Below are 112,604 nucleotides of genomic sequence, written 5' to 3' on the forward strand. Positions count from 1 at the left end.
ATTGAGAGAATTTTCAGCTCTGATTCAGAGTCCGAAGGATTTTGCGCTGAGACAAGGCGGCAAACGACGCGATGGAAGGAGCATACATAAGTATGTGACTGACACTCGCGAGAGCAGCCAACGCAGTATGAGCGCAAAAGACACAGGACGAGCACAAAGAATTTGCCTGGCGGCACTAGCGCGGTGGTCCCACCTGACCCCATGCCGAACTCAGAAGTGAAACGCCGTAGCGCCGATGGTAGTGTGGGGTCTCCCCATGTGAGAGTAGGGAACTGCCAGGCATCAAATTGCAGTAAGCCGGGGTGACAACCGGTGGTAATAAAGCGAAGAAATTCGGTGGAGCGGTAGTTCAGTCGGTTAGAATACCTGCCTGTCACGCAGGGGGTCGCGGGTTCGAGTCCCGTCCGTTCCGCCACTTATTAAGAGCCCTGAGCATTTGCTCAGGGCTTTTTTGTTTGAGCTGTTCTCTATTATTGCTAATTCAGCAAAAATCCTCTGCATTAATCGCTCTTTTTCCCCTCCACACCATCAGCCATAATTTCATCCGTTAACCGAAATGAAGAAATAACGAGGAAAATCATGGCAATCCCTGCATTTGGTCTTGGCACCTTCCGTCTGAAAGATGATGTTGTTATCGCATCCGTAAAAACCGCGCTGGAGCTGGGCTATCGTGCTATCGACACCGCGCAAATCTATGACAACGAAGCCGCGGTGGGTCAGGCTATCGCCGAAAGCGGCGTGCCGCGTGATGAGCTGTTCATCACTACCAAAATCTGGATCGAGAACCTGAGCAAAGACAAACTCATCGCCAGCCTGCAAGAAAGTCTGCAGAAGCTGCGCACGGACTATGTTGACCTGACGCTCATCCACTGGCCGTCACCGAACGATGCGGTTGCCGTTGAAGAGTTTATGGCAGCCCTGATGGAAGCGAAGAAGCTGGGTCTGACCCGTCAGATTGGTATCTCCAACTTCACTATTCCACTGATGGAGCGCGCGATCGCCGCCGTTGGCGCTGAAAACATTGCGACCAACCAGATTGAACTCTCGCCGTATCTGCAAAACCGTAAAGTCGTCGACTGGGCACGTGAGCACGGCATCCACATCACCTCTTACATGACGCTGGCTTATGGTAAGGCGCTGAAAGATGAAGTGATTGCCCGTATCGCGGCGAAACATAATGCGACTCCGGCGCAGGTTATCCTGGCATGGGCGATGGGCGAGGGGTACGCGGTGATCCCGTCCTCGACGAAGCGTGATAACCTGGCCAGCAACCTGAAGGCGCTGGATCTGCAGTTGGATGATGAAGATCGACAGGCGATCGCTGCGCTGGATTGCAACGATCGGCTGGTGAGCCCGGAAGGTCTGGCGCCGCAGTGGGATTAATCACTCGCTGCCGGTATGCCGTTCGCCCTGCCGCCCGAGAAGGTATTACGACAGCTCCTTCGGGAGCTGTTTTACGTGGTCGCTCAGAAAATCAATAAATGCCCTGATGCGAGTGCTGACCGCCCGGTCGCTGTAATAGACGGCACTGAAAGGCATTTCCACCGGTAAGCGCTTATCGGCCAGTAGCTCGACAAACTCTCCGCTGGCAATCTCTTTATCCACCATGTAATCCGACAGGCAGGCAATACCGTTGCCGGTCAGGCACAGCTGCTTGAGCGTTTCGCCGCTATTGGATGACACCGCCGCTTCGATCTCTAACAGCTGGCCATCGCAACAGGAGACCGGCCAGGTATTCAGCGATACCGGCTCGGTGAAGCCGAGGCAGTGATGCTGTTTCAGATCGGACGGATGCTGCGGCATACCGTAGCGCGCGACATAGTCGGGCGAGGCGACGATCTTACGATAGCTGGTAAACAGCGGTCGGGCGCGCAGGCTAGAATCCGTTAAGGTCCCGGCCCGAATGGCCACATCCACTTTCCGTTCAATCAGATTGATAAACGTCTCAGACGAGACGAGCGACAGCGTCATTTCCGGGTAGCGCTCGCGAAATGGCTTCACCAGCGGCATGAGAAAATGCAGCATCACCGGCGTCGCGGCATCTACCCGCAGCAGGCCCCGCGGCGTCGTGCGCGTCTCCAGCAGATCGTTCTCTGCCGCCGCCATTTCCTGCAAGACCACCTGCATCCGGCGAAAATAGCGCTCGCCTTCTTCTGTCAGGCTGAGCTGTCGGGTGGTCCGATTGAGCAGGCTTACGCCTAGCTTTGATTCCAGCTTTTTGACCGCCCGGCTGACGGCGGAGTTGGCCTGTCCGAGCTGCTCGGCCGCCCGGCTGAAACTCCCGCTTTCCACCACCGCCACAAAGATGGCGATCTCCTCTGATGTGGCTCTCATTATTGCACCTATAGCAAAATTCTATTGATACTTTGATGGTTTTTGTTATTTATACAACCCTTCATACTACGTGTCATCTTAATCCTGATGCTACGGAGTAAATTATGCCACTGGCGCTATTTGCCTTAACCATCGGTGCCTTCGCAATTGGCACCACTGAATTTGTGATTGTCGGCCTGGTCCCGACCATTGCTCAGCAACTCTCTATCTCCCTGCCTTCGGCGGGACTGCTGGTCTCTATCTACGCGCTGGGCGTGGCGATCGGCGCCCCGGTACTGACGGCGTTGACCGGGCGTATGCCGCGTAAACAGCTGCTGCTGGCGCTGATGGTGCTGTTTACGGCGGGTAACATACTGGCCTGGCAGGCCCCTGGCTATGAAACGCTGATCCTGGCGCGACTGCTGACTGGTCTGGCGCACGGCGTGTTCTTTTCTATCGGCTCGACAATCGCCACCAGCCTGGTGGCAAAAGAGAAAGCAGCCTCGGCCATCGCCATTATGTTCGGTGGCCTGACGGTCGCGCTGGTGACCGGCGTTCCCTTTGGCACCTTTATTGGCCAGCATTTCGGCTGGCGGGAAACCTTCCTTGCGGTATCGATTCTCGGGGTGATTGCGCTAATCAGCAGTCTGATTCTGGTGCCGAATAATATTCCGGGCCGCGCCAGCGCCAGCCTGCGCGATCAGCTGAAAGTATTAACCCATCCGCGCCTGCTGATGATCTACGCCATTACCGCGCTGGGCTATGGCGGCGTGTTTACCACTTTTACCTTCCTGGCGCCGATGATGCAGGAGCTGGCCGGCTTCAGCCCGTCAGCGGTGAGCTGGATCCTGCTGGGCTATGGTGTCTCGGTGGCTATAGGTAACGTGTGGGGCGGCAAACTGGCCGATAAGCATGGCGCCGTCTCCGCGCTGAAGTTTATCTTCGCCGCGCTGGTGCTACTGCTGCTGGTCTTCCAGCTGACCGCCAGCGTTCACTATGCCGCGCTGGCGACAGTGCTGGTGATGGGCGTTTTCGCCTTCGGCAACGTGCCGGGTCTGCAGGTCTATGTGGTGCAAAAAGCAGAGCAGTATACCCCGGGGGCTGTCGACATCGTTTCCGGCCTGAATATTGCCGCCTTTAACGTCGGCATCGCGCTGGGGTCGATCGTCGGTGGACAGACGGTCGAGCGGTACGGTCTGGCGCAGACGCCGTGGATTGGCGCGATGATTGTGCTGGTCGCTTTGCTGTTGGTGGTCCTGAGCGGACGTTTAGATAAATTGCCACGCCGTTCGGCAGCGCTTTCTCCCGAAGGCTAAGGGTTTCTCGCAATTTGCATTGAAAGTGTATGGGAAAATCCCTATAACAGAATAACCAGTCGTCGTCGGGCTGGTTTCTGTTATCGAGGATTAATGCCCAAATTGCGAAAGAACACCTACGCCATGCGCTATGTCGCCGGACAACCTGCGGAGAGAATATTGCCTCCGGGGGCGTTTGCGGGCGTGAGTCCGGTTTATCCCGCCGGTACGCCATTAAGCAGCGATGAGAAGATCCGCGTGCTGGTATGGAATATCTTCAAGCAGCAGCGCGCAGAGTGGCAGTCGGTCCTCAAAAATTTCGGCAAAGATGCGCATTTGGTCCTGTTGCAGGAGGCGCAAACTACCCCAGAACTGGTCCGGTTCGCGACTTCAAACTATCTGGCCGCCGATCAGGTGCCGGCGCTGGTATTGCCGCAGCATCCTTCCGGCGTAATGACGCTGGCCTCCGCGCACCCCATCTATTGCTGTCCGCTGCGCGAGCGCGAGCCTATTTTGCGATTGCCGAAATCGGCGTTAGTGACCGTTTATCCGCTGCCGGATGCGCGGTTGTTGATGGTAGTCAATATCCATGCCGTCAACTTTAGCCTTGGCGTCGACGTCTACAGCAAACAGCTGCTGCCAATTGGCGATCAGATCGCCCATCACAGCGGGCCGGTGATCATGGCTGGCGACTTCAATGCCTGGAGCCGGCCGCGGATGAATGCGCTGTACCGCTTTGCGCGTGAGATGTCGTTACGCGAAGTTCGTTTCTCAGACGATCAGCGCCGCCGCGCGTTTGGTCGTCCCCTCGATTTTGTGTTCTACCGTGGGTTAAGCGTGCACGATGCTTCCGTGCTGGTGACCCGCGCCTCCGACCACAACCCGCTACTAGTCGAATTCAGTCCCGGCAAGCCTGATTAATTTAAGGTTGGTCAGGCCTGCCATGGGGCAGGCCTGCGCATGCATGGTGCTGCCTTTTATTACTCAAAAAAAACCGTAAGGACAAGACAACATGACAACACGCTCTCACCATGACAACGTCGAAAAGCAGTTCGGCTCCCAGGCCAGCGCCTATCTGACCAGCGCCGTACACGCCTCTGGTCGCGATCTGCAGCGGCTGGCGGAACGGCTGGCTGATTTTCCTCAGGCGAAAGTGCTGGATATGGGCTGCGGGGCAGGGCACGCCAGTTTTACCGCGGCGGGACAGGTTGCCGAGGTGACCGCCTATGATTTATCGAGCCAGATGCTGGAGGTCGTTGCCGCCGCGGCAAAGGAGAAAGGTTTTAGCAATATCGTGACCCAGCAAGGGTACGCCGAAACGCTGCCGTTCGCTGATGTCAGCTTTGATGTGGTGATTAGCCGCTACTCCGCTCACCACTGGCATGACGTTGGCCAGGCGCTGCGTGAGGTGAAACGTGTTCTCAAGCCGGGCGGGGTGATTATCATGATGGACGTGATGTCGCCGGGTCATCCGGTACGTGATGTCTGGCTGCAGACGGTGGAAGCCCTGCGCGACACCTCGCATGTGCGTAATTATTCCAGCGGCGAGTGGTTGACGCTGGCGACTGAAGCGGGGCTGGTGGTTAACCAGTTGTTGACCGATCGCCTGCCGCTGGAGTTCAGTTCATGGGTGGCGCGGATGCGTACTCCTGAGCCGCTGGTGGAGGCGATTCGCTTATATCAGCAGAGCGCTTCGGCGGAGGTCAAAGCGTACTTCGAGTTACAGGAGGACGGATCGTTTACCAGCGATACCATTCTGTTCGAAGCGCATAAAGCGGTTTAATTTAGGCAACAAAAAAGGCACCGGGGAAGTCGGTGCCTTTTTGTCGAACCAGAGGTATCAGGACTCTGGTCGATCGTTATTTTTCACAAACAACGTTAGCTGATCGCCTGGGCGCAGGTTGTCGGTATCGCTGTTCCAGCGCATCACGTCGCGAATATTAACGCCGTGACGTTTGGCGATGCTCGACAGCGAATCGCCTTTACGAACGCGATAGGTGATGCTATCGCTGTTGTTCGCCAGACGCTGGGCGCTGCTGCCTGCGCCAATAACCAGATTCTGCCCAACCTTTAATCCAGAGCCGCGCAGGTTATTCCACTGCTGCAGATCGCGGGTCGTCACACCAAGACGGGAAGCAATCCCGGAAATGGTGTCGCCGGAACGCACCTTATAGCTACGGCTGGTCAGCGGCGTATTGTCCGCGAGCTGCGTCGGCTGCACGGCGGCAATGTCGCCAGAGGCCAGCGATTCACGCAGCTGTGCGGCGTGCTTCTGCGGCACCATGACGTACTTTGGCCCGCTCGCGCCCAGCGTTGACCCTTTTACGCCCGCATTGAACGTCTTCAGCTTGCTGACCGGCATACCGGCCATGTCCGCGAGCTGAGAAATATCAACCGGACTGTCGAGGCGAACGCGCGCCAGCGCACGGCTTTCATCAGCCGTAGGCAGCTTTACGCCGTAACGTTTGCTGTTTTTGAGAATGTCGCTCAATGCCAGCATTTTCGGGACGTAGATTTTCGTTTCATGCGGCAGAGACAGCGACCAGAAATCGGTGGGTTTGCCACGCGAACGGTTCGCTTTTACTGCCTTCATGACCCGGCCTTCGCCGCTGTTATAGGCTGCGACCGTTAACAACCAGTCGCCGTCGAACATTTTGTTCAGACGTTGCATCATGTCCAGCGCCGCGGTAGTAGACGCGACGACATCACGACGCGCATCGTAACTGCGGGTCTGTTTTAAACCATAATTGCGCCCTGTGCTCGGAATGATCTGCCAAATGCCTGCGGCATTGGCGCCAGACGTCGCGTGTGGGTCAAAAGCGCTCTCCACTATGGGTAGTAATACCAGTTCCATTGGCATGTTACGTTTCTTAACCTGCCCGGCTATCCAGTACATATACGGCTCTGCCCGTAAAGTTACATCGTGGAGATAGCTCTTATTTCTTAAGTACTTCTGTTTCTGTTCGCGAATCCGGGGATTATCCGGTATTCCCATCTTTAGCTCGTCGCCTATAGAAGTCCACAGATCCTGGTCTTGCGCGTAGAAGGTTCCATCATCTAACCAGCGCGCTTGACTTGTGAACTTGCCTGCTTCCCCTTGACCAGCCGCAGAAAGGCTCTGTGCTCGCTGTTCGACGGTGCCATCGTGCTTAGACGCCTGGCACCCCACCAGCAGGACAGAGGCGAGTAATATCGCTCGTGCCTTCATGTGTGTGTCAATAGTTGCTTAAAAGACGACCAAGGATAACGGCGAAGTTGGCCGATGACAAGAATTAAATATCAGAAGTCATCTTTCTTTGACCTTAACCATGCAAATCGCGCCACAGAGTGTTGCAAATTTGTTTCTTTGTTAATTTTATCAATTAAATCAATATCATTTACGCGTAAAAATAAATTTATACGCCGCTCATTTTTCAGAGTTACGGGTAGTGTTTTTTGTTTTTTTGCACGTAACTCATTAACTTTATGATAGTAATCGTTTATGTCCCTATCATCTGGCAGGATACTCAATGCAAACTTCATATTCGCTAACGTATATTCATGTGCGCAACATATGAGGGTTTCTTCAGGAAGGGCATTAATTTTCATAAATGATTGATACATCTGCTCTGCTGTACCTTCGAACAGCCTTCCGCAGCCGCCGGAAAACATCGTATCGCCACAGAACAGATAAGGTTCGCTGTAGTAACAGATATGTCCTAATGTGTGACCTGGCGTAGAGAAAATGGAAAAATCGTGCCCGAGAATTGACAGCCGATCGCCATCGCCTACCACCTGAGTGACGCCTTTATCCTGGGTTTCCGCCGGCCCGTAAACCACTATAGAAGGGAATTTTTCACGTAATTGTTTTACGCCGCCGACGTGATCCTGATGATGATGGGTCAATAAAATAGCCTCGGGCTGCCACTGGTTTTCCTCGATGGCCGCCAGAACCGGCGCGGCTTCGCCTGGATCTACGATGATGCAGCGGCCGTTATTCTCACTGAGAACCCAGATGTAGTTGTCCTGAAACGCGGGAATACTGATAAGATTCATAAATTACCTCTAAAGCGTAGCGGAAGGTGGCAATGAAGCCGGCAAGGATACCTCACACAGTGACAGCGCCTGAGCATTGGTCCAGTATGCCGTGGGGCGAATACTATCGCGAAACGCTGGAGCAGCAGATGAAACCGTGGCTGGCTAAATTATATGGCTTTCATCTGCTTAAGATTGGCAATCTGAGCGCGGAAATCAATACCGAAGCTTGCGCCATCTCGCACCAGGTGAATGTCTCGCTGGCGGGAAATCCAATGCAGGTCCGGGCTGACCCGCTGCATTTACCCTTTGCCGAAAAGTCCGTTGACGCCTGCCTGCTGGCGCACACCCTGCCGTGGTGTAGCGATCCGCATCGTCTGCTGCGGGAAGCCGATCGTGTACTGATCGATGATGGCTGGATGATCCTGACCGGGTTTAATCCGGTGAGCCTGATGGGGTTGCGTAAGCTGGTGCCGGTCCTGCGCAAAGGAACGCCTTATAATAGCCGTATGTTTACGCTGATGCGCCAGCTGGACTGGCTGGCGCTGCTCAACTTTGAAGTGCTGCACTATGGACGTTACCAGGTTTTGCCCTGGTCGCGCCATGGCGGCAAATTGTTGAGCACCCATCTGCCGGCGCTGGGCTGTTTGCAATTGATTGTCGCCCGCAAACGGACCATTCCGCTGACGCTCAATCCGATGAAATCCGGCAAAGCGAAAACTCAGCTGCGGCCGGCGGTGGGCGCCACCCGGCAGTGGCGCAAAGGGCAGAATTAACTCTCAGGCAGGTAGCCGACATCGTCCAGTGTGGGGTGGGAGGCCGCCGCGCGCGCCAGCTCGTCGCAGCGTTCATTTTCAGGATGGCCGGCATGGCCCTTTACCCATTCCCATTTAATTTTATGCTGGCCAAGCGCGGCGTCCAGCCGCTGCCAGAGGTCGACATTTTTCACCGGCTTTTTCTCTGCCGTTTTCCAGCCGCGCTTTTTCCAGTTGTGGATCCACTGGGTGATCCCCTGACGAACATACTGGCTGTCAGTGCTGAGCACCACTTCGCAATGCTCTTTTAACGCTTCCAGGGCAACAATTGCCGCCATCAGTTCCATGCGGTTATTGGTGGTCAGACGGTAGCCAGCGCTGAAGGTTTTTTCGTGCTGGCGGTAGCGCATGATGGCGCCGTAGCCGCCAGGTCCTGGATTACCCAGGCAAGAGCCGTCGGTGAAAATTTCTACCTGTTTGAGCATCTCTGGTAGACTTCCTGTAATTGAAATCGATTTGTAAACGATAAGTCTGACATAAATGACCGCTATGAGCACTGCAATTACGCGCCAGATTGTTCTCGATACCGAAACCACCGGTATGAACCAGATCGGGGCACACTACGAAGGACACAAGATCATTGAGATCGGCGCCGTGGAGGTGATCAACCGCCGCCTGACCGGTAACAATTTTCACGTCTATCTGAAACCCGATCGGCTGGTGGATCCTGAAGCATTCGGCGTACACGGGATCGCCGATGAGTTCCTGCTGGATAAACCTACCTTTGCCGACGTGGCTGATGAGTTTATGGATTACATCCGCGGCGCGGAGCTGGTGATCCATAACGCCTCGTTCGATATCGGCTTTATGGATTATGAATTCAGTAAGCTAAACCGCGGCATCGGAAAAACCGAGACCTTTTGTAAAATCACCGACAGTTTGGCGCTGGCGCGGAAAATGTTTCCAGGCAAGCGCAACAGCCTCGATGCGCTATGTTCGCGTTACGAAATAGACAACAGCAAGCGTACGCTGCACGGGGCGTTGCTCGATGCCCAGATCCTTGCCGATGTCTATTTGATGATGACCGGCGGCCAGACTTCGATGGCGTTCTCTATGGAAGGCGAAAGCCAGCAGCAGGCGGGAGAGTTGGGAATTCAGCGCGTCGTCCGCGCCGGCAGTCAGTTACGCGTGGTTTATGCCTCAGATGAAGAACTGGCGAACCATGAATCCCGCCTCGACCTGGTACAAAAGAAAGGCGGAAGCTGCCTGTGGCGTGCCTGATAGCCACTAAAATGAATTAAAAATAGGCGGTTGGGTGATTTTTGCAGCAAACGATTCAAAATGGTAGAAAAAGCGTTGACGGGGTAGAGGGGAATCCGTAATATTCGCCTCGTTCCCAACGGAACAACAACGCGGAGCGGTAGTTCAGTCGGTTAGAATACCTGCCTGTCACGCAGGGGGTCGCGGGTTCGAGTCCCGTCCGTTCCGCCACTATTCAGAAAGCCTGAGTCAGCAATGATTCAGGCTTTCGTCGTTTTCGTCGCCGAATTTCAGCGCACCTCTTGTTCCTCCTGCATGCACTGCATAAATACCCGCATCGCCGGACTGATAGCCTTCCCGGCATGGTGGGCGCAGAGCGCATGGATCGTCAACGGCGTCTCGCTGAATGGCAGCTCAACCAGCGTCCCGCGCTTGAGCTCGTCCTCCACCGCAAAGCGTGGCAGAAAACTCACTCCCAGATTTCCCGCCACGCACTGCTTGATACTCTCAATACTCCACAGCTCAATGGTGTTCTCCAGAGTAATTTCGCGCTGGCGCAGGGTGCTTTCAAAAATCTGCCGGAACACGCACTGGGGTTCGTTGATGATAAAGCTCAGCGGGATATGCTGCCGCGGGCGCATGAAGTCTACCGGCGCCTGCTCGACCGATGCGACCAGCGTCAGCGACTGCTGGCCAAGCTCCATTATCGTGAGCGCGTCATCGTTACCCACCCGGTAAAACACACCCAAATCGACCTCGTCGGCAAGCAACGCATCGCGGATGCTGTAGCAGTTGAGCGACTGCAGCGACAGGCGCACTTTCGGAGCGCGTTGCTTAAAACGCTGCAGCACCCGCGGCATTTTATACGCCAGCAGCGTTTCGCCAGTGGCGACGCGAAGTTCGCCGCCGGGCTCATCGTCCTGGCGTGCCGCCTGACGAATCGAGGCCATCACTTTAGTCAGGTCGTAGACATGCGGCAGGAGCTTCTTACCGGCGGCGGTGAGACACATCCGCCGGCCGATTTTCTCAAACAGCGGGATGGCAAGCTCCTGCTCCAGCTGCTGGATATGAAAAGTCACGGTGGACTGAGTGCAGCATAGTTTCTGCGCCGCGCGCAGAAAGGAACCTTCTTCGACAACAGTTTTGAAGGTGATGAAGCGTCGCAGATCCATATTTCCTCTTTGTATCGATATTATCGAAGCGAGAATGAAAAAATATTCATTTTTTTAAATTATCAGCTTCGGGTAGTGTCTGCCAGACAAGAGGAGAAAACCCGTGACACCTACCCTGATTAGCGCCTTTTTAACTTACACTTTGATCACCGCCCTGACACCCGGGCCCAACAATATCCTGGCGCTGAGCAGCGTCACCTCCCATGGTCTACGCCGCAGCCTGCGGGTGCTGGCCGGGATGAGCGTCGGGTTTATTATCACTATGTTGATTTGCGCGGCTTTAACCTTTTCGCTGGTTGAACTCGACTCACGCTTTACCCTGGTATTGGGATGGATTGGCGCGGCGTACATCCTGTGGCTGGCCTGGCAGATTGCCAAAAGCAAACCGGCGACAGGGATGCCGAGTGTAGAACCGGTAGGCTTTTGGGCAAGTCTGGGGCTGCAGTTCGTCAACGTTAAAATTATTCTGTATGGCATCACCGCGCTTTCTACCTTTGTTCTGCCCGTTACTCGCGAGCCTGTTTGGCTTATCAGCGTGAGTCTGCTGCTGGCGGCGATTGGCGCGCTGGGAAATCTGTGCTGGGCGCTGGCGGGGCATCTGTTTCAGCGCCTGTTTTTGCTGTACGGGCGGCAACTGAACTGGATGCTGGCAGCGTTATTGGTCTACTGTGCTGTGCGGATCGTGGTGGAATAAAAAGGGAGCGCAGCGGCTCCCGAAGGGTGATTAGCCGATCGTGAAAGGATCGGCATCGCGCCAGGCGGGGAATTTTTCACGATATTCCTGAAGGGCGCTCAGCGACAGCTCGGCATCAAGACGAGTGGCCTGATGCGGATCGGCGGTGGCGATAATCTCCCCCTGGGGATTGATAATCCGACTATCGCCGCGGTAATGATGGCCGTTGCCGTCAGTGCCAACCCGGTTACAGCCGGCGACATAGGACTGGTTTTCAATCGCGCGGGCGATCAGCAGCGACTGCCAGTGCAGCGAGCGCGGCGCCGGCCAGTTGGCGACATACAGCGCCAAATCATAGTCGTTCTGATTACGCGACCATACCGGAAAGCGCAGGTCGTAACAGACCAGCGGCAGGATCCGCCATCCACGCCATTCAAAGACCACGCGCTGGTTTCCGGCCTCATAGTGATGATGTTCATCGGCCATACGGAACAGGTGCCGTTTATCATAATGGTGCACCGTACCGTCAGGCTCGACCAGCAGGAAGCGGTTAACAGCGCCGTGTTCAGTTTGCAGCGCAGCGCTGCCGGCAATCAGCGCCTGGGATTGCGCGGCCCGGGCATGCATCCACTCCACCACGTCGGCCTCGGGTAAAGACTGTTTTGCCGCTTCCATGGCAAAGCCGGTGGTAAACATCTCTGGTAAAACAATCACATCGCGCCCGGTGATTCCTTCCAGTTGGCGATCAAAATGGCGCAGGTTGGCAGGGCCGTCCATCCAGACCAGCGGTTGTTGCAACAGCGAAATTTTCAGGCCAGGCACAATGGTCAACTCCATTCTCATGAGGGGGTTAGGTTAACTGTAACACCATATCAGCCGCGCGGCGGTCCGCGGAATATTTTGTTAAAAAAATGCTACTGATGGAAACGAAAGGGGAGGAGAGGGCGAAAAAAAGGCGGGGAAAGTTCCCCGCCCGGCGTGTGATGTGGTAGTGGTTTTATTATGCAGCTTCAACTTTACGAACTTTTTCCGGCAGCTTTACCGGCTTTGTCGCCAGCTCCTCTGGCGCAAAGTCGTCGACGTTAATGCTGCGCAGACGGCTATGCTCTGCACGGGTAAGAATGGCGGCCTCATCCTGACTGATTAATCCTTTGGCCAGCGCGTTGTGGGCCAGCTCATCCAGACGGGTGAACGGCAGATTTTTACCCAACTCTTTGCAGATCCGCTGGTGGATAGGATCGGCCGCCATCACTTCCAGCAGGGCCTCTTCCAGCAGGCCTACCGGGTTATGCTCGCTCGGCGTCAGATACTGACCGCGGCCGATGCGGGAGCGCGTGGCGCTGGGCACCTGCAGAATTTTGGCAACCTGGTGGTCCAGCCTATCCGACGGCGCATGATGATGACGGCCGGTCGGGAAGATGACCAGGCGCATTACGCCTGCCACCAGACGGTTCGGGAAATTGTCCAACAGATCGTCAATGGCTTGCTCGGCCTGGTGCAGCGCGTCCTGTACCCCCCAGTGAACCAGCGGCAGATCGGCTTCATTGCGTCCTTCATCGTCATAGCGTTTCAGCACCGCCGAGGCCAGGTACAGCTGGCTTAACACATCCCCCAGACGGGCGGAGATACGTTCGCGTCGCTTGAGGCTGCCGCCGAGCACCGCCATTGAGACGTCTGACAGCAGTGCCAGGTTGGCGCTCAGACGGTTCATTTGCTGATAGTAGCGACGGGTGGCGTCACGGGTCGGCGCGCTGCTGGTGCGCCCGCCGGTCAGGCCCAGCCAGAAACTCCGCACTTTATTACTGCCGACATGGCCGATGTGTTTGAGCAGCAGCTTGTCATAGGCGTTCAGGTCATTATTCTGCGCGGCGGCCATCTCCTCCAGTACGTACGGATGGCAGCGAATCGCCCCCTGACCGAAGATCATCATGCTGCGGGTCAGAATGTTTGCGCCTTCCACGGTGATGGCGATAGGCGCGCCCTGATAGGCCCGGGCGAGGAAGTTGCCTTCGCCCAGCATAATGCCTTTCCCGCCGGTAATATCCATCGCGTCGATAATGGAGCGCTGGCCGCGGTGGGTGCAGTGATATTTCACGATAGCGGACAGCACTGCAGGTTTCTCGCCGAGCATGATGCCGTAGGTGATCAGCGACGCCGCAGCGTCCATCACATAGGCGTTACCGGCGATACGCGCCAGCGCCTCTTCAATCCCTTCCATTTTGCCGATGGAGATTTTGAACTGGCGGCGAATATGGGCGTAAGCGCCAGTCGCCATGGCAACGGATTTCAGACCACCGGTGGCGTTGGACGGCAGAGTAATACCGCGGCCGACCGATAGACATTCAACCAACATGCGCCAGCCCTGACCGGCCATGCTTGGGCCGCCGATGATGTAATCGATAGGCACGAAGATATCTTTGCCGCGGGTTGGACCGTTCTGGAACGGCACATTCAGCGGGAAGTGGCGACGGCCGATTTCCACGCCCGGGGTGGAGGTGGGGATCAGCGCGCAGGTGATACCCAGCTCTTCTTCTCCGCCCAGCAAACGATCCGGGTCAGAGAGTTTGAAAGCCAGCCCCAGCACGGTGGCGATAGGCGCCAGCGTGATATAACGTTTGTTCCAGGTCAGGCGCATCCCCAGCACCTGTTGACCCTGCCAGTCGCCCATGCACACCACGCCGGTATCCGGGATGGCGCCGGCGTCAGAGCCCGCTTCCGGGCTGGTGAGAGCGAAGCAAGGGATTTCCAGGCCGCGTGCCAGACGCGGCAGATAATGATTCTTCTGTTCTTCGGTACCGTAATGCTGCAGCAGTTCGCCCGGACCCAGCGAGTTCGGGACGCCGACGGTGATCGCCAGGATGCCGGAGACGCCAGAGAGTTTCTGCAGTACTCGTGCCTGAGCGTAAGCGGAGAACTCAAGTCCGCCATACTCTTTCTTAATGATCATCGCGAAGAAGCGGTGCTCTTTCAGATAGGCCCACAGCTCCGGCGGCAGATCGGCCATTTCGTGGGTGATGGCGAAGTCGTTAGCCATCCGGCAGGCTTCTTCAACTGGGCCGTCGAGGAAAGCTTGCTCTTCGGCGGTCAGCCGCGGCTGCGGATAGTTATGTAACTTTTGCCAGTCAGGATTGCCGCGAAACAGATCGCCTTCCCACCAGGTGGTGCCGGCGTCGATGGCTTCTTTTTCCGTGCGCGACATCGGCGGCATCACCTTGCGGAATGTGCGAAACGCCGGTGCGGAAATCATGGATTTACGCATAGGCGCAAAGTTAAACGGCAACAGTATGATCGCCAGCGGCAGCAGCAGCCAGATATTCCACACTCCGGCCGCGCCGAGCGCCGCGGTCCAGGCGAGCAAAATCACGCTGCTGAGCAGCAGGCTGACCCGGTGATAGAAGAGCGCGCCGAGTAAAACGACGGTTGCAACAATACTCAAAATCATCATAGAGAAATGCTCCCTGAGCTTGTAGGAGGTCTGACCACTTGTGATGTATTGGTTGTAGTGCATGCGTTTTTATTTAGCAATGTGTTTACAAAATAATTACAACCTTGCTCACATTGTTGTATGCAAAAGCGGCACATAAAATCAAAAGAGCGAGGGATAACGCTGCCTGCTGCTTCTCGCTTCGACGGCTATCCGGTACACTGCCGGGGTTATTCCACTCATACTGAAGGATTATCCTCATGTACCAGGATCTTATTCGTAACGAACTGAACGAAGCCGCGGAAACGCTGGCTAACTTTCTGCAGGACGAAGCTAATATCCATGCTATCCAGCGTGCCGCTGTCCTGCTGGCGGATAGCTTTAAGGCGGGTGGGAAAGTGCTGTCCTGCGGTAACGGCGGTTCCCATTGCGATGCGATGCATTTTGCGGAAGAGCTGACCGGACGTTATCGCGAAAACCGCCCGGGTTACCCGGCCATCGCGATCTCCGACGTCAGCCACCTCTCCTGCGTGAGCAATGATTTTGGCTATGAGTATGTGTTCTCCCGCTACGTTGAATCCGTTGGCCGCGCAGGCGATGTGCTGCTCGGTATCTCCACGTCTGGCAACTCCGGCAACGTGATTAAGGCCATTGAGGCCGCGCGGGCGCAGGGGATGAAAGTGATCACCCTGACCGGTAAAGACGGCGGTAAAATGGCCGGTAGTGCTGATGTGGAAATTCGCGTGCCGCACTTTGGCTACGCCGACCGCATCCAGGAGATCCATATCAAAGTGATCCACATTCTGATTATGCTGATCGAAAAAGAGATGGCGAAAGGCTAACAGGCAGGTGAGTGTGTACTGTTGACGGTGGCCTCGCTCCGGCGCCGTCGTGATTTGTGAGGGTGAGGTGATCTATGTGCGAACTGCTCGGGATGAGCGCCAATGTGCCAACCGATATCTGTTTTAGCTTTACCGGGCTGGTGCAGCGCGGCGGCGGGACGGGGCCGCATAAAGACGGCTGGGGCATCACCTTCTATGAAGGTAAAGGCTGTCGCACATTCAAGGATCCCCAGCCGAGCTTTCAGTCGCCGATCGCGAAACTGGTTCAGGATTACCCCATTAAGTCCTGTTCCGTCGTCGCCCATATTCGTCAGGCCAACCGCGGGAGGGTGGCCCTGGAGAACACCCATCCCTTCACCCGCGAACTGTGGGGGCGCAACTGGACCTATGCGCACAATGGGCAGCTAAAAGGCTATAAGTCGCTGAAAACCGGTAATTTTCATCCGGTAGGTGAAACCGACAGTGAAAAAGCGTTTTGCTGGCTGCTGCACCGTTTAACCGAGCGCTATCCGCGCACGCCGGGCAATATGCTGGGCGTTTTCAAGTATATCGCCACCCTCGCGGGTGAACTACGTGAGAAAGGGGTGTTCAACATGCTGCTGTCGGACGGGCGCTACGTAATGGCGTTCTGCTCGACCAATCTGCACTGGATCACCCGGCGAGCGCCGTTCGGCGTGGCAAAACTGCTGGACCAGGATGTGGAGATCGACTTTCAACGCGAGACCACACCCAACGATGTGGTCACGGTTATCGCCACGCAGCCGCTGACGGCCAATGAAACCTGGCATAAGATCATGCCAGGCGAGTGGGCGTTATTTTGTCTCGGGGAGCGTGTAGTTTGAGGCCAGCTGCGGCTGGACAACCTCGTGGCTGAGCGGCTTGCTCACCACATAGCGGCCGTCGGTCACTGATACGACCGGCGGTTTGTGGGTCTGCTGGAAATAGTCATAGCCAGGCTTGAGCTGTTTCCAGAAATCCGCGTAGTAGGAGTATTTGTGGCGTTCCATGTTGGCGTTGGTCATGCGGAACGGATAGATACTCACCTGCACGCTTGGCTGGCCGAAGACTAAAGCGCCGGTCACGAACTGGAAGATCTCATCGATACCGCTGTCGGTCATGGCGTAGCAGCCGACTGAGACGCAGTCGCCGTGGATCATCAGGTATTTCCCTTCATAACCATGGGCGCGATCGTAGGCGTTCGGGAAGCCGATGTTAATCGCTTTATAGAAGCGGCTGTCGGGTTTGAGCTGGCTGCGGGTGACGTTATAGAACCCTTCCGGACTCTTGAAATCGCCCTGGCGCTGTTTCGGACCGAGGCCACCGGAGTAGTTGCAGATCCGGTAGCTGTCGAGGAGCTGGTAGGTCTCACCCATTTTGACGTAAAGGTCGAGCATGCGCTCTTCTTTAAAGATCTCAATGTAAACCGGTGAACCCATTAATTGCTGCTTATATTCTTTGCTTACCGGCGTTGTCGGGCTGTTGCTGCTGAGCAGCCCGGCAAATGACACGCACGGCAACAGAAGCATCGCAATAAATAATGCGATTTTGCGCATACTGCTTGTTCCTTGATAAAACAAAATAGCCACATTGCCAGGACGGCAAGAGAGACCCGAAATCAGAGTTTTCTGGATTTAGAGCGCTCACATTAGCATCACGGCATTTTTTCGCAAGGGCGACGTGGCGGCGTTTACAAATCAGCCTCACTTTATACCCTGCCAGCGACGAAAACACAGTGAGAACTTTGCGCAATAGCTCGCATTTTAGAAGCACTTATCGCCCCTTGCGCTACAGCCGCCGCTCACGAAATGTTACACTTGCGCCGGTTCATTATCAGAGTAAGAAAGGATGCTTCTCTTCCGTCCTGAGCGCTACTGGCGCCGTTTCGCCCTTTCTTCTCTGCCATTCTGTCAATAAGCTGGCCCTGACCTGCGTCGGGGTTGAGGTTACGGATACCTGCTAACGATATGATTAAAATCACGAAAGGGCTGGATTTGCCCATAGCTGGCATGCCATTACAGCAGATTTCTCCCGCGCCAGCGGTGAAGCGTGTCGCGCTACTCGGCGAAGAGTACGTTGGCATGCGTCCCGCGATGGCGGTTAAAGAAGGCGATCGGGTCAAAAAAGGTCAGATCCTGTTCGAAGATAAAAAGATCCCTGGCGTCTGCTTTACCGCCCCGGCGAGCGGGATCGTCAGCGCGATCCACCGCGGCGAACGGCGCGTGTTGCAGTCGGTGGTGATTGATATCGAGGGCAATGACGCGGTGGCGTTTACCCGTTACGCCGCGGACGCGCTGGCCGAACTGCCGCGCGACACCGTACAGCAGCAGCTGCTGGCGTCGGGCCAATGGACGGCGCTGCGTACCCGACCGTTCAGCAAAACGCCGCTCCCGGGGAGCACGCCCGCCGCTATCTTTGTTAACGCCATGGACACCAATCCGCTGGCGGCGGAGCCGCAGCCGATTATTCTGGCCGAACGTGCCGCCTTCGACGCCGGTCTTACCGTGCTCACGCGCTTGACCGACGGGAAAGTGCACGTCTGCCAGCCCAGCGGCGGCAAGCTGGGCGGTCATCCTCTCGGCCAGGTCTGTTTCAATCAGTTCAGTGGGCCGCACCCGGCGGGGCTGCCGGGAACGCATATTCACTTTCTGGAGCCGGTGAGCCTGAATAAGCAGGTCTGGCACCTCAATTATCAGGACGCGATCGCCATTGGTAAGCTTTTCCTCGACGGGGAGCTCTACTGCGAACGGATAATTGCGCTCGGCGGCCCGCAGGTAACATCTCCGCGGCTGGTCAAAACGACGCTCGGCGCCAGCCTGGAGGATCTGCTGGCAGGTGAGCTGCAGGAGGGGGAAAACAGGGTCATTTCCGGCTCGGTGCTTAGCGGCGCCCGCGCCCATGGCCCTCACGCCTTCCTGGGGCGCTTCCATCTGCAGGTGAGCGTGGTCAAAGAAGGGCGGGAAAAAGAGCTCTTCGGCTGGGTGATGCCGGGCAAAGAGAAATTCTCGATTACCCGCACCACGCTGGGCCATTTCTTCAAGCGCAAGCGCTTTCATTTTTCCACCGATACCAACGGCGGCGAGCGGGCGATGGTGCCGATCGGCAACTACGAGCGGGTGATGCCTCTGGATATCCTGCCGACCATACTGCTGCGCGATCTGCTGGCCGGAGACACCGACAGCGCTCAGGCGCTGGGCTGTCTGGAGCTGGATGAAGAAGATCTGGCGCTGTGCACCTATGTTTGCCCTGGAAAGTATGAATATGGCCCGGCGCTGCGCAGCGTGTTAACCCGGATTGAGCAGGAAGGATAAGAGATGGGCTTAAAGCACCTGATTGAGAAACTTGAGCCGCATTTCACGCATGGCGGCAAGCTGGAAAAATATTACCCGCTGTATGAGGCGGCGGCGACCATCTTCTACACGCCGGGCCAGGTAACCCGCGGCGCGGCGCACGTGCGCGACGCCATCGACCTGAAGCGGATGATGATCCTCGTGTGGTTTGCCGTATTCCCGGCGATGTTCTGGGGCATGTACAACGTTGGGCTGCAGACCATTCCGGCGCTGCACAAGCTATACGGCGCCGAACAGCTGCAGCAGGCGATCGCCAACAACTGGCACTACAGCGTCGCCCAGTGGTTAGGGGTGAGCTTCAGTGCCGACGCCGGCTGGCTGAGCATGATGACCCTGGGCGCGGTCTTCTTCCTGCCGATCTATATTACCGTTTTTATCGTCGGCGGCTTCTGGGAAGTGCTGTTCGCGATTGTGCGCAAGCATGAGATTAACGAAGGTTTTTTCGTTACCTCTATTCTCTTCGCGCTGATTGTGCCGCCCACGCTGCCGCTGTGGCAGGCGGCGCTGGGGATCTCCTTCGGCGTGGTGATCGCCAAAGAGATTTTCGGCGGCACCGGGCGCAACTTCCTCAACCCGGCGCTGGCGGGGCGCGCGTTCCTGTTCTTCGCCTATCCGGCGCAGATTTCCGGCGATCTCGTATGGACCGCGGCGGACGGTTTCTCCGGCGCCACGCCGCTCTCCCAGTGGGCCAGCGGCGGCGGTGAAGCGCTGGTGAACGTGGCGACTGGCGTGCCGGTGAGCTGGATGGACGCCTTCCTCGGCAATATTCCCGGCTCAATTGGCGAAGTGTCAACGCTGATGATCTTCATCGGCGGGGCGATCATCCTCTTTGGCCGCGTCGCGTCCTGGCGCATCGTCGCCGGGGTAATGATCGGCATGATCGCCACCGCCACCCTGTTTAACGTTATCGGCTCCGACACCAACCCGATGTTCGCTATGCCATGGTACTGGCATCTGGTGCTCGGCGGTTTCGCCTTCGGGATGATGTTTATGGCGACGGACCCGGTATCCGCCTCGTTTACCGATAAAGGGAAATGGAGTTACGGGGTGCTGATCGGCGTGATGTGCGTGCTGATCCGCGTGGTGAACCCGGCTTATCCGGAAGGGATGATGCTGGCGATCCTCTTCGCCAACCTCTTCGCACCGCTGTTCGATTATCTGGTGGTGCAGGCCAATATTAAGCGGAGGAAGTCGCGTGGCTGAGAAGAAAAGTAACGATAGCATCGGCAAAACGCTGCTGGTGGTGCTGGTGCTTTGTCTGGTCTGCTCCATCGTGGTGGCGGGCTCGGCCGTGGGGCTGAAATCCCGCCAGCAGGCGCAGCGGGCGTTGGATAAGCAGCGCAATATCCTGGCAGTGTCAGGGCTGATGCACCCCGGTATGGATGCGGATGCGGTAGCGGACACCTTCGCGGCGCGCATTACCCCGCGACTGGTGAATCTGGCCACCGGCGAACTGCTGGAGAAAGACCCGGGTAAATTTAATCAGGCTCAGGCGCTGAAGGATCCGCAGCAGAGTATGGCCCTGGATGCCAGTCAGGATCCGGCAGGTATAAAGCGACGCAGTAATCTGGCGGAAATTTACCTGGTGCGCGACGCGCAGCAGAAGATTGAGCAGGTGGTGCTGCCCATTTATGGCAACGGCCTGTGGTCGATGATGTATGCCTTCGTGGCGTTGGACGTCGATGGCCGCACGGTAAAAGGCATTACTTACTACGATCAGGGCGAAACGCCGGGGCTGGGCGGCGAGGTGGAAAACCCGAACTGGCGCCAGCAGTTTGTCGGCAAGCAGGTGCTGGATGACAACGGCATGCCGGCGCTGAAGGTGGTAAAAGGCGGCGCGCGCGCAGGCGATCTCCACGCGGTTGACGGTTTATCCGGCGCCACGCTGACGTCCAATGGCGTACAGCATAGCTTTGATTTCTGGATGGGCGAACTGGGCTTTGGTCCGTTCCTGAAAAAGGTTCGTGAGGGAGAGCTGAATAATGGCTGAACAGAGCGATATGAAAGAGGTGAAGCGCGTGCTGGTGGGGCCGCTCATCGCCAATAACCCCATCGCCCTGCAGGTGCTGGGCGTCTGCTCCGCACTGGCGGTAACCACCAAACTGGAAACCGCCTTCGTGATGACCATTGCGGTGACCCTGGTGACGGCGTTCTCCAGCATGTTTATCTCGATGATCCGCCACCATATTCCCAATAGCGTGCGCATCATCGTGCAGATGGCGATCATCGCCTCGCTGGTGATCGTGGTGGATCAGCTGCTGCGGGCTTTCGCCTATGAGACCTCCAAACAGCTGTCGGTATTCGTCGGGCTTATCATCACCAACTGCATCGTGATGGGCCGCGCCGAAGCCTACGCCATGAAGTCGCCGCCGCTGGCGAGCTTTATGGATGGTATTGGCAACGGTCTCGGCTATGGCGCGATCCTAATTATCGTCGGCTTCCTGCGCGAGCTTATCGGTAGCGGCAAGCTGTTCGGTATCACGGTGCTGGAAACGGTGCAGAACGGCGGCTGGTATCAGCCGAACGGCCTGTTCCTGCTGGCGCCGAGCGCGTTCTTCATTATCGGTTTGCTGATCTGGGCCCTGCGTAGCTGGAAGCCTGAGCAGCAGGAAAAGGAGTAATCGGTGATGGCTCATTACATCAGCCTGTTTGTCCGCGCGGTGTTCGTTGAGAACATGGCGCTGGCCTTCTTCCTCGGGATGTGCACCTTTCTTGCGGTGTCGAAAAAGGTCTCCACCGCCTTCGGCCTCGGCGTCGCGGTGACGGTAGTGCTGGGGCTTGCCGTGCCAATCAATAACCTGGTCTATAACCTGGTGCTGCGCGACGGCGCGCTGGTTGAGGGGGTGGATCTCAGCTTTCTTAACTTCATCACCTTTATCGGAGTGATCGCCGCGCTGGTGCAGATCCTCGAGATGATCCTCGATAAGTATTTTCCGGCACTGTACAACGCGCTGGGCATCTTCCTGCCGCTGATTGCGGTTAACTGTGCGATTTTCGGCGGCGTGTCGTTCATGGTGCAGCGCGATTACAACTTCCCGGAGTCCATCGTCTACGGCTTCGGCTCCGGCATTGGCTGGATGCTGGCGATCGTGGCGATGGCGGGGATCCGCCAAAAAATGAAGTACGCCAACGTGCCTGCCGGTTTGCGCGGGTTAGGGATCACCTTTATCACCACCGGACTAATGGCGCTGGGCTTTATGTCCTTCTCCGGCGTGCAGCTATAAGGGCGAATAAGTATGGAAATTATTCTTGGCGTCGTGATGTTCACGCTGATTGTGCTGGTGCTGTCGGGGCTTATCCTGGCAGCGCGCTCAAAGCTGGTGAACGCGGGCGACGTGGTTATTGAGATCAATAACGAAGCGGATAAACAGATCCGCACCCCTGCGGGTGACAAACTGCTGAACACGCTGTCCAGCAACGGGATCTTCGTCTCCTCCGCCTGCGGCGGCGGCGGCTCCTGCGGCCAGTGTCGGGTAACTGTTAAAGAGGGCGGCGGGGATATCCTGCCGACCGAGCTTTCGCATATTACCAAGCGGGATGCCAAAGCCGGTTGCCGTCTGGCCTGTCAGGTGGCGGTGAAGCAGAACATGAAGATTGAACTGCCGGAAGAGATTTTCGGCGTCAAAAAATGGGAGTGTGAAGTTATCTCTAACGATAACAAAGCCACTTTCATTAAAGAGCTCAAGCTGCGGATCCCGGAGGGGGAGGTGGTGCCGTTTCGCGCCGGGGGCTATATTCAGATTGAATGCCCGCCGCATAAAGTGGCCTATGCAGATTTTGATGTTCCCGATGAATACCGTTCAGACTGGGATAAGTTCAACCTGTTTCGCTATGTCTCTGAGGTGAAAGAGCCGACCCTGCGCGCCTACTCAATGGCTAACTATCCGGAAGAGAAGGGCATCATTATGCTCAATGTGCGCATCGCGACGCCGCCGCCGAAGGTCCCGGATGCGCCGCCGGGGATCATGTCATCCTATATCTGGTCGCTGAAGCCGGGCGATAAGGTGACGATTTCCGGGCCGTTTGGCGAGTTCTTTGCTAAAGAAACCGACGCCGAGATGGTGTTTATCGGCGGCGGCGCCGGGATGGCGCCGATGCGTTCGCATATTTTCGACCAGCTCAAGCGCCTGCACAGCACGCGCAAAATCAGCTTCTGGTACGGCGCCCGTTCGCTGCGCGAAATGTTCTACGATGAGGAGTTTGAACAGCTGGCGCGCGACAATCCAAACTTTACCTTCCACGTCGCGCTCTCCGATCCGCTGCCGGAAGATAACTGGACCGGGCATACCGGCTTTATTCATAACGTTCTGTACGAGAACTATCTACGCGATCACCCGGCGCCGGAAGACTGCGAGTTCTACATGTGTGGGCCGCCGGTAATGAACGCCGCGGTAATTAAGATGCTCAAAGATCTGGGCGTCGAGGACGAGAATATTCTCCTCGACGACTTTGGAGGCTGACGATGCTGACGGTATTTATCGCGACCTTTGTGATTTTTGCGCTGGTGATCCTCGGCATGTCGCTGGGCTACCTGGTGAAGCGCAAGAGCATCCAGGGCAGCTGCGGTGGGATCTCCGCGCTGGGGCTGGAGAAAGTCTGCGATTGTCCGGAACCGTGCGACGCGCGTAAAAAGCGCCTCGCCCGCGAGGCGCAGCGTCAGCAGCGGCGTATTTTGTAATGCCCGGCGGCGCTGCGCATGCCGGACCTGCTGCTTCAGTTTTGTAGGCCGGGTAAGGCGCCAGCCGCCAGCCGGCATAAAGCGGCTCCGTGCCCGGCGGCGCTGCGCTTGCCGGGTCAGCTGCTTCAGTTTTGTAGGCCGGGTAAGGCGCCAGCCGCCACCCGGCATAAAGCGGCTCCGTGCCCGGCGGCGCTGCGCATGCCGGGGCTGCTGCTTCGGTTTTGTAGGCCGGGTAAGGCGCCAGCCGCCACCCGGCATAAAGCGGCTCCGTGCCCGGCGGCGCTGCGCATGCCGGGGCTGCTGCTTCAGTTTTGTAGGCCGGGTAAGGCGCCAGCCGCCACCCGGCAACAACATGCCAGCAATGTGAGGCCGCTTTCGCGGCCTTTTTAGCCGTTGACTCCCTTACTGCCAGCTTTTCGCCTGCGCCGGAGAATCCACCATCACCCCGTCGGCGCCCAGTTCTATCGCCGTGCGGTAGTCTTCCGCACTGTTGATGCCGAAGAAGATAATGTGCGCTTTATCCTGCGAGCGGAAGCAATCCATTGCCTCTTTATCCCAGGTGAGCGTCGCCGGGGAGATCCCTTCGCCAAGGGTGAATTTCTCCACCACCTCGACTTTGCGCTTCAGCTCCAGGCCATACCACTGCTCACCATCGCGTTGACTCGCTGGCTGGCACTGATGGCTGAGCGAAATATTGGCAAGCCTGGTGCGGGTTTCACTGCGAGTGACAAAGCGAGGGATGGCTGGCGGCAGGGCGGCGATATAGCGGTCTTCGGTGGAATAGACCCGCACGCGATCGAGGCTATCGGTGGTTTTTAACACTTCAAGCAGGCGCTGGCCCATCACGGTCGGATCGGCATCCGGAGATTTGATATCGATATAGAAAAAAGTGTGCGGCCATTGCTGTAAAACGCTTTGCAAGGTCGGAATGGTGGCCTGCTTACCGCGCCACGGGTGGCTGTCATCCCCCCATTTCCAGCCGGCGTCGACTTTCGCCAGCTCGGCGGCGGTCAAACTGGAAACTTTGCCCTCGCTATTGGTCAATGCGGAAAGATCGCTTGACCGGTAGAGCACCGGTACGCCGTCGCGGCTTAACTGCACCGTGACCCAGATGGCTTCGGCGTTATTCTCCAGCGCCAGCTTAATGGCCGGCAGGGTATTTTCCGGCGCATCGCCGGTGCCGCCGCGGTGGGCTATCAGCTGTGGAGCGGCCCAGGCGCCGGCTGTGGCCAGCAGGCAAAGCGCGGTAAGTATTTTCTTCATGATTATATCTTCCTGATTTATCTTTTAACTCAATGAAAATAAACATAATTTATTGCAGTTTTATGTTTTAACCGCTTTTTTAGCCAATGAAATAAAAAAAGCATAAAATTCGCATCTGATTTTGCTATGCTGTATGGGTATACAGTGTTGAGTCTGACGATGCGTAAAATTATCCATGTCGATATGGACTGTTTCTTTGCGGCGGTGGAGATGCGCGACAACCCAGCGTTGCGCGATATTCCCCTCGCGATAGGCGGCAGTCGGGTACAGCGTGGCGTGATTAGTACCGCGAACTATCCTGCGCGTAAGTTTGGCGTGCGCAGCGCCATGCCGACGGCGACGGCGCTCAAGCTGTGCCCGCATCTCACGCTGCTTCCCGGCCGCTTCGATGCCTACAAAGAAGCCTCGAACCATATCCGCGAAATTTTCTCCCGCTATACCTCGCGCATTGAGCCGCTGTCGCTGGATGAAGCCTATCTTGACGTCAGCGACAGCGAGCATTGTCACGGGTCAGCCACCCTGATAGCCCAGGAGATCCGCCAGACCATCGAACGGGAGCTGCGCCTCACCGCCTCGGCGGGGGTGGCGCCGGTGAAGTTTCTCGCTAAAATCGCTTCAGATATGAATAAACCCAACGGCCAGTTCGTTATCGCCCCCCATCAGGTGGCAGAGTTTGTGCGGGCGCTGCCGCTGGCGAAAATACCCGGCGTCGGGAAGGTATCGGCAGCGAAGCTGGAAAATATGGGCCTGCGAACCTGTGGCGATGTGCAGAACAGCGATCTGGCCATGCTGCTTAAGCGCTTCGGTAAATTCGGGCGTATTCTGTGGGAGCGCAGCCACGGGATTGATGAGCGGGAAATTCATAACGATCGGCAGCGTAAATCGGTGGGCGTGGAGCGCACCTTAGCGGAAGATATCCATGAATGGCCGGAGTGCGAAGCGATTATCGAAAACCTCTATCCCGAGCTGGAGAGGCGACTGGCGAAGGTCAAACCTGATCTGCTGATCGCCCGCCAGGGCATTAAACTGAAATTCAATGATTTCCAGCTGACCACCCAGGAGCACGTCTGGCCGCGGCTGAACAAAGAGGATCTGATCGCCACCGCGCACAAAGCCTGGGATGAGCGCCGCGGCGGACGGGGCGTGCGCCTGGTTGGGCTCCACGTGACGTTGCTCGATCCGCAGCTGGAAAGGCAGCTTTTATTAGGGATTTAGCCATGCATATTCGTGCTTACCGCGACAGCGATTTGCCACTGCTCTGCCAGATCTTTCTGCGCGCGGTGCGGGAAACCGCCAGTCGGGACTATACCCCGGGGCAGATCGCGGCCTGGGCGCAGGTGGATGAGACGCGCTGGCGACAAAAGCTGGCCGACTCAATCGGCCTGGTGGCCGTGGTCAACAGCCAGCCGGTTGGCTTTATCACCGCCATCGGGACGCATATCGATTTGCTGTTCGTCTCGCCGGATCGCGCCCGCCAGGGTATCGGCGGCGCGCTTATCGAGGCGCTCTGCGTTCAGTATCCAGCGCAAATCCTGACGGTGGACGCCAGCATTACCGCAAAGCCCTGTTTTACGGCTCATGGTTTTAAGGTGGTGGCTGAGCAGCGGGTGGCGGCGCGCGGGGAGTGGTTTATTAATTACCGGATGGAAAAACGCGTGGCGCTAAGGTGATGCGGGGTAAAACCGGCGGCGGGCCGCCGCCGGTTGTGGGGCTTATTTAGCCGGAATGGCTTTCAGCAGCTCGGTCAGCAGCGTCCAGTACTGACCGACGCTCTCGATATGGACCTGCTCATCCGGGGAGTGCGGACCGGTAATGGTTGGCCCGATGGAGACCATGTCCATCTCCGGATACGGTTTTTTGAACAGACCGCATTCCAGACCGGCGTGAATGATCTGGATGTTCGGCGTCTTGTTGAACAGACGCTGGTAAGTCTCGCGCACCAGGTGCATCACCGGCGAATTGGCGTCCGGTTGCCAGCCAGGGTAAGCGCCTTTGGCTTCGGTTTTCGCCCCCGCCAGCTTACCCAGAGAATCCAGCATGCTGACCACGTAGTCTTTGCCGCTGTCGATCAGCGAGCGGATCAGGCAGTGGATCTGTACGTTGTCATCGGTCATGGTGACGACGCCGACGTTCAGCGAAGTTTCCACTACGCCTTTCGCCACGTCAGAGTTGCGGATAACCCCGTTCGGCGTGGCGTTCAGCAGACGGATGAAAGTGTCGCGGGAAGCCTGAGTCAGCGCCGCTTTGTCGTTATCGACCGCTTCCACGAGCACCACCAGGTTCTTCTCTTTGGCCTCCAGCTCGTTTTTCAGCAGCGCCTGGTAAGTATTCACCAGCGCTTTCAGCGCATCGGCTTTATCCGCGGCGACGGCGACAGTAGCGTAAGCTTCACGCGGGATGGCGTTGCGCAACGTGCCGCCGTTGAAATCGACCAGACGCAGATCCAGCTCATCGGCGTGGCCGGCGAGGAAGCGCGACAGCAGCTTGTTGGCATTACCCAGACCAAGGTGGATATCACCGCCGGAGTGGCCGCCTTTCAGCCCTTTTAAGGTGACTTTAAAGCTCTGGAACCCGGCGGGAATCGCTTCGCGGGTCAGCGCCAGGTTAGAGGTGAAATCGATCCCGCCGGCGCAACCCATATAGATTTCGCCTTCTTCTTCGGAGTCGGTGTTGATCAGGATATCGGCCTGTAGCCAGTTGGCCTGCAGACCGAACGCGCCGTCCATACCGGCTTCTTCGGTCATGGTCAGCAGCACTTCCAGCGGGCCGTGAGCGACGCTATCATCGGCCAGTACCGCCAGTGCGGACGCCATTCCGATACCGTTGTCCGCGCCCAGCGTGGTGCCGCGCGCTTTCACCCATTCGCCGTCAATGTACGGCTGGATCGGATCTTTAACGAAGTCGTGGACGGTGTCGTTATTTTTCTGCGGCACCATATCGAGGTGCGCCTGCAGCGCTACCGGCTTACGGTTTTCCATACCGGCAGTCGCGCCTTTACGAATCAGAATGTTGCCAACCTGGTCGCGTTCCGCATGTAAGCCTTTTTCTTTTGCCCAACCCATAATGTGCTCGGCGAGCTGTTCTTCGTGATAGGACGGGTGCGGGATGGAGCAAATCTTGGCAAAAATATCCCAAAGCGGCTGCGGGGATAGTTGAGACAGTTCAGACACGGTAAGTCTCCTTACAGACTCCTGCATACAGCGGTTGCAGGACGAGGGTTAGCGTTAAAATACACAACAAGCCCGGGCTTGCGCGATGGGGTTGAGAATACCACTTTCCACCGCCGCAGGTAGTGTAAACAACGCAAAAAGCGTTGCGCAAACCGCTTAACACTGGTTTTTAGTGCGTCAGATCTCTATAATCTCGCGCAACCATTTTCCCCCTCGAACATTATTTAAGCCGTATTACACAGGCTGGGACACTTCACATGAGCGAAAAATACGTCGTCACCTGGGACATGTTGCAGATTCACGCCCGCAAACTGGCCAGCCGTCTGCTGCCGGTTGAGCAATGGAAAGGCATTATTGCCGTTAGCCGCGGCGGACTGGTACCGGGAGCCTTACTGGCGCGTGAACTGGGCATTCGTCATGTTGATACCGTATGCATCTCCAGCTACGACCATGATAACCAGCGCGAGCTGAAAGTGCTGAAACGTGCGGAAGGCGATGGCGAAGGCTTTATCGTCATCGACGATCTGGTGGATACCGGCGGTACCGCCGTGGCGATCCGCGAAATGTATCCCAAAGCGCACTTTGTCACCATTTTCGCCAAGCCGGCAGGCCGCCCGCTGGTGGACGATTACGTTGTGGATATTCCGCAGGATACCTGGATTGAACAGCCGTGGGATATGGGCGTGGTGTTTGTACCGCCTATCGCAGGTCGTTAATTCTTCAGGACAGTGCTATTTACTACGCCCGGCTTGCCGGGCGTGGTTTTTTTTATCCTTTAGCAGGTTACAATATCCGGAGTGGCACTACGACGGAGACTGCACATGTCACAGGCTAACCTCAGCGAAACGCTGTTTAAACCTCGCTTCAAACATCCCGAAACTTCTACGCTGGTGCGTCGGTTTTCTGCCGGAAAACCCCAGGCGATGCAGTCGGCGCTGAGCGGCAATCACGTCGATCACTGGTACCGTCTGATCAACCGTTTGATGTGGATCTGGCGCGGCGTAACTCCGCAGGAGATCCTCGATGTGCAAGCGCGCATTGTGATGAGCGAGGCCGAACGAACCGATCCTGAGCTGTTCGATACCGTCATCGGCTATCGCGGCGGCAACTGGATCTTCGAGTGGGCGAAAGAAGCCATGCAGTGGCAGCAAAAGGCCGGGCAGGAAGCCGATCCTTTGCTGAGCGGCCGCCACTGGCTGCATGCCTCGAACCTGTATAGCATTGCCGCTTATCCGCATATTAAAGGCGATGAGCTGGCGGAACAGGCGCAGGCTTTAGCCAACCGGGCGTATGAAGAAGCCGCCCAGCGGCTGCCGGGCTCGCTGCGCGAGCTGGAGTTCACCATCCCTGGCGGCTCGCCGATAACCGGCTTTTTGCATATGCCGAAAGGCGAGGGGCCGTTTCCGACGGTGCTGATGTGCGGGGGGCTGGACTCGCTGCAGACCGATTATTACAACCTGTATGAGAACTACTTCTCACCGCTCGGCATTGCCATGCTGACCATTGATATGCCCTCCATCGGCTTCTCGTCAAAATGGACGCTAAATCAGGACACCAGCCTGCTGCATCAGCACGCGCTGCGCCATCTGGAAAATGTGCCGTGGATTGACCATACCCGGGTCGCCGCTTTCGGCTTCCGCTTTGGCGCCAATATCGCGGTGCGTCTGGGTTATCTTGAGCCGCAGCGGCTGAAGGCTGTAGCCTGTCTGGGCCCGGTCGTTCATGGTCTGCTGGTGGATCCCCTGCATCAGGGGCGCGTGCCGGAGATGTATCTTGACGTGCTGGCTTCGCGGCTGGGCATGCATGACGCCTCCGATGAAGCGCTACGCGTGGAGCTCAACCGCTATTCGTTAAAAACCCAGGGACTGCTGGGGCGCCGTTGCCCGACGCCGATGCTCTCCGGCTTCTGGAAGGACGATCCGTTCAGCCCCGAAGAGGAGTCGCGGTTAATCACCTCGTCATCTGCCGATGGCAAACTGCTGGAGATCCCGTTTAACCCGGTGTATCGCAATTTTGATCACGCATTGCGACAGATCGCCCGCTGGATCAATCATAGATTTGGTTAATTTATTGCTAAATTCTATTGGTTTGGTAAAACAGTTGCATCACTAAAGGAGATCGCAATGACGTTACCGAGTGGACACCTGAAAAGTAAGTTGATCAAGAAATTCACGGCGCTGGGGCCTTACATTCGCGAAGAGCAGTGCCATGACAACCGTTTCTTTTTCGATTGCCTGGCAGTTTGCGTCAATGTTAAGCCCGCACCGGAGAAGCGTGAATTCTGGGGCTGGTGGATGGAAATGGAAGCACAAGAGTTACGTTTCACCTATAGCTACCAGTTTGGCCTGTTCAATAAGGAAGGATCATGGCAGGCGGTCGACATTGACGACCCGGAAGTGAGCGACAGGCTGGAAAAAACGCTGCGCGAGTTTCACGAGCGCGCAGCAGCGCTGCTGACCACCTTTAATCTGAAGCTGGAACCGGCCGACGATTTCAGCGAGCCGGTTCGCCTGCGAGCCTGATTGATCTACGGATACGATTTCTCCACGCCCGTGCGGCGTGGAGGAGCGTGACGCCATACCCGTAATTTCCACCCCTCCATCTGACTCACCCTGCCTGCGGCGACAGCTTGCCAGCCATCGCCTGCTGAATAATCGGGATCGGAGTCAGTAAGTGCTCACGCATCAGCGCGCTGGCCTGTTCGGCGTCGCGCGCCAGAATAGCGTCCACCAGGGTCTGATGCTGGACATGCTTATCTTCCAGCATCTCCACCGACAGCACGGTGGTGCGCAGCCAGATGAAGCGGTAGCGCGCCGCCAGATCGAACAGCCGTTCGCGCATCTGCAGCAGATACTGCGAACCGCAGCCGGCGACGATGGCGGTGTGAAACGCCTGATGGCGCTGGTCCCATTCATCGAGTAGGTGCTCACTCGCTTCGCACGACTCCAGCTTGTTGAGCAGATGGGCGCGGGCCAGCAGCTCGGCTTCCCACTCGTCGCCGCCGCGTTCAATGGCGAGACGCACCAGCATGGCCTCCATGTTGGCGCGCGCGTCGAAGATATCGAGAAGCTCCTGTTCCGACATGGACGCCACCCGATAGCCTTTCTGATTGACCACCGTTACCAGCCGCTCGGCCACCAGTTGCGAAAGTGCCTCGCGCAGCGGACCGACCCCCAGGCCATAGCGCGACGTCAGCAGGCTCATCCGCAGCTTCTCATCGGGGTGGTAAACCCCGCGGATGATGTCGTTTTTTAACCAACGGTATCCGTCAATGGCCGTCGCCTGGGGAATGGCGGTCATGTTCTTACTCCTGAATACTCTTCCCGGCGGGCGCCGGGAACAGGGTTAACGCGTATTTTGTAGCGGCAGTTTTTGCCACAATACCAGCTTTTTCCAGCGTGACATAATCGGTACCGTACAAATAATTCCCAGAGCTAACAGGCCGGTAGAGATCACCTCCAGCTGCTGCGCCGGACGAAACAGCATCACCACCAGCACGAAGGTGATAAAGGCGATCACCAGCCAGGTCAGGTATGGATAGAGCCACATTCTGAGACGGATCTCACCGCCTTGCGCCTGAAGGATTTTGCGCATCCGCAGTTGTGAAACGGCGATCACCAGATAGACCAGCAGGGCGATGGCGCCAGAGCTGTCGATGAGAAATTTAAACACCTTGGCGGGGGCATAGTAGTTCACCACTACGGTGAGGAACGCCGCGCCGGTGGAGAGCAGCACCGCCACGTATGGCGTTTTGCTGCGGTTGGTCCGGCCCATAATGGCCGGCGCATCGCCGCGACGGCTCAGGGAGTAGAGCATCCGCGAGGCGGTATACAGCGCCGAGTTCAGACAGCTGGTGACCGACAGGAGGATCACGCCGTCCATAATCAGCTTGGCATAGGGAATTTGCAGCAGCTCGAGCACCGAGCGGTAGGAGCCGATGCTCTTCAGCCCCGGCATATTCCATGGGATGAGGGCGACGACGATAAAGATCGAGCACAGATAAAAAATAGAGATACGCCAGATCACCGAGTTGGTGGCGCGCACGATATGTTTATCCGGGGTATCCGATTCGGCGGCGGCAATGGTGACGATCTCCGCGCCCATAAACGAGAACATGGTGATCAGCATCGCGCTCAGCACCGCGCCGAAGCCGTTAGGCATAAAGCCGCCGTGATCCCACAGCCGCGAAATGCCGCTCACTTCGGCATAGGGGTAAAAGCCGGTAATGGCGACCGCGCCCAGTACGATAAACGCCAGAATAGCAATCACTTTGCACAGCGCCAGCCAGAACTCGAATTCGCCGTAGTTCTTGACGCTCAGCAGGTTACTGCCGGTGAGGGCGAGAGTGATGACCAGGGAGAACAACCACACCGGGACGCCCGGCACCCACGAATGCAGAATAATCGCCGCGATATTGGCTTCCAGCGGAATAACCAGGACCCAGAACCACCAGTACAGCCAGCCGATGGTATACCCCGCCCAGCGGCCGATGGCTTTATCGGCGTAGGTGGAAAAGGAGCCGGTATCCGGCGTGGCGACCGCCATTTCGGCCAGCATACGCATAATCATCACCACCAGCAGCCCGGCAAACAAATAGGCCAGCAGCACCGCCGGGCCTGCCTCGGCAATGGCGACGCTGGAGCCGACAAATAAACTCGCGCCGATCACCCCGGCGATAGATAACATCGTGACGTGGCGCGACTTCAGCCCCGCCCCTAAATCCTGTGATTGCGACAGTTGCCCCATCATTTACCCTCTCGAAGTGTGTCACCTGGGAGAGCGCCCCGACGTTCCCGCGCCGGGGCACGCGTATTATTGTTGTTTTGCAGGTCTCGTCTTCATTCCCTTACGAACGTACTTCGCTTCCGCATGTGTTCTGTTCTATGCCTGTTTCTCTATGCCTGTTTCGCCTCGCTAAAGCAGTCGGCGATGATCTTGAGCCCCTGCTCGATCTGCGCCTCTTTGATGGTCAGCGGCACCAGGATGCGCAGCACGTTGTAGTACGGCCCGCAGGAGAGCAGGATCAGGCCTTTGTCGCGGGCGCGGGCGACGATATCCGCCGTCAGCCTGGCGTTCGGCCTGCTGCGGTCGCCCTCTTCAAACAGCTCAATGGCGATCATCGCCCCCAGACCGCGCACGTCGCCGATCTCCGGATGATCTTCAGCGATCGCCAGCAGGCCCTGGCGCAGGGTGTCGCCGAGCTGGTTGGCTTTTTCCAGCAGATTCTCCTGCTCGAAAATCTGTAATACCGCCAGGGCGGCGGCGCAGGCGATAGGGTTGCCGGCGTAGGTGCCGCCCAGTCCGCCGGGGGCGATGGCGTCCATCACCTCCGCGCGGCCGGTGACGCCCGCCAGCGGAAAACCGCCGGCGATGGATTTGGCGAAGGTGGTGATATCCGCCGCGACGCCCATCTGCTCCATGGCGAACAGGGTACCGGTGCGGCCCGCGCCGCTCTGGACCTCATCGGCGATGAGCATAATGCCGTGCTCGTCGCACAGGGCGCGCAGGCGCTGCATAAAGGCCGGGGAGGCGGCATAGAACCCGCCTTCACCCTGCACCGGCTCAATAATGATGGCGGCGATATCTTCCGGCGCGGCATCGTTTTTGAAGATGCGATGGATGCTGGCGATCGCCTCGTCATCACTGACGCCGTGCAGCGCGCACGGGTAGAGGGCGCGATAGACATGGCCCGGCATTAAGCCCATACCGGCGGAGTAAGGATTCACTTTGCCGGTCAGCGACAGGGTGTAATGGGTGCGGCCGTGATAGGCGCCGGTGAAGGCGATAGCGCCGCTGCGCCCGGTTGCCGCGCGGGCGATCTTCACCGCGTTCTCCACCGCTTCCGACCCGGTGGTGACCAGCAGGGTTTTCTTGGCGAAATCACCGGGCACCTTTTGATTCATCTTTTCGCACAGCGCCAGATAAGGCTCATAGGCCAGCACCTGGAAGCAGGTATGCGACAGCTTTTTCAGCTGGTCTTCGACGGCGGCGACAACCTGCGGATGCAGGTGGCCGGTATTGAGCACCGCGATACCGCCGGCAAAATCGAGATATTCCCGGCCTTCCACGTCCCACACCCGGCAGTTCTCCGCGCGTTCGGCGAAGATAGGGTGGATCTGGCCGACGCCGCGCGGGACCGCGTCGCTGCGACGCGCCATCATTGCTTTATTGCTGTTCATCCGTCGCTCCTGTTAAAGGCCAATGCACATATATTTGATTTCTAAGTAATCTTCGATGCCGTACTTCGACCCTTCGCGGCCGAGGCCGGAGGCCTTAACGCCGCCGAACGGCGCGACTTCGGTGGAGATAATGCCGGTATTGATGCCGATGATGCCGTACTCCAGCGCTTCGCCGACGCGGAAGACGCGGCTCAGATCGCGGGCGTAGAAATAGGCGGCGAGACCGAACTCGGTATCGTTGGCCTGGGCAATGACGTCGGCTTCATCTTTAAAGCGGAACAGCGGGGCCAGCGGGCCGAAGGTCTCCTCTTTCGCCACTTTGGCGCTGTCGGGAACGTTGACCAGGATGGTCGGCTGGAAGAAGTTGCCGCCCAGGGCGTGCGGTTTGCCGCCGGTGACCACCTTCGCGCCTTTGGCGATGGCATCGGCAATGTGTTCTTCAACTTTGGCCACGGCTTTCTCGTCGATCAGCGGGCCGGTGGTGACGCCGTCCTGCAGGCCGTCGCCAATGCGCAGTTTTTCCACCGCCTGCTGCAGCTTCTCGGCGAAACGGTCATACACCCCGTCCTGGACGTACAGGCGGTTGGCGCAGACGCAGGTCTGCCCGGCGTTGCGGAACTTCGACGCCAGCGCCCCCTCGACGGCTTTATCGAGGTCGGCATCGTCAAAGACGATAAACGGCGCGTTGCCGCCCAGCTCCAGGGAGACTTTTTTGATGTCTTTCGCGCACTGCTCCATCAGCTGGCGGCCAATCTCGGTAGAGCCGGTAAAGGAGAGCTTGCGCACCAGCGGGTTGCTGGTCAGTTCGCCGCCGACCGCGCCGGCGGAGCCGGTGACCACGTTGAATACTCCGGCGGGGATCCCGGCGCGATTCGCCAGTTCGGCCAGCGCCAGCGCGGAAAACGGCGTCTGGCTGGCCGGTTTCAGGACCATGGTGCAGCCGGCGGCCAGAGCCGGGCCCGCTTTGCGGGTGATCATCGCCGCCGGGAAGTTCCACGGCGTGATGGCGGCGGTAACGCCGATGGGCTGCTTAATCACCAGCAGGCGCTTGTCGGCCTGGTGGCCCGGAATGGTGTCGCCGTAGATGCGCTTACCTTCTTCGGCGAACCACTCAATAAAGGAGGCGGCGTAGCTGATTTCGCCTTTGGCTTCCGCCAGCGGTTTTCCCTGCTCGAGGGTCATCAGGCGAGCGAGATCGTCCTGGTTCTCCATCATAAGATCGAACCAGCGGCGCAGAATGTTCGCCCGCTCTTTGGCGGTCAGGGCGCGCCAGGCGGGTAGGGCGCGATTGGCGGCTTCAATCGCTTCGCGGGTTTCATCGGCGCCCATTTTCGGCACGCTGCCGAGCTGCTCGCCGTTGGCCGGGTTGGTGACCGCAATCACGTCGCCGTTGGGCGCATCGCGCCACTGGCCATCGATCAGCGCCTGCTGGCGAAACAGTGTCATATCGTTGAGTTGCATAATTGCTTCCTGTCTTCAGGGGGGGTTAACGGGTAAAAGCGGCATGTAGTGTCTCCACGCTACGTGCCGCACGCAGCGTGCGTCCGGGATTGCTCTGGCTGGCCAGCAGGCTCTGCACCTTGCTGACGATATGCGCGCCGATCGGGATAGCGGAGGTGGCCGCTGGCGATGGCGCATTGCAGGTATGTATCGAACGCGCGGTGGTAACGAAGAGAAAATCGTCGATCAGCTTGCCCTGCGGGGACACGGCCTGCGCCCGCACGCCGGCCGGCCACGGACGTAAATCGCTCAGCGTCAGGCTCGGGCAGTATTTTTGCACCAGCCGCAGATAGCCGCTTCTGCACAGCGAATTCTTCATTTCGCCCAGTCCGGAGCGCAGGTTGTTTTGCAGTACCCGGCGGATGCCGGGCGAGGTGAGGATCTCCAGGGTATCGGCCAGCGAGATATCGCGCTTGCGGTAGCCTTCGCGCTTCAGAGCCAGCACGGCGTTGGGGCCGACGGTGACGCTGCCGTCGATCATGCGGGTCAGGTGGACGCCGAGGAACGGCATCGCCGGATCGGGGATTGGATAGATCAAATGGTTGACGATCTGGTTGTGCTGCGGTGCCAGCTGGAAATACTCCCCGCGGAACGGACAAATGATAAACCCGGGGTCGACGCCGAGCATTTTTACCAGCCGATCGGCCATCAAGCCCGAACAGGCGATCAGCGTCGAGGCCTCATATTCTCCGCCCTGGCGGGTGCGGATCACCACGCCGCTGGCATGTTCTTTCAGGGCGCTGACTTCGGCGTTGTAGACGATCGTTCCGCCTTTCGCTTCGAAGTTCTTCGCCATTGCCGCCGCCACTTCGCGGTAGCTGACGATGCCGCTGGAAGGGACAAAGATCCCGCCGAGCCCGGTAATGTTCGGTTCGCGCTCGCGTAGCTCCCCGGCGCTTAGCCACTCGCGCTGCAGGCCGTTGGCGGCGGTGCGATCCCACAGGGCGCGCATCCGCTCCATCTCCAGCGGTGAGGTGGCGACCAGCATTTTGCCGCAGACGTCATAGCGGATGCCGTTCTGCTCGCAAAAGGCCTTGGTGGCGCGGTTGCCGGCGAGGCAAAACTGCGCCTTGAGGCTGCCGGGCGTGTAATACACCCCGGCGTGGATCACGCCGCTGTTGTGGCCAGTCTGATGGCAGGCCGGGCCGGCCTCTTTTTCCAGCAGCGCAATGCGGGCGTCCGGGTAAATCTCAATTAACTGCATGGCGGTCGACATGCCGATGATGCCGCCGCCGATAATCACGAAATCATACATCCGCTCAATTCCTTCGCCTGAAAACCCTTATTGATGAGTCTGGTAATGATTCGTGGAATACGCAAAGTAGCCGCGCTGGCGCATCAGCTCGCGGCGCAGGTCCGGGTGCGGCGTAAAGCGGTCGCGGCCGTGCAGCCAGAACAGGTTGTTAATGAGCAGAAATTTGCCCACCGGCACCGGTATGGAAAGGATGTTTTTGCTGGTCTCCAGCGCGTCGGAGAGGCGGCTCAGCCAGGTGCCTTCTTCGAAATCTTTCGGCTGGACGAACTGGTCGATATAGCGCATTACCGGGCGGCCCTGCGAATCGACGTCGAACACCGGGTGGAAAACATCCTTGCTGACGTTTTTGCTCGGCGGCGCGGCCCAGCGCATTGGGCGGCGAGCCAGCGGGTCGCGGAAAAATTCGTCGAGATGCTCCCAGTCGTCGAGATGCAGCAGCAGGGAATTGCCGCCCTGCATGTTCTGCTCGTCGATCTTCATCATTAATACGTAGTCGGTTTGCTCTTCGACGTAGGTGCCGTCGTTGTGCAGCTCCATCACCCGGTGCGGCTGGCGCAGGTAGCTGTCTGAGTTATCGACATTTTTCACCACGAAGCGGGCGTAATACTGACCGCTCATGGCGTCGAAGTTGGAACGACCAATCAGGTGGGCGACGGCGGTGGCCAGCTTGACCATCTCCTCGGCCTGGCTGACGTGATCGATCCCTTCGCCGTTGATAAGCAGCGCGCCTTCCGCGCGATCGAGCAATGTTTTGATCAGCAACGGCTGCAGCTGATTGCCACACAGATCGTCGAGGATCTTGCCGACCTGGAAGCGTAAGAAAGATTTGTACTCCAGCGCCTGCACCGGCCACTGCGCGACCTGCTGCAGGAACTGCGTGGTCGTTTCGGCGGAAAAGGTGAGCTCCAGCAGGCGCGGCGACTGGGCGGAAGGGGTGAAAGAAAAGCCAGGGTATTGCTGGGCTACCGGCGCGGGTGTCGGTTTTACTGCGGTCAGGGCGTTCATCAGGATCGTTCCTCGCTGTAAGGTCAGGGTGATGTTCATTTCGTAGCCATAAATTAAAAATATCTACATTTTTATAAAATGCGTACGAAATGGCCTTTTTGTTTCCATTTTGTGATCTGACAACAATTATTTAACAATACGGGAGGGGGGATAAGGTGGTGGTGAAAGTTGCGGAACAGAGCGGGTGGCGGATAGCGCAAAATGGGGATAAGGCCGAGGGAAATCGTAATACCGGTCACAGTTTTTAATCTGCACAATATCCTTACCAGATGAAGGTGTTAATATTCAGCCGGTAAATACCTTTCAATGCTCACTGAGGCTTCGATGCTGGAGAATGTCATTATCAGATAATCAGTTTCCCGACCTGCCCAGGCCGGACTGATTATCGCTGCGCTTAAACCTTACGCACACACCTGCGGGTGTAGGCATGTTTTCGCACATGATAATGAACAGGTTTCAGTATGAATTTATCCCGTCAGGAACAACGGACCTTACACGTTCTCGCCAAAGGTGGCCGTATTGCGCACGTCCGCGATACCTCCGGCCGCATTACCGCCGTTGAATGCTACACCCGCGAAGGGCTGTTGCTGAGCGACTGCACCCTTGCGGTCTTCAAAAAGCTCAAAACCAAAAAGCTGATTAAGTCGGTGAACGGCCAGCCGTACCGGATCAACACGACCGGTTTGAATAACGTTCGCGCGCAAGCGGACAACCGCTGAAATAGCGACCCGGGCAGGGTCGCTGCCCGGGCGTATGGCTCTCAAGGAGAAAACCTCATGATCGATATCCCTCGCATTTTTACCATCAGTGAAAGCGAGCACCGTATCCATAACCCTTTTACCCCGGAAAAGTACGCCACGCTGGGACGGGCGCTGCGAATGGTGCCGGGCACCACCATTCTCGACCTCGGCAGCGGCTCCGGCGAGATGCTCTGTAGCTGGGCGCGCGATCATCAGATCGTCGGCACCGGCGTAGACATGAGCCTGCTGTTCAGTCAGCAGGCGGCCGCCCGGGCAGAGGAGCTCGGGGTAAGCGACCGGGTAACCTTTGTGCACCAGGATGCCAGCGGATATGTCGCCAGCCAGCCGTGCGATGTTGCCGCCTGCGTGGGGGCCACGTGGATCGGCGGCGGGGTGGCAGGCACAATCGAGCTGCTGAAGCAGAGCCTTACCCCAGGCGGCATGTTGCTTATCGGCGAGCCATGGTGGCGCAAACGTCCGGCCACGGCAGAAGAGGCGATTGCCTGCGGCGCGCAGTCACCCGATGACTTCCTGACGCTACCGGCGCTGGTCGCCCACTTTGGCGAACTGGGCTATGACGTGGTGGAGATGGTGCTGGCCGACCAGGAGGGCTGGGATCGTTATGAAGCGGCGAAATGGCTGACAATGCGCCGCTGGCTGGAGGCCAATCCGCACGATGACTTCGCACCGGAGGTTCGCCAGCAGTTGACCACTGCGCCGCTACACCACGTCACCTGGACCCGGGAATATCTCGGCTGGGGCGTGTTTGTTCTGATGGCGCGTTAACCGGCATGTCGGTAGCGTCAGGAGGCGCTACCGACCACCTTCAGACCTTCAGTTCGTCGTAGCTGACCATGACGTGTTCTGGGGTATCACAACGTACGGCCAGGAGAGTAGGGGCACAATAGAGATGAGTCGCCTGGGGGTGGATGAGCTGTGGGGGCTGGCTAGCCTTGCGATAACGCAATTTCATCCCTACAAAGGTATAATGACCATCAATATGGCGCTTGTATAAAATAATGCAGCAATTATCTTTGAATGAGAATAAGGCGCGGGAGTGGAAACGTTAGTTATTCTGGCCGTAGTCGTATGGGTACTTTTCAAACTGGTACAAAAGGTTACGAGCAAACTCTATCCTCCAGACTCGGTGAAGGTACAGGAGAAGCCCGACACAACGCCAGCGACGGATGCCTGGGGAAATTACCCTAAAGCTGAAGGGCATGTCGTTTTATTCGAGCAGTACCGGCATGAGCAGGCGCTGCGGCAGCAAGCTGCTAAAGAGGCTGATACGTTCTACCGCTCAAGGGAGTGGCGGCGTTTACGTTACCAGGCCTTCCAGCGCTACGGCAATAAATGTTGCGTATGCGGGCGCGGCGCCAGTGACGGGATGGTGATGCACGTTGATCATATTAAACCGCGTTCTCTTTACCCGCATTTAGCCCTCGATATTGCCAATCTGCAAATCATGTGCAACGAGTGCAACGTCAGTAAGGGCAACAGAGATGAGGTCGAGTGGCAATAATAAGGATAAGATGCAAATATCGCAGCAAAACGAACCATTTACTTTTAGACATTTTCCTGCGTAAAAATATATGCTTTGAGCGGAGCGTGAATTGCACAGACCGCGCCAGATAACCGCCATAACTGCTATCTGCAATAGAGTGGCTGAAGAGTGAGGCTTCTGATTCACTTTCGGTAATAAAAAATGGCGCTCAAATTTCTTTATCCATAATGGTTGCGGTATAGGTCCGCCAGTTTCCCGAATCGTTAATCACCGCATAGTCTACTGTTGACCCCACCGCTGGCATATTCGAAAGCGCGACATCGCGCTGCTCATAGGGCGCGAGCATGATGTTACCGATACTTATTCCCTTTATCGGCATGACAGCCAGGCTCATATACCACGGGGTCGGATTGGTTATCGTGATGCCCTGCGAAGCGATACTGAAGCGTAATTTCCGCTCATCGTTGCTGGTGGGGGCCTTTAAGCCGTGCGGACGAATAAATACCTTTAACCGTAATCGCAGGGGTAACACTAATTTGCGAGTGACGCTGTCTGTTGCATTCTGCTCGGGGGGGATCTGGTAAATATTAAGCCAGAAAAGGCTTTCCCGATCCCCGGGTAAACTACGGCGCGAGCTCAGCATCACACGAAGCGTTCTCAACTCATCCGGCTGCATTTTAAAGACAGGGGGCAAGACCACCAGCGGCGTGCGGCTACTGTCTGGTGAAGAGGCCGTCTCTCCGGCATCGGTCCAGACCTGTAACAGCATCGGCGTCACGCTATCGTTTGTGAGCGTCAGCGACTGGACAACATCGTTAGCAGCGAAGACGATCCGGGTTCGATCAACGTTAACCGCAGCAAACGGCGCCGGAGTGATGCCTGCCAGCAACAATAGCGCTAACAAAGCCTTACTGAAAACTAACCACTGCCTGTAACTGCGCATTCACGCTCCCTACCGTTACCGTTTGTCCTCCAAGCGCCTCAAGGGAGGCCGTAAAATCACCGTGCCAGATTTCCACCGAACCATGATCTTTTTTGCCGGTTTGTACCGTGAGCTCCTTATACCCATACCAGCCACGGGCATTGCCCGTTCCCGTACTCGTTTTGTCTGGTAACAGGTTAAGCGGCGCACCGCGCTCATCGTAAATCCGTATTCCTACTCCGGAAGCCACGCCCTTTTCGCCATAATGCGTATCCAGTAACCAGGTTAATCCGCCACCGGTGGTCGTCAGGCCCAGGCGGCGCGCGGCGGCAACAGCCGCAGGTTGGTTGACCAAAAAGCCCATGGCGACATTAGCTACCTGGGTTGTGGGGTGAGTTGAAGACATCGCGCCGGCTTCGCACTCAAGCGTTATACTGAAAGGCGCCTCGCTGCTTTCGCCAGAAGTAAGCGCTTCTGCTGATATGGTGGGGAGCAGCACTGTCGCAGGATAATCTTCAATGGTGCAAGCTGCGCCGCGAATATAGGTAACCTGATTATAGCTACTCCATGCACCGGGCCAATAAGCAGGCCAACCATAATAGCTTGAAGCATGATCCATACCTGGCTGAATAGCGGATGTTATTAAGCCCGGCCCTTTAAAGGCGATATAACCGCGCGGCTGGGTATAGAGGTCTTTGTTGATTCTGTCCGAATAAATATACTGATCCGAGGCGGCGATTTTAATCATCTCATACAGGACATTACTAAACGCGCCTGCGGGAATATAGATTGCGCGATCGTCCTGAAACCAACTATCCGCAGTAAGCTGGCGCTGCTTCCAGTAGCGGCTATAGTATTCGCCAGTACTCAGGTTAGTCATCCGTACCGCGACGTTACGTTCCGCGTCATAGTAGGCCCCTTCAACTTCTTTCGCCCGGCGTCCTCCAACAAAAGGGTTATCGGCATTGGTAGAATATAATTCGTACAGTTGCCCGGCATCCTTCAAATCACAGCGGTAAAGCACCTGTTTTGCCGAGTAGGGTGTCTGAACGCCGGCGGTAAGGAAATTAGCCACTGCGCTGGCAAGCACAGTACCTGAAGGCTGGAACTTGTTATTGGCGCTAACGCTAATGACTGACGGCAGACCAAGATGACCGATATTGTCATCATAGGCGCCGCGCCAGTAGCGCGCGGTATAACCCGCTTTAATCGCAGCCTCAGAAAGGAAACTATTATCCGTGACCTTAACGCAGTTAGCCCAGGGCGCGGTGCTGAAAAGCAGGCCAGCTGCAAACAGCAGCGTTCGGCGAAGATGACACATGAGACTATTTCCTCTCGCAGGTAGTCGTGAGATAAATCACGTTTTCAGGAGAATGCATATCGAACTGGTAAGGCACACGGCAACGTCGGTTGGCTCCTTTTCCCCAACGCACCAGTAATGAGCCAGAGGGTGTGCTGATCCGGGCATACACCTGCCCGCCTTGCCCGACCATCCCAATGACGGCCCCTTCGCTGTTCATGACCTCGGCGCCCATTGGCGGTATGCCGCCATCTGCCATTTTCACCGCGATGAGCACCGCTTTGCCGGTAATCGTTGAGAAGTTCACCCGTGCGATCGCGCCAGCATAGGGAACCACCTGTTGACTTCCCCCGGTCAGCTCAGCATCGCTGCGCATCTGCCGGGTATCGAGTGAGACGTTGTTGCGACGATAGGGAGATAGCGAGGGCAAAATGGCATACCCAAAACGGTCGATTACCGCCCCCTGACCGTTCTGTACGACGGCGCCCTGTGCGCCATCGGCGTGAATTAATGCAAACGTGTCGCTGGCGTAGGGGCCGAACGTCACGCCACCGGAATGCAACACCACGGTTCCGGAGGAGCCTAGCGCCACCTGACGATAGTCTTTTCCCTGATCGTAGCCCACGCGCAGCGCGCCAAAACGGGTGTTTTGCTGGACGTTGCCGCCAAAAGTCGTTGCTGTCCCTTCATCCCCATTGCGATAGCGATCATAGCCGCCGTAGACCGACCAGGAGAGTTCGTTCTGCTCGCCACGGGTTCCGTTCATCGACAAGGTTGAGGATCGGTTCGCGCGCGACTGGTTATAATTCATTGCCACGGAGGTCGGATTGTCGCCCCAGTTAAAGGGAATGGATAAAGTGAACGATAGCGTCGTCTCGGTATATTTTTGCCGCTGGTTCAGATCCTGCGGTTCGTTAACGCTGTGGTAGAAGCGGCTATCGTCCCAGGTGGAGCGCTGCCTGGCAAGGTTGAATCCATAACTCACTTTTCGCCACTGGTTGCTATAGCCCAGCTGCAGTTGCGTGATCCGCGACCGGTTATTGTAATAATCAGCGGTACTGGCGCTAAGATTGAGCGTCCCCAACCGACCTAACGGCTGGCTGACGGTTGCAGAAAGACGTTGGCGTTGGTGTAGGGTATCGGAGTAGTAAACAATGCTGTTGTGCTCCTGTTGCCGGACGCCAAACACATCTTCTAAATCGCGGAATCCGCCGGTTGAGTAGCGATAAGCCGCCAGTACCAGATTAGTGCCTGTGGAAAAGGTCTTGCTATAGCTGAACTCCGCGCGCCAGCCCTGCTGCCGATCGTTATGTTCCACTTGTGCGCCAGACCAGGTGGCATTCATCCCGAACGCGCCCAGACGGGTTGCCAGAACGCCGCCAGCCAGCCAGGCCTGATAATCATGCGCCAACCGCGATCCAAGATTAAGCGTGAGATGATTATTCACCCCGTGCTGCAGCGTCCCCTCAAGAAAACGGTTGTCGATGCGGTAATATTGGCGGACCTTGCCTAGAGCAAAAGCGTAGTGCCAGTTACCAGGGCGCACCGAGTCGGGAACGGCGGAATAGGGAACGGTAAAACGAGAAACCTTTCCGTTAGCCTCAATCACCTTAACCTGCAAATCCCCCTGATAGCGGGTGTTGTAAAGATCATCTATATAGAACGGGCCAGGTGGAACATGGGTTTCATAGATAACTTTGCCTAGCTGTTTGATGACCACCCGCGCGCTGCTTGACGCCACGCCATGCACCTCCGGCGCATAGCCGCGTTTGCCCTGCGGCCACATGCGCTCATCCGTGGCGAGTTTAATACCATTGAATGACAGGCTGCCGAATAAACTGGAGTCGGTATAGTTATCGCCAAATGCCATAATGCTGTCGATTGCGGTGAGTGGCCGCTGTACCCAGGTGCGCACGCGATTATAATGCCAGGCGCTACCGCTTTGGTTACTGTCGGCATAGCGCAGATTCCCCTGATGGCGGAGCTGCCACAGGCCAATATTGCTGCCAACGTTGATGCCGCTCCACAAATAGTGGTAGCGGAAGTGCTGGCTGGTGTTGTCTGTGTGGGTCCAGTTGGTGTTATGGCGTAAAAACAGCGCCAGCGCGCCGCTGTCCCACTGCGAAGGCGGGATATAGCCGCGCGGCCTGTGCATCAGCTCGCTCATCGGCAGCGTAAGCCGGAGCTGTAGCGTCGCGCTATCAAATTGCCATTCACCGCGGGATACCCAGTCCCTTAGCGGACGGCAGCTATTTTGCAGCGCGTTGTCCGGGAGCGATTTAACCTGAGCGGCCTGCATCAGCGATAACGGAAGGCAGGGCTCGGTGCGCTGTCCGCCATTGACTGGATTAAAGCGGATTTTTACGCCGGATTTTATCAGCGTTCCATTGACGATAACGTCAACCAGATACTCTCCGGCGGGGGTGTCGGGTCCGTTAACGCTCGCCATACCTTGTCCGTAAGCTGTTCCCTGCAATAGAGAGGGGTCGAAATAATATTCTTCACCGAAAGCCTGGCCAACGCAGGCTACGGCTAAGATAACGAAGATATTTTGGCGTGAGAATTTAACCTTCAGCGACATGATAACGCTCGCTTATCCTTGCACCCTGGTCGTTAACCACCGTCACAGTGACGGTACCGTTAAGTGAATTGGCGCTGACGTTTCCCGGTATCCAGAAAGTGCGACTGGAAAAAGGGGGGACCATGTCGACATTAAGCTCGCGTGAAGTACCATTTACTTTCACGCTCAGATTACTGAGTGAGGCATACCAGGGTTGCGGATTGCTGATGACAATACCGGCGCCTTTTCGGGCATTACGCACCACGGTGATGTGCAGTTTTTTCGCCAGATTACCTGGTGAACCAATGCCTTCCGGCCGATAGAAGAGTTTGATCCGCGTCCTAAGCATCACCAGCACTTTATTTTGCTGGCGGCCACCTATATTGGCTGGCGGTACCTGCAACGCGTTGAACCAGAAAACCGATTCACGATCGTGCGGCAGCGCTTTACGCTGGCTATAGACAACGCGGACAATCTGCCCTGATTTCGGTTGGATTCGAAATACTGGCGGCGTAGAGATAAAAGGAATGCCGCTCGCGTTCTCCGGCCCAATATGCAGATCGCCATTGTCAAACCAGGTTTGTACGATATAGGGAAAGTCATCGTTATTTTTTAGCTGTACATCGACTGAGGCGACGGTCGATGGATAAATAATCCGACTGCCTACAATGGTAACGCTGGCCCAGGCCCCGGTAACGGGAAAGAACAGGGCTATCAGCAGCACCAGATAGCGTAGCCCTGAACGGGGGGCATCCTTTTTCATCGCAACAACTCCATTGCTATTATAAAGGTCCGACGGCTAGCACCGGACCACGGAGAGTTTTACAGGTAGGAAACGGCGTACTGGAGAGTGGCTTCGACCGTACCAGCCGATGCTGCTCCTGTGGCGTAATACTGCGCAGTGTAGGTGGCGCTGGCTTCCGTCTCTCCAGGCTTCAGTTGTAGATCGCCTTCACCTTTGAAGCCGTTGGTCAAATTGATAACTTTATTTGCGGTATCAAGGAGTTGTACTTCAACGTTGGTCGCGTCTCCCGTATTCCCAAGATTACCGTTGCTGGTCACCTGGTTACCAACGAAGACGGTAGAGATTTTGGTCGCTCTATCGGTATTACCCGTGCAGCCGGTGAGACCAATATCAAATGTCACCTGACCTGCGACATCTCCGCCTTTCGCCAATTCCTTGGCACTCACCGTCGGCAGAATAACTACCGGTTTTGCCTGATTGCCGTTAATCGCCACAGAACAGGTTTCATCGGAAACTTCACCGCGAAAGGTAATAGTATTATTAGATATGGCTAGCGCGCTGGTGGAAATAAAAAGTGAGGCTGTTAATAAAGCCAGTGTGGTTTTCTTGAACATGGTTTTTTATTCCTTTGTTGCTATTCATTTATATATGATGAGGCTCGCTCTGCAGCTAGGGCAGATAAAGACAACGTCCTTTAGTTGATGCAAAACAAAATAGCGTCTCGCCAGGTGATTTTATTGTGCGGTTCCCGGTGATAAGGTTGCATAGCGACGTGGTCAATCGCCGGGCGGCGCCATCATGTTTTAAAGGCAAGATTACGAACCATTTTCTGAAAAGAGCTTACTGATGTGCTGAATATTCCTTAAATTTATCTTACTTGACTGGTGTGTTGATATTCAAAAAAGGTAAGAAAAATTCATAAAGGAAGCTAATCTATTGATTTGGTGAAGAGTAAGCAATAAGGGTAGCAGAGTTGATGTTAGTGACTGTGTTTTGTGAAAAGATTGCGAATGTTAAGGTGGGTGAAATCATTTCACCCTGTGTTAATATGACAGGCGACAGAGTAAGTGTATTGAAGAACGGATTTTCCATGGATGAAGAGTTGTTGTTAATCGCTAAAAAGGTGATATTTGATAGTGCCAGAATGACATTGGCTAATGGTAATAAGATTATTAAAATCTCTGAGTCGGAGACAAACCTACTTCTTGCCTTCCATCGCGGTATATATAAAAAAGAAGATATCATTGATTTCGTCTGGAAGAACCGTGCGGGTTGTGTTTCAGAATCGAGTTATTACAAGCTTATTAATCAAATGCGGAATAATTTTTCGCTCGTTGGTTTGAAAGCGGACGATATTGTTACCCGTCCACGAATTGGTGTTTCGTTGTCACAGCCATTAGAACCGTTCAAAAAACAACGTTCGGAAGCAGGCGAACAGACCAGCGATACAGCGCGGGGTAAAGACAGTCGTCAGACTCATCTCGCGGAGGGTAAAAAATTTACCGCCAAAATACATCTTCTGGTGCTGACAATGTTGTTGATGCTGTTAACGGCTATAGCGATGCTATTTCAACATGCACCTGTGCAAAATAAACACAAAAGCACCTTCAGGATGCTTGGTGATAAGGATGGCTATATCTTCTTCAAAATGGCGAGCGATAAAGTGACATTTAAGGAGGTGGTTTCGGCCTATAACACCCTGACGCTACCGCTATGTCGCCAGAACGGACATTATCTTTATTATCTCCGGGAGCCGAACATGAATCTTTTTTTGCAGTGCCTGAATCCTGTTGAAACGGCGGTACCAAAATGCATTACCATCAAAGAGCGTTACTAATTATCCTGTGTGGTCTGCTCTGCGCATGTATGGTGCTGGCAACGCAGGTGTATCGGGGAGCCAGACGCGATACGGAAGAAGTGAATAACCTTATTTGCACTGCTAAATCAAATGTTTATATAAAGTCGCGGAAATTAATTTTGAGCGGAACATTGGTGCTGGACTTGAAATCCAATCGGATTGCTATTCATTACGCCGTGCAGGATCAACAGCGGGAGCAGCGGTTATTCTTTCAGGACATCACCATCAGTGCGCCTAACCGCATTGGCCCGAAAACCTACACTTTCCGGATTGAAGCCGTACACAAATTTGATTCGGATACGACGGGGGAGATGTTTTCCTGGCTGCGTCTCCTGCAACCGGCAACCGTGAATGAGCTGACGATAAACAAAGTCGGTCAGCGAACCTATCTTTTTTCACTAAACCGGCAGATCTATAATTTTTGCACAACCAGCGGTAGCACCAAGGCATAATGGGGCTTGCGGTCAGCTATACCACCGCACATCCATTCGTGAATGAGAGGCGAAACCAGTGAAGCTAAAACTATCGTATATAATTTGTGCAGTGCTGGTGCCGCTGGTCATGATGATTACGTTAGCACTGCTGGTCAGTGTCCTGCAGTTTAAACAGGATGTCGCCCTGAGTGCGAAAACCTTATTACGTTTTAGTGAAGATGTCTCAACTGCTTCGTGGCGGGTCACCGGGCAAGCCGTAAAATTAGCGGACAGGCCCTGCGCTGAAATTTTGTCGGAGCTTAACCGTACCCGCGCCTTTACTCCTTATATTCGTGATATTGGTTTGCTGGAAAAGGGCAATCTGCTCTGTTCCTTTGTTAGCAGAGAGCAGGCGCATCCTTTTCCTCTGCCACCAGGTAAAACGCTCCCAACGCCGCTACCTGCCAGGTGGGTTCGCTCATTTAGCTGGATGGCCGGTGGGCCTGGCAGGCCCGCGGTGGTTTACACACAGCAAGTCGCGGCGGATAAAGCGGCGTTTGTTATCGTCGATTCTCGGTATGTCCAGGAGCTGATGGATGTACTCTCAGAGGAGAGAGAGGCCGTTTTCAGCCTGAGATTTGGCAAAGGCGATGCCATTATCAGTCAACCAGCACAGTATGATCGAATAGTGATGACCCAGAATTACGTTACTGACGACGGAAAGATTTCTCTTACCGTCGCTGTGCCTCTTGGCACATTGACGGCAGTTTGGATGAAATCTCTGCTCATTTTTATCCCTCTCTCGTTTTGCTTCTCATTTTTGACCCTGGTTCTTTACCGGCATTGGTCGAAAATGCGGATGTCCATGGCGCGAGAAATTATCCGCGGTATGAAAAATGCGCAGTTCACGGTGCATTATCAACCAGTATTTAACGTCAACCGCGGTAATTGTGGTGGGGTAGAGGCATTAATGCGTTGGCCTCTTCCCGATGGTCGTTTTATTACACCCGACATTTTCATCACCGCCGCAGAAAACGAAGGTATGATCGTTCCGCTTTCGCGGCATCTGTTTAAGCTCATCGCCGAGGATGTCGAAAGGTGGCAGGTCGCCGAAGGCTTTTATATCAGTGTTAATATTTCGCCTGAACACTTGGTGCATGAGAGCTTTATTGAAGACGTTGAGTTGTTACAGGCAAGATTAGGCAATCTGCGTCTGATGCTGGAGCTCACCGAACGCAGCCTCATTGTACAACCAGCTCTTGTGTCAGATAAGCTGATACGGCTACGTGAGAAAGGCATATTGATAGCGATAGACGATTTTGGTACCGGCTACTGTTCGCTTTCTTACCTCCAGCAGCTACCCGTTGATTATCTGAAAATCGATCGTACTTTTGTCGATACGATTGATACCAGCGGTAGCGACGTGCCCATTCTGGATACCATTATCATGCTTAGCCATAAACTCGGTCTTAATATCGTTGCGGAAGGCGTGAGTTCAGAACATCAATTGAGCTATATTCTCGATCATAACGTAGGATTTATACAGGGCTATCTTTACGCAAAGCCTATGTGTTCATCTGATTTTACGCGCTGGCTTGATACGCGTGCCAATGAGCAAAATGACAGGATTAAATGCAAAAAATGTTCAATAAATCAGTAACCACTGAGGTAACATAATGGTTTAACCTGAACGACGCATTCTTAACAGAAGGTCTTATGAGTAAGAAAAAATACCTAATTGATAAGAAAGTCATTCTTGATTGCGAAAAGATGACGCTGTCGTGCGATCGCGAAAGCTTGAGAATTTCTGAATCCGAATGCAATTTGCTTATTGCTTTCCATGAAGGGTTATTTAAGAAGGATGACTTAATTGCCTGGGTATGGGGACGAAAAGGCGTTGTGGTTTCCAGTGCGAGCTATTATAAATTAATCAACCAGTTACGCGGTTCATTTGAAAAGGTCGGCCTTCCCCCTTCAGCGGTATTAACGCGTCCTAAGGTCGGCGTAACGCTCTCGGTATCCATCGAATCATTGCCTGATGCTTCAACACCCGCAATGCAAAATATCGCCAGCGATACCGTTGCGCCAGTTGCAGACGCGTCGCCAGAACCAACGCAAATTTCTCAGTTTACCATCAGGAAAGAATGGTTTTTTTTAATCGGCGCAACGTTATTCTTGCTGGTAATGATTTATATATACCACAACAGTAAGCCAGATTATTTTTCTGAATTGGGAACCTATAACGGATATACCTTTTACGGTGTTACAGAGGATAACCGTACTCTTGAGGATGCGGTGGGGGCTTTTTCCGAGTTGAGCCCGCAAGTCTATAAGCAAAATGGCAATTTTATTTATTATATTCGTGTCCCTAATACCAATATTTTTGTTCAGTGTCTGAATCAACTGAATGTTTCGGAGCCCAAATGCATCACTATCAAAGAACGGTACTGAACAGCATTACGCTGCTTATCCTGGCGGTATCCTTCGCGTTACTGATTTTACATGTACGTCAACAACGCTACCCTTTATCAGATTTGAACGCTTTTTTATGTACTACCAGGACGGTAACCTCAGTTCAACCGGGTAATTTTCACGCTGATGGCAATATCGTCCTTGATTTCAAAAATAAACGCATTACGCTTCAATATGACATCATCACCGCACAGCAGATAAAAAAAGTGTTGTATCGCGATGTATATATAAAAAACCTGAAGATGCCGGGGGCCGGAATTTATACATTTGATGTTGATTCGGTAAAGGTATTTTCTACTGATACTGCCGGTGATTTTTTAGCACATTTTCGCTTGCTGCACCCCGGTGCCGCCAATGAAATAAGAGTCACCAGAGTCGGTAATAGCACCTATTTGTACTCAATAAATCGTCAGATATATAACGTTTGTACCTTGCAGTGAACCTGGGTTTGCGTTGCTAATAGGTTTTTATCCAGTAATATCAATTGCTTACTAAATCATACTTTTTCTGAAAGTGACGGTAAAATATATGTAAGACTAATTTCATGATTTTCTCTCGATTTTTATGGTTATATTGCTGCCGCAATCGGTCTTCTACGGTGATTGCTTGTTGATAAGCATTGAGTTATTTACCAGTAAGGAGCTTTACATGCAGCGTATTTTTTCACCATGGATTATGGCAGCACTATTCTTTTCGCCCGCATTAGCGGTAGCGATGGAAAATCATACCCTCTCGGTTGGCTATGCCCAAACGCACCTTAGTGCGTTAAAGAACTCTGCCAGTAAAGATCTTCGTGGCCTCGCACTAAAATATCGTTATGAGTTCAATTCTGACTGGGGGGTATTAACCTCTCTTACCGCCACTCGTCATGAAGTACAAAATTACAAGTGGGACGCGGGGAAGTTACATAAAGATGGGGATAATACTACCAGCTATAGTTCGTTAATGATTGGACCGACCTATCGGTTTAATGACTATATTAGTTTGTATGGTAATGTCGGCATGGCAGAAATGAAGATAAAAAACCGGGATAATCATTCCTCTTCAGAAAATGCCTTTGCCTATGGAGCAGGCGTTATTTTTAATCCATTAACGAATCTTTCCCTTGGCCTCTCATGGGAAACGGCCAAATTACTTTTCGTTGATACAAATACATTTGGTGTGAGCGTAGGTTATCGTTTCTAATACCTAAAACGCCTCTGTTTATGGCAAGGAATACATTATCTCAAAAAAATAAAATATCATGACGACGATAAGAGATATTATGGACCCTTAAGATAGTTATACTTGATGGTTGTTTAAAACTTAAATCTCCCTGGAGTTCCCTGGGAGGTGTGTTTTATTGCCAGCACAATGCGCCTCAACATTCGACTGGTTTCGCAACTATTGGATTATTTTTAGCAGAATTGATTAAGGTATTAACATGAACAAAAAAATGGTCTTTCTGGCCGCTTTTATGCTAACAGCTTGTAGCGCTAACTCCTTACAACATGGCGCTGAGGGAGTACGTATAACACATAACGAACCTGATGCTTCGTGCACCTATTTAGGGGACGTGACTGGTAGCCAGGGTAATTTTTTCACGGGAGGATGGACGTCAAATAGCAACCTCGAGACGGGGGCCCGAAATGATCTAAAAAATAAAGCGTGGAAAATGGGGGGGAACGTCGTGGTACTGTTAACCCAAAGAGCGGGTCAGACCGGTAGCGTCTATCATGGCACAGGTTCAAGCCAGCAAACAAACGTTACATTAAGCGGCACAGTTTATCGGTGTCGGTGATAATATCTCTATCTTGATAACCTCCTGAGGATAATGCAGGTAGTAAAGTTTAAACTATGCTGCCTGTTCAACACCCCTTTCTTTATAACTATATAGCGAAGTGGTTAGTAGCGGTGTCATCGACCCATCATTTCTGTCGGGGAATGTTTATTGCCTGACTGATAGCGTAAACCTGTGGCGATTCAGACCACTTAATGGATGACTATGCCCAAAAAATAGCAGGTGATGAGTCACCCTGACAAATCATCCATAGCTTTAGTTAGCGCAATACAGTAGTGGCCTTGAACCAACTTTTATCAGGAAGCTATGTTCATTTTGTTTTGAGATGATATAGCTTATTTTTTCATCCGGATAAACGTAAAAATCTGGCAGGATGGTGGCCAGGAACGTATCCGATACAGAATCAATGTTACCGTATCGGTTTATTTCTCGGGAGTGGAAATGATGAGATTCATGATTTTTGACCATATCATAAATGACGTCTCTTCTGATGTGGCCCTGCAGTTTCCCTCCATCCAGATAACTACCGCTGACCGCAACAGTGCCCTTGCTTTCATCAAGCGAATACATGAAATTTAACGTCAAGTTAGTTTGTGTATTACCCTTGAACACGACGAGCGATGCCGTGCACTCTTCCTTATGATGTATTTTATCATTCAGTAAATTATAAAAAAGGCCCAGTAGAGCGCCAGAAATAAAAAAGCCAAAAGCAAATTTTATTCTATTCATATACTATTCCACGAAAAGAGAGAGTAACACATCCGGCAGAAACCTTCTCGCTGTAACTTTTTCTGCAAATAAAGACTATAAATCCGGGAGACATTTGCGACATCGAAAAATAAACGAAGGGATACTTCTTACAATCAAGTCCGGATTTGAATATCAAAGATTTATAATAGTTAAATTTATCAACTTTAGCATGGTTATCATCTTTGGTATAAAAATGACACCCGCGATCGTTTTCAACCAATGTATAGCTGCTAAAAAAAGGTTTTTCATCATGAAAATGCCAAATGTAATGAAAAGACAAACAACCCGCCAGTAAACTTAACAGCATGATCAAGAACGTTGTAGCCTTTGCACCGATGTTTTTTCTGGTGACCGTTTGCACGATATCACCAGGCTCTGTGGTCGGATTTTTTTCAGCGACGTCATCCTGGCTTATGAAGGTGATGTCATTGTAATTTTCTGAATTCAAAGGTTTTTTATCCATCCTCTCAACGTTAACGTTAGGATTGATATGAAAGCCTTTACGCGGAACCGTCACGACTATCGAATTATCCGTTTCCCCGACATCGCGCAGTCCGCGCCTGACTATCGATATGTTTTGATACAGGGTATTTGCCGGGACCAGAATCCCTTCATCTTCCCACACTTTTTTAAAGAAAACTTGCTGACTGACCAGTTCCGGAGTGGCTTCCAGTAAAAGAACAAGACAGTGGCTTGCCGGGGCCGTCAATGTGACGCTTTGAGCCGGGTTTTTCAACGAGATTAACCGCTTATTTTCAGGCCAAAATTCTATATTTTTGTTTATGATCCAATACATATGCTATACGCGGCTTATATGTTAAAAGAGATTAAAGGAGTAAGGAGGTAATCGGTGTTGATGGAATTACGATCATTATAGCTAATTATATGATTGAGAAAACATATGTGACTCCTTAAATTTTAATACTTCGCTTTTCCGTCCTGTCGAACGCCGCATAAAGCACCATCATCCTTTCGCGTATTAGCTGGGTAACGGTCGTAAATTCGCTGAACTCTGGGATAAACATCTGCATTTAAAACGCAATAAACCTAGTAACTACAATTGGTTATTGTCTAATCTATGCTTTTTTTGCCAGCATCCAAGAGCATCGTCATCCTTAGCGTAGAAAGCCTGGCATCGGGATAACGATGGTTTCGTGTTAAACAAGATGTTTTTTTGCTGATGGGAACCCGTAGCCCTCTTCTTGCGTGATATAAGAATCGTTTATCATGTCTGCCTGGCACGTAGGGGCGGCGCCGGTGCAGCATTTGCTAAGGTTGGTCATTAGTTCTGTTTTATTTATTATAACCACCATTATTCAAGGTTTTTAATGTATTATTTAATTTCTCATTCAACAGGTGTTTATTATATCGTGGCTATGTTATGATCAAAAAAAAGGAGGAACTATGTTTTCTTATATTATGCTGGGAACCAATGACCCTCAAGCTTCATATAAATTTTATGCGCCTTTGATGCGTGTGCTTGGTCATCCTCTGGATGGGCGTAGCGAAAAAGGCGCCGCATGGGGAACATTCAAAGATAACCATACTACCGGATTATGCGTTGGCATGCCGTTTGATAATCTACCCGCCACTCGCGGCAATGGCGTTATGGTAGCGCTGAACGCGGTATCCGTTGACATGGTCCAGGAACTTTATCGATTAGCGATAGAGAATGGAGGAGAGGATGAAGGTCCACCAGATTATCGTCCACATTACGGCGCTGATTTTTATAGTGCTTACGTACGCGACCCTGACAAAAACAAAATCGCTTTTGTTTTTTATGACGCGTCTAAAAGATAGAATACCTAAAACGGTTTCCTGCGGATAAAACTACCTCTCCCTGTGATACTCATTTGTTTTAGCGGTCTGGGAAGCCGTTATAATGGCTTCCCGCTTGAATAACTGAATGGTATATCTCTGCAAAATCACTGATGAGGCATCGGGAGTTACCGGCAGGCAATCGCGTCAAGCTGAAAGAGCATACCCGCAGCTCCTCCATCATGGGCAAACTCGGTTTGGATAGATTTTCTGGCTGGATAATTGCCGTTAAATCTTTGGCGCATGATCTTTTCCATTATTGGGATATTCCACACGTCCCTAAACAAAGCATCAATTTTAACAACTGACTCCAGCGTCAGGCCGATAGCGTTAAGCCTTTCACTCAAGTTATCGAAGGCACCATTTATCTGTTCCTCGATAGGTTTTCCGATGTTCCCGAGACAGTAACTCACAAAGACCAGACCACGGGTTTCGACCACACCGGATATTGCCAGGCTTTCATTGACTTCGTGCCTTATAATAGTAACCATTATTAATCCCTTTAAATTTAATAGACTAAAAGGAAGACTGGTTGCAATCCTCAAGTGCATGCCAAACTCATATGTTCGATAACGTATTATCCCCAAAATGCAACATAGTAAATTCTTGATTTCCTGTGTTAGGGATAAATTTGTGACCTGGGGATTAAATATATTTTAACTTGAACAAATCATCTCACTTAACGCTGAACACGTCACGCTCTGCCACATGAAACGCCCTTAAAAAATCTTAAAGGTTCTTAATTATTACTTAAATTCTTAAGAGTCTAAGTTTTAACTTGTTGATTAATAAGGTTATGGTGCGTTTTATGTCTGGCCATTCAATTATTGGCGTGAAGGGGGCGTGAGATATTAATGGACACCCGGCGAAATTTTTTTTTGTTAATAACACTTTAAATTTGAATGCGTATTTAAACGAAATAATAACATGACGGTTAAGGCTGTAACCAATAAAAACTCAACCCTCAAAGGAGCGCTTGCTATTTTGAAAATAAAAAAACAAGGTAAAAGAAGAGGTAATGACATTACGCATTGTGATAAATGTACATCGAGCCCTTTTACACAATCGTAAAAATCATGGCGCATCTTTTATAGGCTGGAAGAAGGATTTTATCAGGCGCTAATGATGCACAGTTATAAATTCTTAATAAGACGTTTTCAGGTGCATGGCAATAACGTGGGCGTTATGTTGCTGCTCAAGGCCATTCATATGATATGGCTCTGCAACACTTTATAGCAATATGCCCCGAAGCACCTCGGTGGCTTATATTAAGGATAATGATGTATGAAAAAATTATCAGCAGCTGCGTTTGCATTTGGTCTGTTATCTGTGTCTGTATCTCAGGCATTGGCGGCGGATGCCACCGTTAACTTCAGCGGAACCATTCTTCAGGAAGCCTGCAGTGTAGATACTTCAGACAATACTGTTAACGTTCAGCTAGGCACCTACGGTGCTGCTCAATTCCCGACGGTAGGGACAACGACCCTTCCTGTTCCTTTCGCCATCAACTTAACGGGTTGTCCGGCTTCAGGTGGCCCGACGGCTGCACTGGTGACCTTTTCAGGGGCCGCGGATGCGGCCGGTGACCTGGCGTTGACCGCAGGCGGCGCATCGGGCGTTTCCATTAATATCAAAAAAGCAGATGGTACCAATATTGATATTAACTCTACCGATTCCGGTATTGCACTGACTAGCGCTACGACCCAACAGCTCCGCTTTACCGCTAATTACATCAGTACTGCGGCTTCTGTCACCGCAGGCGCGGCTAACGCCGTCGCCCAGGTAAACATCTCGTATATGTAATTTTTGACATGCAGCGGAGGTGGTAACACCTCCGCTACCGGAGTATTAATGAAAGCGTTACTTGTTTTATCTTTAATGACGTCATGTTTGATTTTTTCAATAAATAGTCATGCGGCGGTTTCGGTCGGCGGGACCCGCCTGGTTTTTCATGGTGATGAAAAAGAAGCATCGATTACTGTAAGCAATACGAACAAGGGCATTCCCGTTCTTATTCAGTCATGGGTGGACGAAGGGGAGAATAGCAAAGCTAAGGCCCCGTTTATGATTACCCCACCATTGTTTCGTCTTGAGCCCGGCCAGGACAATACTTTGCGCGCGGTTTTTACGGGGGCAAACCTTGCGCAAGACCGTGAGTCATTATTCTGGCTAAACATTAAGACGATCCCTTCAGTTAAAAAAAACGAGGTACAGGCAAATACATTGCAGTTGGCGATCAAAAAAAGGCTGAAATTTATTTATCGTCCTTCAACTGTAAAAGGCTTGCCTGAAGAAAACGCGGATAAACTTGTCTGGAAAAAAATCGGTAACCAGATTCAGGTGACTAACCCAACGCCGTTTTACATGAACTTCAGCGTCATTACGGTGGGCGGAAAGACGTTTAAACCCACCTTGCCAGAGCAGACCTATGTGGCACCAGCAACAGAACGGCTATTTACCATTCCTGCAGGAGCAGTCGGTAACACTATTAGCTGGAAAATAATTAACGATTACGGTACGAGTGGCAAAGAGTTTCACTCAAAATATTAATTTCTTCTGATTACATCTGATTAATGGGTATGGAATTTTGGGTCAGTTCAATTTCAATATGAAATATGCATGCCTCTTGATGATGTCTGTGCTATTCAATGCTCCAGCCATATCGTTTGCGGATGAGTTTTTTAATCCTGCTTTGCTTGAGGTTCGCGAAGGAGAAGGTGCGCCGACGACAGACCTCTCCGTATTTGAAGTCGTCAATGGACAGCCAGCGGGAAACTACCGGGTAGATATCTACGTCAATAACGAAATGGTGACCGCAGATGCCCGCGATGTGATGTTTTCAAAGAACCAGGATGGGAAGCTGGAGCCCTGCGTCACGTTGGCAGAACTCAGCCAATGGGGAGTTGATACGGCCTCATTTCCAGAACTCGCCGTCAGTGATAGCGAATGCGCCAATCTTGCGGGCATCCCTGATGCATTTGCCGACTTCCAGTTTAACCGCCAAAAGCTGAATCTGAGTATCCCTCATGCGGCAATGAATACGCGCAGCCTGGATGAAGTGCCTATTGAACGTTGGGATGAAGGTATTCCAGCCCTTCTCCTCAATTACAACATGAATAGCTATCAGAGCCGATATAAGGGTGCAGAAACTTACGAAAGCACGTATTTGAACCTGCGTCCCGGTCTCAATATCGGTCCCTGGCGTCTGCGCAACTACACCACCTTTGAGCATAGTAATCAGAGTGGAAGTAAATGGGACAACGTCTATAGCTATCTTCAGCGGAATATTGTCTCTTTGCGAAGCCAACTGACGTTAGGCGACAGTTCAGCACCAGCTGATGTCTTCGATAGCGTGCCGTTTCGTGGTTTTCAGATGGCCTCGGATGATGACATGCTGCCTTCCAGCGTACGTAACTATGCGCCTGTGATTCGAGGGGTTGCCCGCAGCAATGCTCTGGTCACCATCCGTCAGAATGGTTACGTTGTCTATGAGACCAAAGTGGCGCCGGGGGCGTTCGAGATCTCCGATTTGGCCTCCACCGGAGGAGCAGGCGATCTTGACGTGACCATCAAAGAAGCCGACGGCAGCGAGCAGCACTTGCGCATCCCCTACGCATCTTTGCCTGTTCTACAGCGTGAAGGTAAGTTTCGCTATAGCGTTACGGGCGGTCAATTCCGCGCCTACGATTCTCACACGGAAAAAAACCTGTTTGTTCAGGGCACCGGAATTTATGGCCTTCCGTGGGGCTTTACGCTCTACGGCGGCGTGCAAAACGCAGGCAATAAATATCAGTCATATGCGTTGGGGGTGGGTAAGAATATCGGTAGCTGGGGCGCCTTTTCCGCCGACGCCATCCATTCCCGATCCATGTCGACCGATGCCGGCAGGCAACAGGGCCAGTCGCTCCGGGTACGCTATAGCAAAAATTTCCTGCAGACGGGAACAAATTTTACCATCGCCGGCTATCGCTATTCCACCTCCGGATTTCGCTCGCTGGAAGAAACGCTGGGTACCTACCGTAGCGATAATAACATTCCTTCTTATATCACCGATCGCCGGCGTAACCGGGCTGAGCTGTCGCTGAATCAGGATCTTGGCGATAACTTTGGGGCGTTGAATGCATCCTTGATCAGCGAGGATTACTGGCAGAACGAACGTAACAGCCTGTCGGCAAATCTGGGCTATTACAAAAATTTCAACGCGATTGGTATCAGTCTGAGCTACTCCTGGAACCGGAATACCGGGCTCTATGGCCATGCCGAACAGGATAATGTGGTCTCCTTTGAGATCAATGTGCCGCTGGATAAATTCCTCAACCGGACATACGCCTCATACGGGACAACCCATGCGAGTGGAAACGGAACCAGCCACAACCTCCGACTGAATGGTTCAGCCTTTGATGATGCCAGTCTTGACTGGGGGATAAACGCGACGCTTGCGGGGCGCAGCGAACAACAAGTCGTCGGGGGTAACGTCAGCTGGAAGGCAAGCCACGGAACGTTAAATGGTTCCTACAGCCGCAGCCGCGACAGCCAACAGCTGGGGTATGGCATAGCCGGTGGGGTAGTGATTCATGAGAATGGTATCACGCTGTCCCAATCCCTGGGTGAAACCATTGGTTTAGTTAAGGCTCCTGGCGCAGAAGGCATTGGCGTCAATAACTACGCCGGTATCTCTACGGATAGTCGGGGTTACGCGGTTGTTCCGTATCTGACCCCCTATCGCCGCAATGATATTAGCCTGAATAGTAAAACCCTGCGGGACGATACCGATATCACCTATATGACCAATAAAGTCGTCCCCACCCGCGGGGCTATCGTTAGAGCAGAGTATAAAACCGCCATTGGCCACCGTGTCCTGATGACGTTAACGCGGCCTGGGGGTAAACCGGTCCCCTTTGGCGCGATGGCGTCGCTGCTTAAAAGTGAAGAAAACGCGTCAATTGTCGGTGACGGCGGAGAAGTTCTGCTGAGCGGTTTACCGCAAAAAGGGACGCTGCAGGTGAAATGGGGGAATGGCCAGGGGCAGGAAACCACCTGTCGGGCGGATTATATAGCCCATAAATCTGCTGGCGCGTCCGGTCTCTGGAACGCGACGAGCGTCTGTCAATAACTCTGCGCCCTTGAGCAAAGTAAATAGCCGTCCTTACGAGGAAGAATAAAATGAAGTGGTTTGTTTTTATGTTCGCGGCAATCGCGGCGACGCTGATGGTCACCCCTGAGGCTAATAGCGGATCGTTTGATCCGGTAACTGGTGCTTATACTACGGATCCGATAACCGTCACGCTGACGCCAAAGACCGTAGCTGTCAGCACGTCGGTAATCGCGAATGGTGAAAGGGTTTACTGGGCCACTGATAAATATCCCCAAGGAGCAGGTACGTTTTACTGGGGATCGCATACCTACACCTTGGAAAGTGCCTCTGACGTCACATTAGCCATTCCCGGTATAAATGCCAGCGGAGTCTGTACTGCAACCGGCAGTGGTACATCTCTTACCATAAACGGATGTTTTTCCTTTTCACATAATGGCACGATCTACATGGGAAAAAGCGCCTCTTGTAAATCCTTTTTTAGTTTACTGAGCAATTTAAGTTCTTTAACGAATTTTGGCGATTTTGTCGCACTTACTCTTGGCCCTGGTACAAACACTATCCAGTTGAACAAGACAGGTATAACAGACGTCAATACTACCTCTTTCACCTATCCAAGTACGACTCGATCAACAAGTTACCGCTGGACAACTTACGATATAAATCTACAGGCAACACTATCTGCCAAAACGCCGCCTTATACCTATCTTTACTGCAGCGTATCGCAAGGCCTCCGGGTCATAATGACCACTGGGGGAGTAGTTTCTTATCCTTTTGCGATGGTGCCTGCGGCCAGTAAACCCGCTTATTCCCCGACGATTAGTTACTCGCCAGCGCTCCCTATCATCAATACTATCGCCGTAAATATCCGTAATATCACCGCGATTGACATTCTCCCAAGGACGGTATTTAACACCGGGACTATCTCCGCCTGGCGCACAACCTATATGGAACAACCGCTTACCGTAACCGGGCAGGGGAATATCACCCGCGATTTTGGCGCATCCCAGAACTTTAACGTTCTTGAATCCTGGACCTGCGCGACAACAGGGCAAATCGATTTTCGAATAATGCGCGACAATACCAACGCCAACGTCTGTTCGGGGGCGACCTATACCCATCCGGTGCAGACGCCACAATCGTTGACGGCGCAGTGGAAAGCGCAAAGTTCGACCGCATCAGGCGCATGGAGCGCCAGGGCTACGGTGACCTTTACGCTGCCGTAGAGTATTGGCTTAATCGTAACGCCCGGCATCGTTTTATACTGGCGATCTCGCCGATGGCACGAGCGCGCCTCGCCTGTCGCTCAAAGAGAATGACCCTGACACGGCGGCCAGCAGTGACCGCCGCGCTGCGTTTAAGTTATACCCAAAACAATATGCTAAAAACGGTTAAAACGACAATACAAGCGATATTCAAAAACAGGCCGCCATGCATCATCTTTGCCTTTATCCCAATCGACCTGTTCACTAGTCATTTCAAAGGTTCCCTTAAGTTCCGGCCTGAATAAGAGGTAAAGAATCGCAATAGCGACAAGCAGTAAAACGATCATTGCCGGGAAACCGCACTTCATCCAGTCAAAAAAGGAGAGCCCCACCTCGGCGGCGGCAATCGCATTCGGTGGACTGACGCCATCCCGCCGATGAGAAAAATTTTTTTATTTAATAAAAACAGGGGGATGTTGAAACGGGATGCATTTGATGGTGCGATAATAGGAGCAAATCATAAAAACCAACCAATTGATTTATATGAATAAAAAAATCAAACCATTATTAGGTACCCCCAAAAGTACCCCCAGATTTTCTTGTTGCCATCTAAGTTGTTTAAAAAACATTCTATTGATGTTGATACCACAATTTAAGAACTGCCTTGAAGCATATCAAGTTAGCTAGACGTCAAAATGGCACTCTGGGAATTTGTGTTTTAGGCCCAACCTTAGTGATGTTTGCCGTACAGCTCCCTTTATGGTCATCCTATGGTAAAGTTAAGCTCCCTTCGAAAGGAGACCCCCAAATGACGATAACAGCCTATTCTAGAAAATTTAAGCGTGAACTGGATGCTAAGCAGTTGGAAAACCTTTTCGAACGTAGCAACTCAGATCCTTCTTTAAGTTTTAGAGATTTTGTTAAAGAGGATGTTGAATGCCCGGCATGCAATGTTTCTGGTGGTTATTACGTTTCGGAAGGAAGATCGCTCAGTAACGGCAAAGTTGTAAAGCAAGCACACTTTGCATTTCGAGACAATCTAGGTAAAGACTCTCACCTCCCATTTTGTGATTTTTATACTGGAGATGATAAGTTGAACGTTGTTTCAAATGAAGGCCGAATTGATTTTATGCGCTCGGGTTCTGAAGCGACACGCTTAATAGGTCTTATGGTCTGCGCGGGAATTCAGGAGAAGATTTTTACGCAAGAAGATATACGTAACATGCGCCAATGGTTCTTAGATTTAAGAGAAAAAGGCACTTTTACATTTAATTTAAGCCCTCACATAATTTACCTTGCAAAGGCCTCATTGATTAGATACAAGAGAAACTATGATAATTATGTTGTCGATCTCAGCGCCACAAACAAAAGTTGGTTCGACATCAATGAGGAAGTATATCAATCCCTTTATTTCAAGTACCCTCAATTCTATCTAAACCGTAATGAGAATCCTGAACTTTGGAATGTAAGGCTTAAATCAGTAGTCAAAAAAGCAAGAACTATAGTAATTAAAGACTCTGGAACATCAACATTTGACAGATCAATTCTCAACGAAAAATATGAGATAGCTACTCAAATGGCAAGACTGATTCGAGACTACCACCCTCGACTCCGTATGATTATTAGTTACACACCAACATCTATCAAAGCAAACAACCCACTCATGGCTTTATCTGCATTATTATTACATGTTTCCGATTGGAATATTCAGGAAAGTTGTAAAAAAATCCAAGCAATTTTAGCAGTTGAGAAAGTTGACGATAATTCTGCAGGAAACATTATTGGATTAAACCCATTCATTCACCATAGCGCTTGGATTCTTGTTAAAGCTTTAAACGACTTACATTCTAATTTAGACAAAGAAATTGATTTTGATAAAGCATTCAACGAAGAAAAAGAGAGGCTCATGAAAATTTACTATCCAAATGGTCAATAACAAGTAAATTCTTATCTCTACAGATAAATACATACTTGAGCTGTGTTCTAACAAATTTTAATGATTACCACTAATATATCTCGGGGGTCAAATGAATATAACGGATTTTCTAAAAGGCTACAGAAACCATCCAATATTATTTGTTGGAGCAGGTTTCAGCATGAGATACTTATCAATTTCTTATAGCTGGCCGGCACTCTTAGAGAAAATTAGTATTGACCTGACAAACTCTAATGAACTATATAAAGATCTTGTCAGAGAAAACAGTAATAAAGATGGTATTATAGACCTTCCAAAAGTGGCAACGCAATTAGAGCAAATATTTGATGCAACACTTAAAGCAGATAGGAATGGAAAGTTCAAAAATATCAATGACTTATACTACAACTCGGAAGATACCTCCTCAAATATTAGCAGATTTAAAATCTATCTTTCACAGTTAGTGAATATCACAGATTTAAAATTAGGAGTTCAAGATGAAATATCTGAATTAGTAAAAGCCTCCAAAAATATTGCCTCTGTGATTACAACAAACTATGATAATTTTATCGAAAGTGCAATTGGTTATAACCCTGTAATTGGGAATGATATACTTTTAAGCAATCCTTATGGTTCTGTTTATAAAATTCACGGATGCGTTAGCAAACCAGAATCCATAATAATAACTGGTGATGACTATGTTCATTTTGATAAAAAATATGAGTTGATTCGTGCTCAACTCCTATCCTTATTTATACATAACCCGATTATATTTATGGGGTATAGAATAGGTGACCCTAATATTAAAAAAGTATTAAAAACAATATTTTCATACATACCACCTCGTTCTAAAATTGCAGAAAAAATAAAAAACAACTTCCTTCTGATTGAAAGAGAAGAAGGCATTGATAATTTAAACGTTGTCTCTCACGATCTCGAAGTAGAAGATGCTGGGTTAATTAGCATTAATAAAATCGTTACAGATAACTTCTCAGACATATATAAAGAACTTGCTCAACTGCACTTACCAGTTTCGGTAATGGATATACGCAGAGCAGAGAGTGTCTTTGGTAAAATAAAGGAAGGCGGAGACATAAAAGTAAAACTTGTTGGGGATTTGGACACGCTCAGAAATGATGAACTTGTTCTAGCCGTCGGTTCTGTTAACTCTATAAAAATACACATGCAAACACCTCAGGAGATGATGGAAAACTATTTTGATCTAATTTCAAATCAGGAGTCGCATGTTGTCGAGTTGCTTGACAAGTTCACCATCAATAAAAGATCATATTTCCCAGCTTATGCTTTTCATAAATTCAGTCCAGGTGTTAAATGCTTAACATCATTAATGAAAAATCAAAAAAGATTAATAGCGTCAAACTATGCTAGGTTACCCAAGAATCAAAGAATAGTAGAACACACCATTGAAGATATTTACGCTAAACATTCAGATATTGATAGCAAATTACAAAATATTATTTTCTTCAATGCTCATGATGGACATATATCCTTGGAAGATTTAGAAAAACATGTCCGAGAATTTAAGGACAAGTCTCATACTGATTATCGCAAACTTTTAGCATTGTATGATTACCTCGCACACAATGTATAATTATATACATTATCATTGTGATTATAGTTAGCAAAACTGCAACTGATGGTTTTATACGATTACTAGTTGCAGCCGCAGTTTACAGATCACATCAACTGTAACTTAGAGCGTTTAGAGCCAAAAATTCCCGCTGGTATAGCCAGCGGGTGACAGGTTTTGACTGATGCAACCAACGAGCTGTACCTGAAGTTTTCTAAAGGGGGAGAGGTTGTCACTTTCCCCCTGGTTTTCCCTAGTAAGGCATAACAAACCATAACAGGCTGACACCTGCGCTGCTTCGCATCAGGACTAACAAAAGCTAACCGCCGGGCTCAACAAAGCTCAACGCCAGCCCTTTACACTTCTGCTCTAGCTGCTGTTCGCAGGCGTCAGGATCCGTTAGGTTGGGTTGACACTTTTCCCTGTTTTTCACGAAAAGTGTCAAGTTAGAGGAGTTAGGTTTGGCCGGGGGGTTTACAGTTTCTCACCTGCCAGCAGACAGAGTGCCTTTAATCCTGTATCGCTCCAGTCATCTTGGGTGTCGGGATGCATTGCGGCCACATAGGCCAGCTCGGAACGCAGGAAACGCAGACCACCAGCCATGTGATCTTTGCCATAGAAGCTGTGGGTTTCTTCATCCAACCGGAAGAGAATCAGCAATTGTTCATCGGGCTCGTGCTGAACATCAAAACCCAGCTCAGCGGCTGCTGCCTCTATTCGCTGGCCAGCATTAATATCAGCCGGCAGCTCTTTCCCGCCGTCATGCCCCCATACCCACGCGGCGGCCTGCGCCCACGTCATTGCATTGTGATGATCACCAGCACCAGCACCAGCAGAATTTTGCTTCGCCTGTGTTGCTTCAACATCCACTTTATCGCCTGATAGCACAATCTCACCACGTGCTATCCAGCCGTAAACTGTTTGTCGGCTTACTCCCATGTGCCTGGCATAGGCTGATTTGCTCAATAACATAATTTACCGTTCCTCACTTCTGTCATTTAGCATTCTCCAGTTAAGAAAAAGCCGCCATCAGGCGGCCTGTTTCCCATCTTCATCATCTGCTTTACCCTGTCGGGAATTAATTTTTTCCATACCATCAATGTACTCGGACAGATTCGCCAGCCCGGAGACTCGAGGAGCCACATCGCGAGGGTCGTCATTGCTTCCAAATACCAGATTTGCATACCATGTGCGAACAGCGATGATTTGCTGCAGGTTGCGGTTAATGGCTTTTACCAGGTTAGAAACAGATTTGATAACGGCTCCGTTATCTGTGGCGATACGGGCAAAAGTCAGTCGCTCCAGCTGAGAATCTGTTACGCCTGAGCAAATGGCGTTACCTCGTAGCAGGGCGTCACATAAATCAGTCTGATTCCCGGCATACATTGCTACCATCAGCTTTTCTTTCGCAGCTCCATCCAGCGAGCGAAATACATTCCGTAGCTCACTATCTCGCATAAATCCGACAACATCACCCTCGGCCAACGGAGCAACTGGGGCCAGTTTGGTCTTAAGATAATTGAGAATATTTTCAGCTTGTTCGCTGATCATCGCCGTACTTCTAGTGAAAGCCGTGAGTGTGTCTCTATTTGCCGCATCTCTGGCCCGGCGGTTTTTTGCTGCTTCGTTTAAATCCGGATCATTGCGGATAACCTCTACGGCATCGGCTTCCGCCTCAGCTAACATTGCCACGGCCCGCAGATCACCAAAAATATTCGCCATCCCTTTAAAAAGAATCGCCATCTGCTCATTAGGCGCAACCACTTCAGAAACGTTATCAGTGATAGCAATGCTTCTTTGCCCAATTTTAATTTCGTAACTCACTGGCTTACCTCCATTCTGGATAGCCCAACATCAAATATTTTTCTCGCCACATCATGGATTGATGGTGCGATACCAAACCCGGATTTCTGGCGTTCCTGCTCCTGGATGGCTTTTAATGCCGCAACCTGAGCAGCGCTCAGAAGAACGGGTTTCACGTGTTCCTTTTTCATGCTTCCCCCTTGGTTATCACATGATAAAAAACGCAACAATCACAATAATCATTGCAAGTAATGAAATGATGGTAATGAAATCGAGGGGATGCACAACGTGAAATGAATGGATGCGTTTTAAAGAATTTGCCCTCAAGGTATACATGGTGTTCATAAAGGCTATAAATTGCTTATAAAACATAATATTAACCTATGAACACCAGCCTACATTTTGGGATTTCAGGTCTACACGGTATACATCATTCTGTTTAATAAACGATCAGATGGTTAATGAGAGAATGAACACCATGTACACCCTGTGTATACCTGAAAACAAGGTATACATGGTTTATTTCACTGATTTATATATAAATTATTCTCTCGATGTATACCATGTATACCTTTCTCCATATTTATCTGAACTTCATTCTTTATGACCGGCTACAGGATGCGTCTGAGGTAACCAGTCTTCCGCACTCTCTGAAAGTTCAACGTTGGTCACCATGCCACGGGCTCTCCGTTCCTTACGGTACTCGTGATTAAACTCCCTCATCGCGCTTTCCATCCCCTCTGCGAATTTATTCAGCGTCAGCGGCTTGTCGAAACCGTTGGCCTCCAGGAATGCCAGGTAAGCGTGATAGAGATAAATTCGCGGATAGTGAGGCGGATTGCGGTTTCCTACCATCATTCCCGCACAATCAGCCAGCCGCTCAAGATGCGCGCAGAAGGCATAAAGCGGATCCGTTTTCTGCTTCACCTCCAGTGCTTCTTCGCTGTTCCGTTGCTCCAGCAGCAGCGCCCGCGCTTTTTCCGGGTTCGCAAAGTTCGCCAGCAGCCGACGAACCACCACCGGAATTTCAGCGGATATCTTTTCTGCCAGGTCGGGATCTTTATCCTCCTCGCTGACGCGCCGGTTAAACTGGAAAATTACGCGTCGCCGGGAAACGCCGCCGGCACGTTCGGTGAAAATCATCGGCGTGTTGTTCGTGGCCACAACCACCGCCCGCAAAACGGCGGTGTACTGGTGCTCGTGTTTCGGGTCGATCTCCACGGCATCCCCGCCGGTTATCGCTTTTATCCCGGTACCCTCTCCTGAATATTTGGGCTGATCAGGAAGCGTTATCATGCTTTTCCCGACGAACTGCGCCCGCCCGCGCGCGCTGTCGAGCGCCGCCATGTTCCCGCTGGCGGTGTTATGCGCACCGGCCAGCATCGTAGCGATATGGGTAAAGACACTTTTCCCGCTACCGCCCTCACCGGTTATCTCGAGGAACAGCTGCCAGTCGTACCGGTTCGCCAGCACCATAAAGAGCGCTGCAGCGATGCGCTGCATCTTAATTGCGTCTCTATCTGATGCGTAACTTAGCCATTTATGGAAGTTCGGCGCGTGGTCACGAAGGTTTTCGCTTGGTACCGCTGGCGTGTAGGTCACGCCGTTATGATTGGTTAGCCAGTTGTCCTGGCTGTGTTCGGAGAAAATGCCGGTTTCCATATCGTAGACGCCGTTTGCAAAGGGGATCAGGCTGCGCCGCGGCTCCCCCATTACCGGGATAACGATTTTCAGGGCGTCGATAACGTTGTTGATCGCGCGCTTGCTGAAGTTAGTTTTGTTCTCGTTGTAGATAGCCACCATTTCGCGGCTCAGCTCGAGCAAAGACGTTTTCTCCCAGATGCCGGCACGGTAGACGTACACGCCTTCGCTGTTTTCATGGATCGCAATACCGGTGTAACGCGCGGCCAGTATGAGCGCCTTTTCGTTATCAGCCAGGTCGCGAAGGTTTACATCCGTCAGCGGTTTGCCGATCACCATGCTTTTGCCGGCTTCCGCATCGGCTTTGAGGCGCGGCAGCTGTGGCGTCCAGTCCTCCAGAAGCTGATAACCTTCAGAGTAGAATTGCGCGCGCTCCACGCCGGCCACCGCCAGCTTTGTAGCGAGAATGGTTATCTGCCGTTCGGTCAGATGCCCGCCACGGCAAACCCGGGCATAGAGCCGGCCATCATCCACAATGCGGATATTCTCCAGCTCCGCCAGCTGCTTTTTATCCAGCACAACCGGCGGCACCGTGTCGCCAATCGGGTTCATTTCCTGCCATGCTTTGGCGAACGTCCAGGCATCAGCGCCGGCAAAGATAATTGACTCCTCCATGAGATCCGCCGGCTGCTTTTTAAGGTTTGGTGCATTCTTCATTTTCTGTTCCCTCGCTCCCTGATGATTTCCCGCATAACCCGAATTCGTTCGATGCCCTGCACCCGCATAATTCGATCGATATCTTTTTCGCCGGCGACCGGCGCGGAAGATACAAATTCTAATTCCCGCACCAGTCTTTCTGGCGTGCAAAAACATGGTGAGGAGTACCCCTCGCGGCAATATGTCACTCTGTCGAATCGGTAACTTTCGATAATTACGATGCTGCCCCGGCTGTCCTTCCATTTATCGCCCGGCCTGATTTCAGGGTGAGCGCGGCCACCAGCAGCTAAGCCGGAAATTTTAATCGTCATATTTTTTACCTCACGCCGCTGGCGGGATTACCTGATAACCAATCTTCTTCAGAAAGCGCGCGGCACTCTCCACCGTGAAAAGGATCTCGTCGTCCATAAGGGGGCGCATCGACTGCAACCCGTTCGACGTGTCCACCAGATAGCGGCCGCCGGCCGGAAAACTGAATACAGTTTTGCCATCGCTACAGCGCACCAGATTATAAATAGCGGTCATGGTCTGACCTCCCTGACTTTCACCAGATATTCCGATGCCTGACTGACCAGGCTGTGAACCGCCGCGACACGAAAGCTTTCCATTTCATCATCCGGCGCCAGGGTGTTTATCCACATATCGAGAACGGCAAGCGCCTGACGGCTGTATTCAAGCGCCTGGCCTGCGCTGGTCGTCAGCATGGCAATGGATTCGTTTTGAGTTGGCTTTGTCATGCATTCACCTCCATAGCGAGGCGTGTCTGGATAGCCGCGGCCTTGCTCCCCAGCTGGAGATAAGTCCGGGTGATTGCCGGGTTACTGTGTCCGAGCATTTCAGAGGCGACCATCAAGCCCTGTTCGCCGCCGGCGGACATGAGATTAAAGGCGGCAATTTTGCGGCTGGAATAGGCGCTCAGGCGCAGACGCGTGTTTACTACGCGGGTAAACCACACCATGACGTTGTGCAGTTTCTTCCAGATCGTCTGACGGCTAACGCTACCTTCAAGAGACTGGCAACGGTTACTTTCAATCTGGCTGCGGGAAAATACCAGGTCGTCACCGATAAGATTGCGCTCCATGCGTTCCCGCAGTCGTTTGATGATGCCCGGCGGCAGCTGTTTGGTGTCGTGCTTCACTTCAGCCTTTGCCACCAGCTCAAACACAATCGCCTGTTCTTCTTCCGTCATGCCGGCGGCCAGCTCGTCGCAGCTCACGCTATCCCAGTGCATGTACCCAATGTGATCGCCAGCAAGCCGGGCAGCGTCCTTGCGCTGCTGGCGAACAATCTCGATCCCCTTCCGGGTCGCTCTGGCTTCCGCTGCTTTGGTCTGCTTCGCCACGATGATTGTTGCAATGCCGGTTTCCCAGTTGATGCAGGAGTAACGGAAGTTGCACACGTCGCTGGTACGCCAGCCGGTTACGGTCGCAATATCCCACCAGAGTAAAACCCACTCCGGCTGGGTCTGCTGGATGCGTTCGCGCAGTTTGCGCTGCTCTTCCCGTTCGTAAACGGGGGTCATGGTGCGGGTGCCTTTCGTGGTAGTGGCTTTTACCACGTTGCCGCGCAGCTCGCGGGCTTTAGCTGTCAGGGTCTGGAGGTTAAACATGGCTACCTCCCAGTTTCGCAACATCCAGTTCAAACGCGCCGCTACTGTATTGATAAAGCGAACATTCAGAGCGAATTTTGGCGGCAAAGATAAGATCCCAGCGGGAATAAAACTCGCGGGCTTCTTGCTCACTGTCGGCAACGATGCGGATAACAACGGGAGTACAGGTCCGGCCTTTCGGCGTACCGAGGAAAAGCCAGGTGAATTTGGGCAGTTTTTGGGTTGGGGTAGTAGCCATGTGGCAGCCTCCATACAGTGGTCTAGATAACCACCACCGGAAACGCCAATTTCACTGGTGGTGGACTGAGCAGGGTTGGCGTAACCGGACTGTATGGACTCCGGCGCGGATTTCTCCGCCCCCACCCAGCCCACCATAATTTTGCTAGCAGAGCGGTTTTGAACCACAACGCGTGAAAATAGGTGAGACGGATCAACGGCACAAAAAAAGACGCTTGGCGCGTCATGTGTCGCCATACAGTCATTCAGGACGCCAATCCTGACACCAGATTTTGCTGGTGCTTTTAAAGCATACCCTTCAGTTGAATAACAAGGCAAGGAGTTTTTAGGGTGAGCGAAGCCCTGCCCCAGACGGGCATAATTGTTCTTCATGGCATTAACCTTTTTGAATTTTTTAGTGAGCTGTCGCGACGAACTTATTCTGCGAGATCTGAAGTGCAAACTCTCGCAAATTATCTCAGCTCACGGAATCTCAGTTCGTTTGGCTGCGTGACGATTCAATGCGCTCACTAATCCATTCATCAATTTCGCTTTCAATGAAAGCAATTGCTCGAGAACCAATTTTTATGGATGAGGGGAAACGTTGCTCAGCCATGAGTCGATAGATCCAAGCCTTGCTATAGCCGGTTCTACGCTGAACTTCAGGTAAGCGGATAAGGGATTGGGACATATATACCTCTCGAAGTCTAATGTGGTCTACGAGGTATATTTCAGCAAAAACAAGAGGGTAGTTGTGGAAGTCACAGTAAATCAGTTGGAAGCAGCTCTTCCACGGAAACAGAAGTACGGCCAGAAGTTTTAGAACCTGTAGATCGTCTTTTTGGAAATCCTTACGGGCTATTTGGAAGCGTACGTGTTCAGAGCTTCATCAATTAGCATAGTCAATGCCTTATCAGTCACATCGATGCCATCGCCATGCTCCAATATGATTCTTGAGGCACTTCTGGCAACTTCGGATTTGTTCAATTTCTTACCGCGAACATATTTTCCACCCGCTTTTTCAAGCGCAATCGCCATACCAGCGATCAATTTCAAAGCAGTGTCTTTGCCAGCGAACTCGCCCCATACCCCAGGAACATGTTCATTAGCATGAGCTGCATTTTCTTCCTCACAGCCATACCATACATCTTCAGCAGATAGCTCTTTGATTGCCCAGGACCAAATATCTTCAGCGTAAAACTCAGCGTTGACAAAATTACCGCCGATATCAGTCCAAACAGTTTTCGGGCTTAGCTCTTTGTTAAGAGCCGCTTGAATGATACGAAAATAGCTACAAGCCATGTTGTATCTTTCGGGGTCATAACTTTTATCAAATTCTCTTAAGCATGCAAAACGATACACACCGGCCATAGCCATTGCAGCCTGTTCAGCAGTGACCACACGTTGTCGGCGAAGATGATGGGGCATGTTGAGGATGTTTTCTCGCATAAAAGCTTCCTGCTAACGATAGTCTACAGAAGTCTACTACTGTCAATTAGCACTGTCTATACATACAGTTAAGCGCTTTTCCCAAACGTTCCGTGCACTACATTTTCGCCGTTTTCCAACGCCTCCATATAGTCGGCATACCACTGGAGCATTTCGCGGCGGCCATCCAGATACTGGGCGTGGTTGTACGTTCCTCGTATAGAGTTTTTGTCGACGTGTGCCAGTTGCGTTTCAATCCACGCGGTGTTGTAGCCCTGTTCGTGCAGGATGGTACTCATGGTGTGCCGGAAACCGTGCCCGGTGACTTTTCCGTTATAGCCAATCCGCTTGAAGACTTGGTTTATGCTGGCTTCACTCATTGTTTTCCGCGGATCGTTACGGCCTGGGAACACAAGCGGGTAATTGCCTGTTAGCTCTTGGATCTGACCAATAAGCGTAAGAGCTTGCCTGGACAACGGCACCACATGAGGGCGACGCATTTTCATGCGTGAGGCGGGTATTTCCCAGACCGCCTTACTGATATTGATTTCATCCCAAAATGCCCCACGGAGTTCGCCGGGACGCAATCCGCTGATAATCAGCAGACGAGCAGCCAAAACTACTAACTCGCTTCCTGAATATCCTGACAACGCATTGAAGAAATCAGGCAATTCTTTAGGTGTGAGGAAAGGAAAATGATTGGACTCGTGCCCTTGCATCGCGCTGGTGAGATCCGGGGCGGGGTTATACTCAGCTCGACCGGTGACTATTGCGTAACGGAAAACTTCCCCACAGCGCTGCCTAACTTTTCTTGCCTTTTCGGTAGCGCCGCGCCCCTCAATGCGCCGCAGCACATTCAACAGTTCAAGCGGTTTGATTTCGGCTATTGGTTTTTTGCCAATGTATGGGAACACATCTTTATTGAAGGCTTCGAGGATGTCTGAAGCATAACCAGCAGACCATTTTTTTAGTTTGCTGCTGTGCCATTCAAGGGCAATATCTTTGAAGGTGTTGTTTAGCTGAATTTCACGGGCAATCTTCTCCTCCCGTTTCGCTTCCATAGGATCGATACCCCCAGCGATACCCCTTTTCGCTTCTTCACGTTTTGCCCGAGCATCGGCCAATGTGACTTCAGGATAGACACCCAGAGCTAACAGCTTCTCTTTGCCGGCTACACGATATTTGAGCCGCCAGTATTTGCCGCCATTAGGTTTGATAAGGAGATACAGACCGCCACCATCAGCCAGCTTGTAAGGCTTATCTTTAGGTTTAGCGGCCTCCACCTGCCGGGCGTTAAGTTTCACTTGGGGGTACCTCCTTTAGACCGAACAGCATATACCCCCCATAAGTACCCCCAAACGACCGTAGATTTCAGGGAACTGTAGTAGACGTAGAAATACCAAAAGGGGCTGTAAAGCGCAGATTATAAGGGGTTTCAGTGAACTTTAGTAGACTTGGGGAGACGTTAGAATGGTGCCGATAATAGGAGTCGAACCTACGACCTTCGCATTACGAATGCGCTGCTCTACCAACTGAGCTATATCGGCCCTGCAAGAGGTGTTCACGAGCGTGAATTACGAGGCAAAAGGTTAGAACTTAGCGGGCGATGCGTCAATAGCCAGTGGAATCAACTGCCTATTTTTGCATCGCCCGTTCTCATTTACGCACGAATGGTATCGTCGCCGAAACCAATCCACTTATAGGTGGTTAACGCTTCCAGCCCCATCGGGCCGCGGGCGTGCAGCTTCTGGGTGCTGACCGCCACTTCCGCGCCGAGGCCGAACTGGCCGCCGTCGGTGAAGCGCGTGGAGGCGTTCACATATACCGCGGAAGAGTCCACTTCATTGATAAAGCGGTTGGCGTTACGCAGGGTGCGGGTCAGGATGGCGTCGGAGTGCTGGGTGCCATGTTCGCGGATATGGGCGATAGCCTCATCCATATCAGCCACCACTTTGACGTTCAGATCCAGCGACAGATACTCGTCGTCATACTGCTCCGCTTTCACCGGCTCGACCTTCGCAGGGCCGTTTTGCAGCGCGGGGAGGGCGGAAGGGGCGGCGTGCAGGGTGACGCCGCTCTCGGCCATCTGCTTGCTCAACGCCGGCAGGAAGGTATCGGCGATGTTGCGGTGCACCAGCAGCGTTTCCACGGTATTGCAGGTGCTCGGCCGCTGGGTCTTGGCGTTGACGATGATCTTCAGCGCGGGGGCGATCTCGGCGGTTTCATCCACGAAGATATGGCAAACGCCAATCCCACCGGTGATCACCGGGATCGTTGACTGCTCACGGCATAGCTTGTGCAGGCCCGCGCCGCCGCGAGGGATCAGCATATCGATGTATTTATCCATCTTCAGCATTTCGCCCACCAGCGCGCGATCCGGGCTCTCGATAGCCTGTACCGCGGCGGCCGGCAGACCGCACTCCTGCAGCGCCTGCTGGATCACCTTCACCGTGGCGGCGTTGGTGCGCCAGGTCTCTTTCCCGCCGCGCAGGATCGCCGCGTTGCCGGTTTTCAGGCACAGGGAGGCGACGTCGACCGTCACGTTGGGACGCGCTTCATAAATCACGCCAATCACCCCCAGCGGGACGCGGCGACGTTCAATACGCAGACCGCTGTCCAGCAGCCCGCCGTCGATCACCTGGCCGACCGGATCGGCCAGATTGCACACCTGGCGCACATCGTTGGCGATGCCGCTCAGACGCGCCGGGGTCAGCGCGAGGCGATCGAGCATCGCTTCACTCAGGCCATTGGCGCGAGCTTCGGCTAAATCTTCCGCGTTGGCGCGCAGAATATCGTCGGTCTGCGCTTCCAGATAATCGGCGATCTTTTCCAGTACCTGATTCTTTTCCCGGCTGGAGAGTAACGCCAGCTGCCAGGAGGCCGCTTTGGCGGCAATGCCCATTTGTTCCAGCATTTTCAGCTCCTTAACGGATGATCATATCATCGCGGTGGACGGCCACCGGGCCGTATTCGTAGCCCAGAATGGCATCGATTTGCTGCGAGTGCTGGCCGGCGATAAGGCGCAGCGCATCGCTGTTGTAGCGGCTGACGCCGTGAGCGATGTCGCGTCCTTCGCTATTGCGGATGCGGATCACTTCGCCGCGGGAGAAGTTGCCGCTGACGATTTTGATCCCTTTTGGCAACAGCGAGCTGCCTCTTTCGAGGATCGCCTGGGTCGCGCCCGCATCGACGGTGATTTCCCCCGCCGGCGGCGCGCCGAAGATCCAGCGCTTACGGTTCTCCAGCGGAGACTCCTGGGCGTGGAAGCAGGTACCTACCGGCAGGCCTGCCATCGCATGGCCGATGACGTCCGGGCGGTTCCCGGCGGCGATGATGGTATCAATCCCCGCGCGGCAGGCGACGTCCGCGGCCTGCAGCTTGGTGCCCATGCCGCCGGTGCCGAGTCCGGAGACGCTATCGCCGGCGATGGCGCGCAGCGCGTCGTCGATGCCGTAGACGTCTTTAATCAGCTCCGCCTGCGGGTTGCTGCGTGGGTCGGCGGTGAACAGGCCTGGCTGGTCGGTTAACAGCAGCAGCTTATCCGCCCCGGCGAGGATCGCGGCCAGCGCGGAGAGATTGTCGTTATCGCCCACTTTGATTTCCGCGGTGGCGACGGCGTCGTTTTCGTTAATGACCGGGACGATGCTGTTATCCAGCAGCGCGCGCAGAGTGTCGCGGGCGTTGAGGAACCGTTCTCTGTCTTCCATGTCGGCGCGGGTCAGCAGCATCTGGCCAACGTGAATGCCATAGATAGAAAACAGCTGTTCCCACAGCTGGATCAGACGGCTTTGTCCCACCGCCGCCAGCAGCTGCTTGGAGGCGATGGTGGCGGGCAGTTCCGGGTAACCAAGGTGCTCGCGCCCGGCGGCAATGGCCCCGGAGGTCACGATGACAATACGGTGTCCCATGGCGTGCAACTGTGCGCACTGGCGCACAAGCTCGACGATATGGGCGCGGTTCAGGCGACGGGACCCGCCTGTTAAAACACTGGTGCCCAGTTTTACCACCAGCGTCTGGCTTTCACTCATGATTCTCTGCCGTTCAAAAGGAATATCGATATCGAGCTGATGTTGTAGCAGGAGTCGGCCCGCTTGCCAACACCCGGGGCGGCGGGCGCGCCATTTTATTGCGCGGGATCGGGCATTCTGGAGAGGGAATGTGACAAAAATATGTCAGATACATTTAAATACCCTTTTTTATAAAAAGTTCCATCTTGTCATAAATATTTAATATCCCGGCGTTAAAAAACCTCCAGTTTTTGATGGGCGAGCGCCCGCAATTGAATAGCGCGTATAAATAAATCACCAGGACTGAATAATGAAAAAGAGTACTCTGGCATTAATGATGATGGGCTTTGTGGCTTCAACAGCGACGCAGGCAGCGGAAGTTTATAATAAGAACGCGAACAAGCTGGATGTGTACGGCAAGATCAAAGCCATGCACTATTTCAGCGACTATGACAGCAAGGATGGCGATCAGACCTACGTGCGTTTCGGTATTAAAGGCGAAACGCAGATTAACGACGACCTGACCGGCTATGGCCGTTGGGAATCTGAATTCTCCGGTAACAAAACCGAGAGCGACTCCAGTCAGAAAACCCGTCTGGCGTTCGCCGGCGTGAAGCTGAAGAACTACGGCTCCTTCGATTACGGTCGTAACCTTGGCGCCCTGTACGACGTGGAAGCCTGGACCGATATGTTCCCGGAATTCGGCGGCGATTCCTCTGCCCAGACCGATAACTTTATGACCAAGCGCGCCAGCGGCCTGGCGACCTACCGCAACACCGACTTCTTCGGTCTGGTGGATGGCCTGGATCTGACCCTGCAGTACCAGGGTAAAAACGAAGGCCGTGAAGCGAAGAAACAGAACGGCGACGGCGTCGGCACCTCGTTAAGCTATGATTTCGGCGGCAGCGACTTCGCCGTCAGCGCGGCCTACACCAGCTCCGACCGTACCAACGATCAGAACCTGCTGGCCCGCGGCCAGGGTTCGAAAGCGGAAGCCTGGGCGACCGGCCTGAAATATGACGCCAACAATATCTACCTGGCGACCATGTACTCTGAAACCCGCAAGATGACCCCGATCAGCGGCGGCTTTGCCAACAAAGCGCAGAACTTTGAAGCGGTGGCGCAGTATCAGTTCGACTTCGGTCTGCGTCCGTCCCTCGGCTATGTGCTGTCGAAAGGGAAGGATATCGAAGGGGTGGGGAGTGAAGATCTGGTTAACTACATCGACGTGGGCCTGACCTATTACTTCAACAAAAACATGAACGCCTTCGTGGATTACAAAATCAACCAGCTGAAAAGCGATAACAAACTCGGCATCAACGATGACGACATCGTCGCGCTGGGTATGACCTACCAGTTCTGATTAACCGCAGAACTACCCGCCGCAGCCCTGGCTGCGGCTTTTTTTTAGCGGCGATTCTTCGCCAGATGCAGGGTGTCGCTGTTCATGGTGATCTGCGCGTTATACTCCTTCGGCAGACGACGCGCCTGATAGAACGCTGATTCCCAGTAAGGGTTGTCCAGCGAAGAGCGCATCACGCCCTGGCTGCTCGAGGCGTGAAGGAAATTATGATCGGTATCGTAAAAGCCAACGTGCATCCCGGCCCGGGTGCGGAAGAACACCAGATCGCCGGGACGTAAATCCCGCTTATTGACCCGCACGCCCATGTGCAGCAGCTCGCGGGTGGTGATCCGCTCCATTGGCAGGTTAAAGCGATCCTTCAGCGTGCGCCAGACGAAACCCGAGCAGTCGACGCCGCTTTGTTCAGTACCGCCCCATTCATAGGGGGTTCCCTGCCAGGTGTGCATCTGATCATGCAGGGCCGCCACCACAGGGATCAGATCGTCCGATCCGCTATCAATGGTCATATCCGCATGAGATTTTGTGTTCTTTGCCTGTTTCGGTGAGGAGGAGCATCCTGCCAACAACAAAAAAGGAATTAAAAAGAGAGCATGCGTCAGTTTTGGCTTCATATCGTTATTTTCGAAGTAGCAAGCAGACTGCTTTGTTTTATAGCCGATTAAAAACCACGGCTGAATAAGCCGAGGCCGCCTTTACGTTTATTTACGATTAAAAATAAACAACCTCGGGATGGATCAGCCATAAAGGGCAGTTGTCACTCCGCAACGGTCTGTGCCAGGATGCTGACAGGAACATTTCACGAGGCATTCCATGACGCATTACGCCATCTCTAGCGAGACTTTGCCCGGCGCCGCTTTCGACGCGGGGTGGATGACGTCTGCGCCTCATCATCGCTTCGCCACGCTCTGCCCACCGCCTCCCCCTCCAGACCGGGTAGTTTTCGGCGCTTAACGCCGTCTTTAGCAGGCGCTTACCTGCCGGTATGACGCTTGATACCTTGTGTTTGACGTTCTGGAGCATGCTATGCACGTTCGCTATTCTCTGCTCGCCTCGCAGGCGACAACGGCCCTTTTTGTGCTGCTGTGGGGCAGCGCGGCCATCTTCACCCGCTGGGGACTGGATAACGCCTCGCCGATGGCGCTGCTGGTCTTTCGTTTTCTGGTTGCCCTGGTCGCGCTGACGCCGCTGGCTATCGTCCGTCGGCGCTGGCTGCCCGCGCCGGGCACCCGCCTGCAGACAGCGGCCACCGGTCTGATGCTGATTGGCGGCTATTCGGTCTGTTACTTCGAGGCGATGGCCAACGGCGTGACGCCGGGACTTATCGCCACCATCATGGGGATCCAGCCCATCCTTACGCTTTGCGTGGTGGAGCGCCGCCTGCAGGGGCGGCGGCTGTCAGGACTGCTGCTTGCCCTGGCGGGGCTGGTGCTATTGGTGTGGCGCAGCCTGGCGGCCTCGCCGATGGCGACGGCGGGGATCCTGTTTGCGCTGGCGGCGCTGCTGCTGATGACCTTTGGCGCGCTGTGGCAAAAGCGCAGCCGTCAGGCGCCGGCGGATGTCCTGCCGCTGCAGTATGCCGTTAGTCTGGGGCTGTGCCTGCTGATTGCCCCGGTCAGCGGCTTCCGGTTTACCGTTAACGCCGGGTTGATTATTCCGGTGCTGTTTCTCGGGCTGCTGATTTCGGTGGTCGCCCAGCTACTGCTGTACCATCTGCTGAGCGCGGGAAATATCGTCAATGTCACCAGCCTCTTTTATCTGGTGCCAGCGATCACGGCGCTGCTGGATTATCTGCTGCTGGGCAACCGGCTGCCGGCGGCGGCGATGATCGGTATGATGGCGATCGTCGGCGGGATCGTGCTGGTGTTCCGCACCGCGAAGGTCCGCGCCGGCTGATGGCGAGCCGGGCGCTGCGGCGTCCGGTTCATTTTCCTGTCATCTTTTTTACGCATGCTCCCGGCAGTTTATTTTGACCAGTAAGGGAAAGTACCATGGGCAACACGCTGACGATTTTTGATCTCGATAACACCCTGATACAGGGCGATAGCAGTACGGTCTGGAGCCAGTTTATGGTTCGCGAAGGGCTGGCGACGCAGAAGGGGTATCTTGCCCGCGAGGCGCGGCTAATGGCGGATTATGACCGGGGAGAGATGAATATCGCCGATTATGTGGCCCTGATCCAGGCGCCGCTGGCCGGAATACCGAAGTCGGACGTTGACGCGCTGGTGGCCCGCTGCGTGCGCGAGGCGATCCTGCCCCGGGTCTATCCGCAGGCGTGGGAGCTCATTCGTCGTCTGCGGGCCGAGGGAGAGCAGATGCTGATTATCTCCGCCTCGGTTAGCCTGCTGGTGCAGGCGGTGGCCGCCGCGCTGGAGATCGATCAGGCGCTGGGTATTGACGTGGCGATGGTCGACGGCGGCTACAGCGGTGAAATCACCGGGATCCCCAGCTATCAGCAGGGGAAGGTGGCGCGTCTGGCGCAGTGGCGCGAGGCGCATCCGCAGTATGACGGCGAGGTGACGTTCTATACCGATTCCATTAACGATCTGCCGCTGTGCCTGCATGCGGATCGCGTGCGGCTGGTCAATCCCTGTCCGCAGCTGCAGGCGGCCGGTGCCGGATACGGCTGGCCGGTGCTGAGCTGGCGGCTGGAATAGCGGAGCGGATAAATGCTTGCCGGGCCTACAGACAGTCGGAGCCGGACGAGTAGGCCGGGTAAGGCGCAGCCGCCACCCGGCATAAACGCAGCTCCGTGCCTGATGCCATCGCCCGGCGGCGCAGTTGCTTGCCGGGCCTACAGACAGTCGGAGCCTGACGAGTAGGCCGGGTAAGGCGCCAGCCGCCACCCGGCGAAATATCGGCGCAACCGGAAATGTCCCTGCCCGCGCTGCGCTTAGCAGGGCTACAGCTTCTATGTTATTTCCGGACAGATTGCGCTCCCAATATTTTTTCTGCGCTATGTCACTCATGGCGCTGGGAGCGCACAGGGGGCGGCCAGTCGCCGCCGCCCCCTGTACCCCCGGGCTCCGGCCAGCAACATCGCCGCTGCGCGGTCCCTTCGACTTATCCCTGCAGGCTTCGGGTCGGGCCGAGGCAGCGTCCCTGCAAAACACGGCCCTCAGCCCGCATCCATGCGGGCTGCCCCGGCCTTCCGGGAACGTCTCAGCGATGTTGAGGCCGCCAGCACCGGCAGTTTCAGCAGCCCCTGCGCCAGCGGTGATTTTGGGTTGTAGGCCGGGTAAGGCGCAGCCGCCACCCGGCATAAACGCAGCTCCGTGCCTGATGCCATCGCCCGGCGGCGCCGTTGCTTGCCGGGCCTGGAGACAGTCGGAGCCGGACGAGTAGGCCGGATAAGGCGAAGCCGCCACCCGGCATAAACGCAGCTCCGTGCCTGATGCCATCGCCCGGCGGCGCCGTTGCTTGCCGGGCCTACAGACAGTCGGAGCCGGACGAGTAGGCCGGGTAAGGCGCAGCCGCCACCCGGCGCAAAGGCGCGCTAGCGTCCGCCCTGATACAGCGGCACCGCGGCGCCGCCGATATAACGACGGCGCAGCCAGGCGGAAAGGGTGTCCATGATCATCACCACCGCCACCAGCAGCAGGGTGATAAACATCACCACATCCCAGTTCCACAGACGCATATTTTCGGCATAGATAAGCCCGATACCGCCGGCGCCGACGAAGCCCAGCACCGCCGCGGAGCGGGTGTTGGATTCAATCTGATACAGGCTAAGCGCGAGGAAGGTCGGGAACGACTGGGTAAAAATGCCAAAGCGATGCTTTTGCAGGCCATTCGCGCCCACGGCGGTCAGCCCGCGCCCGGGAGATCGGTCCACGGCTTCGTGTCCTTCCGCGTACAGCCGTCCCAGCAGACCGGTGTCCTGCATGATGATCGCCAGCACCCCGGCCAGCGGCCCGAGGCCTACCGCGCGTACAAAAATCAACCCCCAGATAGCCATGTCGATCCCGCGCAGCACATCAAACAGGCGGCGCATCAGCAGGGCGAGGGTCCCCAGCACCACGCCGCGCATGATGTTGCGGGCGGCGAAGAAGGAGAGCAGCAGCGCCAGCACCGTGGCAGTCAGCGTCCCGGCGAAGACGATGGCCAGGGTGACGCCGATTTGCGTAAAGTAATAGCCGAACGGCCAGTTCCAGAAGTCGTGCCAGACGAACATCCGCGCCAGGTAGCGGCCAATCTGCTGCAGGCCGGTGGTCAGCTGCTCGCCGCTGATACCAAACTGCAGAAAAAACCAGACGTAATAGAGCAGGCAGGCTAGCGCCACCAGCCCGACGTAGAGCAGGTAGCGCCCCTGGACCTGATAGAGCTGCTTATGCTGCCGTCGGCTGGCGGCGAGATCCGGTTGCATGTGCCAGACGCTCATTTCTTACCCTCCAGAACCCACAGGCGCAGACGACCGGACAGCATGTCCAGCGCCGACACCACCAGAATGATCAGCAGCAGGGTGATGCTCACCTGATCGTAGCGGTCGAGCTTGATGTTGGTCATCAGCTCCTGGCCGATGCCGCCCGCGCCCACCAGCCCGAGAATGGTCGACGAGCGGAAGTTGATTTCAAGCCGCATAAAGCCATAGGAGAGAAACAGCGGTTTCACCTGCGGCCAGAGGGCGAAGCGAATTTTCTGCAGCGGGGACGCGCCGCAGGCCGCCAGGCCGCGTACCGGTTTGTTTTGCGCGCTTTCCACCGCCTCGTAGAACAGTTTGGTCAGGCTGCCGACGGTATGCAGCATCAGCGCCAGAAAGCCCGGGATCGCGCCGATGCCGAACGCCATCACAAAGATCACCGCCCACGCCAGCTCGGGCATGGTGCGCAAAAACGCCACCAGCACGCGAATGGCAAAGCGCACCGGCGCCGGGGACCAGGCGTTATTGGCGGCAAGAAACGCGAAAACCGTGGCGATGGCGACCGCCACCAGGGTCGAGGCCAGCGCCAGCTGCAGGGTTTCCCAGATCAGCGGCAGCTGGATCGGCAGGCGATAGCCCCACCAGGCCAGCGACCCTTTGGTCTGCACATCGGCGAACAGGTTGCCGGCGCTCAGGGGCGGAATGGTCTCTGCCATATAGTCAAAGAAGTGGGGCAGCGAGTGCCAGATAGTCAGCAGATTAAATTCCGCGGCGCTGCCGGCGGCAAAATAGAGCGCCAGCAGCAGCAGCGACCAGCAGACGGCATCGCGCTTTTGCCGCGAGCGTACCTGCTGGTAATAGCGTTCAAATTCGGTGTGGGTTGTCTTCATGCGTCGGGGATCTTCAACGTAGCGCCGCCGCTTACCCTGGGGCAAGCAGGCGGCGTTGAGGCAGGATTAACGCGCGCTCACCAGCTCGCGTTTCATATCAATAATCTGCTGGAAGTCAGCCACGCTGCCCGGGCCGATGTGCTGAGTACCGCCCATCGCTTTGATAAAGCAGGCGTGATCCTCGGTGTCCAGCTTTTTCACTGCCGCCACGACCTTCGCCTTAAAGTCTGCCGGCAGCGCATTGCTCACCAGGATCGGGCCGTTCGGGATCAGCGGCGATTGCCAGATAATGCGGATCTGCTTCATCAGATCCGGATGATCCATGCGAATCAGGCGGTTGAACGCGCCGGTAGTGTAGCCGGTGTTGTAATCGCCAACCATCGAGGCCCACGTGACCGCGCCCGCGAACTGGCCATTCAGCACGCCGAGGATGTCCTGCTCATGGCCGCCGGAGAAGGTGACGCTGGAGAAGGTGTTGTTGTATTTGTTGTCGGCGTTACCGCCAAATTTTTCTTTAAACGCATGGTTAGGGATCAGATACCCGGAAGTGGAATCCGGATCGGCGAAGCCGAAGGCTTTGCCTTTTAAATCGTCCAGCGTTTTGTACGGGGAGTCGGCTTTGACAATCACCACCGAGTGATAGCCGCGAGACTGATCTTTGTCGTCCACGGCGATGCCGACGATATCCACCGCTTTCGGATTATTGAGATAAACCGAGGCGTAGGAGGAGGGGGACATGCTCAGCACCACGTCGACTTTGCCCCCCAGCAGGCCCTGGATCACCCCGGAATAGTCGGAAGAGTTGCGCAGTTTGGTATCCACGTTCAGCTCTTTATCGAGGAAGGCCTTCACGCACTGGTTATCGCCGATTTGCTGGGTGGCGTTCTGGCCGCCGAGAATGCCCAGATTGAGCTCTTTCGGCTGCGCCGCCGCTGCCTGCCATGCCATCATCATGCCCGCGACCATTGCGGATAAACGAACTGCGCCAGTCATATATTTTTTCATTATGTTGCCCGTGTGAGTGAAATTAATGCAATTGGCTAACTTCATCGCCGTACAGCCGCTGCAGCACATCCTGCGTCAGCCGGGAGGGGTGATCGTCAAAAATAAGCTGGCCGCTGGCGACGCCGATAACCCGGGTGCAGTAGGCCCTGACCAGCTCCACCGAATGCAGGTTTACCATCACGCTGATACCCTGCTCGCTAATCTCGCGCAGCACATCCATGATGCGCTGAGTGTTTTTCGGATCCAGCGAGGCGACAGGCTCGTCGGCCAGCAGGATCCCGGGGTTTTGCATCAGCGCCCGGCAGATCGCCACCCGCTGCATCTGCCCGCCGGAGAGGTTCTCCGCCCGCTGCAGCGCGTGCGGCAGCATGTTCATCCACTCAAGCAGCGCAATGGCGCGCGCCCGGTCGGCTGCGGGAAAGATTTTAAACAGCGATTTCAGGGTTGAAGTCTGGCTGAGGCGGCCCAGCAGGACGTTGGTGAGCACGTCGAGGCGCGGCACCAGGCAGAAGTCCTGAAAAATCATTCCGCAGTGGCTACGCCAGGCATTGAGCGCGCGGCCTTTCAGCTGTGAGACATCGTGCGGGGTACCGACTTCCGGGTAGCTAAGAATTTCTCCGCCGCTGGCGCTGTGGGTGCCGTTGAGGACATGCAGGAGCGTCGATTTACCGGCGCCGGAGCGGCCAATGACCCCGACCATTTCCCCGGCGTGCAGATCAAAGCTGATGCCGTCCAGCACTTTGTGCTGGGCTTGATAAGCTTTACTCAGATTACGCACGCTTAAGACCTTCCGCTGCCGGCCGGCAGCGAGATCGGTGAACGGCTGGAAATCAGTTTCGGCCACCGCGGCAAGAGAGCTGTTCATAAGAGTGTCCAGGTTCGTCATTAACTGGCCACTATTAATAGGTCTTTATATGAAATTTCGATGACGGTATTGCGAACAAAGCGTGAACTGGCGTGAAAGAGCGACGGCCAGCGGCTCAACGCGTGCGGCATGCTGGCGGCTGGCGAAGCGCCGAAAAGCCGCTATGCTTTGGAGGGCGCGGAGACAGACCGGTTCGTAGGCGTAGGCAGCCTTCGGCAATCTTCGCTTAATCTTGATGAAGAAGACCGTTTAATCGAATAGATAATGCGTCTGCCTTTGTTTAGCATTCAACATCCCGCATGTATTAACATATACATAACTATTTTGTGCGGCAGGTTAATCTATTCATGAGTCTTATGTGTTGGTGAATCATCCTGGTTTTTGTTTATTTGTAGATTTATATCCTTTCTTTTGTGCTAAATCAGGTTTATTTGATAAGCCATTCAAGAGTTCCATTAAGAATATTCCTAACATAATAGGGCGAAGATCCTGGATAATATAAAGCGCAGATAAGAATTGACGGTTATATTACCAATAACCTTATGAAAATAAATGTCTTTTTCTGGCGCTCAAAAATTTGATATTTTCAGTTTTTGTAAATATTGACCTGGGCGCGAAATTCATTGCCTTTCCGCATGTTGACACTCCATAGGAAAAAACTTAAATTCAACGCCAAGCAGAAAATAATTATAGTTTAATCCCCCGCTTATCCAATATTGATAAGTAATGCGTGTCTTATTTAATGGCGATTTATTAAAGGAAACGAATACGCCAGTAAACTTTATAGGCCTGGCAAGCAGTGACGTTGTAAAAATGATTACTTCAAGGACTATGAGGTTAAAAACTATATGGAATATAAAAGCTGTTCCGATAAGTATATTTGGTCTGCCGATGACTCCTATTTCTATAAAGGACTGTCCGAACTGATTGTAGACATCGACGAATTAATTTATCTCTCACTGGAGAAAATCAGAAAAGATTTTGTGTTTATCAATCTCAATACGGCTTCATTAAACGAATTTATCAGGCGCGACAGCGAATGGCTATCCGCGGTAAAGGGGAAACAGGTCGTATTGATTGCGGCCAGGAAATCAGAGGCCTTAGCGAACTACTGGTATTACAATAGCGATATTCGCGGCGTGGTATATGTTGGTCTGAGTCGCGATATTCGAAAAGAACTGGCCTATGTAATTAATGGCAGGTTTCTCCGCAAAGATATTAAGAAAGATAAAATTACAGATCGGGAAATGAAAATTATCCGCATGACCGCCCAGGGCATGCAGCCGAAATCGATCGCCAGAATTGAAAATTGTAGCGTGAAGACAGTGTATACCCATCGGCGTAATGCTGAGGCCAAACTGTATTCCAAAATATATAAGTTAGTTCAGTAACACCCAGGCAATTCTGTTTTTTAAATGGTTCACCGGGACATCATGTCCTTAATTCAACTCAGGATGAAAAAGCGATGAAAAAAAAGGTTCTGGCAATAGCTCTGGTAACGGCGTTTACCGGTATGGGCGTGGCGCAGGCTGCTGACGTAACGGCTCAGGCTGTAGCGACCTGGTCTGCGACCGCTAAAAAAGACACCACCAGCAAGCTGGTTGTGACCCCGCTCGGCAGCCTGGCGTTCCAGTACGCCGAAGGCATTAAAGGCTTTAACTCGCAGAAAGGTCTGTTTGACGTGGCGATTGAGGGGGACACAACGGCGACCGCCTTTAAGCTGACCTCGCGTCTTATCACCAACACCTTAACCCAGCTGGATACCTCCGGCTCCACGCTGAGCGTGGGCGTGGATTATAACGGCGCCGCGGTGGAAAAAACTGGCGATACCGTGATGATCGATACCGCCAACAATATTATGGGCGGCAACCTCAGCGCGCTGGCTAATGGCTACAACGCCAGCGGCCGTACCACAGCGCAGGATGGTTTCACTTTCTCCATCATCAGCGGCACCACCAACGGCACCACCGCCGTGACCGATTACAGCACTCTGCCGGAAGGGATCTGGAGCGGCGACGTCAGCGTACAGTTCGACGCCACCTGGACCAGCTGATCCTTCTGATGCACCAGCAGGGGGATCTCCCCCTGCTTTTTTCACGGACGGAATTGTTATGAAAAAGCACCTTCTGGCCCTCGGGCTGCTGCTTGCCGGGGTGTCGCCGGCGCAGGCGCTGGATGTCGGCGATATTTCATCCTTTATGAACAGCGGCAGCAGCACGCTGAGCAAAACGATCAAGAACAGCACAGACAGCGGTCGACTGATCAATATCCATCTCGAACGGCTCTCTTCCCCGCTGGACGGCGGGCAGGTTATCCCGATGGACAAACCGGATGAGGTATTGCTCACTCCCGCCAGCCTGCTGCTACCCGCCCAGGCCAGCGATGTGATCCGCTTCTTCTACAAAGGCCCGGCGGATGACAAAGAGCGCTACTACCGCATTGTCTGGTTCGATCAGGCGCTCAGCGATGCCCAACGCGATAACGCCAACCGCAGCGCGGTGGCCACTGCTTCCGCCCGCATCGGCACCATCCTGGTGGTGGCGCCCCGGCAGGTGAACTATCGCTTTCAGTACGCCAACGGCTCTCTGACCAACACCGGGAATGCGACGCTGCGGATCCTCGCCTACGGCCCCTGCCTGAAGGCCGCCGATGGTAAGGAATGTAAAGAGAATTACTACCTGATGCCGGGTAAATCGCGCCGTTTTACGCGCGTGGACACGGCGGATAAAAAAGGACGGGTGGCGCTTTGGCAGGGTGAGCAGTTTGTTCCCGTGAAATAGACAGCTGTGCAGATGGATAACGACGATGCCTCAACGATGGATTACCCCAGGACTGAAAACACGGCTTGCCTTCGGCATGATCTTTTTGTTCGTTCAGCCCGACGTCAGCGCTGCCGCCGCAGGCGCGCAGCAGATTGGCGGGGTGATTATTCCGCAGGCCTTCAGCCAGGCGCTGCAGGACGGCATGAGCGTCCCGCTCTATATTCATCTCGCCGGCAGCCAGAGCACCCGGGACGATCAGCGGATCGGCAGCGCCTTTATCTGGCTGGACGGCGGCCAGCTGCGCGTCCGGCAGATCCAGCTGGAGGAGAGCGAAGGTAACGCCAGCGTCAGCGAACAGACCCGCCAGCAGCTGATCGGCCTGGCCAACGCCCCGTTCAGCGAGGCGCTCACCATTCCCCTGACCGACAGCGCACAGCTGGATCTCAGCCTGCGCCAGCTGCTGTTGCAGCTGGTGGTCAAGCGCGAGGCGCTGGGCACCGTCCTGCGCTCGCGCAGCGAAGATATCGGTCAGTCCAGCGTGAACACCCTCAGCAGCAACCTGAGCTATAACCTCGGCGTCTATAACAACCAGATGCGTAACGGCGGGAGCAACACCTCCAGCTACCTGTCGCTGAACAACGTCACGGCGCTGCGGGAGCATCACGTGGTGCTCGACGGCTCGCTATACGGCATCGGCAGCGGTCAGCAGGACAGTGAATTATATAAGGCCATGTATGAGCGCGATTTCGCCGGCCACCGCTTTGCCGGCGGGATGCTTGACACCTGGAACCTGCAGTCCCTGGGACCGATGACCGCTATTTCGGCCGGTAAGATTTACGGCCTTTCCTGGGGGAACCAGGCCAGCTCCACCGTCTTCGACAACAGCCAGTCCGCCACGCCGGTGATCGCCTTTCTGCCGGCGGCGGGTGAGGTGCATCTCACCCGTGACGGTCGGTTGCTGAGCGTCCAGAACTTCGCTATGGGCAACCATGAAGTGGATACCCGCGGCCTGCCGTACGGTATTTACGACGTGGAAGTGGAGGTGATCGTCAATGGTCGGGTGGTCAGCAAACGCACCCAGCGGGTCAATAAGCTGTTCAGCCGGGGACGCGGCGCCGGCGCGCCGCTGGCGTGGCAGGTATGGGGCGGCAGTTTTCATATGGATCGCTGGTCAGAGAGCGGGAAAAAGACCCGGCCGGCGAAAGAGAGTTGGCTGGCAGGCCTTTCGGCCTCCGGGTCGCTCAGCACCCTGAGCTGGGCGGCTACGGGCTATGGCTACGACAACCAGGCGGTGGGGGAAACCCGCCTGACGCTACCGCTGGGCGAGTCGATCAACGTTAATCTGCAAAATATGCTGGCCAGCGACAGCTCGTGGAGCAGCGTCGGCAGCATCAGCGCCACGTTGCCCGGGGGATTCAGTTCAGTGTGGGTTAACCAGGAGAGAACCCGCATTGGCGATCAATTGCGGCGCAGCGATGCCGATAACCGGGCGATCGGCGGCACCCTCAACCTGAACGCGCTGTGGTCGAAGCTGGGGACGTTCAGCGTCAGCTACAACGATGACCGTCGCTACAACAGCCATTACTACACCGCGGATTACTATCAGACGGTCTACAGCGGCGCCTTTGGCTCGCTTGGCCTGCGGGCGGGGATCCAGCGCTATAACAATGGCGACAGCAGCGCCAACACCGGGAAATATATCGCCCTCGATCTGTCGCTGCCGCTGGGCAACTGGTTCAGCGCCGGGATGACCCATCAGAACGGCTACACCATGGCTAACCTCTCAGCGCGCAAGCAGTTTGATGAAGGCACTATTCGCACCATCGGCGCCAATCTTTCGCGGGCCATCTCCGGCGATACCGGGGATGACAAAACCCTCAGCGGCGGCGCGTATGCCCAGTTCGACGCCCGCTACGCCAGCGGCACGCTGAACGTCAACAGCGCGGCGGACGGCTACGTCAACACCAACCTCACCGCCAGCGGCAGCGTCGGCTGGCAGGGCAAAAACATCGCCGCCAGCGGACGAACCGACGGTAACGCCGGGGTGATTTTCAACACCGGGCTGGAGGACGATGGTCAGATTAGCGCCAGGGTTAACGGGCGGATCTTCCCGCTCAGCGGCAAGCGTAACTACCTGCCGCTCTCTCCCTATGGTCGCTATGAGGTGGAGCTGCAGAACAGCAAAAACTCGCTCGACAGCTACGACATCGTCAGCGGGCGCAAGAGTCATCTGACCCTTTATCCGGGCAACGTCGCGGTGATTGAGCCAGAGGTGAAGCAGATGGTCACCGTCTCCGGCCGTATTCGTGCAGAAGACGGCACGCTGCTGGCGAATGCGCGGATTAACAACCATATCGGCCGTACCCGCACCGATGAAAACGGCGAGTTTGTCATGGACGTGGATAAGAAATACCCCACTATCGATTTCAGCTACGGCGGCAATAAAACCTGCGAAGTGGCGCTGGAGCTCAGCCAGGCGCGCGGCGCCGTCTGGGTGGGGGATGTGGTCTGCAGCGGCCTCTCGTCGTGGGCGGCGGTGCAGCAGTCAGGAGAAGAGAATGAAAGTTAATGCACTGATGGCGCTGGCGATCCTCGCGCTGCTCTGGCCGGTAGCCGCGCTCAGAGCGGCGGTGACCAAGACCACCTGGTCGGATGCGCCGGCGCGCGAGTTTGTGTTTGTGGAAAACAACTCCGACGACAACTTTTTCGTCACCCCCGGCGGGGCGCTGGATCCGCGTATGACCGGCGCTAACCGCTGGACCGGCTTAAAATACACCGGCTCCGGGACCATCTATCAGCAGAGTCTCGGCTATATCGATAACGGCTACAACACCGGGCTCAATGCCAACTGGAAGTTTGATATGTGGCTGGAAAACTCACCGGTTTCACACCCCTTAACCGGCCTGCGCTGCATCAACTGGTACGCCGGGTGCGATATGGCTACCAGCCTGATCCTGCCGCAGACCACCGACGCCAGCGGGTTTTACGGCGCGACGGTGACCAGCGGCGGCGCGAAGTGGATGCACGGCATGATGTCGGACGCCTTCTATCAATATCTGCAGCAGATGCCGGTCGGCGGCAGCTTTACGATGACCATCAATGCCTGTCAGACCTCGGTGAACTACGATGCCAGCAGCGGCGCGCGCTGTAAGGATCAGGCCTCCGGTAACTGGTATGTGCGCAACGTCACCCACACCAAAGCCGCGAACCTGCGGTTGATTAATACCCACTCGCTGGCGGAGGTGTTTATCAACAGCGATGGCGTGCCGACCCTCGGGGAAGGGAACGCCGACTGCCGGACGCAGACCATCGGCAGCCGCGCAGGATTAAGCTGTAAGATGGTCAACTATACCTTGCAGACCAACGGCTTAAGCAACACCTCGATCCATATTTTCCCGGCGATCGCCAACTCGTCGCTGGCCTCGGCCGTCGGGGCGTACGATATGCAGTTCAGCCTCAACGGCAGCTCATGGAAGCCGGTGAGCAATACCGCCTATTACTACACCTTCAACGAGATGAAGAGCTCGGACTCGATCTATGTTTTCTTCTCCAGCAACTTCTTTAAGCAGATGGTCAATCTGGGGATCAGCGATATTAACACCAAGGATCTGTTCAACTTTCGCTTTCAGAACACCACCTCGCCGGAGTCAGGCTGGTATGAGTTTTCCACCTCCAACACGCTGATTATCAAGCCCCGTGATTTCAGCATCAGCATTATCTCCGACGAATATACCTCGGCGCCGTCGCGCGAGGGGTATGTCGGCAGCGGCGAACCGGCGCTCGATTTCGGCTACATCGTCACCACCAGCGGTAAAACGGCCGCCGATGAAGTGCTGATCAAGGTGACCGGACCGGCGCAGGTGATTGGCGGGCGTTCCTACTGTCTCTTCAGCTCCGATGACGGTACGGCGAAAGTGCCGTTCCCGGCGAAGCTCTCTTTTATCACCCGCAGCGGCACGACTCAGACCTACGATGCCGGGTGCGATGACAGCTGGCGGGATATGACCGATGCGCTGTGGCTGACCACGCCGTGGACCGATATCTCCGGCGAAGTGGGGCAGATGGATAAGACCACGGTGAAATTTTCGATTCCGATGGATAACGCCATTTCGCTGCGGACGGTAGACGATAACGGCTGGTTTGGCGAAGTCAGCGCTTCAGGAGAGATTCATGTCCAGGCGACGTGGCGCAACATTAACTAAGGCCCTGCTGACGGTGGGCTGCCTGCTGGCAGCGCCGCTGGCGCAGGCGATCTCGGTCGGCAACCTGACCTTTTCCCTGCCGGCTGAAGCGGATTTCGCCAGCAAACGGGTGGTCAACAACAATAAAAGTGCGCGGCTGTACCGCATCGCCGTCAGCGCCATCGATCGCCCGGGCGGCAGCGAAGTCCGCTCCCGGCCGGTGGATGGCGAACTGCTGTTCGCCCCCCGCCAGCTGGTGCTGCAGGCAGGTGAGAGCGAGTATTTTAAATTTTACTATCATGGGCCGCGGGATAACCGCGAGCGCTACTATCGGGTCTCGTTTCGCGAAATCCCCACCCGCAACCTGACGAGGCGCAGCCCGACCGGCGGCGAGGTCAGCATGGAGCCGGTGGTAGTGATGGATACCATTCTGGTGGTGCGCCCGCGCGAGGTGCAGTTTAAATGGTCTTTCGATAAGGTGGCCGGGACGGTGAGCAACACCGGCAATACCTGGTTTAAGCTGCTGATTAAGCCCGGATGCGATTCGACCGAAGAGGAAGGGGACGCGTGGTATCTGCGTCCCGGGGACGTGGTTCGCCAGCCGGCGCTGCGCCAGCCGGGGAACCACTATCTGGTCTATAACGACAAATTTATTAAGATCAGCGATACCTGTCCGCTGAAGTCCCGTCCCGCGGAGTGAGCCTTATCTGGTGGTCGCGCGGCGGGTAAAGCGCCGGCTGGCCAGCAGGCTCAGACCGCAGCACAGCAGGTAGTACACCGCGCCGGTGAAGACGAAGATCGCCAGGGGATAGATCTGCACCCGGTTGTTGACCTGGCCGGCCACGGTGGTCAGCTCCGGGACGTTGACGATAAACGCCAGCGAAGTGTCCTTCAGCAGGCCGATAAAGATCCCCACCAGCGACGGCTGAACGTTGCGCAGCGCCTGCGGGAGCAGCACCAGGCGCAGCGTTTGCCCGGGAGCGAACCCCTGGGTCAGCGCCGCCTCATACTGTCCTTTCGGCAGCGACTGCAGCCCGGCCAGCACCGAGTGCATCACCGAGGCGGCGGTAAACCACGCCAGCGCCAGGGTCACGGTCACCGCGCCGGGCAGATCGCCGCCGGTCAGCATCGGCAGCAGATACCACAGCCAGAAGATGACAAATATCAGCGGGATGCCGCGGATAATTTCCGCCCACAGAAACAGCAGACGCCGCACCAGCCCGCCGTAGCGCCAGGCCAGGCCCGCCAGCGCAATGCCTCCCGGCAGCGCCAGCAGGGTGGCGCCGATGGCCATCAGCAGGGTCAGCGCCACGCCGCCGGGCTGGCCCTCCGCTAGTCGGCCCCACAGCAGGTAATCGAGGTTATCGGCGATCACCGCCAGATTAGCGTTCATGTCGGGCGCTCCGTTGCAGTTTTCTTCCCGGGCCGAGACGCGTGAGCGCCACGCCCATCGCCACCCCCAGCGCCAGGTACAGCGCGGTGCCGACGGCAAACGCCTCCAGGGCGTGCGCGTTATAGCTCTCAATCTGCCGCACCTGATAGGTCAGTTCCGCAAAGCCGATGCCGCTCGCCAGCGATGAGAGTTTCATCAGGTTAAGATACTGGCCGACAATCGGCTGCCAGGCGTTGGCCAGTCCCTGCGGCAGGAGGATAAAGCGCAGCTCCTGCCACGGCGTAAAGCCCTGCGACAGCGCGGCTTCCCGCTGCCCGTGGCTGACGGCGCGCAGTCCGGAGGCGATCTCTTCCACCAGAAAGGCGGAGGTAAAGACCCCCAGCCCCCACATCGAGCAGAGGAACTCCGGCGTCAGCCACCAGACGTTGCCCGGCAGAATGGACCAGGCGTGTTCGTCGTTCACCACCTCCTTCACCGCCAGCGGCAGCAGGTTCCAGGCGGCAAAGTACCAGAACAGCAGCTGGACCAGCAGCGGGGTATTGCGAAACAACGAGACCCACGCGGCCACCAGTCCGCGCCCCGCGCGTCCGCCGCCGAGGCGCAGGGCCAGCAACAGGACCGCCAGCAGGGTGGCGAGCAGGATCCCGGCGACGCTGACCCAGACGGTGGTGAGAAAACCAGAGATAATCCATTGCAACGGCTGCCCGCTCAGGACGCCGTGCCAGTCAAGCATCGGCGTCACTCGAGGCTCTCCTGGTGCAGCGGATCCAGCACCTTCTGCAGAAAACGCCGTGCGCGGGCATGCTGCGGATGGGCGAAAAACTCAGCCGGCGGGGCGACTTCGAGGATGTCGCCGCCGTCGATAAACACCACCCGGTCGGCAATTTCGCGGGCAAACTGCATCTCGTGGGTCACCACCAGCATGGTGATCCCGCTGTGGGCGAGGGTTTTCATCACCTGCAGCACTTCGCCGATCATCTCCGGGTCGAGCGCCGAGGTGGGCTCATCGAACAGGATAATCTGCGGCGAGGAGGCCAGGGCGCGGGCGATGGCCACCCGCTGCTGCTGGCCGCCGGAGAGCTGCGCCGGCATCTGCTGCGCTTTTTCTTCCAGTCCGACCTGACGCAGCAGCGCCAGCGCCCGCGCCTGAGCCGCGCTTTTTTCCCAGCCATGAACGCGCTCCAGCGCCAGAGTGATGTTCTCCTGCGCCGTCAGGTGGGCATAAAGGTTGAACTGCTGGAAGACAAAGCCGACGCGGCTGCGCAGCTGGCGCAAGGCGCTGCCGCTCAGCCGGCTGGTGGGTTTGCCGTCGATCAGGATCTCGCCGCCGCTTAAGGATTCGAGCTGGTTGATCAAGCGGATCAGCGTCGATTTTCCCGAACCGGAAGGGCCGAGGATCGCCACCACTTCGCCGGGCTCGACCTGCAGGTTGATGGCGTTAAGTACCTGATGATCGCCGTAGCGCTTGGCCACATCACGGAACGTAATGCTGGCGCGCTGCAGACGTGAAAAATCCGCGGCCGGAGCCGCGGAGTGGGAGAGTAAACCCGAGAACATATTATTTCGCTTCTATGGTAAAGGCGCGCGGCTGCGGCGTTTTGGTGGCAGGGCCAAACCAGACATCGTAAATTTTCGCGGCTTCGCCGGTTTTCTCCAGCTTCACCAGCTCATCGTTGACGGCCTTCAGCAGGGCCGGTTCGCCTTTCTTCACGCCCACGCCAATCTCTTCTTTGCTGAGCAGGTCGGGCAGAATTTTAAACTTGGCTTTATCCGGCGCTTCCGCCAGCAGACCGGCGAGGATGGTGCTGTCCTGGGTGATGGCCTGGACGTTGCCGTTGCGCAGGGCGGTCAGGGCCAGCGGAATATCGTCATAGGAGAGGACGCGAGCCTGCGGGAAACGCTGGTGCAGGGCCTGTTCGCCGGTGGTGCCTTTCACCGCGCCGATGCGCGCTTTGCTGTACTCATCGAGCTTATCCGGAGAGCCGGCCGGCACGAGGAACTGCTGGCCGGTGACGAAATACGGCGTTGAGAAATCAATAACCTGGGCCCGCTCCGGGGTGATGGTAATGTCGGCGACGATCAGGTCGGCTTTGCCGGACTGCAGCAGCGGAATACGGTTGGCTGGGTTGGTGGCCACCAGCTCGAGTTTGACGCCGAGCGCTTTCGCCAGCGCCTGGGCAAAGTCAACGTCGTAGCCGACGATATGGTGGGTTTTGGCGTCCACGGAGCCGAACGGCGGGTTGGCGTCGAAGGTGGCGACTTTTACGACGCCGGCGGCTTTGATGTCAGCCAGCTGGTCCGCCTGTGCCTGCGAGGCGAGCAGCAGCATACCCAGCGCCAGTGCGATTTTTGTGGTTTTATTGCGCATAGTTTTTCCCCTGAATCCCTGTTTTGTTTTGTGGACATCACGCTCCCACAAATTGCCCGTCGGCGGCAAAGAAGAAAAAATTCTTATCTATAACCAAAAAGAACTTAACAAACCTATGGGTATTCTTTATGCGCCGCTGGCTTTTACCAGGACGGCAACGACTGCCGGGCGGTCCCCTCTCCCTCAGGGAGAGGGCCAGGGAGAGGGTGATAGGACCGGGGGTAATATGCGCCAGCCAGGATTGCAAATTCGGAATTAATATTTCCCGCGCCCGGCCAACTGTGGTTGAAATAGACCCAGGCGATTCGCTTCCCGACAGAGGAGAAAACGAAAGTGGCATTATGGCAACGGTTAACGGGCTGGCTGGCTTTTTTGTCCAACGGTGAAGCCGGACAGCAGGATACCCAGCGCGTCATGGAGGCGATCCTGCCGGTAGCCAGCCTCTACGGCGTGGACATTGGCAACGTGGAAACCCGGTGGTTCCGTCATGATAAGACATACTGAGCGACGCAGGACGCGAGAAGCCTACTGGAACGAGGTGTGCTTTGTGTAGCAAGAGACTGCCTGAGGTTGCGGCCTTGCAGGAGGCGCCGCCGCAGCCCAGGCAGTTTTGACCATGCCTATCCCCCCAGATACATCCGCTTAATTTCCGGATTAGTCAGCATCTCCCGCGCCGCGCCTGACAAGGTGATCCGGCCATTCTCCAGGACATACGCCCGATCGGCGATCGCCAGCGCGGCCGTCGCATTCTGCTCCACCAGCAGCACCGTCATATTCTCTTCGCGCAGTTGCTTAATGATGCCGAACAGCTCGCCGACAATTTTCGGCGCCAGCCCGAGGCTCGGTTCATCCAGCATCAATAACACCGGCTCGCTCATCAGCGCCCGGGCGATGGCCAGCATCTGCTGCTCGCCGCCGCTCATGGTGCCCGCCATCTGATGGCGCCGCTCCTTGAGCCGCGGAAAGAGGGCGTACATGCGATCGCGCAGGCGGGCGTAGCCGGCGAGATTATTGTAAGCGCCCATGCGCAGGTTCTCTTCGATGGTCAGGTTGGTAAAGACGCGCCGTCCCTCCGGCACCAGCGCCAGCCCGCGACGCACGATCTGGTGGGTCTGGCTGCGTGAGATATCGTCGTTGAGGAAGCTGACGCGCCCACTGGAGCGCACCAGGTTGACGATCCCGTTCAGGGTGGAGGTTTTACCGGCGCCATTGCTGCCGATCAGGGTGACGATTTCCCGGTCATAGACGTCGATATCGACGCCCTTCAGACCCTGGATCACGCCGTAAAAGACCTTCAGTTCCCGGGCGTTAAGCATAATTGGCTTCTCCCAGATAAGCGGAAATGACGTCCGGATGCTGGATCGCCTCGGCCATCAGGCCGCTGAACAACGGCTTACCGTACTCCAGAACCATCACCCGCTCGCACAGGCGGTTGACGAAGGGCATATCGTGCTCGATTAACAGGACGCTTAGCTGATAGTCATGGCGCATGCGGAAGATCAGCTCCGCCAGATCCTCGGTCTCCTTCGGGTTCATCCCGGCGGCCGGCTCATCGAGCAGGAGCAGCTTCGGCGCGGTGGCCAGCGCGCGGGCGATCTCCACTTTGCGCTGGTTGCCATAGCTTAGGTTTGTGGCCTGCATATGGGCGAAGTGGGCGATGCCGATATCCTCCAGGATGGCCATCGCTTTGGCTTTCGCCGCCCGCTCGGCCGGAAAGTAGCGACCAATATGCAGGGCCGCCTCCAGCAGCGAGTAGCGGCTGGCGCGGTCGAGCCCGACCATCACGTTCTCCAGCACCGTCATGGAGTTAAACAGGCGGATATTCTGGAAGGTGCGGGCGATCCCGGCGTTTACCACCTGGTTGGGCTTCAGCCCCTTCAGCGACGTGCCCGCCAGGGTGACGCTGCCGCTGGTGGGTTTATAGTTGGCGGTAATGACGTTAAACAGGGTTGTTTTGCCCGCGCCGTTAGGGCCGATAAGGCCAAAGATCTCCGCCTCGTCAACATGGAAGCTGACGTTGTCGATGGCCCGCAGGCCGCCGAACTGCATGGTGACGTCCTGCACCTGCAGGATAACGTTATTTTCCGCCATAGCCGCCGCTCCTTCTTCCGGTCTGCCAAATCTCTTTTTTCCCCAACAGCCCCTCGCGGGCGAAGAGCATGATGATCAGCAACAGCAGGGAGAAGACCACCATTCGCAGGCCCGGGTACGCGCCGAGATCGTGACCGAAGAACTGCAGCGGCTGATCGAGGAAGCGCAGCCACTCGCCGCTGCCGACCACCAGCACGGTGCCGAGCAGGGCGCCGGTGGTGCTGCCGAGCCCGCCGAGGACGATAATAATCAGCAGCTGGAAGGTGAGCATAAAGTCGAACAGCCCCGGGGAAATGGTGGTCAGCAGGGAAGCCAGCAGACCGCCGCCGATCCCTTCGAAGAAGGCGCTGGTGGCGAAGGCGCAGGTTTTAATGCGGAAGGTGTTGACCCCCATGGCGATCGCCGCATCTTCATCGTCGCGAATAGCTTTCATCATCCGGCCATACTTCGACCACACCAGCTGGAGGATCATGCCGGTGGCCAGCAGGGCGAACAGCCCGCACCAGAACAGGAGATGCGGCTGCTGCGGAATATCGTTCAGCCCGATGGCGCCGTTGGTGATTTGCGGGTTGTTAATGGCGAGGATCTTGATGATAAACCCAAAGCCGAGGGTGACAATGGCCAGGTAGTCGCCACGTACCCGGAAGACCGGCACGGCGAGGCACACCGCCAGCGCCGCCGCGCACAGGCCGCTTATCAGCAGGGCAGGGAGGAAGCCCGCGTGCAGGCTGAGGATCCACGGGCTGGGGGCGGCCATTTCAAACATGTCTACCTTGCTGTCGCTGGAGAGGATCAGCAGGGCGGTCACGTAGGCGCCCACCGCCACGAAGCCGTTCGGCTCCAGCGACAGCTGGCCGGTCACGCCGTTGATCAGGTTGTAGCTGACCGCGAGGATCATAAAGATAAAAATGGTGCTGATGACACGAACAATGTAGTCATTGAAAACCACGTTGATTCCGGCCAGCAGCGCGATACAGATGACAATAATGGCCAGGTTGCGCAGCTGCGCCCCGGCGGTCGTCGTCGCGTTGAGCATCAGAAACGGCTCCTTTCCAGACGTTCGTCGCCCATAATGCCGACCGGGCGGAACAAGAGGACCAGAATCAAGAACAGGAAGGCGAAAGCGTCTTTATAGCCGCCCAGTTCGGGGAAGATCGCCACGGCGACCACCTCGGTAAAACCGAGGATAAAGCCGCCCAGCACCGCGCCGGTGACGCTGCCGATCCCGCCCAGCACGGCGGCGGCGAAGGCCTTCAGGCCGATAAGCACGCCCATCAGGGGATCGATCGTCGGGTAGCTGATGGAGTAGAACACGCCGCCGAGCGCCGCGAGACTACTGCCGAGGGCGAAGACCAGGGAGATGATCCGGTTGGCGTCAATGCCCATCAGGCGCACGGTGTTGACGTCAAAGGCCACCGCGCGGATCGCCATCCCATAGCGGGTGCGGTACAGCAGCCAGAGGATCGCCAGCAGCAGCAGGACGGTGATCAGCGGCACAATCCACGCCACGTTGGTAATGATGACGCTGCCGAAGGCCCGGGTCTGGTTGAAAAAGTCAGGGGCGGAGAAGAAGCGCGAGCTGCCGCCAAACAGTACGTTAAACAGGTTTTCGAGAAAGAAGCTGACGCCGATGGCGGTGATCAGCATGGAGATTTTCGAGGCCTGACGCAGCGGACGATAGGCGACCCGGTCAATCAGCATACCAAACAGGCCGCACAGCCCGAGGGTCAGGAAAACGGCTACCCCGAAGGGTAGCCCAACCGAAGAAAATAAAAACAGCGTACTAAACGCGCCGACCATCATCACGTCCGCATGGGCGAAGTTGATCAGCCGCAGCACGCCATAAACCATCGTATAACCGATGGCAATCAGGGCGTACATGCCCCCAAGACTCATTCCATTGACCACTTGCTGGAGAAAAATGGCGCCGTCCATTTTGTAGCCTCGTCACAACTTAAGGGTTAACCACGGTACGAAACGCCAGCTTGCCATCTTTCACTTCGTTGATGACCGCGCTGCGAATGGCGTCGCCGTTCTGTAACGTCAGCGTGCCGGTCACCCCCTGGAAATCTTTGGTGGCGCGGATTTTTTCATTTACGCAGACCCGATCGTGGGGATCGCTGCACTGGTTCATGGCGTTGACGATGACGTTATAGGCGTCCGCCGCCATTGCGCCCCAGGTATGGGTCGGCTGCTGGTATTTGGCTTCCCAGGCTTTGATGAAGGTTTCCCCCGCCGGGGTCTGCTCTTTGGCGTTCGGCGAGTAATAATCGGTGGTCATATAGCCGTTGACCGCGTCTTTACCGACATCGAAGAAGACCTGATCCGCGGCCAGACCGTCGCCGCCCACCACCGGTTTGTTGAGCCCCAGTTGTTTAGACTGCACGGCAATCAGCGCCCCTTCGGTGTAGTAGATCGGCATGTAAATCATGTCGACATTCTTCGCCTTGACGCTCGCCAGCTGGGCTTTAAAGTCCTTGCTGCCGCCCGGGGCCTGGACCTCGATGGGAATGGTGCCGCCGTTTTTCAGGAACTGGGTGCGGAACGCTTTCGCCAGGCCGACGGAGTAGTCGTTGCTGCTGTCAAACACGATGGCGGCGGTTTTGGCTTTCAGATCGCGGGAGGCCAGATTGGCCCCGACCACCCCCTGGAAGCTGTCCGAGAAGCAGACCCGGCTGACGTAGGGATGGTTGCGGGTGACGCGGTCGTTGGTGGCGGTGGAGGAGACCAGCGGCGTTTTGCTGTCGTCGGCGATTTTGGTCATCGCCAGGGTGTTGGAGGAGGTGACTTCCCCGATCACGGCATCCACTTTATCGCTGGAGACCAGGCGCTGCATGGCGTTGGCCGCTTCGACTTTGTCGCTTTTATCATCGATAACGATAAGCTTGATGGTATCGCCATTTTTTAACGTTGGGGTGATGGCCTGAATAATGTCCAGCCCTTTCTGCGACGGCTGGCCATAGCCGCTGAGGGCGCCGCTCAGGGGTAATACCACCCCGATTTTAATTTCCGCTGCCTGCGCGCTGCTGGCGCCGACCAGCGCGGCAACCAGCGTGGCCATTAAAGACGCTTTCCCGGAAAACGATTTCATTGGTATTTCTCCGTCGGTCGATTATTTATCTTTAACCATCAATGACTGCATAACATTGAGGAATAATGCGCCAGCGTATCCGGCGAATTATTGGCTGTTATGTTGAATAGATAACGAGATATATACCCTAAATAATTCGAGTCGCATGAAGGCGGCAAGTAAGCGAGTCCCCAGACGCTTACAGAAGTAAGTGACTGGGGGAGAGAACGCAGCCAACGCACATGCAACTTGAAGTATGACGGGTATTTTTAATGCGCTGATTTACCTTACAACGTCCGTTTCGTTTTTACTCATGCAATATTCTTATTACCTGCAGGGAAGGGCATAAGGCTGGCGACAACACGGTTTTTGGTACGGTGAAAGCATTTTGCCGGGGGGCGACTGGCGCCTTACCCGGCCTGAAAAATACGCCATATAAACCGCTGGCACGGCTTCCGTAGACCCGTGCCAGCGAAGCGCCGCCGGGCAATTTCAGCACGCGGCGGAATATAAAGTCAGGTGCACAAGATAATATTAAAAATCTATTCTGCTGCTCGCGTGACTTATTATTTTAAAGGGGGCAACGGTTTTATTTTACCATGCAGCGCCGGATTATCGCTTTCATCTTTCAGGCCCACCCCGGTAAGCCGGCGCAAAAAAGCCTGCTCCAGCAGCCAGGCCAGTTTAAAGGCGGCGGCGTCATGGCTTAATCCCTCCGGCCGAATATTGGAGATACAGTTGCGCTCAGACTCCAGGCGCTGACGATGGGGCTGCCAGGTGAGGTAGACGCCGAGGCTGTCCGGCGAGGAGAGACCCGGTCGTTCGCCAATCAGGATCGCCACCGCGCGGGCTTTCAGGGTTTCGCCAATATCATCTCCCAGCGCCACCCGCGACTGATGCGCCAGCACCACCGGCGCCAGGCCAATACCCAGCGTCTGCAGATAGGGCAGCAGGGCGCGGATCAACGGCACCGCCTGGCGCTCTACCGCCCAGGAAGAGAGGCCGTCGCCGATCACCAGCAGCAGGTCGGCGGGGCGGACGCCGCTGGCGGCGAGGTCGGCGCGACTCTCATCGGCGAGCTGCCGCCCGAGATCCGGGCGCCGCAGATAGGTATGACGGTCCGGCGCGGCGCTGTGCACCGTCAGGGCCTCGAGGCCGAGCGCCGCCAGCGGCGCCACCAATTGTTGGCTGGCGAACGGCTGATGAATGGCATCCCGCGCTCTGGCATGGGCCAGACCAAAGTTGAGGACTTCGCGGGTCGGCAGACTGGCGCCGCTGCGCCCCAGGGCGATCCGCGCATCGGTAAATTCACGCAGCGGGTTCCAGGCATCGGGACGGTTCATACGGAGGCTCCTTGCGGCAGGACGGACAGCAGCGGATGGCGGGCGTCGGTGAGCCGCAGCGCGCCGTGCGGATCGATAATCTGCATCTTCGCCAGCCAGTCGGCGAACTCCGGGGCATGCTTTAAGCCCAGCAGACGACGGGCGTACAGCGCGTCATGGAACGAGGTGCTCTGGTAATTGAGCATGATATCGTCCGCTCCGGGCACGCCTATCAGGAAGGTGAGCCCGGCGGCGCACAGCAAGGTCAGCAGGGTGTCCATATCATCCTGATCCGCTTCCGCGTGGTTGGTATAGCAGACGTCGCAGCCGATCGGCAGGCCCATCAGCTTGCCGCAAAAATGATCCTCCAGCCCGGCGCGAATAATCTGCTTGCCGTCGTAGAGATACTCCGGACCAATAAAGCCGACCACCGTATTGACCAGCAGCGGTTCAAAGTGGCGGGCGACGGCGTAGGCCCGCGCCTCACAGGTTTGCTGATCGACGCCGTGGTGGGCGTTGGCCGACAGGCAGCTTCCCTGGCCGGTCTCAAAATACATCACATTGCTGCCGAGGGTACCGCGCCTGAGGCTCAGGGCCGCCTCGCGGGCCTCCTGCAGCATGGCAAGATTGATGCCGAAGCCGCTGTTGGCCGCTTCGGTACCGGCCACCGACTGGAACACCAGATCCACCGGCGCGCCGCGCTCAATCAGCTGCAGCGTATTGGTCACATGGGTCAGAATGCAGGACTGGGTGGGGATGGCGAAGCGCTGAATAATATCGTCCAGCATGATGTTCAGCTGCGCCAGCACCGGTAAGCTGTCGCTGGCCGGGTTGATGCCAATCACCGCGTCCCCGGCGCCGTACAGCAGCCCGTCGAGCATACTGGCGGCGATGCCTTTCAGGTCGTCGGTAGGATGGTTGGGCTGCAGGCGTACGCTGAGGTGGCCGGGCAGGCCGATGGTGTTGCGAAAGCGCGTCACCACCTGGCATTTGCTGGCGGCAAGGATCAGATCCTGATTGCGCATCAGCTTACTGACCGCCGCCGCCATCTCCGGGGTGATGGCGCGGGCGACCCGCTGCAGCGTGGCGGTATCGGTAGCATCATCCAGCAGCCAGTCGCGAAAATCGCCGACCGTCAGGTGACGCAGGGCGGCAAAGCCCTGCGCATCATGGGTGTCGAGGATCAGGCGAGTCACTTCGTCCTGCTCGTAAGGGATAAGCGGGTTGTCGAGAATGTCGGTCAGCGGCACCTCGGCGAGGGCCATTTTCGCCGCCATCCGCTCTTCGGCTGAGGTGGCGATAATCCCTGCGAGGGCGTCGCCGGAGCGGGCCGGCGACGCTTTCGCCATCAGCGTTTTCAGACTATCAAAGCGCCATACCTGGCCCGATAGCGTGGTTTTATACATGCCGCCTCCTCAGGAGACCGTGCGCAGTTGAGGATCCACTGGCGCCCGTTCACGGGCCGCTGCGGTTTTGCGGAACCACAGGTAGCCGCCGAGCATCATCGCCGCGAAAATCAGCGCCAACAGCAGGTTATACCAGACCATCGCCACCAGGCAGAGCACCGCCATGCCGAGGGCAAAGGCCGGCGCCAGCGGGTAGAGCGGGGCGCGGAACGGACGGATCAGCTTCGGCTCGCTACGGCGCAGTTTGAACAGCGCCGCCATGGAAGTGATATACATAACAATAGCCCCAAATACCGACATGGTGACGATGCAGGCGGTTAGCGGCATGCCGCTGATGGTGATCAGCGAGTCGGAGAAGATCGCGGCGATCCCCACCACGCCCCCGGCGAGGATCGCCAGATGCGGGGTGCGGGTGCGGCGGTTGAGGGAGGCCAGCCCGGCGGGCAGATAGCCGGCGCGGGCGAGGGAGTAGATCTGCCGCGAGTAGCCCATAATGATGCCGTGGAAGGAGGCGACGAGGCCAAACAGCCCCAGCCACACCAGCATATGCAGCCAGCCGCTGCCATTGCCCACTACCGTCTTCATCGCCTGGGGCAGCGGATCGTTAATATTGGACAGCGCGCGCCAGTCGCCGACGCCGCCGGCGAAGACCATCACGCCGATCGCCAGCACCGTCAGCGTCAGAATGCCGCCGCCCAGGGCGCGGGGAATGGTGCGCTGCGGATCTTTGGCCTCTTCGGCCGCCATGGAGGCCCCCTCAATGGCGAGGAAGAACCAGATGGCGAACGGAATGGCGGCGAACATCCCCGGCAGCGCCAGGCCGCTGAAGCTGTCCGCGCCCGCCCAGCCGTTAGTGGTGAAGTGGCTCCAGGAGAAGCCGGGGGCGACCACGCCCATGAACACCAGCAGCTCGAAGATGGCCAGCAGGGTGACGATCAGCTCGAAGGTGGCGGCGATGCCGACGCCGAGAATATTGAGCGTCATAAAGATCACGTAGGCGCCGCAGGCGACCCATTTCGGATCCAGCGCCGGAAACTGCACGTTGAGGTAGGCCCCGATGGCCATGGCGATGGCCGGCGGGGCGAAGACGAATTCAATCAGGGTGGCAAAACCAGCGATAAAGCCGCCGGTGGGCCCGAAGGCGCGGTAGGCGTAGGCGAAAGGGCCGCCAGCGTGCGGGATGGCGGTGGTCAGCTCGGTAAAGCTGAAAATAAAGGCGCAGTACATGGCGGCGACCGCCAGGGCGACGACCATAAACCCCATCGTGCCCGCCTGCGACCAGCCGTAGCTCCAGCCGAAGTACTCCCCGGATATCACCAGTCCGACGGCGATCCCCCATAAACGAAAACTGCCGAGCGTTCTTTTTAAGGTGGTGGTGTGCTCTGTCATACGTATTGCCTCGCCAGATAGAAAGGTGCTGAACGACAGGCTGCAAAGAGAGTGCCAGAACGTTGTCTGCCGCGATAAGGCGTCATTCCGTGGCGCGCCCGCTGGCGCTGCGCAAAAATGGGGCAGGCTGCACGCTGTCGGCGCGCACCCTGGTGCAGCGGCTTTGCTTTTTCAGCGGCGGCACGGTATAACACTTCTTCTTTTGGATGTTTAGATGTCTATACGTTTATACGCAGCATGACCCGGGCAAGCGGGCTGGCGTGAGAAAATAAAATGCAAAGCACAACACAACAACAAGGTGGGCAGCTGAAGCGCACCATGAAAACACGCCATCTGATCATGCTGTCGCTCGGCGGCGTGATTGGCACCGGCTTATTCTTTAATACCGGCTATATCATCTCCACCACCGGCGCGGCCGGGACGCTGCTGGCGTATCTGATTGGCGCCCTGGTGGTCTGGCTGGTGATGCAGTGCCTTGGCGAACTGTCGGTGGCGATGCCAGAGACCGGCGCCTTCCACGTTTACGCGGCGCGCTATCTTGGCCCGGCGACGGGCTATACCGTGGCGTGGCTCTACTGGCTAACGTGGACGGTGGCGCTGGGGTCGAGCTTCACCGCGGCGGGATTCTGCATGCAGTACTGGTTCCCGCAGGTGCCGGTCTGGATCTGGTGCGTGGTGTTCTGCGCAGTGATCTTCGGCCTTAACATCATTTCGACGCGCTTCTTCGCCGAAGGCGAGTTCTGGTTCTCGCTGGTGAAAGTGATCACCATCGTCGCGTTTATTATTCTCGGCGGCGCGGCCATTTTCGGCATCATTCCGATGCAGGATGGCTCCCCGGCGCCGGGCCTGCGCAATATCACCGCCGAAGGCTGGTTCCCGCACGGCGGCCTGCCGATCCTGATGACCATGGTGGCGGTGAACTTCGCCTTCTCCGGGACGGAGCTTATCGGCATTGCCGCCGGAGAGACGGAAAACCCGCATAAGGTTATTCCGGTTGCCATCCGCACCACCATCGCCCGGCTGATTATTTTCTTTATCGGCACCGTGTTTGTGCTGGCGGCGCTGATCCCGATGCAGCAGGCGGGAGTGGAGAAAAGCCCCTTCGTGCTGGTGTTTGAGAAGGTGGGCATCCCTTATGCGGCGGACATGTTCAACTTCGTGATCCTGACGGCGATCCTGTCGGCGGCTAACTCCGGCCTGTACGCTTCGGGGCGGATGCTCTGGTCGCTGTCGAACGAGAAGACGCTGCCGGCCTGCTTTGCCAAAGTCAATAAACGGGGCGTGCCGGTGACCGCCCTGTCGGTGAGTATGCTGGGCGGCGTGCTGGCGCTGTTCTCCAGCGTGGTGGCGCCAGATACGGTGTTTGTCGCGCTGTCGGCGATCTCCGGTTTTGCGGTGGTGGCAGTGTGGTTGAGCATCTGCGCCTCGCACTTTATGTTCCGCCGCCGCCATCTGCTGCAGGGTAAGGCGCTGAGCGATCTGCAGTATCGCGCTCCCTGGTATCCGGTAGTGCCCGTTCTGGGCTTTGTGCTGTGCCTGGTGGCCTGCGTGGGCCTCGCTTTTGACCCGAGCCAGAGAATTGCGCTGTGGTGCGGGATCCCCTTTGTGGCCCTGTGCTATGGTGCCTGGTATCTTACTCGTTCACGGAATATGACTCAGGAGCCCCAACATGTCGCAGACTAATCCGTTTACCGCCCTGCTTGCCGCCCAGCCTTTCGTGCTGCTGGACGGCGCCATGGCCACCGAGCTGGAGGCCCGCGGCTGCGATCTGGCCGACAGCCTGTGGTCGGCGAAAGTGCTGCTGGAGAACCCGCAGCTGATCCGCGATGTGCATCTCGACTACTTTCGCGCCGGGGCGCAGGTGGCGATCACCGCCAGCTATCAGGCCACTCCGGCGGGCTTTGCCGCGCGCGGGCTGGATGAGGCGCAGTCCCGGGCGCTAATCGGCAAAAGCGTCGAGCTGGCGCGCAAAGCGCGCGAGGCGTACCTCGCCGAGAACCCGCAGGCCGGTATGCTGCTGGTGGCCGGTTCGGTGGGGCCGTATGGCGCGTTTCTCGCCGACGGCTCGGAGTATCGCGGCGATTATCAGCGCAGCGCGGCAGAGTTCCAGGCCTTCCACCGCCCGCGCGTCGAAGCGCTGCTGGATGCCGGCGCCGACCTGCTGGCCTGTGAAACCCTGCCGTCATTCGCTGAGATCCAGGCCCTGGCGGCCCTGCTGCAGGAGTATCCCCGCGCCCGCGCCTGGTACTCCTTCACGCTGCGCGACGCCGAACATCTCAGCGACGGCACGCCGCTGCGCGAGGTGATGGCCGCCCTGGCGGATAACCCGCAGGTGGTGGCGGTGGGGATCAACTGTATCGCGCTGGAAAATACGCCCGCGGCGCTGGCGCATTTGCACAGCCTGACGGCCCTGCCGCTGGTGGTCTATCCTAACTCCGGCGAACATTATGATGCGGTGAGCAAGACCTGGCACCATCATGGCGAAGCCTGCGCCAGCCTGGCGGATTATCTGCCGCAGTGGCTGGCGGCCGGGGCGAAGCTGATCGGCGGCTGCTGCCGCACCACGCCGAAGGACATCGCTGCGCTTAACGCGAAGCGCTAAATTTTTGCCGGGTGGCGCTGCGCTTACCCGGCCTACATATTGCGCGAACCGGATGCTGGGTAAGGCGTAGCCGCCGCCCGGCGCCAACCATCTGCCACTAACTCACCGCACAAAACCAACTATCCTTTCCCGCTTTTGTTCTAAAAACGATTCGCTATTAGCCAGAATTTTTAATTACTTCATCTCCATCCTGATGCCGGAAATACTGCACCTATAACAACTCAGGGGAAGCAGACATTATGGCATTCACATCGCGAATTACTCTTCTGGCGGCGCTGGCTGTCGCCGCCTTCCAGGCGCAGGCGGTCAACGTTACCGTGGCGTATCAAACCTCCGCTGAGCCGGCGAAAGTCGCCCAGGCGGACAACACCTTCGCCAAAACCAGCGGGGCGACCGTCGACTGGCGGAAATTTGACAGCGGCGCCAGCGTGGTACGCGCCCTGGCCTCCGGCGATGTGCAGATCGGTAATATTGGCTCCAGCCCGTTGGCGGTGGCCGCCAGCCAGCAGGTGCCGATTGAAGTGTTCCTGCTTGCCTCAAAGCTCGGCAACTCCGAAGCGCTGGTGGTGAAGAAAAGCATTACCAAACCGGAAGATCTGATCGGCAAGCGCATCGCCGTGCCGTTTATCTCCACCACCCACTACAGCCTGCTGTCGGCGCTCAAACACTGGGGCATCAAGCCGGGCCAGGTACAGATTATTAACCTGCAGCCGCCGGCGATTATCGCCGCCTGGCAGCGCGGGGATATCGATGGCGCTTACGTCTGGGCGCCAGCGGTTAACGAACTGGAAAAAGAGGGCAAGGTGCTGACCGATTCTTCTCAGGTTGGGGAGTGGGGCGCGCCGACCCTTGACGTCTGGGTGGTCCGTAAGGACTTCGCCGAGCAGCATCCGGAGATCGTCAAAGCGTTTGCTAAAAGCGCCATCGACGCCCAGCAGCCCTACATCGCCAACCCGGAGGCATGGCTAAAACAGCCGGACAACATCAGCAAGCTGGCGCGCCTGAGCGGCGTGCCGGAAGCCGATGTCCCCGGGCTGGTGAAGGGCAATACCTATCTCACCGCCGCTGAGCAGGCGCAGGCGCTGAACGGGCCGGTCAATCAGGCCATCGTCGATACCGCGCGCTTCCTGAAAGAGCAGGGCAAAGTGCCTGCGGCGGGAACCGATTATCGTCAGTACGTTACTGACCGCTTTGTGAAGTAAAGGAGGCGGCGATGCTGCAAATCTCGCATCTTTCCGCTGACTACGGCGGTAAACCGGCGCTGGCGGATATCAACCTGACGCTGGAGAGTGGGGAGCTGTTGGTGGTGCTGGGGCCTTCGGGCTGCGGTAAAACTACCCTGCTGAACCTGATTGCCGGATTCGTGCCCTATCAGCACGGCAGCATCACCCTCGAAGGTCAGCGGGTGACCGGGCCGGGCGCAGAGCGCGGGGTGGTCTTCCAGAATGAAGGTCTGCTGCCGTGGCGCAATGTGCAGGATAACGTGGCGCTGGGCCTCCAGCTGGCGGGCGTGGATAAAGCGCAGCGCCGGCAAGCGGCGGCGCAGATGCTGAAGAAGGTGGGGCTCGAAGGGGCGGAAAAGCGCTTTATCTGGCAACTGTCCGGCGGTCAACGCCAGCGGGTGGGCATCGCCCGGGCGCTGGCGGCGAATCCGCAGCTGTTGCTGCTGGACGAGCCCTTCGGCGCGCTTGACGCCTTTACCCGCGAGCAGATGCAGACGCTGCTGCTGAAACTGTGGCATGAGACCGGCAAACAGGTGCTGCTGATCACCCATGATATTGAAGAGGCCATCTTCATGGCGACCGAGCTGGTGCTGCTGTCGCCGGGGCCGGGACGAGTGGTGGAGAGGCTGCCGCTTGATTTCAGCCGTCGCTTTGTCGCGGGCGAATCCTGCCGCAGCATCAAATCCGACCCGCGCTTTATTGAACAGCGGGAATACATTCTGAGCCGGGTGTTTGACCAACGGGAGGCTTTCTCATGAGCGTGGTACTGAACGACAAACCGCGTCAGTCGACGCTGAAGTGGCGCTGGCCGCTCTCCCGTGAGCTCACCCTCAGCGTGGCGACCCTGGCGGTGCTGCTGGCCGTCTGGTGGGCGGTCGCGGCGTTGCAGCTGATTAGCCCGCTGTTTCTGCCGCCGCCGGGCCAGGTGCTGCAGAAGCTTATCACCATCGCCGGGCCGCAGGGCTTTATGGATGCGACGCTCTGGCAGCACCTGGCGGCGAGCCTGACGCGGATCGTTATCGCCCTGCTGGCGGCAGTGCTTATTGGCGTACCGGTGGGGATCGCCATGGGGCTCAACTCGACGGTGCGCGGGATCCTCGACCCGCTGATCGAACTCTATCGTCCGGTGCCGCCGCTGGCCTACTTACCGCTGATGGTGATCTGGTTTGGCATCGGTGAAACCTCGAAGATCCTGCTGATCTACCTGGCGATTTTCGCGCCGGTAGCCATGTCGGCGCTGGCAGGGGTAAAAAGCGCGCAGCAGGTGCGGATTCGCGCCGCCCGTTCGCTGGGCGCCAGCCGGGCGCAGGTGCTGTGGCTGGTGATCCTGCCCGGCGCGCTGCCGGAGATCCTCACCGGGCTGCGCATTGGTCTCGGGGTGGGCTGGTCAACGCTGGTGGCCGCTGAGCTGATCGCCGCCACCCGCGGATTAGGATTTATGGTGCAGTCTGCCGGCGAGTTTCTCGCCACCGATGTGGTGCTGGCGGGGATCGCGGTGATTGCCATTATCGCCTTTTTACTGGAACTGGGTCTGCGCGCGCTGCAGCGGCGCCTGACGCCCTGGCATGGAGAAGTACAATGAGTGAACGTCTGAGCATTACCCCGCTGGGGCCGTATATTGGCGCGCAGGTGAGCGGGGCAGATTTAACCCGTCCGCTGAGCGACAACCAGTTTGAACAGCTGTATCACGCGGTGCTGCGTCATCAGGTGGTATTCCTGCGCGAGCAGAATATCACCCCGGCGCAACAGCGCGATCTGGCGCTGCGTTTTGGCGACCTGCATATCCATCCGGTCTACCCTCACGCCCCAGGGGTGGAGGAGATTATCGTCCTCGATACCCACAACGATAATCCGCCGGATAATGACAACTGGCATACCGATGTCACCTTTATCGACACGCCGCCCGCCGGCGCCATTCTGGCGGCGAAAGAGCTGCCGACAACCGGCGGGGACACCCTGTGGACCAGCGGCATCGCCGCCTGGGAAGCGCTGTCAGAACCCTTCCGGCAGCTGCTGAGCGGCCTGCATGCCGAACACGATTTCCGCAAATCGTTCCAGGAGTATAAGTACAACAAGACCGAAGCCGAGCATCGGCGCTGGCAGGAAGCGGTGGCGAAGCATCCGCCGCTACTGCATCCGGTGGTACGTACCCACCCGGTGACCGGCAAGCAGGCGCTGTTCGTTAATGAAGGGTTTACCACGCGAATTGTCGAGGTGAGTGAGAAAGAGAGCGCAGCGCTGCTGAACTTCCTGTTTGCTCATGTCACTAAACCGGAGTTTCAGGTGCGCTGGCGCTGGCAGCCGAACGATGTCGCTATCTGGGATAACCGGGTGACCCAGCATTACGCCAACGCCGACTATCTGCCGCAGCGGCGGATCATGCACCGGGCGACGATCCTCGGCGATAAGCCGTATTACCGGGCGGGGTAAGGCTTGTAGCCGGTTAAGGCATCAGCCGCGAGCCGCGGAGAAAAGCGGATGCTGCATTGCCCGCTGCTTCCCGGAGGCGTCGCCTGACGCGCCTTTTCCGGGCTACCGAACCGTCGGAAACGGTAGCCCGGCTAAGGCGCAACGCGCCGCAAGCCGGGAAAAAGCGTTTATGCCGATTTTTGCGCACCCAGATGCGCGCCAATATAGCGCTGATAGCGGTTCGCTTTCAGATAGGTCAAATCCACCAGCACCAGACCATCCACGCAGTTGTTGAAATCCGGGTCGCTGCCGAAATCGATAAACTGCACGCCGCCCGGCTCGCACACTTCCGAGTACTGCTTATACAGCGGGGGGATCGCGCAGCCGAGGTTGCCGAGCAGGGACTTCAGCCGGGCCAGGTCGTCGTTGTAATCCTCCCCGCCAAACTGCGCCAGCACGTCGGGCAGCGACGCCGGATAAGGGCGACGCGACTCCGCCAGCGGATGCGTCGCCGGGAACCACATCCGGTAGAATGCCACCAGCAGATCGCGGGCGGCGGGCGGCAATCCGCCAGAAATCGACACCGGACCAAACAGATAGCGATAGTGCGGATAGCGCGCCAGATAAGCGCCGATGCCGGACCACAGGTAGTCCAGCCCGCGACGCCCCCAGTAGCGCGGCTGGATAAAGCTGCGCCCCAGCTCAATGCCGTGCTGCAGGACATCGTCCATCCGCCCGTCGTAATGGAACAGACTGTAACTGTAGATCCCCTCCAGGCCGCGCTTTGCCAGCTGGATGGCCGTCGGCATAAAGCGGTAAGCGCCGACGATCTCGAGGTCTTCTTCATCCCACAGGATCAGATGCAGATAGTCGTCGTCATACCCGTCGATATCCCGCCGTTTGCCGCTGCCTTCCCCGACCGCGCGGAAGGCGATTTCCCGCAGGCGTCCCAGCTCGCGCAGCAGCGGCGCGTCCTCCTGGCCGTTGCGCTGCCAGAGGTAAATCACTTTACCATCGGCGGTGCGGCCCAGGCATTCGGCCTTGTGCAGTTCGCGTTTGAGCAGCGCCCGGTCTTCCGGACGGGCGATAGCGCTTTCGGTTTTAAACCGCCCCGGCAGCCCTTTGCGCAGCTGTTCAAGGTGCTGATAGCAGCGGCCGGTAAGTTCGCGAGCGCTGGACTGCGCATCGAACCAGCTCGACCAGGGGATCTGCTGGCCGATGCGCACCGGCAGGCTGCTGTTGCGCCGGCGAAACATCTGCTGCATCAGCAGGAGCAGCGGCAGGTTGTCGGAGACCAGCGTACTGGCGTAAAACAGGGCGCTGTTGCGGGCGTTAATCCACGCCGGCAGCAGCGGGGCGCGATATTTTGCCGCCAGCTTAATAAAGCCGGAGTGCCATTTTTTATCGCGGATGCCGCGACGGGTGAGGCGGGAGACTTCCCCCGCCGGGAAGAAGATCAGCACCCCACCGGCCTGCAGCTGCTGGTCCATCTGCTGCAGCGCCGCTTTAGCGGTGCGGCCATGAATATTATCTACCGGGATAAACAGCGAGCTCAGGGGCTCAAGGTGGGTGAGCATGCGGTTGGTGACCACTTTGACATCGCGGCGCACGCGGGATACCGCATACAGGAGCGCCAGGCCGTCGAGGGTGCCGGTGGGGTGGTTGGCGATAATGACC

At 55.4% G+C, this 112,604-nt stretch carries 113 protein-coding genes, 3 tRNA genes, 1 rRNA gene and 1 pseudogene (1 of these 118 running past the window's edge); 59 read left to right on the plus strand and 59 right to left on the minus strand.

Translation table 11 applies throughout. The features are described 5' to 3' along the window. Window positions 1-165 precede the first annotated feature (165 nt). From rrf to dkgB, 3 genes are all read left to right on the plus strand, one after another. A 5S ribosomal RNA gene (rrf, locus tag KHQ23_RS02050) occupies window positions 166-281 on the plus strand. A gap of 57 nt (window positions 282-338) precedes the next feature. After that, window positions 339-415: transfer RNA gene (locus KHQ23_RS02055), tRNA-Asp, on the plus strand. A 164-nt stretch (window positions 416-579) separates the two neighbouring features. Then, window positions 580-1,383 (plus strand): 2,5-didehydrogluconate reductase DkgB, encoded by an 804-nt coding sequence (gene dkgB / locus KHQ23_RS02060; RefSeq protein WP_004191899.1) that lies wholly within the window; start codon window positions 580-582, stop codon window positions 1,381-1,383. Between the two features lie 45 nt (window positions 1,384-1,428). Here the strand turns inward: dkgB and yafC are convergent, their stop codons facing one another. Then, a complete protein-coding gene (gene yafC, locus KHQ23_RS02065) occupies window positions 1,429-2,334 on the minus strand; it encodes a DNA-binding transcriptional regulator YafC (protein WP_002889616.1) in 906 nt (301 codons plus the stop codon). Window positions 2,335-2,438: 104 nt separating this feature from the next. On the opposite strand from yafC, the gene KHQ23_RS02070 reads away from it, so the two are divergent. The 3 genes from KHQ23_RS02070 (at window position 2,439) to KHQ23_RS02080 (ending at window position 5,391) form a co-directional block, all read left to right on the plus strand. Next, window positions 2,439-3,629 carry an MFS transporter gene (locus KHQ23_RS02070; protein WP_073553778.1) on the plus strand — a complete coding sequence of 397 codons (1,191 nt, stop codon included), beginning with the start codon at window positions 2,439-2,441 and terminating at the stop codon, window positions 3,627-3,629. Window positions 3,630-3,731: 102 nt separating this feature from the next. Beyond that, the gene (locus KHQ23_RS02075; protein ID WP_002889629.1) at window positions 3,732-4,529 is read left to right on the plus strand and encodes an endonuclease/exonuclease/phosphatase family protein; all 798 of its coding nucleotides are present in this window, start codon (window positions 3,732-3,734) and stop codon (window positions 4,527-4,529) included. A gap of 91 nt (window positions 4,530-4,620) precedes the next feature. Beyond that, the gene (locus KHQ23_RS02080) at window positions 4,621-5,391 is read left to right on the plus strand and encodes a class I SAM-dependent methyltransferase (RefSeq protein WP_011977684.1); all 771 of its coding nucleotides are present in this window, start codon (window positions 4,621-4,623) and stop codon (window positions 5,389-5,391) included. Between the two features lie 57 nt (window positions 5,392-5,448). Here the strand turns inward: KHQ23_RS02080 and mltD are convergent, their stop codons facing one another. Beyond that, entirely contained in the window at window positions 5,449-6,816 is a 1,368-nt protein-coding gene (gene mltD, locus KHQ23_RS02085; RefSeq protein ID WP_004210407.1) for a murein transglycosylase D, read from the minus strand. Window positions 6,817-6,887: 71 nt separating this feature from the next. Next, on the minus strand, window positions 6,888-7,643 hold the full coding sequence (gene gloB, locus KHQ23_RS02090; RefSeq protein ID WP_004145833.1) for a hydroxyacylglutathione hydrolase: 756 nt from the start codon (window positions 7,641-7,643) through the stop codon (window positions 6,888-6,890). A gap of 32 nt (window positions 7,644-7,675) precedes the next feature. Here gloB and KHQ23_RS02095 point away from each other — a divergent pair, with 32 nt between their 5' ends. Beyond that, complete coding sequence (locus tag KHQ23_RS02095) at window positions 7,676-8,398, plus strand: class I SAM-dependent methyltransferase (protein WP_002889685.1); 723 nt, start codon at window positions 7,676-7,678, stop codon at window positions 8,396-8,398. On the opposite strand, the gene rnhA is transcribed toward KHQ23_RS02095, so the two are convergent. Further along, on the minus strand, window positions 8,395-8,862 hold the full coding sequence (gene rnhA, locus KHQ23_RS02100) for a ribonuclease HI (protein ID WP_002889686.1): 468 nt from the start codon (window positions 8,860-8,862) through the stop codon (window positions 8,395-8,397). The two genes, KHQ23_RS02095 and rnhA, sit on opposite strands and share 4 nt — an antisense overlap. 64 nt (window positions 8,863-8,926) lie before the next feature. Between rnhA and dnaQ the strand changes: the two genes are divergently transcribed. Together dnaQ and KHQ23_RS02110 are read left to right on the plus strand one after the other, a co-directional pair. Further along, on the plus strand, window positions 8,927-9,658 hold the full coding sequence (gene dnaQ / locus KHQ23_RS02105; protein WP_021441235.1) for a DNA polymerase III subunit epsilon: 732 nt from the start codon (window positions 8,927-8,929) through the stop codon (window positions 9,656-9,658). A 133-nt stretch (window positions 9,659-9,791) separates the two neighbouring features. Further along, window positions 9,792-9,868, plus strand: a tRNA-Asp gene (locus KHQ23_RS02110). Window positions 9,869-9,927: 59 nt separating this feature from the next. Here KHQ23_RS02110 and KHQ23_RS02115 read toward each other — a convergent pair. After that, window positions 9,928-10,809: a LysR family transcriptional regulator gene (locus tag KHQ23_RS02115; RefSeq protein ID WP_009485142.1), complete on the minus strand. Its 882-nt coding sequence runs from the start codon at window positions 10,807-10,809 to the stop codon at window positions 9,928-9,930. Between the two features lie 103 nt (window positions 10,810-10,912). On the opposite strand from KHQ23_RS02115, the gene eamB reads away from it, so the two are divergent. Further along, window positions 10,913-11,503, plus strand: a complete 591-nt coding sequence (eamB, locus tag KHQ23_RS02120; RefSeq protein WP_002889688.1) for a cysteine/O-acetylserine transporter — start codon at window positions 10,913-10,915, stop codon at window positions 11,501-11,503. A 30-nt stretch (window positions 11,504-11,533) separates the two neighbouring features. On the opposite strand, the gene KHQ23_RS02125 is transcribed toward eamB, so the two are convergent. Then, a complete protein-coding gene (locus KHQ23_RS02125) occupies window positions 11,534-12,304 on the minus strand; it encodes an amidohydrolase (protein ID WP_032435252.1) in 771 nt (256 codons plus the stop codon). A gap of 178 nt (window positions 12,305-12,482) precedes the next feature. After that, on the minus strand, window positions 12,483-14,927 hold the full coding sequence (fadE, locus tag KHQ23_RS02130) for an acyl-CoA dehydrogenase FadE (protein ID WP_032434097.1): 2,445 nt from the start codon (window positions 14,925-14,927) through the stop codon (window positions 12,483-12,485). 239 nt (window positions 14,928-15,166) lie between these two features. Between fadE and lpcA the strand changes: the two genes are divergently transcribed. Continuing rightward, window positions 15,167-15,748, plus strand: a complete 582-nt coding sequence (gene lpcA / locus KHQ23_RS02135; protein WP_004145825.1) for a D-sedoheptulose 7-phosphate isomerase — start codon at window positions 15,167-15,169, stop codon at window positions 15,746-15,748. 74 nt (window positions 15,749-15,822) lie between these two features. After that, window positions 15,823-16,590, plus strand: a complete 768-nt coding sequence (locus KHQ23_RS02140; RefSeq protein ID WP_002889696.1) for a class II glutamine amidotransferase — start codon at window positions 15,823-15,825, stop codon at window positions 16,588-16,590. On the opposite strand, the gene dpaA is transcribed toward KHQ23_RS02140, so the two are convergent. Beyond that, window positions 16,561-17,301, minus strand: coding sequence for a peptidoglycan meso-diaminopimelic acid protein amidase (gene dpaA / locus KHQ23_RS02145; protein WP_002889699.1), 741 nt, complete (start codon window positions 17,299-17,301; stop codon window positions 16,561-16,563). The genes KHQ23_RS02140 and dpaA overlap by 30 nt on opposite strands. A gap of 411 nt (window positions 17,302-17,712) precedes the next feature. On the opposite strand from dpaA, the gene KHQ23_RS02150 reads away from it, so the two are divergent. The 7 genes from KHQ23_RS02150 to nqrM are packed head-to-tail and all read left to right on the plus strand — an operon-like array spanning window position 17,713 to window position 23,773. Then, window positions 17,713-19,056 carry a Na(+)-translocating NADH-quinone reductase subunit A gene (locus KHQ23_RS02150; RefSeq protein ID WP_002889702.1) on the plus strand — a complete coding sequence of 448 codons (1,344 nt, stop codon included), beginning with the start codon at window positions 17,713-17,715 and terminating at the stop codon, window positions 19,054-19,056. Window positions 19,057-19,059: 3 nt separating this feature from the next. Next, window positions 19,060-20,298 carry an NADH:ubiquinone reductase (Na(+)-transporting) subunit B gene (locus KHQ23_RS02155; RefSeq protein ID WP_004147186.1) on the plus strand — a complete coding sequence of 413 codons (1,239 nt, stop codon included), beginning with the start codon at window positions 19,060-19,062 and terminating at the stop codon, window positions 20,296-20,298. Continuing rightward, window positions 20,291-21,085, plus strand: a complete 795-nt coding sequence (locus KHQ23_RS02160; RefSeq protein WP_004177336.1) for a Na(+)-translocating NADH-quinone reductase subunit C — start codon at window positions 20,291-20,293, stop codon at window positions 21,083-21,085. The genes KHQ23_RS02155 and KHQ23_RS02160 overlap by 8 nt, the downstream gene beginning before the upstream one ends. Next, a complete protein-coding gene (locus KHQ23_RS02165) occupies window positions 21,078-21,716 on the plus strand; it encodes an NADH:ubiquinone reductase (Na(+)-transporting) subunit D (RefSeq protein ID WP_002889716.1) in 639 nt (212 codons plus the stop codon). Before KHQ23_RS02160 ends, KHQ23_RS02165 begins: the two co-directional genes overlap by 8 nt. 6 nt (window positions 21,717-21,722) lie before the next feature. Next, window positions 21,723-22,319 (plus strand): NADH:ubiquinone reductase (Na(+)-transporting) subunit E, encoded by a 597-nt coding sequence (nqrE, locus tag KHQ23_RS02170; RefSeq protein WP_032434098.1) that lies wholly within the window; start codon window positions 21,723-21,725, stop codon window positions 22,317-22,319. Window positions 22,320-22,331: 12 nt separating this feature from the next. Continuing rightward, on the plus strand, window positions 22,332-23,555 hold the full coding sequence (gene nqrF, locus KHQ23_RS02175) for an NADH:ubiquinone reductase (Na(+)-transporting) subunit F (protein ID WP_002889720.1): 1,224 nt from the start codon (window positions 22,332-22,334) through the stop codon (window positions 23,553-23,555). Window positions 23,556-23,557: 2 nt separating this feature from the next. After that, window positions 23,558-23,773, plus strand: coding sequence for a (Na+)-NQR maturation NqrM (gene nqrM, locus KHQ23_RS02180; protein WP_002889722.1), 216 nt, complete (start codon window positions 23,558-23,560; stop codon window positions 23,771-23,773). A 402-nt stretch (window positions 23,774-24,175) separates the two neighbouring features. On the opposite strand, the gene KHQ23_RS02185 is transcribed toward nqrM, so the two are convergent. Continuing rightward, entirely contained in the window at window positions 24,176-25,036 is an 861-nt protein-coding gene (locus tag KHQ23_RS02185; RefSeq protein ID WP_002889724.1) for a glycerophosphodiester phosphodiesterase family protein, read from the minus strand. A 159-nt stretch (window positions 25,037-25,195) separates the two neighbouring features. Between KHQ23_RS02185 and dinB the strand changes: the two genes are divergently transcribed. Beyond that, window positions 25,196-26,251, plus strand: a complete 1,056-nt coding sequence (gene dinB / locus KHQ23_RS02190; RefSeq protein WP_002889726.1) for a DNA polymerase IV — start codon at window positions 25,196-25,198, stop codon at window positions 26,249-26,251. Window positions 26,252-26,253: 2 nt separating this feature from the next. After that, a complete protein-coding gene (locus KHQ23_RS02195) occupies window positions 26,254-26,706 on the plus strand; it encodes a GNAT family N-acetyltransferase (RefSeq protein WP_002889727.1) in 453 nt (150 codons plus the stop codon). Between the two features lie 42 nt (window positions 26,707-26,748). On the opposite strand, the gene pepD is transcribed toward KHQ23_RS02195, so the two are convergent. Continuing rightward, complete coding sequence (gene pepD / locus KHQ23_RS02200; protein ID WP_004152033.1) at window positions 26,749-28,206, minus strand: cytosol nonspecific dipeptidase; 1,458 nt, start codon at window positions 28,204-28,206, stop codon at window positions 26,749-26,751. A 257-nt stretch (window positions 28,207-28,463) separates the two neighbouring features. Between pepD and gpt the strand changes: the two genes are divergently transcribed. From gpt to crl, 3 genes are all read left to right on the plus strand, one after another. Continuing rightward, window positions 28,464-28,922 carry a xanthine phosphoribosyltransferase gene (gpt, locus tag KHQ23_RS02205; RefSeq protein ID WP_002889733.1) on the plus strand — a complete coding sequence of 153 codons (459 nt, stop codon included), beginning with the start codon at window positions 28,464-28,466 and terminating at the stop codon, window positions 28,920-28,922. 105 nt (window positions 28,923-29,027) lie between these two features. Continuing rightward, entirely contained in the window at window positions 29,028-30,272 is a 1,245-nt protein-coding gene (gene frsA / locus KHQ23_RS02210) for an esterase FrsA (RefSeq protein WP_002889742.1), read from the plus strand. A gap of 57 nt (window positions 30,273-30,329) precedes the next feature. Continuing rightward, window positions 30,330-30,728: a sigma factor-binding protein Crl gene (crl, locus tag KHQ23_RS02215; protein ID WP_032421042.1), complete on the plus strand. Its 399-nt coding sequence runs from the start codon at window positions 30,330-30,332 to the stop codon at window positions 30,726-30,728. An 85-nt stretch (window positions 30,729-30,813) separates the two neighbouring features. Here crl and csiR read toward each other — a convergent pair whose 3' ends face one another. From csiR to glaH, 6 genes are all read right to left on the minus strand, one after another. Next, entirely contained in the window at window positions 30,814-31,506 is a 693-nt protein-coding gene (gene csiR / locus KHQ23_RS02220) for a DNA-binding transcriptional regulator CsiR (RefSeq protein ID WP_032421043.1), read from the minus strand. Between the two features lie 45 nt (window positions 31,507-31,551). Further along, window positions 31,552-32,952 (minus strand): GABA permease, encoded by a 1,401-nt coding sequence (gabP, locus tag KHQ23_RS02225; RefSeq protein WP_032421044.1) that lies wholly within the window; start codon window positions 32,950-32,952, stop codon window positions 31,552-31,554. 149 nt (window positions 32,953-33,101) lie between these two features. After that, complete coding sequence (gene gabT, locus KHQ23_RS02230) at window positions 33,102-34,385, minus strand: 4-aminobutyrate--2-oxoglutarate transaminase (protein ID WP_032421045.1); 1,284 nt, start codon at window positions 34,383-34,385, stop codon at window positions 33,102-33,104. Window positions 34,386-34,397: 12 nt separating this feature from the next. Then, the gene (gene gabD, locus KHQ23_RS02235) at window positions 34,398-35,846 is read right to left on the minus strand and encodes an NADP-dependent succinate-semialdehyde dehydrogenase (RefSeq protein WP_002889845.1); all 1,449 of its coding nucleotides are present in this window, start codon (window positions 35,844-35,846) and stop codon (window positions 34,398-34,400) included. Window positions 35,847-35,871: 25 nt separating this feature from the next. Then, a complete protein-coding gene (gene lhgO, locus KHQ23_RS02240; RefSeq protein ID WP_002889846.1) occupies window positions 35,872-37,140 on the minus strand; it encodes an L-2-hydroxyglutarate oxidase in 1,269 nt (422 codons plus the stop codon). 27 nt (window positions 37,141-37,167) lie between these two features. Further along, window positions 37,168-38,145: a glutarate dioxygenase GlaH gene (glaH, locus tag KHQ23_RS02245; RefSeq protein ID WP_004177327.1), complete on the minus strand. Its 978-nt coding sequence runs from the start codon at window positions 38,143-38,145 to the stop codon at window positions 37,168-37,170. A gap of 461 nt (window positions 38,146-38,606) precedes the next feature. Between glaH and KHQ23_RS02250 the strand changes: the two genes are divergently transcribed. The 3 genes from KHQ23_RS02250 to KHQ23_RS02260 all read left to right on the plus strand — a co-directional run bounded on the left by KHQ23_RS02250 (window position 38,607) and on the right by KHQ23_RS02260 (window position 40,407). Beyond that, window positions 38,607-38,864 carry a YjhX family toxin gene (locus KHQ23_RS02250; RefSeq protein ID WP_002889848.1) on the plus strand — a complete coding sequence of 86 codons (258 nt, stop codon included), beginning with the start codon at window positions 38,607-38,609 and terminating at the stop codon, window positions 38,862-38,864. Window positions 38,865-38,921: 57 nt separating this feature from the next. Then, entirely contained in the window at window positions 38,922-39,671 is a 750-nt protein-coding gene (locus KHQ23_RS02255; protein WP_032421046.1) for a cyclopropane-fatty-acyl-phospholipid synthase family protein, read from the plus strand. 271 nt (window positions 39,672-39,942) lie between these two features. Beyond that, on the plus strand, window positions 39,943-40,407 hold the full coding sequence (locus KHQ23_RS02260) for an HNH endonuclease (protein ID WP_032421047.1): 465 nt from the start codon (window positions 39,943-39,945) through the stop codon (window positions 40,405-40,407). Between the two features lie 190 nt (window positions 40,408-40,597). On the opposite strand, the gene KHQ23_RS02265 is transcribed toward KHQ23_RS02260, so the two are convergent. From KHQ23_RS02265 to KHQ23_RS02285, 5 genes are read right to left on the minus strand one after another with little or no spacing between them, the layout of a single operon-like run. Then, window positions 40,598-41,332, minus strand: coding sequence for a fimbrial assembly chaperone (locus KHQ23_RS02265; protein ID WP_009309773.1), 735 nt, complete (start codon window positions 41,330-41,332; stop codon window positions 40,598-40,600). After that, the gene (stbD, locus tag KHQ23_RS02270) at window positions 41,298-42,632 is read right to left on the minus strand and encodes a fimbrial usher protein StbD (RefSeq protein ID WP_021441244.1); all 1,335 of its coding nucleotides are present in this window, start codon (window positions 42,630-42,632) and stop codon (window positions 41,298-41,300) included. Before stbD ends, KHQ23_RS02265 begins: the two co-directional genes overlap by 35 nt. A 4-nt stretch (window positions 42,633-42,636) precedes the next feature. After that, window positions 42,637-45,192 (minus strand): fimbrial outer membrane usher protein, encoded by a 2,556-nt coding sequence (locus KHQ23_RS02275; protein WP_032421048.1) that lies wholly within the window; start codon window positions 45,190-45,192, stop codon window positions 42,637-42,639. Next, window positions 45,176-45,934: a fimbria/pilus periplasmic chaperone gene (locus tag KHQ23_RS02280; RefSeq protein WP_009309770.1), complete on the minus strand. Its 759-nt coding sequence runs from the start codon at window positions 45,932-45,934 to the stop codon at window positions 45,176-45,178. Before KHQ23_RS02280 ends, KHQ23_RS02275 begins: the two co-directional genes overlap by 17 nt. Window positions 45,935-45,993: 59 nt before the next feature. After that, window positions 45,994-46,530: a fimbrial protein gene (locus KHQ23_RS02285; RefSeq protein WP_004183089.1), complete on the minus strand. Its 537-nt coding sequence runs from the start codon at window positions 46,528-46,530 to the stop codon at window positions 45,994-45,996. Window positions 46,531-47,006: 476 nt separating this feature from the next. Here KHQ23_RS02285 and KHQ23_RS02290 point away from each other — a divergent pair, with 476 nt between their 5' ends. From KHQ23_RS02290 to KHQ23_RS02320, 7 genes are all read left to right on the plus strand, one after another. After that, the gene (locus KHQ23_RS02290) at window positions 47,007-47,753 is read left to right on the plus strand and encodes a membrane protein (protein ID WP_032421656.1); all 747 of its coding nucleotides are present in this window, start codon (window positions 47,007-47,009) and stop codon (window positions 47,751-47,753) included. Then, window positions 47,726-48,226, plus strand: a complete 501-nt coding sequence (locus KHQ23_RS02295; protein WP_026005907.1) for a hypothetical protein — start codon at window positions 47,726-47,728, stop codon at window positions 48,224-48,226. The genes KHQ23_RS02290 and KHQ23_RS02295 overlap by 28 nt, the downstream gene beginning before the upstream one ends. Window positions 48,227-48,284: 58 nt before the next feature. Then, window positions 48,285-49,847, plus strand: coding sequence for an EAL domain-containing protein (locus KHQ23_RS02300; RefSeq protein ID WP_077254210.1), 1,563 nt, complete (start codon window positions 48,285-48,287; stop codon window positions 49,845-49,847). A gap of 56 nt (window positions 49,848-49,903) precedes the next feature. Further along, window positions 49,904-50,638: a hypothetical protein gene (locus tag KHQ23_RS02305; RefSeq protein WP_023282211.1), complete on the plus strand. Its 735-nt coding sequence runs from the start codon at window positions 49,904-49,906 to the stop codon at window positions 50,636-50,638. After that, window positions 50,611-51,099 (plus strand): hypothetical protein, encoded by a 489-nt coding sequence (locus tag KHQ23_RS02310; RefSeq protein WP_004183096.1) that lies wholly within the window; start codon window positions 50,611-50,613, stop codon window positions 51,097-51,099. The genes KHQ23_RS02305 and KHQ23_RS02310 overlap by 28 nt, the downstream gene beginning before the upstream one ends. 208 nt (window positions 51,100-51,307) lie before the next feature. Beyond that, window positions 51,308-51,844 carry an Ail/Lom family outer membrane beta-barrel protein gene (locus KHQ23_RS02315; protein ID WP_032421049.1) on the plus strand — a complete coding sequence of 179 codons (537 nt, stop codon included), beginning with the start codon at window positions 51,308-51,310 and terminating at the stop codon, window positions 51,842-51,844. Window positions 51,845-52,082: 238 nt separating this feature from the next. Continuing rightward, entirely contained in the window at window positions 52,083-52,439 is a 357-nt protein-coding gene (locus tag KHQ23_RS02320) for a DUF4156 domain-containing protein (protein ID WP_011977699.1), read from the plus strand. 255 nt (window positions 52,440-52,694) lie between these two features. On the opposite strand, the gene KHQ23_RS02325 is transcribed toward KHQ23_RS02320, so the two are convergent. Both KHQ23_RS02325 and KHQ23_RS02330 read right to left on the minus strand, forming a co-directional pair. Continuing rightward, window positions 52,695-53,168: a hypothetical protein gene (locus KHQ23_RS02325; protein ID WP_004183099.1), complete on the minus strand. Its 474-nt coding sequence runs from the start codon at window positions 53,166-53,168 to the stop codon at window positions 52,695-52,697. After that, window positions 53,161-53,985 (minus strand): transcriptional regulator, encoded by an 825-nt coding sequence (locus tag KHQ23_RS02330; RefSeq protein WP_023282212.1) that lies wholly within the window; start codon window positions 53,983-53,985, stop codon window positions 53,161-53,163. Before KHQ23_RS02330 ends, KHQ23_RS02325 begins: the two co-directional genes overlap by 8 nt. A 608-nt stretch (window positions 53,986-54,593) precedes the next feature. On the opposite strand from KHQ23_RS02330, the gene KHQ23_RS02335 reads away from it, so the two are divergent. After that, a complete protein-coding gene (locus tag KHQ23_RS02335; protein WP_004183101.1) occupies window positions 54,594-54,989 on the plus strand; it encodes a VOC family protein in 396 nt (131 codons plus the stop codon). A gap of 146 nt (window positions 54,990-55,135) precedes the next feature. Here the strand turns inward: KHQ23_RS02335 and KHQ23_RS02340 are convergent, their stop codons facing one another. Beyond that, a complete protein-coding gene (locus tag KHQ23_RS02340) occupies window positions 55,136-55,498 on the minus strand; it encodes a RidA family protein (protein ID WP_021464581.1) in 363 nt (120 codons plus the stop codon). Window positions 55,499-56,291: 793 nt separating this feature from the next. On the opposite strand from KHQ23_RS02340, the gene KHQ23_RS02345 reads away from it, so the two are divergent. From KHQ23_RS02345 to KHQ23_RS02375, 6 genes are all read left to right on the plus strand, one after another. Beyond that, a complete protein-coding gene (locus tag KHQ23_RS02345) occupies window positions 56,292-56,810 on the plus strand; it encodes a fimbrial protein (RefSeq protein ID WP_004183106.1) in 519 nt (172 codons plus the stop codon). A 48-nt stretch (window positions 56,811-56,858) separates the two neighbouring features. Continuing rightward, complete coding sequence (locus tag KHQ23_RS02350) at window positions 56,859-57,557, plus strand: molecular chaperone (protein WP_021464580.1); 699 nt, start codon at window positions 56,859-56,861, stop codon at window positions 57,555-57,557. A gap of 37 nt (window positions 57,558-57,594) precedes the next feature. Continuing rightward, entirely contained in the window at window positions 57,595-60,120 is a 2,526-nt protein-coding gene (locus KHQ23_RS02355) for a fimbria/pilus outer membrane usher protein (protein WP_032421052.1), read from the plus strand. Window positions 60,121-60,170: 50 nt separating this feature from the next. Next, a complete protein-coding gene (locus KHQ23_RS02360; RefSeq protein WP_172095809.1) occupies window positions 60,171-61,325 on the plus strand; it encodes a hypothetical protein in 1,155 nt (384 codons plus the stop codon). Window positions 61,326-62,112: 787 nt separating this feature from the next. Further along, window positions 62,113-63,240, plus strand: a complete 1,128-nt coding sequence (locus KHQ23_RS02370) for a hypothetical protein (RefSeq protein WP_023342982.1) — start codon at window positions 62,113-62,115, stop codon at window positions 63,238-63,240. A gap of 91 nt (window positions 63,241-63,331) precedes the next feature. After that, entirely contained in the window at window positions 63,332-64,831 is a 1,500-nt protein-coding gene (locus KHQ23_RS02375) for an SIR2 family protein (protein WP_023342981.1), read from the plus strand. A gap of 453 nt (window positions 64,832-65,284) precedes the next feature. Here KHQ23_RS02375 and KHQ23_RS02380 read toward each other — a convergent pair whose 3' ends face one another. The 16 genes and pseudogenes from KHQ23_RS02380 to proB form a co-directional block, all read right to left on the minus strand. Continuing rightward, window positions 65,285-65,782, minus strand: coding sequence for a DNA-binding protein (locus KHQ23_RS02380; protein ID WP_064757641.1), 498 nt, complete (start codon window positions 65,780-65,782; stop codon window positions 65,285-65,287). A 57-nt stretch (window positions 65,783-65,839) separates the two neighbouring features. Beyond that, window positions 65,840-66,634 carry a hypothetical protein gene (locus KHQ23_RS02385; protein WP_017880053.1) on the minus strand — a complete coding sequence of 265 codons (795 nt, stop codon included), beginning with the start codon at window positions 66,632-66,634 and terminating at the stop codon, window positions 65,840-65,842. Then, entirely contained in the window at window positions 66,631-66,804 is a 174-nt protein-coding gene (locus KHQ23_RS02390; RefSeq protein WP_017880052.1) for a hypothetical protein, read from the minus strand. Before KHQ23_RS02390 ends, KHQ23_RS02385 begins: the two co-directional genes overlap by 4 nt. 403 nt (window positions 66,805-67,207) lie before the next feature. Beyond that, window positions 67,208-68,971: a primase-like DNA-binding domain-containing protein gene (locus KHQ23_RS02395; protein WP_032737304.1), complete on the minus strand. Its 1,764-nt coding sequence runs from the start codon at window positions 68,969-68,971 to the stop codon at window positions 67,208-67,210. Then, a complete protein-coding gene (locus tag KHQ23_RS02400; RefSeq protein WP_060876007.1) occupies window positions 68,968-69,282 on the minus strand; it encodes a DUF4222 domain-containing protein in 315 nt (104 codons plus the stop codon). The genes KHQ23_RS02395 and KHQ23_RS02400 overlap by 4 nt, the downstream gene beginning before the upstream one ends. A gap of 10 nt (window positions 69,283-69,292) precedes the next feature. After that, the gene (locus KHQ23_RS02405) at window positions 69,293-69,496 is read right to left on the minus strand and encodes a hypothetical protein (protein ID WP_020802561.1); all 204 of its coding nucleotides are present in this window, start codon (window positions 69,494-69,496) and stop codon (window positions 69,293-69,295) included. After that, a complete protein-coding gene (locus KHQ23_RS02410) occupies window positions 69,493-69,708 on the minus strand; it encodes a hypothetical protein (RefSeq protein ID WP_017880047.1) in 216 nt (71 codons plus the stop codon). The genes KHQ23_RS02405 and KHQ23_RS02410 overlap by 4 nt, the downstream gene beginning before the upstream one ends. Beyond that, window positions 69,705-70,580 carry a tyrosine-type recombinase/integrase gene (locus KHQ23_RS02415; protein WP_211652681.1) on the minus strand — a complete coding sequence of 292 codons (876 nt, stop codon included), beginning with the start codon at window positions 70,578-70,580 and terminating at the stop codon, window positions 69,705-69,707. The genes KHQ23_RS02410 and KHQ23_RS02415 overlap by 4 nt, the downstream gene beginning before the upstream one ends. Beyond that, window positions 70,573-70,818: a host cell division inhibitor Icd-like protein gene (locus tag KHQ23_RS02420; RefSeq protein ID WP_020802552.1), complete on the minus strand. Its 246-nt coding sequence runs from the start codon at window positions 70,816-70,818 to the stop codon at window positions 70,573-70,575. Before KHQ23_RS02420 ends, KHQ23_RS02415 begins: the two co-directional genes overlap by 8 nt. Before the next feature lie 47 nt (window positions 70,819-70,865). After that, window positions 70,866-71,189, minus strand: a pseudogene (locus tag KHQ23_RS26525) (ash family protein); the annotation flags it as partial. A gap of 100 nt (window positions 71,190-71,289) precedes the next feature. Continuing rightward, window positions 71,290-71,487, minus strand: coding sequence for an AlpA family transcriptional regulator (locus tag KHQ23_RS02430; protein WP_045339018.1), 198 nt, complete (start codon window positions 71,485-71,487; stop codon window positions 71,290-71,292). 167 nt (window positions 71,488-71,654) lie between these two features. Continuing rightward, window positions 71,655-72,245, minus strand: a complete 591-nt coding sequence (locus tag KHQ23_RS02435) for a hypothetical protein (protein ID WP_020802548.1) — start codon at window positions 72,243-72,245, stop codon at window positions 71,655-71,657. Window positions 72,246-72,313: 68 nt separating this feature from the next. Continuing rightward, window positions 72,314-73,528 (minus strand): site-specific integrase, encoded by a 1,215-nt coding sequence (locus KHQ23_RS02440; protein WP_211652566.1) that lies wholly within the window; start codon window positions 73,526-73,528, stop codon window positions 72,314-72,316. Between the two features lie 167 nt (window positions 73,529-73,695). Further along, a tRNA-Thr gene (locus KHQ23_RS02445) sits at window positions 73,696-73,771 on the minus strand. Window positions 73,772-73,884: 113 nt separating this feature from the next. Beyond that, the gene (gene proA, locus KHQ23_RS02450) at window positions 73,885-75,138 is read right to left on the minus strand and encodes a glutamate-5-semialdehyde dehydrogenase (RefSeq protein ID WP_008805305.1); all 1,254 of its coding nucleotides are present in this window, start codon (window positions 75,136-75,138) and stop codon (window positions 73,885-73,887) included. A 10-nt stretch (window positions 75,139-75,148) separates the two neighbouring features. Then, window positions 75,149-76,252, minus strand: a complete 1,104-nt coding sequence (proB, locus tag KHQ23_RS02455; RefSeq protein ID WP_004144574.1) for a glutamate 5-kinase — start codon at window positions 76,250-76,252, stop codon at window positions 75,149-75,151. A 289-nt stretch (window positions 76,253-76,541) separates the two neighbouring features. Here proB and phoE point away from each other — a divergent pair, with 289 nt between their 5' ends. After that, window positions 76,542-77,594: a phosphoporin PhoE gene (phoE, locus tag KHQ23_RS02460; protein WP_004144576.1), complete on the plus strand. Its 1,053-nt coding sequence runs from the start codon at window positions 76,542-76,544 to the stop codon at window positions 77,592-77,594. 44 nt (window positions 77,595-77,638) lie between these two features. Here phoE and KHQ23_RS02465 read toward each other — a convergent pair whose 3' ends face one another. Continuing rightward, window positions 77,639-78,205 carry a C40 family peptidase gene (locus KHQ23_RS02465; RefSeq protein WP_004191825.1) on the minus strand — a complete coding sequence of 189 codons (567 nt, stop codon included), beginning with the start codon at window positions 78,203-78,205 and terminating at the stop codon, window positions 77,639-77,641. Window positions 78,206-78,617: 412 nt separating this feature from the next. On the opposite strand from KHQ23_RS02465, the gene KHQ23_RS02470 reads away from it, so the two are divergent. Together KHQ23_RS02470 and KHQ23_RS02475 are read left to right on the plus strand one after the other, a co-directional pair. Further along, complete coding sequence (locus KHQ23_RS02470; protein WP_032421054.1) at window positions 78,618-79,487, plus strand: DMT family transporter; 870 nt, start codon at window positions 78,618-78,620, stop codon at window positions 79,485-79,487. A 95-nt stretch (window positions 79,488-79,582) separates the two neighbouring features. Then, window positions 79,583-80,248, plus strand: coding sequence for an HAD family phosphatase (locus KHQ23_RS02475; RefSeq protein ID WP_004177299.1), 666 nt, complete (start codon window positions 79,583-79,585; stop codon window positions 80,246-80,248). A gap of 461 nt (window positions 80,249-80,709) precedes the next feature. Here the strand turns inward: KHQ23_RS02475 and KHQ23_RS02480 are convergent, their stop codons facing one another. The 5 genes from KHQ23_RS02480 to phnC form a co-directional block, all read right to left on the minus strand. Next, window positions 80,710-80,880, minus strand: a complete 171-nt coding sequence (locus KHQ23_RS02480) for a LysR family transcriptional regulator (protein WP_085386411.1) — start codon at window positions 80,878-80,880, stop codon at window positions 80,710-80,712. 207 nt (window positions 80,881-81,087) lie between these two features. After that, entirely contained in the window at window positions 81,088-81,972 is an 885-nt protein-coding gene (gene phnE, locus KHQ23_RS02485; protein WP_023312712.1) for a phosphonate ABC transporter, permease protein PhnE, read from the minus strand. Beyond that, entirely contained in the window at window positions 81,969-82,841 is an 873-nt protein-coding gene (gene phnE / locus KHQ23_RS02490; RefSeq protein WP_002890001.1) for a phosphonate ABC transporter, permease protein PhnE, read from the minus strand. The genes phnE (KHQ23_RS02485) and phnE (KHQ23_RS02490) overlap by 4 nt, the downstream gene beginning before the upstream one ends. Before the next feature lie 66 nt (window positions 82,842-82,907). Further along, on the minus strand, window positions 82,908-83,846 hold the full coding sequence (phnD, locus tag KHQ23_RS02495) for a phosphonate ABC transporter substrate-binding protein (RefSeq protein ID WP_002890002.1): 939 nt from the start codon (window positions 83,844-83,846) through the stop codon (window positions 82,908-82,910). Window positions 83,847-83,868: 22 nt separating this feature from the next. Continuing rightward, on the minus strand, window positions 83,869-84,711 hold the full coding sequence (gene phnC / locus KHQ23_RS02500; RefSeq protein ID WP_004177295.1) for a phosphonate ABC transporter ATP-binding protein: 843 nt from the start codon (window positions 84,709-84,711) through the stop codon (window positions 83,869-83,871). A gap of 848 nt (window positions 84,712-85,559) precedes the next feature. Here phnC and KHQ23_RS02505 point away from each other — a divergent pair. The 6 genes from KHQ23_RS02505 (at window position 85,560) to KHQ23_RS02530 (ending at window position 92,354) form a co-directional block, all read left to right on the plus strand. Then, a complete protein-coding gene (locus KHQ23_RS02505; RefSeq protein WP_004144585.1) occupies window positions 85,560-86,102 on the plus strand; it encodes a helix-turn-helix transcriptional regulator in 543 nt (180 codons plus the stop codon). Window positions 86,103-86,176: 74 nt separating this feature from the next. Then, window positions 86,177-86,764, plus strand: coding sequence for a common pilus major fimbrillin subunit EcpA (ecpA, locus tag KHQ23_RS02510; RefSeq protein WP_002890053.1), 588 nt, complete (start codon window positions 86,177-86,179; stop codon window positions 86,762-86,764). 58 nt (window positions 86,765-86,822) lie between these two features. Beyond that, entirely contained in the window at window positions 86,823-87,491 is a 669-nt protein-coding gene (locus KHQ23_RS02515) for a fimbrial chaperone EcpB (protein WP_004144586.1), read from the plus strand. A 25-nt stretch (window positions 87,492-87,516) separates the two neighbouring features. Continuing rightward, complete coding sequence (locus KHQ23_RS02520; RefSeq protein ID WP_004147261.1) at window positions 87,517-90,042, plus strand: fimbrial biogenesis outer membrane usher protein; 2,526 nt, start codon at window positions 87,517-87,519, stop codon at window positions 90,040-90,042. Beyond that, window positions 90,032-91,675, plus strand: coding sequence for a fimbrial adhesin EcpD (gene ecpD, locus KHQ23_RS02525; RefSeq protein WP_032421055.1), 1,644 nt, complete (start codon window positions 90,032-90,034; stop codon window positions 91,673-91,675). The genes KHQ23_RS02520 and ecpD overlap by 11 nt, the downstream gene beginning before the upstream one ends. Continuing rightward, the gene (locus KHQ23_RS02530) at window positions 91,644-92,354 is read left to right on the plus strand and encodes a fimbria/pilus periplasmic chaperone (protein ID WP_032421056.1); all 711 of its coding nucleotides are present in this window, start codon (window positions 91,644-91,646) and stop codon (window positions 92,352-92,354) included. Before ecpD ends, KHQ23_RS02530 begins: the two co-directional genes overlap by 32 nt. 3 nt (window positions 92,355-92,357) lie before the next feature. Here the strand turns inward: KHQ23_RS02530 and KHQ23_RS02535 are convergent, their stop codons facing one another. The 4 genes from KHQ23_RS02535 to KHQ23_RS02550 are packed head-to-tail and all read right to left on the minus strand — an operon-like array spanning window position 92,358 to window position 95,415. Beyond that, the gene (locus KHQ23_RS02535; protein WP_004178714.1) at window positions 92,358-93,047 is read right to left on the minus strand and encodes an amino acid ABC transporter permease; all 690 of its coding nucleotides are present in this window, start codon (window positions 93,045-93,047) and stop codon (window positions 92,358-92,360) included. Further along, window positions 93,037-93,789: an amino acid ABC transporter permease gene (locus tag KHQ23_RS02540; protein WP_004178715.1), complete on the minus strand. Its 753-nt coding sequence runs from the start codon at window positions 93,787-93,789 to the stop codon at window positions 93,037-93,039. The genes KHQ23_RS02535 and KHQ23_RS02540 overlap by 11 nt, the downstream gene beginning before the upstream one ends. Then, window positions 93,786-94,604, minus strand: coding sequence for an amino acid ABC transporter ATP-binding protein (locus tag KHQ23_RS02545; protein ID WP_004151355.1), 819 nt, complete (start codon window positions 94,602-94,604; stop codon window positions 93,786-93,788). The genes KHQ23_RS02540 and KHQ23_RS02545 overlap by 4 nt, the downstream gene beginning before the upstream one ends. Window position 94,605: 1 nt before the next feature. After that, the gene (locus KHQ23_RS02550) at window positions 94,606-95,415 is read right to left on the minus strand and encodes an ABC transporter substrate-binding protein (RefSeq protein ID WP_002890106.1); all 810 of its coding nucleotides are present in this window, start codon (window positions 95,413-95,415) and stop codon (window positions 94,606-94,608) included. Between the two features lie 333 nt (window positions 95,416-95,748). On the opposite strand from KHQ23_RS02550, the gene KHQ23_RS02555 reads away from it, so the two are divergent. Beyond that, window positions 95,749-95,919, plus strand: coding sequence for a hypothetical protein (locus KHQ23_RS02555; RefSeq protein ID WP_002890108.1), 171 nt, complete (start codon window positions 95,749-95,751; stop codon window positions 95,917-95,919). Between the two features lie 116 nt (window positions 95,920-96,035). On the opposite strand, the gene KHQ23_RS02560 is transcribed toward KHQ23_RS02555, so the two are convergent. From KHQ23_RS02560 to KHQ23_RS02580, 5 genes are read right to left on the minus strand one after another with little or no spacing between them, the layout of a single operon-like run. Then, entirely contained in the window at window positions 96,036-96,731 is a 696-nt protein-coding gene (locus KHQ23_RS02560) for an ABC transporter ATP-binding protein (protein ID WP_002890126.1), read from the minus strand. Further along, complete coding sequence (locus tag KHQ23_RS02565; protein ID WP_004151354.1) at window positions 96,724-97,506, minus strand: ABC transporter ATP-binding protein; 783 nt, start codon at window positions 97,504-97,506, stop codon at window positions 96,724-96,726. The genes KHQ23_RS02560 and KHQ23_RS02565 overlap by 8 nt, the downstream gene beginning before the upstream one ends. Then, window positions 97,493-98,542 carry a branched-chain amino acid ABC transporter permease gene (locus KHQ23_RS02570; RefSeq protein WP_002890127.1) on the minus strand — a complete coding sequence of 350 codons (1,050 nt, stop codon included), beginning with the start codon at window positions 98,540-98,542 and terminating at the stop codon, window positions 97,493-97,495. Before KHQ23_RS02570 ends, KHQ23_RS02565 begins: the two co-directional genes overlap by 14 nt. Beyond that, the gene (locus tag KHQ23_RS02575; protein WP_002890128.1) at window positions 98,542-99,441 is read right to left on the minus strand and encodes a branched-chain amino acid ABC transporter permease; all 900 of its coding nucleotides are present in this window, start codon (window positions 99,439-99,441) and stop codon (window positions 98,542-98,544) included. Before KHQ23_RS02575 ends, KHQ23_RS02570 begins: the two co-directional genes overlap by 1 nt. A 19-nt stretch (window positions 99,442-99,460) precedes the next feature. Continuing rightward, entirely contained in the window at window positions 99,461-100,567 is a 1,107-nt protein-coding gene (locus KHQ23_RS02580) for an ABC transporter substrate-binding protein (protein WP_004147267.1), read from the minus strand. On the opposite strand from KHQ23_RS02580, the gene KHQ23_RS02585 reads away from it, so the two are divergent. Continuing rightward, complete coding sequence (locus KHQ23_RS02585) at window positions 100,560-100,703, plus strand: hypothetical protein (RefSeq protein ID WP_004144596.1); 144 nt, start codon at window positions 100,560-100,562, stop codon at window positions 100,701-100,703. The two genes, KHQ23_RS02580 and KHQ23_RS02585, sit on opposite strands and share 8 nt — an antisense overlap. A 439-nt stretch (window positions 100,704-101,142) precedes the next feature. On the opposite strand, the gene eutC is transcribed toward KHQ23_RS02585, so the two are convergent. From eutC to eat, 3 genes are read right to left on the minus strand one after another with little or no spacing between them, the layout of a single operon-like run. Beyond that, a complete protein-coding gene (gene eutC / locus KHQ23_RS02590; protein WP_004183137.1) occupies window positions 101,143-101,919 on the minus strand; it encodes an ethanolamine ammonia-lyase subunit EutC in 777 nt (258 codons plus the stop codon). After that, on the minus strand, window positions 101,916-103,304 hold the full coding sequence (locus KHQ23_RS02595) for an ethanolamine ammonia-lyase subunit EutB (RefSeq protein WP_032421057.1): 1,389 nt from the start codon (window positions 103,302-103,304) through the stop codon (window positions 101,916-101,918). The genes eutC and KHQ23_RS02595 overlap by 4 nt, the downstream gene beginning before the upstream one ends. A gap of 9 nt (window positions 103,305-103,313) precedes the next feature. Continuing rightward, the gene (eat, locus tag KHQ23_RS02600; protein WP_004177284.1) at window positions 103,314-104,693 is read right to left on the minus strand and encodes an ethanolamine permease; all 1,380 of its coding nucleotides are present in this window, start codon (window positions 104,691-104,693) and stop codon (window positions 103,314-103,316) included. A 62-nt stretch (window positions 104,694-104,755) separates the two neighbouring features. On the opposite strand from eat, the gene KHQ23_RS02605 reads away from it, so the two are divergent. The 7 genes from KHQ23_RS02605 to tauD all read left to right on the plus strand — a co-directional run bounded on the left by KHQ23_RS02605 (window position 104,756) and on the right by tauD (window position 110,948). After that, window positions 104,756-104,884, plus strand: coding sequence for a hypothetical protein (locus KHQ23_RS02605; RefSeq protein ID WP_073553416.1), 129 nt, complete (start codon window positions 104,756-104,758; stop codon window positions 104,882-104,884). Between the two features lie 82 nt (window positions 104,885-104,966). After that, window positions 104,967-106,376: an S-methylmethionine permease gene (gene mmuP / locus KHQ23_RS02610; protein ID WP_032421058.1), complete on the plus strand. Its 1,410-nt coding sequence runs from the start codon at window positions 104,967-104,969 to the stop codon at window positions 106,374-106,376. After that, a complete protein-coding gene (gene mmuM, locus KHQ23_RS02615) occupies window positions 106,363-107,295 on the plus strand; it encodes a homocysteine S-methyltransferase (protein ID WP_032421059.1) in 933 nt (310 codons plus the stop codon). Before mmuP ends, mmuM begins: the two co-directional genes overlap by 14 nt. A gap of 239 nt (window positions 107,296-107,534) precedes the next feature. Next, entirely contained in the window at window positions 107,535-108,497 is a 963-nt protein-coding gene (gene tauA / locus KHQ23_RS02620; RefSeq protein ID WP_002890192.1) for a taurine ABC transporter substrate-binding protein, read from the plus strand. An 11-nt stretch (window positions 108,498-108,508) separates the two neighbouring features. Continuing rightward, window positions 108,509-109,276: a taurine ABC transporter ATP-binding subunit gene (tauB, locus tag KHQ23_RS02625; protein ID WP_004178719.1), complete on the plus strand. Its 768-nt coding sequence runs from the start codon at window positions 108,509-108,511 to the stop codon at window positions 109,274-109,276. Further along, entirely contained in the window at window positions 109,273-110,100 is an 828-nt protein-coding gene (gene tauC / locus KHQ23_RS02630) for a taurine ABC transporter permease TauC (RefSeq protein WP_002890196.1), read from the plus strand. Before tauB ends, tauC begins: the two co-directional genes overlap by 4 nt. Then, window positions 110,097-110,948 carry a taurine dioxygenase gene (gene tauD, locus KHQ23_RS02635; protein WP_004147277.1) on the plus strand — a complete coding sequence of 284 codons (852 nt, stop codon included), beginning with the start codon at window positions 110,097-110,099 and terminating at the stop codon, window positions 110,946-110,948. The genes tauC and tauD overlap by 4 nt, the downstream gene beginning before the upstream one ends. Before the next feature lie 167 nt (window positions 110,949-111,115). Here tauD and KHQ23_RS02640 read toward each other — a convergent pair whose 3' ends face one another. After that, on the minus strand, window positions 111,116-112,604 hold the 3' portion of the coding sequence (locus KHQ23_RS02640) for a lysophospholipid acyltransferase family protein (protein WP_032421060.1). 230 nt of this gene lie beyond the right edge of the window; 1,489 of the gene's 1,719 nt are visible here — the last part of the coding sequence; the start codon falls outside the window, past its right edge — the gene reads right to left on this strand; it ends in the stop codon at window positions 111,116-111,118.

The organism is Klebsiella sp. 64 (genome assembly GCF_018223915.1).
GTDB lineage: Bacteria > Pseudomonadota > Gammaproteobacteria > Enterobacterales > Enterobacteriaceae > Klebsiella > Klebsiella pneumoniae.

Excerpts from the sequence above, each read along its gene's own strand:
- dkgB (WP_004191899.1), top strand. The coding sequence starts at position 580 with ATGGCAATCCCTGCATTTGGTCTTGGCACCTTCCGTCTGAAAGATGAT.
- yafC (WP_002889616.1), bottom strand. The coding sequence starts at position 2,334 with ATGAGAGCCACATCAGAGGAGATCGCCATCTTTGTGGCGGTGGTGGAA.
- KHQ23_RS02070 (WP_073553778.1), top strand. The coding sequence starts at position 2,439 with ATGCCACTGGCGCTATTTGCCTTAACCATCGGTGCCTTCGCAATTGGC.
- KHQ23_RS02080 (WP_011977684.1), top strand. The coding sequence starts at position 4,621 with ATGACAACACGCTCTCACCATGACAACGTCGAAAAGCAGTTCGGCTCC.
- mltD (WP_004210407.1), bottom strand. The coding sequence starts at position 6,816 with ATGAAGGCACGAGCGATATTACTCGCCTCTGTCCTGCTGGTGGGGTGC.
- gloB (WP_004145833.1), bottom strand. The coding sequence starts at position 7,643 with ATGAATCTTATCAGTATTCCCGCGTTTCAGGACAACTACATCTGGGTT.
- KHQ23_RS02095 (WP_002889685.1), top strand. The coding sequence starts at position 7,676 with ATGAAGCCGGCAAGGATACCTCACACAGTGACAGCGCCTGAGCATTGG.
- rnhA (WP_002889686.1), bottom strand. The coding sequence starts at position 8,862 with ATGCTCAAACAGGTAGAAATTTTCACCGACGGCTCTTGCCTGGGTAAT.
- dnaQ (WP_021441235.1), top strand. The coding sequence starts at position 8,927 with ATGAGCACTGCAATTACGCGCCAGATTGTTCTCGATACCGAAACCACC.
- KHQ23_RS02115 (WP_009485142.1), bottom strand. The coding sequence starts at position 10,809 with ATGGATCTGCGACGCTTCATCACCTTCAAAACTGTTGTCGAAGAAGGT.
- fadE (WP_032434097.1), bottom strand. The coding sequence starts at position 14,927 with ATGATGATTTTGAGTATTGTTGCAACCGTCGTTTTACTCGGCGCGCTC.
- lpcA (WP_004145825.1), top strand. The coding sequence starts at position 15,167 with ATGTACCAGGATCTTATTCGTAACGAACTGAACGAAGCCGCGGAAACG.
- KHQ23_RS02140 (WP_002889696.1), top strand. The coding sequence starts at position 15,823 with ATGTGCGAACTGCTCGGGATGAGCGCCAATGTGCCAACCGATATCTGT.
- dpaA (WP_002889699.1), bottom strand. The coding sequence starts at position 17,301 with ATGCGCAAAATCGCATTATTTATTGCGATGCTTCTGTTGCCGTGCGTG.
- KHQ23_RS02150 (WP_002889702.1), top strand. The coding sequence starts at position 17,713 with ATGATTAAAATCACGAAAGGGCTGGATTTGCCCATAGCTGGCATGCCA.
- KHQ23_RS02155 (WP_004147186.1), top strand. The coding sequence starts at position 19,060 with ATGGGCTTAAAGCACCTGATTGAGAAACTTGAGCCGCATTTCACGCAT.
- KHQ23_RS02165 (WP_002889716.1), top strand. The coding sequence starts at position 21,078 with ATGGCTGAACAGAGCGATATGAAAGAGGTGAAGCGCGTGCTGGTGGGG.
- nqrE (WP_032434098.1), top strand. The coding sequence starts at position 21,723 with ATGGCTCATTACATCAGCCTGTTTGTCCGCGCGGTGTTCGTTGAGAAC.
- nqrF (WP_002889720.1), top strand. The coding sequence starts at position 22,332 with ATGGAAATTATTCTTGGCGTCGTGATGTTCACGCTGATTGTGCTGGTG.
- nqrM (WP_002889722.1), top strand. The coding sequence starts at position 23,558 with ATGCTGACGGTATTTATCGCGACCTTTGTGATTTTTGCGCTGGTGATC.
- KHQ23_RS02185 (WP_002889724.1), bottom strand. The coding sequence starts at position 25,036 with ATGAAGAAAATACTTACCGCGCTTTGCCTGCTGGCCACAGCCGGCGCC.
- dinB (WP_002889726.1), top strand. The coding sequence starts at position 25,196 with ATGCGTAAAATTATCCATGTCGATATGGACTGTTTCTTTGCGGCGGTG.
- KHQ23_RS02195 (WP_002889727.1), top strand. The coding sequence starts at position 26,254 with ATGCATATTCGTGCTTACCGCGACAGCGATTTGCCACTGCTCTGCCAG.
- gpt (WP_002889733.1), top strand. The coding sequence starts at position 28,464 with ATGAGCGAAAAATACGTCGTCACCTGGGACATGTTGCAGATTCACGCC.
- frsA (WP_002889742.1), top strand. The coding sequence starts at position 29,028 with ATGTCACAGGCTAACCTCAGCGAAACGCTGTTTAAACCTCGCTTCAAA.
- crl (WP_032421042.1), top strand. The coding sequence starts at position 30,330 with ATGACGTTACCGAGTGGACACCTGAAAAGTAAGTTGATCAAGAAATTC.
- csiR (WP_032421043.1), bottom strand. The coding sequence starts at position 31,506 with ATGACCGCCATTCCCCAGGCGACGGCCATTGACGGATACCGTTGGTTA.
- gabP (WP_032421044.1), bottom strand. The coding sequence starts at position 32,952 with ATGGGGCAACTGTCGCAATCACAGGATTTAGGGGCGGGGCTGAAGTCG.
- gabT (WP_032421045.1), bottom strand. The coding sequence starts at position 34,385 with ATGAACAGCAATAAAGCAATGATGGCGCGTCGCAGCGACGCGGTCCCG.
- gabD (WP_002889845.1), bottom strand. The coding sequence starts at position 35,846 with ATGCAACTCAACGATATGACACTGTTTCGCCAGCAGGCGCTGATCGAT.
- lhgO (WP_002889846.1), bottom strand. The coding sequence starts at position 37,140 with ATGTATGATTTCGTGATTATCGGCGGCGGCATCATCGGCATGTCGACC.
- glaH (WP_004177327.1), bottom strand. The coding sequence starts at position 38,145 with ATGAACGCCCTGACCGCAGTAAAACCGACACCCGCGCCGGTAGCCCAG.
- KHQ23_RS02250 (WP_002889848.1), top strand. The coding sequence starts at position 38,607 with ATGAATTTATCCCGTCAGGAACAACGGACCTTACACGTTCTCGCCAAA.
- KHQ23_RS02255 (WP_032421046.1), top strand. The coding sequence starts at position 38,922 with ATGATCGATATCCCTCGCATTTTTACCATCAGTGAAAGCGAGCACCGT.
- KHQ23_RS02265 (WP_009309773.1), bottom strand. The coding sequence starts at position 41,332 with ATGCGCAGTTACAGGCAGTGGTTAGTTTTCAGTAAGGCTTTGTTAGCG.
- stbD (WP_021441244.1), bottom strand. The coding sequence starts at position 42,632 with ATGTGTCATCTTCGCCGAACGCTGCTGTTTGCAGCTGGCCTGCTTTTC.
- KHQ23_RS02275 (WP_032421048.1), bottom strand. The coding sequence starts at position 45,192 with ATGTCGCTGAAGGTTAAATTCTCACGCCAAAATATCTTCGTTATCTTA.
- KHQ23_RS02280 (WP_009309770.1), bottom strand. The coding sequence starts at position 45,934 with ATGAAAAAGGATGCCCCCCGTTCAGGGCTACGCTATCTGGTGCTGCTG.
- KHQ23_RS02285 (WP_004183089.1), bottom strand. The coding sequence starts at position 46,530 with ATGTTCAAGAAAACCACACTGGCTTTATTAACAGCCTCACTTTTTATT.
- KHQ23_RS02290 (WP_032421656.1), top strand. The coding sequence starts at position 47,007 with ATGGATGAAGAGTTGTTGTTAATCGCTAAAAAGGTGATATTTGATAGT.
- KHQ23_RS02295 (WP_026005907.1), top strand. The coding sequence starts at position 47,726 with ATGCATTACCATCAAAGAGCGTTACTAATTATCCTGTGTGGTCTGCTC.
- KHQ23_RS02305 (WP_023282211.1), top strand. The coding sequence starts at position 49,904 with ATGAGTAAGAAAAAATACCTAATTGATAAGAAAGTCATTCTTGATTGC.
- KHQ23_RS02310 (WP_004183096.1), top strand. The coding sequence starts at position 50,611 with ATGCATCACTATCAAAGAACGGTACTGAACAGCATTACGCTGCTTATC.
- KHQ23_RS02315 (WP_032421049.1), top strand. The coding sequence starts at position 51,308 with ATGCAGCGTATTTTTTCACCATGGATTATGGCAGCACTATTCTTTTCG.
- KHQ23_RS02320 (WP_011977699.1), top strand. The coding sequence starts at position 52,083 with ATGAACAAAAAAATGGTCTTTCTGGCCGCTTTTATGCTAACAGCTTGT.
- KHQ23_RS02325 (WP_004183099.1), bottom strand. The coding sequence starts at position 53,168 with ATGAATAGAATAAAATTTGCTTTTGGCTTTTTTATTTCTGGCGCTCTA.
- KHQ23_RS02330 (WP_023282212.1), bottom strand. The coding sequence starts at position 53,985 with ATGTATTGGATCATAAACAAAAATATAGAATTTTGGCCTGAAAATAAG.
- KHQ23_RS02335 (WP_004183101.1), top strand. The coding sequence starts at position 54,594 with ATGTTTTCTTATATTATGCTGGGAACCAATGACCCTCAAGCTTCATAT.
- KHQ23_RS02340 (WP_021464581.1), bottom strand. The coding sequence starts at position 55,498 with ATGGTTACTATTATAAGGCACGAAGTCAATGAAAGCCTGGCAATATCC.
- KHQ23_RS02345 (WP_004183106.1), top strand. The coding sequence starts at position 56,292 with ATGAAAAAATTATCAGCAGCTGCGTTTGCATTTGGTCTGTTATCTGTG.
- KHQ23_RS02350 (WP_021464580.1), top strand. The coding sequence starts at position 56,859 with ATGAAAGCGTTACTTGTTTTATCTTTAATGACGTCATGTTTGATTTTT.
- KHQ23_RS02360 (WP_172095809.1), top strand. The coding sequence starts at position 60,171 with ATGAAGTGGTTTGTTTTTATGTTCGCGGCAATCGCGGCGACGCTGATG.
- KHQ23_RS02370 (WP_023342982.1), top strand. The coding sequence starts at position 62,113 with ATGACGATAACAGCCTATTCTAGAAAATTTAAGCGTGAACTGGATGCT.
- KHQ23_RS02375 (WP_023342981.1), top strand. The coding sequence starts at position 63,332 with ATGAATATAACGGATTTTCTAAAAGGCTACAGAAACCATCCAATATTA.
- KHQ23_RS02380 (WP_064757641.1), bottom strand. The coding sequence starts at position 65,782 with ATGTTATTGAGCAAATCAGCCTATGCCAGGCACATGGGAGTAAGCCGA.
- KHQ23_RS02390 (WP_017880052.1), bottom strand. The coding sequence starts at position 66,804 with ATGAAAAAGGAACACGTGAAACCCGTTCTTCTGAGCGCTGCTCAGGTT.
- KHQ23_RS02395 (WP_032737304.1), bottom strand. The coding sequence starts at position 68,971 with ATGAAGAATGCACCAAACCTTAAAAAGCAGCCGGCGGATCTCATGGAG.
- KHQ23_RS02400 (WP_060876007.1), bottom strand. The coding sequence starts at position 69,282 with ATGACGATTAAAATTTCCGGCTTAGCTGCTGGTGGCCGCGCTCACCCT.
- KHQ23_RS02405 (WP_020802561.1), bottom strand. The coding sequence starts at position 69,496 with ATGACCGCTATTTATAATCTGGTGCGCTGTAGCGATGGCAAAACTGTA.
- KHQ23_RS02410 (WP_017880047.1), bottom strand. The coding sequence starts at position 69,708 with ATGACAAAGCCAACTCAAAACGAATCCATTGCCATGCTGACGACCAGC.
- KHQ23_RS02415 (WP_211652681.1), bottom strand. The coding sequence starts at position 70,580 with ATGTTTAACCTCCAGACCCTGACAGCTAAAGCCCGCGAGCTGCGCGGC.
- KHQ23_RS02420 (WP_020802552.1), bottom strand. The coding sequence starts at position 70,818 with ATGGCTACTACCCCAACCCAAAAACTGCCCAAATTCACCTGGCTTTTC.
- KHQ23_RS02430 (WP_045339018.1), bottom strand. The coding sequence starts at position 71,487 with ATGTCCCAATCCCTTATCCGCTTACCTGAAGTTCAGCGTAGAACCGGC.
- KHQ23_RS02435 (WP_020802548.1), bottom strand. The coding sequence starts at position 72,245 with ATGCGAGAAAACATCCTCAACATGCCCCATCATCTTCGCCGACAACGT.
- proA (WP_008805305.1), bottom strand. The coding sequence starts at position 75,138 with ATGCTGGAACAAATGGGCATTGCCGCCAAAGCGGCCTCCTGGCAGCTG.
- proB (WP_004144574.1), bottom strand. The coding sequence starts at position 76,252 with ATGAGTGAAAGCCAGACGCTGGTGGTAAAACTGGGCACCAGTGTTTTA.
- phoE (WP_004144576.1), top strand. The coding sequence starts at position 76,542 with ATGAAAAAGAGTACTCTGGCATTAATGATGATGGGCTTTGTGGCTTCA.
- KHQ23_RS02465 (WP_004191825.1), bottom strand. The coding sequence starts at position 78,205 with ATGAAGCCAAAACTGACGCATGCTCTCTTTTTAATTCCTTTTTTGTTG.
- KHQ23_RS02470 (WP_032421054.1), top strand. The coding sequence starts at position 78,618 with ATGCACGTTCGCTATTCTCTGCTCGCCTCGCAGGCGACAACGGCCCTT.
- KHQ23_RS02475 (WP_004177299.1), top strand. The coding sequence starts at position 79,583 with ATGGGCAACACGCTGACGATTTTTGATCTCGATAACACCCTGATACAG.
- KHQ23_RS02480 (WP_085386411.1), bottom strand. The coding sequence starts at position 80,880 with ATGGCATCAGGCACGGAGCTGCGTTTATGCCGGGTGGCGGCTGCGCCT.
- phnE (WP_023312712.1), bottom strand. The coding sequence starts at position 81,972 with ATGAGCGTCTGGCACATGCAACCGGATCTCGCCGCCAGCCGACGGCAG.
- phnE (WP_002890001.1), bottom strand. The coding sequence starts at position 82,841 with ATGAAGACAACCCACACCGAATTTGAACGCTATTACCAGCAGGTACGC.
- phnD (WP_002890002.1), bottom strand. The coding sequence starts at position 83,846 with ATGAAAAAATATATGACTGGCGCAGTTCGTTTATCCGCAATGGTCGCG.
- phnC (WP_004177295.1), bottom strand. The coding sequence starts at position 84,711 with ATGAACAGCTCTCTTGCCGCGGTGGCCGAAACTGATTTCCAGCCGTTC.
- KHQ23_RS02505 (WP_004144585.1), top strand. The coding sequence starts at position 85,560 with ATGGAATATAAAAGCTGTTCCGATAAGTATATTTGGTCTGCCGATGAC.
- ecpA (WP_002890053.1), top strand. The coding sequence starts at position 86,177 with ATGAAAAAAAAGGTTCTGGCAATAGCTCTGGTAACGGCGTTTACCGGT.
- KHQ23_RS02515 (WP_004144586.1), top strand. The coding sequence starts at position 86,823 with ATGAAAAAGCACCTTCTGGCCCTCGGGCTGCTGCTTGCCGGGGTGTCG.
- KHQ23_RS02520 (WP_004147261.1), top strand. The coding sequence starts at position 87,517 with ATGCCTCAACGATGGATTACCCCAGGACTGAAAACACGGCTTGCCTTC.
- ecpD (WP_032421055.1), top strand. The coding sequence starts at position 90,032 with ATGAAAGTTAATGCACTGATGGCGCTGGCGATCCTCGCGCTGCTCTGG.
- KHQ23_RS02530 (WP_032421056.1), top strand. The coding sequence starts at position 91,644 with ATGTCCAGGCGACGTGGCGCAACATTAACTAAGGCCCTGCTGACGGTG.
- KHQ23_RS02535 (WP_004178714.1), bottom strand. The coding sequence starts at position 93,047 with ATGAACGCTAATCTGGCGGTGATCGCCGATAACCTCGATTACCTGCTG.
- KHQ23_RS02545 (WP_004151355.1), bottom strand. The coding sequence starts at position 94,604 with ATGTTCTCGGGTTTACTCTCCCACTCCGCGGCTCCGGCCGCGGATTTT.
- KHQ23_RS02550 (WP_002890106.1), bottom strand. The coding sequence starts at position 95,415 with ATGCGCAATAAAACCACAAAAATCGCACTGGCGCTGGGTATGCTGCTG.
- KHQ23_RS02560 (WP_002890126.1), bottom strand. The coding sequence starts at position 96,731 with ATGCTTAACGCCCGGGAACTGAAGGTCTTTTACGGCGTGATCCAGGGT.
- KHQ23_RS02565 (WP_004151354.1), bottom strand. The coding sequence starts at position 97,506 with ATGGCGGAAAATAACGTTATCCTGCAGGTGCAGGACGTCACCATGCAG.
- KHQ23_RS02570 (WP_002890127.1), bottom strand. The coding sequence starts at position 98,542 with ATGCTCAACGCGACGACGACCGCCGGGGCGCAGCTGCGCAACCTGGCC.
- KHQ23_RS02575 (WP_002890128.1), bottom strand. The coding sequence starts at position 99,441 with ATGGACGGCGCCATTTTTCTCCAGCAAGTGGTCAATGGAATGAGTCTT.
- KHQ23_RS02580 (WP_004147267.1), bottom strand. The coding sequence starts at position 100,567 with ATGGCCACGCTGGTTGCCGCGCTGGTCGGCGCCAGCAGCGCGCAGGCA.
- eutC (WP_004183137.1), bottom strand. The coding sequence starts at position 101,919 with ATGAACCGTCCCGATGCCTGGAACCCGCTGCGTGAATTTACCGATGCG.
- KHQ23_RS02595 (WP_032421057.1), bottom strand. The coding sequence starts at position 103,304 with ATGTATAAAACCACGCTATCGGGCCAGGTATGGCGCTTTGATAGTCTG.
- eat (WP_004177284.1), bottom strand. The coding sequence starts at position 104,693 with ATGACAGAGCACACCACCACCTTAAAAAGAACGCTCGGCAGTTTTCGT.
- mmuP (WP_032421058.1), top strand. The coding sequence starts at position 104,967 with ATGCAAAGCACAACACAACAACAAGGTGGGCAGCTGAAGCGCACCATG.
- mmuM (WP_032421059.1), top strand. The coding sequence starts at position 106,363 with ATGTCGCAGACTAATCCGTTTACCGCCCTGCTTGCCGCCCAGCCTTTC.
- tauA (WP_002890192.1), top strand. The coding sequence starts at position 107,535 with ATGGCATTCACATCGCGAATTACTCTTCTGGCGGCGCTGGCTGTCGCC.
- tauB (WP_004178719.1), top strand. The coding sequence starts at position 108,509 with ATGCTGCAAATCTCGCATCTTTCCGCTGACTACGGCGGTAAACCGGCG.
- tauC (WP_002890196.1), top strand. The coding sequence starts at position 109,273 with ATGAGCGTGGTACTGAACGACAAACCGCGTCAGTCGACGCTGAAGTGG.
- tauD (WP_004147277.1), top strand. The coding sequence starts at position 110,097 with ATGAGTGAACGTCTGAGCATTACCCCGCTGGGGCCGTATATTGGCGCG.